Source organism: Phytohabitans sp. LZ39 (assembly GCF_059359075.1).
In genome coordinates this window covers 1-113,644 of sequence record NZ_JCADBM010000017.1, presented here as the reverse complement: position 1 = coordinate 113,644, position 113,644 = coordinate 1, and the positions used below count along the sequence as shown (strand labels likewise).

Annotated in this window: 102 protein-coding genes and 1 pseudogene (1 of these 103 cut by a window edge); 52 read left to right on the top strand and 51 right to left on the bottom strand. The window is 72.7% G+C overall.

The genetic code is table 11. The features are described 5' to 3' along the window. Window positions 1-592: the 3' portion of a DUF2567 domain-containing protein gene (locus AC5L36_RS29385; RefSeq protein ID WP_441215068.1), read on the top strand. Its footprint begins 197 nt before the window's first position; 592 of the gene's 789 nt are visible here — the last part of the coding sequence; its start codon lies off the left edge, out of view; it ends in the stop codon at window positions 590-592. A gap of 701 nt (window positions 593-1,293) precedes the next feature. Here the strand turns inward: AC5L36_RS29385 and AC5L36_RS29380 are convergent. Beyond that, window positions 1,294-2,019, bottom strand: coding sequence for an LON peptidase substrate-binding domain-containing protein (locus AC5L36_RS29380; protein WP_441215070.1), 726 nt, complete (start codon window positions 2,017-2,019; stop codon window positions 1,294-1,296). 87 nt (window positions 2,020-2,106) lie between these two features. On the opposite strand from AC5L36_RS29380, the gene hisD reads away from it, so the two are divergent. The 10 genes and pseudogenes from hisD to AC5L36_RS29330 all read left to right on the top strand — a co-directional run bounded on the left by hisD (window position 2,107) and on the right by AC5L36_RS29330 (window position 10,188). Continuing rightward, on the top strand, window positions 2,107-3,399 hold the full coding sequence (hisD, locus tag AC5L36_RS29375; protein WP_441215071.1) for a histidinol dehydrogenase: 1,293 nt from the start codon (window positions 2,107-2,109) through the stop codon (window positions 3,397-3,399). After that, window positions 3,396-4,457 (top strand): histidinol-phosphate transaminase, encoded by a 1,062-nt coding sequence (locus AC5L36_RS29370; protein ID WP_441215072.1) that lies wholly within the window; start codon window positions 3,396-3,398, stop codon window positions 4,455-4,457. Before hisD ends, AC5L36_RS29370 begins: the two co-directional genes overlap by 4 nt. Then, entirely contained in the window at window positions 4,454-5,065 is a 612-nt protein-coding gene (gene hisB, locus AC5L36_RS29365; RefSeq protein ID WP_441215073.1) for an imidazoleglycerol-phosphate dehydratase HisB, read from the top strand. The genes AC5L36_RS29370 and hisB overlap by 4 nt, the downstream gene beginning before the upstream one ends. Beyond that, a complete protein-coding gene (locus AC5L36_RS29360; protein WP_441215075.1) occupies window positions 5,062-5,232 on the top strand; it encodes a CG2302 family histidine operon protein in 171 nt (56 codons plus the stop codon). The genes hisB and AC5L36_RS29360 overlap by 4 nt, the downstream gene beginning before the upstream one ends. Before the next feature lies 1 nt (window position 5,233). After that, window positions 5,234-5,863: pseudogene (gene hisH, locus AC5L36_RS29355) on the top strand (imidazole glycerol phosphate synthase subunit HisH); the annotation flags it as partial. A 79-nt stretch (window positions 5,864-5,942) separates the two neighbouring features. After that, entirely contained in the window at window positions 5,943-6,260 is a 318-nt protein-coding gene (locus AC5L36_RS29350; RefSeq protein ID WP_441215076.1) for a hypothetical protein, read from the top strand. A gap of 17 nt (window positions 6,261-6,277) precedes the next feature. Then, window positions 6,278-6,997, top strand: a complete 720-nt coding sequence (gene priA / locus AC5L36_RS29345; protein WP_441215078.1) for a bifunctional 1-(5-phosphoribosyl)-5-((5-phosphoribosylamino)methylideneamino)imidazole-4-carboxamide isomerase/phosphoribosylanthranilate isomerase PriA — start codon at window positions 6,278-6,280, stop codon at window positions 6,995-6,997. Next, a complete protein-coding gene (gene hisF / locus AC5L36_RS29340; protein WP_441215079.1) occupies window positions 6,994-7,755 on the top strand; it encodes an imidazole glycerol phosphate synthase subunit HisF in 762 nt (253 codons plus the stop codon). The genes priA and hisF overlap by 4 nt, the downstream gene beginning before the upstream one ends. A 238-nt stretch (window positions 7,756-7,993) precedes the next feature. Beyond that, window positions 7,994-8,716 carry a DJ-1/PfpI family protein gene (locus AC5L36_RS29335; protein ID WP_441215080.1) on the top strand — a complete coding sequence of 241 codons (723 nt, stop codon included), beginning with the start codon at window positions 7,994-7,996 and terminating at the stop codon, window positions 8,714-8,716. After that, window positions 8,713-10,188, top strand: a complete 1,476-nt coding sequence (locus tag AC5L36_RS29330) for a multicopper oxidase family protein (RefSeq protein ID WP_441215081.1) — start codon at window positions 8,713-8,715, stop codon at window positions 10,186-10,188. The genes AC5L36_RS29335 and AC5L36_RS29330 overlap by 4 nt, the downstream gene beginning before the upstream one ends. Before the next feature lie 90 nt (window positions 10,189-10,278). On the opposite strand, the gene AC5L36_RS29325 is transcribed toward AC5L36_RS29330, so the two are convergent. Beyond that, window positions 10,279-10,695: a hypothetical protein gene (locus AC5L36_RS29325; RefSeq protein WP_441215082.1), complete on the bottom strand. Its 417-nt coding sequence runs from the start codon at window positions 10,693-10,695 to the stop codon at window positions 10,279-10,281. Between the two features lie 59 nt (window positions 10,696-10,754). Here AC5L36_RS29325 and AC5L36_RS29320 point away from each other — a divergent pair, with 59 nt between their 5' ends. Next, window positions 10,755-12,188: a beta-N-acetylhexosaminidase gene (locus tag AC5L36_RS29320; RefSeq protein ID WP_441215083.1), complete on the top strand. Its 1,434-nt coding sequence runs from the start codon at window positions 10,755-10,757 to the stop codon at window positions 12,186-12,188. Here AC5L36_RS29320 and yczE read toward each other — a convergent pair. Continuing rightward, a complete protein-coding gene (yczE, locus tag AC5L36_RS29315; protein WP_441215085.1) occupies window positions 12,132-12,776 on the bottom strand; it encodes a membrane protein YczE in 645 nt (214 codons plus the stop codon). The genes AC5L36_RS29320 and yczE overlap by 57 nt on opposite strands. Window positions 12,777-12,835: 59 nt before the next feature. Here yczE and yczR point away from each other — a divergent pair, with 59 nt between their 5' ends. Continuing rightward, on the top strand, window positions 12,836-14,290 hold the full coding sequence (gene yczR, locus AC5L36_RS29310) for a MocR-like transcription factor YczR (protein WP_441215086.1): 1,455 nt from the start codon (window positions 12,836-12,838) through the stop codon (window positions 14,288-14,290). 1,252 nt (window positions 14,291-15,542) lie between these two features. Here the strand turns inward: yczR and AC5L36_RS29305 are convergent. From AC5L36_RS29305 to AC5L36_RS29285, 5 genes are all read right to left on the bottom strand, one after another. Beyond that, on the bottom strand, window positions 15,543-17,369 hold the full coding sequence (locus AC5L36_RS29305; RefSeq protein WP_441215087.1) for an AMP-dependent synthetase/ligase: 1,827 nt from the start codon (window positions 17,367-17,369) through the stop codon (window positions 15,543-15,545). Between the two features lie 531 nt (window positions 17,370-17,900). Further along, window positions 17,901-18,158, bottom strand: a complete 258-nt coding sequence (locus AC5L36_RS29300; protein ID WP_441215088.1) for a hypothetical protein — start codon at window positions 18,156-18,158, stop codon at window positions 17,901-17,903. Between the two features lie 127 nt (window positions 18,159-18,285). Continuing rightward, window positions 18,286-18,825: a PepSY domain-containing protein gene (locus AC5L36_RS29295; RefSeq protein ID WP_441215089.1), complete on the bottom strand. Its 540-nt coding sequence runs from the start codon at window positions 18,823-18,825 to the stop codon at window positions 18,286-18,288. Window positions 18,826-18,919: 94 nt separating this feature from the next. Continuing rightward, the gene (locus AC5L36_RS29290) at window positions 18,920-20,152 is read right to left on the bottom strand and encodes a HAMP domain-containing protein (protein WP_441215090.1); all 1,233 of its coding nucleotides are present in this window, start codon (window positions 20,150-20,152) and stop codon (window positions 18,920-18,922) included. Then, on the bottom strand, window positions 20,149-20,835 hold the full coding sequence (locus tag AC5L36_RS29285) for a response regulator transcription factor (protein WP_441215092.1): 687 nt from the start codon (window positions 20,833-20,835) through the stop codon (window positions 20,149-20,151). Before AC5L36_RS29285 ends, AC5L36_RS29290 begins: the two co-directional genes overlap by 4 nt. 103 nt (window positions 20,836-20,938) lie before the next feature. Here AC5L36_RS29285 and AC5L36_RS29280 point away from each other — a divergent pair, with 103 nt between their 5' ends. Then, a complete protein-coding gene (locus AC5L36_RS29280) occupies window positions 20,939-21,391 on the top strand; it encodes a septum formation initiator (RefSeq protein ID WP_441215094.1) in 453 nt (150 codons plus the stop codon). A gap of 106 nt (window positions 21,392-21,497) precedes the next feature. Here the strand turns inward: AC5L36_RS29280 and AC5L36_RS29275 are convergent, their stop codons facing one another. After that, entirely contained in the window at window positions 21,498-22,127 is a 630-nt protein-coding gene (locus AC5L36_RS29275; protein ID WP_441215095.1) for a TIGR03085 family metal-binding protein, read from the bottom strand. Window positions 22,128-22,235: 108 nt separating this feature from the next. Here AC5L36_RS29275 and AC5L36_RS29270 point away from each other — a divergent pair, with 108 nt between their 5' ends. Together AC5L36_RS29270 and AC5L36_RS29265 are read left to right on the top strand one after the other, a co-directional pair. Then, the gene (locus AC5L36_RS29270) at window positions 22,236-24,041 is read left to right on the top strand and encodes an ABC transporter ATP-binding protein (protein ID WP_441215096.1); all 1,806 of its coding nucleotides are present in this window, start codon (window positions 22,236-22,238) and stop codon (window positions 24,039-24,041) included. Then, entirely contained in the window at window positions 24,038-25,789 is a 1,752-nt protein-coding gene (locus AC5L36_RS29265) for an ABC transporter ATP-binding protein (RefSeq protein WP_441215097.1), read from the top strand. Before AC5L36_RS29270 ends, AC5L36_RS29265 begins: the two co-directional genes overlap by 4 nt. A 391-nt stretch (window positions 25,790-26,180) precedes the next feature. On the opposite strand, the gene AC5L36_RS29260 is transcribed toward AC5L36_RS29265, so the two are convergent. After that, window positions 26,181-26,933 carry a DUF2470 domain-containing protein gene (locus AC5L36_RS29260; RefSeq protein ID WP_441215099.1) on the bottom strand — a complete coding sequence of 251 codons (753 nt, stop codon included), beginning with the start codon at window positions 26,931-26,933 and terminating at the stop codon, window positions 26,181-26,183. A gap of 74 nt (window positions 26,934-27,007) precedes the next feature. Here AC5L36_RS29260 and rpsD point away from each other — a divergent pair, with 74 nt between their 5' ends. Then, window positions 27,008-27,616: a 30S ribosomal protein S4 gene (gene rpsD / locus AC5L36_RS29255; RefSeq protein ID WP_441215101.1), complete on the top strand. Its 609-nt coding sequence runs from the start codon at window positions 27,008-27,010 to the stop codon at window positions 27,614-27,616. On the opposite strand, the gene AC5L36_RS29250 is transcribed toward rpsD, so the two are convergent. From AC5L36_RS29250 to AC5L36_RS29240, 3 genes are read right to left on the bottom strand one after another with little or no spacing between them, the layout of a single operon-like run. Next, window positions 27,604-28,221 (bottom strand): TetR/AcrR family transcriptional regulator, encoded by a 618-nt coding sequence (locus AC5L36_RS29250; RefSeq protein WP_441215103.1) that lies wholly within the window; start codon window positions 28,219-28,221, stop codon window positions 27,604-27,606. The genes rpsD and AC5L36_RS29250 overlap by 13 nt on opposite strands. 25 nt (window positions 28,222-28,246) lie before the next feature. Continuing rightward, complete coding sequence (locus AC5L36_RS29245; RefSeq protein ID WP_441215105.1) at window positions 28,247-28,984, bottom strand: ABC transporter permease; 738 nt, start codon at window positions 28,982-28,984, stop codon at window positions 28,247-28,249. A gap of 52 nt (window positions 28,985-29,036) precedes the next feature. Then, entirely contained in the window at window positions 29,037-29,753 is a 717-nt protein-coding gene (locus AC5L36_RS29240; RefSeq protein ID WP_441215106.1) for an ABC transporter ATP-binding protein, read from the bottom strand. Between the two features lie 119 nt (window positions 29,754-29,872). On the opposite strand from AC5L36_RS29240, the gene AC5L36_RS29235 reads away from it, so the two are divergent. Further along, window positions 29,873-30,241 carry a MerR family transcriptional regulator gene (locus AC5L36_RS29235; RefSeq protein ID WP_441215108.1) on the top strand — a complete coding sequence of 123 codons (369 nt, stop codon included), beginning with the start codon at window positions 29,873-29,875 and terminating at the stop codon, window positions 30,239-30,241. Between the two features lie 182 nt (window positions 30,242-30,423). On the opposite strand, the gene AC5L36_RS29230 is transcribed toward AC5L36_RS29235, so the two are convergent. After that, the gene (locus tag AC5L36_RS29230; RefSeq protein ID WP_441215110.1) at window positions 30,424-34,098 is read right to left on the bottom strand and encodes a midas domain-containing protein; all 3,675 of its coding nucleotides are present in this window, start codon (window positions 34,096-34,098) and stop codon (window positions 30,424-30,426) included. A 269-nt stretch (window positions 34,099-34,367) separates the two neighbouring features. Here AC5L36_RS29230 and hisI point away from each other — a divergent pair, with 269 nt between their 5' ends. The 3 genes from hisI to AC5L36_RS29215 are packed head-to-tail and all read left to right on the top strand — an operon-like array spanning window position 34,368 to window position 36,744. After that, window positions 34,368-34,751, top strand: a complete 384-nt coding sequence (gene hisI, locus AC5L36_RS29225; RefSeq protein ID WP_441215112.1) for a phosphoribosyl-AMP cyclohydrolase — start codon at window positions 34,368-34,370, stop codon at window positions 34,749-34,751. Then, window positions 34,748-36,250 (top strand): anthranilate synthase component I, encoded by a 1,503-nt coding sequence (locus AC5L36_RS29220; protein WP_441215114.1) that lies wholly within the window; start codon window positions 34,748-34,750, stop codon window positions 36,248-36,250. The genes hisI and AC5L36_RS29220 overlap by 4 nt, the downstream gene beginning before the upstream one ends. Continuing rightward, a complete protein-coding gene (locus AC5L36_RS29215; protein ID WP_441215115.1) occupies window positions 36,247-36,744 on the top strand; it encodes a Trp biosynthesis-associated membrane protein in 498 nt (165 codons plus the stop codon). The genes AC5L36_RS29220 and AC5L36_RS29215 overlap by 4 nt, the downstream gene beginning before the upstream one ends. On the opposite strand, the gene AC5L36_RS29210 is transcribed toward AC5L36_RS29215, so the two are convergent. After that, entirely contained in the window at window positions 36,657-36,941 is a 285-nt protein-coding gene (locus AC5L36_RS29210) for a hypothetical protein (RefSeq protein ID WP_441215411.1), read from the bottom strand. The genes AC5L36_RS29215 and AC5L36_RS29210 overlap by 88 nt on opposite strands. A 545-nt stretch (window positions 36,942-37,486) precedes the next feature. Here AC5L36_RS29210 and trpC point away from each other — a divergent pair. From trpC to trpA, 3 genes are read left to right on the top strand one after another with little or no spacing between them, the layout of a single operon-like run. Further along, the gene (gene trpC / locus AC5L36_RS29205; RefSeq protein ID WP_441215412.1) at window positions 37,487-38,290 is read left to right on the top strand and encodes an indole-3-glycerol phosphate synthase TrpC; all 804 of its coding nucleotides are present in this window, start codon (window positions 37,487-37,489) and stop codon (window positions 38,288-38,290) included. A gap of 49 nt (window positions 38,291-38,339) precedes the next feature. Further along, window positions 38,340-39,560, top strand: a complete 1,221-nt coding sequence (gene trpB, locus AC5L36_RS29200; RefSeq protein ID WP_441215116.1) for a tryptophan synthase subunit beta — start codon at window positions 38,340-38,342, stop codon at window positions 39,558-39,560. Next, window positions 39,557-40,363 carry a tryptophan synthase subunit alpha gene (gene trpA, locus AC5L36_RS29195; protein ID WP_441215118.1) on the top strand — a complete coding sequence of 269 codons (807 nt, stop codon included), beginning with the start codon at window positions 39,557-39,559 and terminating at the stop codon, window positions 40,361-40,363. The genes trpB and trpA overlap by 4 nt, the downstream gene beginning before the upstream one ends. Before the next feature lie 122 nt (window positions 40,364-40,485). Here the strand turns inward: trpA and AC5L36_RS29190 are convergent, their stop codons facing one another. Further along, window positions 40,486-40,974, bottom strand: a complete 489-nt coding sequence (locus AC5L36_RS29190) for an NUDIX hydrolase (RefSeq protein ID WP_441215119.1) — start codon at window positions 40,972-40,974, stop codon at window positions 40,486-40,488. 120 nt (window positions 40,975-41,094) lie between these two features. On the opposite strand from AC5L36_RS29190, the gene lgt reads away from it, so the two are divergent. From lgt to AC5L36_RS29175, 3 genes are all read left to right on the top strand, one after another. After that, a complete protein-coding gene (gene lgt, locus AC5L36_RS29185; protein WP_441215120.1) occupies window positions 41,095-42,330 on the top strand; it encodes a prolipoprotein diacylglyceryl transferase in 1,236 nt (411 codons plus the stop codon). 25 nt (window positions 42,331-42,355) lie between these two features. Continuing rightward, a complete protein-coding gene (locus AC5L36_RS29180; RefSeq protein WP_441215121.1) occupies window positions 42,356-43,552 on the top strand; it encodes an FAD-dependent oxidoreductase in 1,197 nt (398 codons plus the stop codon). A 131-nt stretch (window positions 43,553-43,683) separates the two neighbouring features. Next, window positions 43,684-46,656, top strand: coding sequence for an AfsR/SARP family transcriptional regulator (locus AC5L36_RS29175; protein WP_441215123.1), 2,973 nt, complete (start codon window positions 43,684-43,686; stop codon window positions 46,654-46,656). Window positions 46,657-47,031: 375 nt separating this feature from the next. Here the strand turns inward: AC5L36_RS29175 and AC5L36_RS29170 are convergent, their stop codons facing one another. Continuing rightward, a complete protein-coding gene (locus tag AC5L36_RS29170) occupies window positions 47,032-47,880 on the bottom strand; it encodes a GNAT family N-acetyltransferase (RefSeq protein ID WP_441215124.1) in 849 nt (282 codons plus the stop codon). Between the two features lie 118 nt (window positions 47,881-47,998). Between AC5L36_RS29170 and gltB the strand changes: the two genes are divergently transcribed. Both gltB and AC5L36_RS29160 read left to right on the top strand, forming a co-directional pair. Then, window positions 47,999-52,567, top strand: a complete 4,569-nt coding sequence (gltB, locus tag AC5L36_RS29165) for a glutamate synthase large subunit (protein ID WP_441215125.1) — start codon at window positions 47,999-48,001, stop codon at window positions 52,565-52,567. Further along, window positions 52,560-54,035, top strand: a complete 1,476-nt coding sequence (locus AC5L36_RS29160; protein ID WP_441215126.1) for a glutamate synthase subunit beta — start codon at window positions 52,560-52,562, stop codon at window positions 54,033-54,035. The genes gltB and AC5L36_RS29160 overlap by 8 nt, the downstream gene beginning before the upstream one ends. A gap of 1 nt (window position 54,036) precedes the next feature. Here the strand turns inward: AC5L36_RS29160 and AC5L36_RS29155 are convergent, their stop codons facing one another. The 3 genes from AC5L36_RS29155 to AC5L36_RS29145 all read right to left on the bottom strand — a co-directional run bounded on the left by AC5L36_RS29155 (window position 54,037) and on the right by AC5L36_RS29145 (window position 55,848). Next, window positions 54,037-54,432: a type II toxin-antitoxin system VapC family toxin gene (locus tag AC5L36_RS29155; protein ID WP_441215127.1), complete on the bottom strand. Its 396-nt coding sequence runs from the start codon at window positions 54,430-54,432 to the stop codon at window positions 54,037-54,039. After that, a complete protein-coding gene (locus tag AC5L36_RS29150) occupies window positions 54,429-54,701 on the bottom strand; it encodes a type II toxin-antitoxin system VapB family antitoxin (RefSeq protein WP_441215128.1) in 273 nt (90 codons plus the stop codon). Before AC5L36_RS29150 ends, AC5L36_RS29155 begins: the two co-directional genes overlap by 4 nt. A 79-nt stretch (window positions 54,702-54,780) precedes the next feature. Next, complete coding sequence (locus AC5L36_RS29145) at window positions 54,781-55,848, bottom strand: hypothetical protein (RefSeq protein WP_441215130.1); 1,068 nt, start codon at window positions 55,846-55,848, stop codon at window positions 54,781-54,783. Between the two features lie 163 nt (window positions 55,849-56,011). Between AC5L36_RS29145 and AC5L36_RS29140 the strand changes: the two genes are divergently transcribed. Further along, the gene (locus AC5L36_RS29140) at window positions 56,012-56,290 is read left to right on the top strand and encodes a hypothetical protein (protein ID WP_441215131.1); all 279 of its coding nucleotides are present in this window, start codon (window positions 56,012-56,014) and stop codon (window positions 56,288-56,290) included. Continuing rightward, window positions 56,287-57,882 (top strand): amidase, encoded by a 1,596-nt coding sequence (locus AC5L36_RS29135; protein WP_441215133.1) that lies wholly within the window; start codon window positions 56,287-56,289, stop codon window positions 57,880-57,882. Before AC5L36_RS29140 ends, AC5L36_RS29135 begins: the two co-directional genes overlap by 4 nt. Before the next feature lie 830 nt (window positions 57,883-58,712). Here AC5L36_RS29135 and AC5L36_RS29130 read toward each other — a convergent pair. The 4 genes from AC5L36_RS29130 to AC5L36_RS29115 all read right to left on the bottom strand — a co-directional run bounded on the left by AC5L36_RS29130 (window position 58,713) and on the right by AC5L36_RS29115 (window position 62,817). After that, a complete protein-coding gene (locus tag AC5L36_RS29130; RefSeq protein ID WP_441224773.1) occupies window positions 58,713-60,287 on the bottom strand; it encodes a putative PEP-binding protein in 1,575 nt (524 codons plus the stop codon). Continuing rightward, window positions 60,284-60,904 (bottom strand): dihydroxyacetone kinase subunit DhaL, encoded by a 621-nt coding sequence (gene dhaL / locus AC5L36_RS29125; protein ID WP_441224771.1) that lies wholly within the window; start codon window positions 60,902-60,904, stop codon window positions 60,284-60,286. The genes AC5L36_RS29130 and dhaL overlap by 4 nt, the downstream gene beginning before the upstream one ends. 28 nt (window positions 60,905-60,932) lie before the next feature. Further along, complete coding sequence (gene dhaK, locus AC5L36_RS29120; RefSeq protein WP_441224770.1) at window positions 60,933-61,931, bottom strand: dihydroxyacetone kinase subunit DhaK; 999 nt, start codon at window positions 61,929-61,931, stop codon at window positions 60,933-60,935. Window positions 61,932-62,028: 97 nt separating this feature from the next. Then, window positions 62,029-62,817 carry an IclR family transcriptional regulator gene (locus AC5L36_RS29115; protein ID WP_441224768.1) on the bottom strand — a complete coding sequence of 263 codons (789 nt, stop codon included), beginning with the start codon at window positions 62,815-62,817 and terminating at the stop codon, window positions 62,029-62,031. A gap of 65 nt (window positions 62,818-62,882) precedes the next feature. On the opposite strand from AC5L36_RS29115, the gene dhaM reads away from it, so the two are divergent. The 6 genes from dhaM to AC5L36_RS29085 all read left to right on the top strand — a co-directional run bounded on the left by dhaM (window position 62,883) and on the right by AC5L36_RS29085 (window position 67,606). Then, a complete protein-coding gene (dhaM, locus tag AC5L36_RS29110; protein ID WP_441224766.1) occupies window positions 62,883-63,275 on the top strand; it encodes a dihydroxyacetone kinase phosphoryl donor subunit DhaM in 393 nt (130 codons plus the stop codon). Then, entirely contained in the window at window positions 63,259-63,519 is a 261-nt protein-coding gene (locus tag AC5L36_RS29105) for an HPr family phosphocarrier protein (RefSeq protein WP_441224764.1), read from the top strand. The genes dhaM and AC5L36_RS29105 overlap by 17 nt, the downstream gene beginning before the upstream one ends. Window positions 63,520-63,675: 156 nt before the next feature. Continuing rightward, window positions 63,676-65,130: a pyruvate kinase gene (gene pyk / locus AC5L36_RS29100; RefSeq protein WP_441224762.1), complete on the top strand. Its 1,455-nt coding sequence runs from the start codon at window positions 63,676-63,678 to the stop codon at window positions 65,128-65,130. A 38-nt stretch (window positions 65,131-65,168) separates the two neighbouring features. Then, entirely contained in the window at window positions 65,169-66,047 is an 879-nt protein-coding gene (locus AC5L36_RS29095) for an acyl-CoA thioesterase (RefSeq protein WP_441224760.1), read from the top strand. 34 nt (window positions 66,048-66,081) lie between these two features. Beyond that, a complete protein-coding gene (locus AC5L36_RS29090; RefSeq protein ID WP_441224758.1) occupies window positions 66,082-66,531 on the top strand; it encodes an RrF2 family transcriptional regulator in 450 nt (149 codons plus the stop codon). 157 nt (window positions 66,532-66,688) lie between these two features. Continuing rightward, the gene (locus AC5L36_RS29085) at window positions 66,689-67,606 is read left to right on the top strand and encodes a sulfite exporter TauE/SafE family protein (protein ID WP_441224756.1); all 918 of its coding nucleotides are present in this window, start codon (window positions 66,689-66,691) and stop codon (window positions 67,604-67,606) included. Window positions 67,607-68,179: 573 nt separating this feature from the next. Here AC5L36_RS29085 and AC5L36_RS29080 read toward each other — a convergent pair. The 4 genes from AC5L36_RS29080 to AC5L36_RS29065 form a co-directional block, all read right to left on the bottom strand. Beyond that, window positions 68,180-68,755 carry an HdeD family acid-resistance protein gene (locus AC5L36_RS29080; protein ID WP_441224755.1) on the bottom strand — a complete coding sequence of 192 codons (576 nt, stop codon included), beginning with the start codon at window positions 68,753-68,755 and terminating at the stop codon, window positions 68,180-68,182. Further along, window positions 68,755-69,828 carry a LacI family DNA-binding transcriptional regulator gene (locus tag AC5L36_RS29075; RefSeq protein WP_441224753.1) on the bottom strand — a complete coding sequence of 358 codons (1,074 nt, stop codon included), beginning with the start codon at window positions 69,826-69,828 and terminating at the stop codon, window positions 68,755-68,757. Before AC5L36_RS29075 ends, AC5L36_RS29080 begins: the two co-directional genes overlap by 1 nt. Next, entirely contained in the window at window positions 69,821-72,664 is a 2,844-nt protein-coding gene (locus tag AC5L36_RS29070; protein WP_441224752.1) for a glycoside hydrolase family 3 C-terminal domain-containing protein, read from the bottom strand. Before AC5L36_RS29070 ends, AC5L36_RS29075 begins: the two co-directional genes overlap by 8 nt. Window positions 72,665-74,316: 1,652 nt before the next feature. After that, window positions 74,317-75,534 (bottom strand): ROK family transcriptional regulator, encoded by a 1,218-nt coding sequence (locus AC5L36_RS29065; protein ID WP_441224775.1) that lies wholly within the window; start codon window positions 75,532-75,534, stop codon window positions 74,317-74,319. Between the two features lie 193 nt (window positions 75,535-75,727). On the opposite strand from AC5L36_RS29065, the gene AC5L36_RS29060 reads away from it, so the two are divergent. From AC5L36_RS29060 to AC5L36_RS29050, 3 genes are read left to right on the top strand one after another with little or no spacing between them, the layout of a single operon-like run. Next, on the top strand, window positions 75,728-77,410 hold the full coding sequence (locus tag AC5L36_RS29060) for an extracellular solute-binding protein (protein WP_441224750.1): 1,683 nt from the start codon (window positions 75,728-75,730) through the stop codon (window positions 77,408-77,410). Then, the gene (locus tag AC5L36_RS29055) at window positions 77,407-78,429 is read left to right on the top strand and encodes an ABC transporter permease (protein WP_441224748.1); all 1,023 of its coding nucleotides are present in this window, start codon (window positions 77,407-77,409) and stop codon (window positions 78,427-78,429) included. Before AC5L36_RS29060 ends, AC5L36_RS29055 begins: the two co-directional genes overlap by 4 nt. Further along, a complete protein-coding gene (locus AC5L36_RS29050; protein ID WP_441224746.1) occupies window positions 78,426-79,316 on the top strand; it encodes a carbohydrate ABC transporter permease in 891 nt (296 codons plus the stop codon). The genes AC5L36_RS29055 and AC5L36_RS29050 overlap by 4 nt, the downstream gene beginning before the upstream one ends. 323 nt (window positions 79,317-79,639) lie before the next feature. Here AC5L36_RS29050 and AC5L36_RS29045 read toward each other — a convergent pair whose 3' ends face one another. Together AC5L36_RS29045 and AC5L36_RS29040 are read right to left on the bottom strand one after the other, a co-directional pair. Further along, window positions 79,640-80,317 carry a S1 family peptidase gene (locus AC5L36_RS29045; protein ID WP_441224744.1) on the bottom strand — a complete coding sequence of 226 codons (678 nt, stop codon included), beginning with the start codon at window positions 80,315-80,317 and terminating at the stop codon, window positions 79,640-79,642. 145 nt (window positions 80,318-80,462) lie between these two features. Next, entirely contained in the window at window positions 80,463-82,757 is a 2,295-nt protein-coding gene (locus tag AC5L36_RS29040; protein WP_441224743.1) for a TIM-barrel domain-containing protein, read from the bottom strand. Window positions 82,758-82,811: 54 nt separating this feature from the next. Between AC5L36_RS29040 and AC5L36_RS29035 the strand changes: the two genes are divergently transcribed. Further along, window positions 82,812-84,707, top strand: a complete 1,896-nt coding sequence (locus tag AC5L36_RS29035; protein WP_441224742.1) for a beta-galactosidase — start codon at window positions 82,812-82,814, stop codon at window positions 84,705-84,707. A 118-nt stretch (window positions 84,708-84,825) separates the two neighbouring features. After that, the gene (locus tag AC5L36_RS29030; protein WP_441224741.1) at window positions 84,826-87,069 is read left to right on the top strand and encodes a rhamnogalacturonan lyase family protein; all 2,244 of its coding nucleotides are present in this window, start codon (window positions 84,826-84,828) and stop codon (window positions 87,067-87,069) included. Window positions 87,070-87,247: 178 nt separating this feature from the next. Here the strand turns inward: AC5L36_RS29030 and AC5L36_RS29025 are convergent, their stop codons facing one another. Then, window positions 87,248-88,243: an LLM class flavin-dependent oxidoreductase gene (locus AC5L36_RS29025; protein ID WP_441224740.1), complete on the bottom strand. Its 996-nt coding sequence runs from the start codon at window positions 88,241-88,243 to the stop codon at window positions 87,248-87,250. Between the two features lie 35 nt (window positions 88,244-88,278). Continuing rightward, a complete protein-coding gene (locus tag AC5L36_RS29020; protein WP_441224738.1) occupies window positions 88,279-88,776 on the bottom strand; it encodes a hypothetical protein in 498 nt (165 codons plus the stop codon). A 53-nt stretch (window positions 88,777-88,829) separates the two neighbouring features. On the opposite strand from AC5L36_RS29020, the gene AC5L36_RS29015 reads away from it, so the two are divergent. After that, the gene (locus tag AC5L36_RS29015) at window positions 88,830-89,372 is read left to right on the top strand and encodes an NUDIX hydrolase (protein WP_441224737.1); all 543 of its coding nucleotides are present in this window, start codon (window positions 88,830-88,832) and stop codon (window positions 89,370-89,372) included. Window positions 89,373-89,663: 291 nt separating this feature from the next. Here AC5L36_RS29015 and AC5L36_RS29010 read toward each other — a convergent pair whose 3' ends face one another. From AC5L36_RS29010 to AC5L36_RS28995, 4 genes are read right to left on the bottom strand one after another with little or no spacing between them, the layout of a single operon-like run. Continuing rightward, window positions 89,664-90,578 carry an amidohydrolase family protein gene (locus tag AC5L36_RS29010; RefSeq protein ID WP_441224735.1) on the bottom strand — a complete coding sequence of 305 codons (915 nt, stop codon included), beginning with the start codon at window positions 90,576-90,578 and terminating at the stop codon, window positions 89,664-89,666. Further along, window positions 90,575-90,976 carry a RidA family protein gene (locus tag AC5L36_RS29005; RefSeq protein WP_441224733.1) on the bottom strand — a complete coding sequence of 134 codons (402 nt, stop codon included), beginning with the start codon at window positions 90,974-90,976 and terminating at the stop codon, window positions 90,575-90,577. Before AC5L36_RS29005 ends, AC5L36_RS29010 begins: the two co-directional genes overlap by 4 nt. A gap of 1 nt (window position 90,977) precedes the next feature. Further along, window positions 90,978-91,433, bottom strand: coding sequence for a cupin domain-containing protein (locus tag AC5L36_RS29000; RefSeq protein WP_441224731.1), 456 nt, complete (start codon window positions 91,431-91,433; stop codon window positions 90,978-90,980). Next, window positions 91,430-92,491: an Ldh family oxidoreductase gene (locus AC5L36_RS28995; RefSeq protein WP_441224729.1), complete on the bottom strand. Its 1,062-nt coding sequence runs from the start codon at window positions 92,489-92,491 to the stop codon at window positions 91,430-91,432. The genes AC5L36_RS29000 and AC5L36_RS28995 overlap by 4 nt, the downstream gene beginning before the upstream one ends. Window positions 92,492-92,610: 119 nt before the next feature. On the opposite strand from AC5L36_RS28995, the gene AC5L36_RS28990 reads away from it, so the two are divergent. After that, window positions 92,611-93,864, top strand: a complete 1,254-nt coding sequence (locus tag AC5L36_RS28990; protein WP_441224727.1) for an MFS transporter — start codon at window positions 92,611-92,613, stop codon at window positions 93,862-93,864. Here AC5L36_RS28990 and AC5L36_RS28985 read toward each other — a convergent pair. Further along, complete coding sequence (locus tag AC5L36_RS28985; RefSeq protein ID WP_441224725.1) at window positions 93,848-94,075, bottom strand: three-helix bundle dimerization domain-containing protein; 228 nt, start codon at window positions 94,073-94,075, stop codon at window positions 93,848-93,850. The two genes, AC5L36_RS28990 and AC5L36_RS28985, sit on opposite strands and share 17 nt — an antisense overlap. Before the next feature lie 71 nt (window positions 94,076-94,146). Between AC5L36_RS28985 and AC5L36_RS28980 the strand changes: the two genes are divergently transcribed. After that, window positions 94,147-95,067: a diacylglycerol/lipid kinase family protein gene (locus tag AC5L36_RS28980; protein WP_441224723.1), complete on the top strand. Its 921-nt coding sequence runs from the start codon at window positions 94,147-94,149 to the stop codon at window positions 95,065-95,067. Between the two features lie 576 nt (window positions 95,068-95,643). On the opposite strand, the gene AC5L36_RS28975 is transcribed toward AC5L36_RS28980, so the two are convergent. From AC5L36_RS28975 to AC5L36_RS28960, 4 genes are all read right to left on the bottom strand, one after another. Further along, on the bottom strand, window positions 95,644-95,916 hold the full coding sequence (locus AC5L36_RS28975; protein ID WP_441224721.1) for a hypothetical protein: 273 nt from the start codon (window positions 95,914-95,916) through the stop codon (window positions 95,644-95,646). A gap of 42 nt (window positions 95,917-95,958) precedes the next feature. After that, window positions 95,959-97,179 carry an RNA polymerase sigma factor gene (locus AC5L36_RS28970; RefSeq protein ID WP_441224719.1) on the bottom strand — a complete coding sequence of 407 codons (1,221 nt, stop codon included), beginning with the start codon at window positions 97,177-97,179 and terminating at the stop codon, window positions 95,959-95,961. A 7-nt stretch (window positions 97,180-97,186) separates the two neighbouring features. After that, window positions 97,187-97,537: a YciI family protein gene (locus tag AC5L36_RS28965; RefSeq protein ID WP_441224717.1), complete on the bottom strand. Its 351-nt coding sequence runs from the start codon at window positions 97,535-97,537 to the stop codon at window positions 97,187-97,189. A 90-nt stretch (window positions 97,538-97,627) separates the two neighbouring features. Next, on the bottom strand, window positions 97,628-98,506 hold the full coding sequence (locus AC5L36_RS28960) for a LysR family transcriptional regulator (protein ID WP_441224716.1): 879 nt from the start codon (window positions 98,504-98,506) through the stop codon (window positions 97,628-97,630). A 44-nt stretch (window positions 98,507-98,550) separates the two neighbouring features. Here AC5L36_RS28960 and AC5L36_RS28955 point away from each other — a divergent pair, with 44 nt between their 5' ends. Continuing rightward, window positions 98,551-99,468: a DMT family transporter gene (locus AC5L36_RS28955; RefSeq protein WP_441224714.1), complete on the top strand. Its 918-nt coding sequence runs from the start codon at window positions 98,551-98,553 to the stop codon at window positions 99,466-99,468. Here the strand turns inward: AC5L36_RS28955 and AC5L36_RS28950 are convergent. The 3 genes from AC5L36_RS28950 to AC5L36_RS28940 all read right to left on the bottom strand — a co-directional run bounded on the left by AC5L36_RS28950 (window position 99,398) and on the right by AC5L36_RS28940 (window position 100,849). Further along, complete coding sequence (locus AC5L36_RS28950) at window positions 99,398-99,706, bottom strand: MerR family transcriptional regulator (protein ID WP_441224712.1); 309 nt, start codon at window positions 99,704-99,706, stop codon at window positions 99,398-99,400. The two genes, AC5L36_RS28955 and AC5L36_RS28950, sit on opposite strands and share 71 nt — an antisense overlap. A 64-nt stretch (window positions 99,707-99,770) precedes the next feature. Then, a complete protein-coding gene (locus tag AC5L36_RS28945; RefSeq protein WP_441224710.1) occupies window positions 99,771-100,238 on the bottom strand; it encodes an Hsp20/alpha crystallin family protein in 468 nt (155 codons plus the stop codon). Between the two features lie 452 nt (window positions 100,239-100,690). Beyond that, the gene (locus tag AC5L36_RS28940; protein WP_441224708.1) at window positions 100,691-100,849 is read right to left on the bottom strand and encodes a hypothetical protein; all 159 of its coding nucleotides are present in this window, start codon (window positions 100,847-100,849) and stop codon (window positions 100,691-100,693) included. Between the two features lie 17 nt (window positions 100,850-100,866). On the opposite strand from AC5L36_RS28940, the gene AC5L36_RS28935 reads away from it, so the two are divergent. Then, the gene (locus AC5L36_RS28935; protein ID WP_441224707.1) at window positions 100,867-101,499 is read left to right on the top strand and encodes a P-loop NTPase family protein; all 633 of its coding nucleotides are present in this window, start codon (window positions 100,867-100,869) and stop codon (window positions 101,497-101,499) included. A gap of 538 nt (window positions 101,500-102,037) precedes the next feature. Here AC5L36_RS28935 and AC5L36_RS28930 read toward each other — a convergent pair. The 3 genes from AC5L36_RS28930 to AC5L36_RS28920 all read right to left on the bottom strand — a co-directional run bounded on the left by AC5L36_RS28930 (window position 102,038) and on the right by AC5L36_RS28920 (window position 105,281). Beyond that, window positions 102,038-102,859: a PHP domain-containing protein gene (locus AC5L36_RS28930; protein WP_441224705.1), complete on the bottom strand. Its 822-nt coding sequence runs from the start codon at window positions 102,857-102,859 to the stop codon at window positions 102,038-102,040. A gap of 253 nt (window positions 102,860-103,112) precedes the next feature. Further along, window positions 103,113-104,159 carry a hypothetical protein gene (locus tag AC5L36_RS28925; protein WP_441224704.1) on the bottom strand — a complete coding sequence of 349 codons (1,047 nt, stop codon included), beginning with the start codon at window positions 104,157-104,159 and terminating at the stop codon, window positions 103,113-103,115. Between the two features lie 42 nt (window positions 104,160-104,201). Further along, window positions 104,202-105,281, bottom strand: a complete 1,080-nt coding sequence (locus tag AC5L36_RS28920; protein WP_441224702.1) for a hypothetical protein — start codon at window positions 105,279-105,281, stop codon at window positions 104,202-104,204. 114 nt (window positions 105,282-105,395) lie between these two features. On the opposite strand from AC5L36_RS28920, the gene AC5L36_RS28915 reads away from it, so the two are divergent. Further along, a complete protein-coding gene (locus tag AC5L36_RS28915) occupies window positions 105,396-106,373 on the top strand; it encodes a phosphotransferase family protein (RefSeq protein ID WP_441224700.1) in 978 nt (325 codons plus the stop codon). A gap of 7 nt (window positions 106,374-106,380) precedes the next feature. On the opposite strand, the gene AC5L36_RS28910 is transcribed toward AC5L36_RS28915, so the two are convergent. Continuing rightward, window positions 106,381-107,421 (bottom strand): DNA polymerase IV, encoded by a 1,041-nt coding sequence (locus tag AC5L36_RS28910; RefSeq protein ID WP_441224698.1) that lies wholly within the window; start codon window positions 107,419-107,421, stop codon window positions 106,381-106,383. A gap of 88 nt (window positions 107,422-107,509) precedes the next feature. On the opposite strand from AC5L36_RS28910, the gene AC5L36_RS28905 reads away from it, so the two are divergent. Further along, window positions 107,510-107,920 carry a VOC family protein gene (locus AC5L36_RS28905; RefSeq protein ID WP_441224697.1) on the top strand — a complete coding sequence of 137 codons (411 nt, stop codon included), beginning with the start codon at window positions 107,510-107,512 and terminating at the stop codon, window positions 107,918-107,920. 6 nt (window positions 107,921-107,926) lie between these two features. Further along, window positions 107,927-108,862: an aldo/keto reductase gene (locus AC5L36_RS28900; RefSeq protein ID WP_441224695.1), complete on the top strand. Its 936-nt coding sequence runs from the start codon at window positions 107,927-107,929 to the stop codon at window positions 108,860-108,862. Between the two features lie 117 nt (window positions 108,863-108,979). Here the strand turns inward: AC5L36_RS28900 and AC5L36_RS28895 are convergent, their stop codons facing one another. From AC5L36_RS28895 to AC5L36_RS28885, 3 genes are all read right to left on the bottom strand, one after another. Further along, entirely contained in the window at window positions 108,980-109,969 is a 990-nt protein-coding gene (locus AC5L36_RS28895; protein WP_441224693.1) for a cellulose binding domain-containing protein, read from the bottom strand. Window positions 109,970-110,086: 117 nt separating this feature from the next. Continuing rightward, window positions 110,087-110,653, bottom strand: a complete 567-nt coding sequence (locus tag AC5L36_RS28890; RefSeq protein ID WP_441224692.1) for a hypothetical protein — start codon at window positions 110,651-110,653, stop codon at window positions 110,087-110,089. Continuing rightward, the gene (locus AC5L36_RS28885) at window positions 110,650-111,054 is read right to left on the bottom strand and encodes a hypothetical protein (RefSeq protein ID WP_441224690.1); all 405 of its coding nucleotides are present in this window, start codon (window positions 111,052-111,054) and stop codon (window positions 110,650-110,652) included. The genes AC5L36_RS28890 and AC5L36_RS28885 overlap by 4 nt, the downstream gene beginning before the upstream one ends. Before the next feature lie 145 nt (window positions 111,055-111,199). Between AC5L36_RS28885 and AC5L36_RS28880 the strand changes: the two genes are divergently transcribed. After that, window positions 111,200-112,345: a sensor histidine kinase gene (locus tag AC5L36_RS28880; RefSeq protein WP_441224688.1), complete on the top strand. Its 1,146-nt coding sequence runs from the start codon at window positions 111,200-111,202 to the stop codon at window positions 112,343-112,345. Next, a complete protein-coding gene (locus AC5L36_RS28875; RefSeq protein WP_441224686.1) occupies window positions 112,342-112,944 on the top strand; it encodes a response regulator transcription factor in 603 nt (200 codons plus the stop codon). Before AC5L36_RS28880 ends, AC5L36_RS28875 begins: the two co-directional genes overlap by 4 nt. The last annotated feature ends 700 nt before the right edge of the window (window positions 112,945-113,644 follow it).

Below are 113,644 nucleotides of genomic sequence, written 5' to 3'. Positions count from 1 at the left end.
CGTGGCCGCGGACGGGTGGTTCACGCTGCTCGGGCTGGGCTTCGGCATCCTCGCGGCCATCGTGGTCTGGGCGCTGCTGCGCCGCCACCGCGGCCCGGTCCTGCTGCTCGGCCTGACGGTGGGCACCGTCGGCGCGGCGCTCGTCGCCTGGTGGGTGGGCACGCTCGCGCACGGCGACTTCGAGCGGCTGGCCGCGAGCGCGCCGGTCGGCACCCCGCTCAGCCAGCCGGCCGAGCTGCGGGCCGGCGGGTTCGAGTGGTTGTGGGGGTTCGTCCCGACGCTCCAGGGCGACGTCCTGCTGCCGGCGTTCGGTGCCGTGGTCATGTACACGCTGCTGGCCGGCTGGTCCCGCTACCCCTCGCTGGTGCCCGAGCCCGAGCCGGCGGCGCCCCTCGCGCTGGAGGCCGCCCCGGAGCTGGTGGCCGACCACGCCTGGCAGCCTCCGCCGGACGTGCCGCGCCTGCCGGCGGGCCCCGACTGGCGCCCCCAGCCGCTCAACGGCATGGGCATCGACGGCCCGGCGAAGGACCCGATGCCCGGCGCCGGCCCCTGGGCCTCCCCACCGCACGGCCCCGCCGCGCCACCCAGCTGAGGTCCGCCGACCGCGAAGATCCAACCCAAGATCAAGATATGGGCTACCGCGACGTCCGCCGTGGTCCATGCCGTTGCTCCCGCGGCCTCACCCGTCCGCCGCTGGTCACGCTGACGGTGTGTGCGGCGCACGAGGCGAGATCTCGGTGAGTTAGGGCGCCTCGACTTTCGGAGTTCGCTCCTGTCGGGTTGTTGGTGGTTGCGGTTAGTGCGCCTCCGGCGGGGCCTCGGGCTCCGGACGGGGCCGCCTGGCCCTTGTTCGCGTTCTTGGTGGCCGTGGCCCGCCAGCCGCCGTCTGATCGTTGCGCCCGCCGCGGCCCCGCGTCTCCCAGGTGACGGGACGATCGGCTCAGGATTTGGACGGCGCGGTGATCGTTAGCCCGAAACCCGTGTGACACGCGGGCACGGACGCGGGTTTTGGGCTAACGATCACCGAAGCGTGGTGGGCACCGGGCTTGCGAAGCCTTGCCCCCAAGATCTCGAAGCCCGGCCCCCGGGCTGGTGACGCTGCGTCAGGATGCTGGCGGTGGTGGGGGCTTGTCCCGCGGAGCTGGCAGTGGACGGCCGGGGGTTTCGGCTCGCCCCGCGAGCCGCCGGCCGGGAGCGGTGCCCGCGGGAGCATGCGGTCCGCAGCTGACGCGGACCTGGGAAAATCTGCCTCGAAGCACCGCCACGACGGACAGCGCCGCCGACCCCGAAGCTCTAGTTGGCGCTGATCGGGACGGCCAGCTCGGCCAAGGGGACGGGCACGGCCCGCACGCGGCCGAGCAGGGCGGCCTCCCTGTTGAGGAGGCGCAGCTCGGAGCGGAGGCGGGCGGCCGTGTCGTCGGCCGCCAGCAGGCGCTGGCGGTCTTCGACGGTGAGCGCGGCCGTGGCGGCGACGAGGTGGGACAGGACGGTGGGGTCTTCGGGCAGCTGCTCGCTGACCTCGGCCAGGTCGACAGTGTCGTCGGTGTCGCCGTCGGCGCGCATCAGGCGCAGGTAGCGCCGGAACACCGACAGCACCCGCGGGGCCAGCAGGTCGGCGAGGTCTTCCTGCCCGCCCGGCTCGGGAAGCCACTCGACCTCGCCGGTCAGGTAGGGCTGGGAGTCGCTGTCGACGTCGGTGAGGCGGAAGCGGCGGCGGCCGACGGTGACGATGTCGAACCGCCCGTCGGGCAGCTCGGTCACCTGGCGCAGCTCCGCCGTGCACCCCACCTCGTGCAGGCTCACGTCGGCGGCCGGCGCGCTCGCGCCGGGGGCGGTGGAGAGCGGGGCCTCCCACCCGCGGCGGATCGCCACCACGCCGAACTCGCGGGGCGTGCCGTCGGGCAGCGCGACAAGGTGGCGCACCAGCTCGCGGTAGCGCTCCTCGAAGATGTGCAGGGGAAGGACGAGACCGGGGAAGAGCACAGTGCCCAACGGAAAGACCGGCAGCCGCGGACTCATCCAGAAAGCCTAACGGAGGAATCTCAAGGCCTGGACCGGCCGGACGGGCGCGCCGGGGTGCCACAAACCGCCGCATAGACTCGGTACGTGCTCAACCGGATCGACCTGCGCGGCGGTGCCACCGACCCGCGCGGCCTGCTGCCCCGTGCCCAGCTCGACGTCTCCGCCGCGGTGGAGACGATCCGCCCGGTCGTGGAGGCGGTGCGCGAGCATGGGTTCGCCGCGGTCCGGGAGGCGACCGAGCGCTTCGACGGGGTGCGGCTGGAGCGGCTTCGGGTGCCGGCCGAGGCGATCGAGGCCGCGGCAGCCCATCTCGACCCCGAGGTGCGGGCCGCGCTGACCGAGGCGATCACCCGGGCCCGCAAGGTGCACACCGACCAGCGGCGCGCCGACGTGACCACGCAGGTGGTGCCGGGCGGCACGGTCACCGAGCGGTGGGTGCCGGTGAGCCGCGTGGGGCTGTATGTGCCGGGTGGCCTCGCGATGTACCCGTCGACCGTGGTCATGAACGTCGTGCCCGCCCAGGTCGCCGGCGTCGAGGGCCTGGTGATCACCAGCCCGCCCCAGGTCGACAACGGCGGGCTGCCCGACGCGCGGGTGCTCGCCGCGTGCGCGCTGCTCGGCGTCGACGAGGTCTACTCGGTCGGCGGCGCCCAGGCCATCGCCATGCTGGCGTATGGCGTGGAGGGCCACTGCGAGCCGGTCGACATGATCACCGGGCCGGGCAATATCTGGGTCACCGCGGCCAAGCGGCTGCTCCGCGGGGTGGTGGGCATCGACGCCGAGGCCGGCCCGACCGAGATCGCGATCCTCGCCGACGACACCGCCGACCCGGTGCACGTGGCCGCCGACCTGATCAGCCAGGCCGAGCACGACCCGCTCGCCGCGAGCGTGCTCGTCACGCCCTCCGCGGCGCTGGTCGAGGCGGTCGAGGTCGAGCTGACTCGCCAGGTGGCCGCCACCAAGCACGCCGGCCGCATCACCGAGGCGCTGACCGGTCCGCAGTCGGGCGCCGTGCTCGTCGACGACCTGGAGCAGGGCCTGCGCGTGGTGGACGCCTACGCGGCCGAGCACCTGGAGGTCCAGACCGTCGACGCGCGGGCCTGGGCGCTCCGCGTCCGCAACGCCGGCGCGGTCTTCGTCGGCGCGTGGTCACCGGTGTCGCTCGGCGACTACCTCGCCGGGTCCAACCACGTGCTCCCCACCGGCGGCTGCGCACGCCACTCCTCGGGGCTGTCGGTGCAGTCGTTCCTACGCGGCATCCACGTGATCGAGTACGGCGAGGCGGCCCTGCGCGACGTGGCCGGCAAGGTGGTCACGCTCGCCAACGTCGAAGACCTGCCGGCGCACGGCCAAGCGGTGGAGGCGCGGTTCAGGTGAGTCTCCCCATCCGCGACGACCTGCGCGGGCTCACGCCTTATGGCGCGCCTCAGCTCGACGTGCCGGTCCGGCTCAACACCAACGAAAACTCGTACCCCGTGCCCGACGCGGTGGTCGAGGCGATCGGCAAGGCGCTCCAGGCCGAGCTGCGCGACCTCAACCGCTACCCCGACCGCGACGCGGTCGCGCTGCGGGCCGACCTCGCCGCCTACCTGGGGCACGGGCTCACCGGCGAGCGGGTCTGGGCCGCCAACGGGTCCAACGAGATCCAGCAGCAGCTGCTCCAGGTCTTCGCCGGCCCGGGGCGCACCGCGCTCGGCTTCACCCCGGCCTACTCGATGCATCCGCTCCTCGCCAAGGGCACCGGCACGGCCTGGGTCGACGGCTACCGGGCCGAAGACTTCGGGCTCAGCGCGGCCCACGCGGTCGAGCAGGTCGAGCGCCACCGCCCCGACATCGTGTTCCTCTGCTCGCCCAACAACCCTACCGGCACCGCCCTCGACCCGGCCGTGGTCACCGCTGTGCTCGACGCGGCGCGCGGGATGGTGGTGGTCGACGAGGCGTACGCGGAGTTCGCCCGGCCCGGCACCCCGAGCGCGCTGAGCGTGCTGCCCGGCCACCCGCGGCTCGTGGTGACCCGCACGATGAGCAAGGCGTTCGGGTTCGCCGGCGGGCGGCTGGGCTACCTCGCGGCCGACCCCGAGGTGGTCGACGCGGTGCAGCTCGTGCGCCTGCCGTACCATCTCTCCTCGCTCACCCAGGCCGCCGCCCGCGCGGCGCTCGCCCACCGCGGCGCGCTGCTGGCCACCGTCGAGGCGATCAAAGAGCAGCGCGACCGCATCGTCACCACGCTCCGGTCGCGCGGCTTCCGGGTCGCCGACAGCGACGCCAATTTCGTCTTGTACTCCACCGGTGGCGACCAGAAAAAGGCATGGCGTGAGCTGCTCGACCGTGGTGTGCTCGTGCGCGATGTCGGCCTGCCCGGCTGGCTGCGCGTGACCGCTGGGACGCCCGCGGAGACGGACGCCTTCCTTTCGTCAGTGGAGGTCCTTCCTTGAGTCGCACCGCCCGCATCGAGCGGATCACCAAAGAGACCAAGGTGCTCGTCGAGATCGACCTCGACGGCAGCGGCAAGGGCGAGATCAGCACCGGGGTCGGCTTCTACGACCACATGCTCAACCAGATCGCGCGGCACGGCGGCTTCGACCTGACCGTCAACACCGTCGGCGACCTGGAGATCGACGCGCATCACACGATGGAGGACACCGCGCTCGCGCTGGGCGCGGCGTTCGCGGAGGCGCTCGGCGACAAGGCGGGCATCCGGCGGTACGGCTCGGCCGTCGTCCCCATGGACGAGGTGCTCGTGCAGGCCGCGGTCGACCTGTCCGGCCGGCCGTACGTGGTGCACGACGAGCCCGCCCTCGCCCCGTACATCGGGCCGGTCTACCCGACGAGCATGACCCGCCACGTGTGGGAGTCGTTCGGCCAGGCGGCGAAGGTGACGCTGCACGTGACCGTGCTGCGGGCCGCCCGCCCCGGCGGCCACCCCGACGCGCACCACGTGGTCGAGGGCCAGTTCAAGGCGGTGGCGAGGGCCCTGCGCGAGGCGACCTCGATCGACCCGCGTGCGGCGGGTGCGGTGCCGAGCACCAAGGGGACGCTGTGAGCTCCGTCGCCCCGGTCGCCCTGTTCGCACTCGCCGGCGTGCTGGCCGGTGGCGCATGGTCTTTGCACAAGCAGGGTGCCGCGCGGGCCGCGGTCGGCGTCGTCGCGGTGCTCGCCGCGCTCGCGGCCGGCGGTGGCCTGTTGTGGCTGATGCCGGGGGAGGGCTGACATGGCGCCCAGCGTGGTGGTCCTCGACTACGGCTCGGGCAACCTGCGCTCCGCCGAGCGGGCCCTGGCGCGGGCTGGCGGCGACGTGACGGTCACGCCCGACCTCGACGCGGCCGCCGCCGCGGACGGCCTCGTCGTGCCGGGTGTCGGTGCGTTCGCGGCGTGCATGGCCGGCGTCGACAAGCTGGGCGCCGGGCCGGTCATCGCCGAGCGGGTCGCCGCCGGGCGTCCGGTGCTCGGCATCTGCGTCGGCGCCCAGATCCTCTTCGAGTACGGCGACGAGCACGGCACCGTCACCCAAGGCATCGGCCTGATCCCCGGCGGCGTGACCCGGCTGCCCGCCGAGCGCGTGCCGCACATGGGGTGGAACACTGTCGAGCCGGCCGCCGGCTCGGTGCTCTTCGCCGGGATGGCGCCGGGCACGCGGTTCTACTTCGTCCACTCGTACGCGGCTTTCGGCTCGGGTCCGGGCGTGACCACGTGCACGCACGACGTGCCGTTCGTGGCGGCGGTCGAGCGGGGCTCGCTGTCGGCGACCCAGTTCCACCCGGAAAAGTCCGGCGACGCCGGTGCGGCGCTGCTGCGCAACTGGGTCGGGACGCTCGCCGGTGTCGCGTCCGGGGTGTCGGGTGGTGTCGCGTCGGCGCCGGGGGCGCCCGGGGTGTCGGGTGGTGTCGCGTCGGCGCCCGGGGTGCCCGGGGTGTCTGGCGGTGTCTAAGGAGCGGGCCAGACGCCGGGCCGAGCGGGAGGCGCTCGCGGCCCGGGAAAAGGCGAAGGCCGCTCGCCGGCGCCAGCGCCGTGACGCGCTGCGCCGCCTCAAGCCCACCCTGCCGCGCCGCCGCCGCACCGGCACCCTGCTCGCCCGCCGCAGCCGGGCGCAGCGGGCCGGCATCGTGGCGGTCTCCGCGGTGCTGATCGCCGCCACCTGGTTCCTCGTCGATCCGCTCGGCCTGCGCCTGGTGCTGATCGTCCTGCTTATGCTCGTCCTCCCGGCCGTCGTGGTGATCGCGCTCGGCCGCCGTACCTGATCGTTTTTGGAGCCTCCGTGAGCCTTGTCCTCCTCCCCGCCGTCGACGTCGCGGGCGGCCAGGCCGTCCGTCTCGTGCAGGGCGCCGCCGGCAGCGAGACCGTCTACGGCGACCCGCTCGACGCCGCCCTCGCCTGGCAGCGCGACGGCGCCTCGTGGGTCCACCTCGTCGACCTGGACGCCGCGTTCGGCCGGGGCTCCAACGCGGAGCAGCTGGCGGAGGTCGTGGGCCGGCTCGACGTCGACGTGGAGCTGTCCGGTGGCATCCGCGACGACGAGTCGCTGCGCCGCGCGCTCGACACCGGCGCTGCCCGGGTCAACATCGGCACCGCCGCGCTGGAAAACCCTGAGTGGTGCGACCGGGTCGTGTCCGAGTACGGCGAGCGGGTCGCCATAGGGCTCGACGTCCGCGGCCACACCCTCTCGGCGCGCGGGTGGACCAAGGACGGCGGCGACCTCTTCGAGGTGCTGGAACGGCTGGAGAAGGCCGGCTGCCAGCGGTACGTGCTCACCGACGTGCACCGCGACGGCACGCTCACCGGCCCCAACCTCGACCTGCTCCGCGAGGTCTGCGCCCGCACCGACCGCCCGGTCATCGCCAGCGGTGGTGTGTCCACACTGGACGACCTGCGCGCGCTCGCCGGCCTGGAGTCCGAAGGCGTCGAGGGTGTCATCGTCGGCAAGGCGCTGTACGCGGGGGCGTTCACGGTGCCGGAGGCGCTGGCGGCACTGGCATGAGCGTGGCCGTGCGGGTGATTCCCTGCCTCGACGTGGACGCCGGCCGGGTGGTCAAGGGCGTCAACTTCGTCGACCTGCGCGACGCGGGCGACCCGGTCGAGCTGGCCGCCGCCTACGACGCGGCCGGCGCCGACGAGCTGACGTTCCTCGACGTGACCGCCTCGTCCGACGACCGCGGCACGATGCTCGACGTGGTGCGGCGCACCGCCGAGTCCGTCTTCATCCCGCTCACCGTCGGCGGGGGAGTCCGCTCGGTGGACAATGTGGACACTCTGCTCCGCGCCGGCGCCGACAAGGTGGGCGTCAACACCGCGGCGATCGCCCGCCCTTCACTCATAGCGGAGATCGCCGACCGGTTCGGCAACCAGGTGCTGGTGCTCTCGCTCGACGTGCGCGCCACACCCGACACGCCGAGCGGCTACGAGGTCACCACCCACGGCGGCCGGCGCGGCACCGGCATCGACGCGGTCGACTGGGCGCGGCGCGGCGCCGAGCTCGGCGCCGGCGAGATCCTGCTCAACTCGATGGACGCCGACGGCACCAAGGCCGGCTTCGACCTGCCGCTCATCCGCGCGGTCCGCGAGGTCGTCGAGATCCCGGTCATCGCCAGCGGCGGCGCCGGCGAGCGCGCCCACTTCCCGCCCGCGGTCGAGGCCGGCGCCGACGCGGTACTGGCGGCCAGCGTGTTCCACTTCGGCGAGCTGACGATCGGCGAGGTGAAGGAGACCCTGCGCGAGGCCGGCAACCCCGTGCGCTGACCCGCGGCTCAGCGCCATGACCCGGCCCGGCGTGGCCCGGCCCGGCGTGGCCCGGCCCGGCGTGGCCCGGCCCGGCGTGGCCCGGCCCGGCCGTTGACCCGTGGCCCAGCGGCCGGCCCGGCGCGGCCCGAGCCGGCCCGAGCCGGCGTGGCCCGAGCGGACCCGGGCCGGGCCCGGTCCGAGCCGGCCCGGCAGCGGTGAAGCCGGATTGAAGCACGGCCGTGGTACTGATCCGTTCATGCAGATCGCGATCGTGCTCTACCCGGGCCTGACGGCACTGGACGCCATCGGGCCCTACGAGGTGCTGCGGCTGCTGCCCGACGCCGAGGTACGGTTCGTCGCGGCGGAGCCCGGGCCGGTCGTCGCCGACAGCGGTGTGCTCTTCCTCGGCGCCACCCACGGCTACGCCGAGACGCCCCGACCGGACGTCGTGCTCGTCCCCGGGTCCGGCCCGCGAACCGCGACGACGATGGCCGACACCGCGCTGGGCGACTGGCTGCGGCAGGTACACGAGACCACACAGTGGACGACGTCGGTCTGCACCGGCGCGCTGATCCTCGCCGCCGCCGGCATCCTCGACGGGCAGCCAGCCACGACCCACTGGAACGTCGTCCGCGCCTTGGCGGCCATGGGCGCCGAGCCGCGTCCGGGGGAGCGGATCGTGCGGGCCGGCAAGGTGGTCACCGCCGCGGGCGTCTCCGCCGGCATCGACCTCGGCCTGTGGCTCGCCGGGGAGATCGCCGGCCGGGAGCACGCGGAGACGATCCAGCTGTACATCGAGTACGACCCGGATCCGCCCTTCGACGCCGGCCACCCGAGCAAGGCGAGCGCGGCCGTCCTAGGCAACGCCAAGGCGCTCGGCAGGAGGGTCGCGGTCAATCCGTCCGAGGCCCGCGCGGTGGCCACGGTCGCCTGGCGGCGGGTACTCACCAAGTTTCGCGAACGGCGGGGTGTGTCATGACGGGATTTCCCACCGACCCGGCGGGGCTGCCGGAGGCGACCGGGCCGGCGTTGCTGGAGCTGGCTCACGGCGACACCTTCGACCTGCGGATCGGTCCGGTGGCCAAGCGGCTCGGCGACGCCACCGTGCGCATGCTCGGCTACAACGGCTCGATCCCCGGCCCGACCCTCAAGGTGCCGCAGGGCGCCGAGATCCAGGTCGACGTCACCAACCGCGGCGACCTGGACACCACCGTCCACTGGCACGGCCTGCGCCTGGACAACAGGTACGACGGCGTGCCGCACGAGACACAGGCGCCCATCCCGGTGGGCGGCGGCTTCAGCTACCGGATCCAGTTTCCCGACCCCGGCCTGTACTGGTACCACCCGCACATCCGCGAGGACTACACCCAGGAGCTGGGCCTGTACGGCAACATCCTGGTGGTGCCCGCCGAGCCCGATTACTGGCCGCCGGTCGACCGGGAGTTCGTCCTCACGCTCGACGACCTGCTCGTCGAGGACGGCGCGATCGCCCCGTTCAGCACCACCGAGATCACGCACGTGGCCATGGGGCGCTACGGCACCGTGCTCCTGGTGGCGGGACAGACCGACCTCCAGCTGACCGCCGGCGCCGGCGACGTGGTGCGGCTGTGGCTCACGAACACGGCCAACACCCGGGTGTTCAACGTCCGCCTGCCGGGGGCCTGGATGAAGCTTGTCGGCGGCGACAGCGGCCGGATGGAACGCGCCGAGCTGGTCGACGAGGTGCTGCTGGCGCCGTCCGAGCGGGCGGTCGTCGACGTCCTCCTGGACCGGCCGGGCGAGCTGGCGTTGGAGCACCACACGCCGGGCCGGGTGCACCGCCTCGCCGCCGTGAAGGTGGGTGAGCGGCCGGCGGCGCCGTCGGTCGCCGCGCGTTTCGCGGTGCCGCGCGAAGCCCCGGAGCTGCGCGCCGAGCGGCAGCGGCTCGCCCGGTGGATCGCCGCCCCGCCGGACAAGACCCTGGCGCTCGTCGCCGAGATGGACGGCCAGGGCCATCACCATCATCACCATCACCACGGTCACGGCGACGGCGGCGGCATCGAGTGGGAAGACGAGATGGTGGACGTCAACCGGCAGACCACCACGGCCAACATGCGGTGGCGGATCGTCGACCGCGGCACCGGCGCTGCCAACGCCGAGATCGACTGGCGTTTCACCGTGGGTGAGCGAGTCAAGATCCGACTGGTGAACGAGATGGACTCCGACCATCCCATGCACCACCCGTTCCACATCCACGGCGCCGGCCGTTTCCTGGTGCTCACGCGCGACGGGGAGGTCGAGCCCAACCTCGTCTGGAAGGACACCGTGCTGATACGCACCGGGGAGGTCGTCGACATCCTCCTCGACGTGACCAACCCCGGGCTCTGGATGGCCCACTGCCACATCGCCGAACACATGCAGGGCGGCATGATGTTCAGCTTCGAGGTCACCCGCGACGCCGTAGCCGGCTGACCGCCGCCGCGGCTGACCGGTCCCAGCCGCGAAGCCGCGGCTGGCTGACCGGCGAGTGCCGCCAAAAGCCGCGGCTGACTGAGTGGTCGGTCAGGGGGCGAAGGCCGCGCGCACCGCCGCCGCGTAGTCGGGCTCGGTCAGGGTCCAGGTGGCGCTTGGGCCGGGTGGGCGGCTCCGGGTCAGGATGCCGTGCATGGTGTCGACGGTGCTGGAGAGGCCCGACCGCGGACGCGTGCGCCAGAGTGTCTCGCCGGTGGCCGTCAGGCGGAAGAAGCCATCCTGGACGGTGACCAGGTCGGCGCCGCACAAGCGCTGGATCGCGCTCTCCACCTCGTCGCGGGCGGGGATTGCATCCTGCAAATGCTCAGCGGTGGCGAGCAGCCCGGCCAGCGGGACGCCTTCGGGCCGGCGCGTGTTGGGTGACCTCAGGTGCCGGCCGGAGCCGCCGCCGATGACCACCGAGACGAAGATCCAAGCGTCGCTCCTATCCCAACCCGCCTCCGCCATGGCGACATCTTGCCTTGGTGGGCCCGCCTCCCGGAAGTCCATGTGATTTGCTGATCAGTATGCTGCTTCCTCGATCCGCGGACGCCACCCTCCACGATGGACAGTTCTTGCTGGCCGAGGGGGCCGGCCTCGGCGGGCCACCGGCGATCACCGCTCTGGTGCGTGAGCTGCTGCCCCTTCCGCTGAGCGACGGATCAGACCTGACTTTCCGGGTCGTAGCGGACGGGAGCCTGGGCGCCGAGGGATACCACCTGTCGGTCACCCCGGACGGGGTAACCGCGACCGCCGCGACCGAAGACGGGCTGCGCTGGGCGGTCCAGTCGCTCCTCCAGCTCGTGCCGGCCGGAGAGCCGCGCCGGCTGCCGTGCGTCGAGGTCACCGACCGCCCCGCGTACCCGTGGCGCGGCTCGCTGCTCGACGTCGCCCGCTGGTGCCACCCGATGCCGTTCCTGCGGCGGTACGTCGACCTGCTCGCCATGCACAAGCTCAACACCCTCCACCTGCACCTGACCGACGACCAGGGGTGGCGCTTCGAGGTGCGCAAGTACCCCCGGCTCACCGAGGTGGGCGGCTTCCGCCGCGAGTCACCGGCCGGGCACGCGCGGGAGGGGCGCTCCGACGGTGTACCCCACGGGGGTTTCTACACGCAGCGGGAGCTGAGCGACCTCGTCGCGTACGCCGCGCGGCGCGGGGTGCGGATCATGCCGGAGATCGACCTGCCCGGCCACACCCAGTCGGCGATCGCCGCCTACCCCGAGCTGGGCAACCTGCCCGGCCGCCAGCTCGAGACGCGTACCACATGGGGCATCTCGTCCCACATCCTCAACCTCTCCGACGCCACGCGCAGCTTCGTGCTCGACGTGCTCGACGAGGTGGTCGAGGTGTTCCCGTTCGAGTACGTGCACGTCGGCGGCGACGAGGTGCCCACCGAGGAGTGGCGGGCCAGCCCCGACGCGCTCGCCCGCGCGGCCGAGCTGGGCCTGGGCGACGTGGCCGACCTTCAGGGGTGGTTCACCGGGCTGCTCGCGGAGCACCTGGCCGCGCGCGGCCGCAAGGTGGGCGTGTGGGACGAGCTCGTCGACCGGCAGGCACCGCCCGGCGCCACGGTCTTCGCGTGGCAGGGCGAGCGCCGGGTGGGCGTGGCGCTGGCCGCCGGCCACCCGACCGTCGCGGCGCCGCAGAGCCATACGTACCTCGACTGGGCCGAGACGGTGGACGACCCGGACGAGCCGCTCGCGATCAACGGCCCGCTCCCGCTGGAGAAGGTGTACGGCTACCGGCCCGACGACGGCGTGATCGGCGTGCAGGGGCAGGTGTGGAGCGAGTACCTGCCGACGACCGACCTGGTGGAGTGGCGGGCGTTTCCGCGGCTGGCGGCGATCGCCGAGCTGGGGTGGAGCGGGCCGGGCGGCGACTTCGGCGAGTTTCGGCAGCGGCTAGCGGGCCACCTCGGCCGGCTCGACCGCATGGGGGTCCGCTACCGGCCGCTCTGACACCGTGAAGAGCGGGATGAACACGTGCGCGAGCGGCCCGATCGCCACCGCGTAGAGCACCGTCCCCACGCCCACGGTCCCGCCCAACAGCCAGCCCACCGCGAGCACCGTCACCTCGATCACCGTGCGCACCACGCGGATCGAGCGGCCCGGCTTCAGCGCCACGAAGCCGGTCATCAGCCCGTCCCGCGGCCCCGGGCCGAGGCGCGCGCCGATGTAGAGGCCGGTCGCGACGCCGTTGAGCACGATGCCGCCCACGAGAAACGCGATGCGTAGGGCGAGCGGCTCGGCGGTGGGCAGCACGGCCAGCAGCGCGTCCACGGCGAGGCCGATCACGACGACATTGGCCACCGTGCCGATGCCGGGGCGCTGGCGCAGCGGGATCCAGAGCAGCAGCACGGCCGCGCCGACCAGGATCACGATCCAGCCGAACCGCAGGCCGGTGACCTCGGAAAGCCCCTGGTGGAACACGTCCCACGGGTCGAGGCCGAGCCGCGACTCGATCATCAGGGCCATGCTGGCGCCGTAGAGCACCAGCCCGGCGAAGAGCTGTGTCAGCCGGCGAGTGGCCCGCTCGATCGTGAACATGGTGTCCACTCTCCGGCCAGATTGGTATCCTCACCAATGGCCAATCTTGGGAGGGTGGCATGACCAGCACCGTCAGAGGGAGCCAGCTCGCGCGCCTGCTCGGCCATTGGCACGCGCTGCCGGGCCGCCGGCGCAACCCCGACTACGCCGCGCTCGCGGGCGCAATCCGGGGCCTGCTCGCCGACGGGCGCCTGCCGCTGGGTGTGCGACTCGCGGCCGAGCGCGAGCTCGCCGACGCACTCAAGGTGAGCCGCACCACGGTGACCGCGGCCTACCGGGAGCTGCGCGAGTCGGGCCACCTCACCAGCCGGCGTGGGGCCGGCAGCTGGACCACGCTCCCCGGCGGGCACAAGGTGGCCAGCTCGGGCCTGTGGACCCCGCAGGACGACCTCGACATGATCGACCTCGGGTGCGCCGCGCTCGCCGCCCCGCCCGAGCTGATGCCGGCCGCCGCGGCCGCCGCGCAGGGCCTCCACCGCTACCTGTCCGGTGCCGGCTACCACCCCACCGGCATCATCGAGCTGCGCGAGGCGGTGGCCCGGGGGTACACCGAGCGGGGCCTCCCCACCAGCCCCGACCAGATCATGGTCACCAGCGGCACCCAGCACGCCCTCGACCTGGTGCTGCGGCTGATGGCGCCGCCCGGCGCGCCGGTGCTCCTGGAGTCGCCCACCTATCCCAACGCGCTTGCCGCACTGTCCGCGCGGCGCGCGCGGATCGCCACCCACGGCCTCGACACCGGCGAGGGGTGGGACGCCGACCTGCTGCTCGACGGCCTGCGGCAGACCCGGCCACGGCTGGCTTACCTGATCCCCGAGTTCCAGAACCCCACCGGCCACCTCATGCCAGCCGGGCTGCGCGAGCGCGTCGTGGCGGCCGCACACGCCGCCGGCACCGACCTGGTGATCGACGAGTCCTTTGTAGACCTCCCACTCGACGGCACCGAAATGCCGCCGCCGGTCGCCTGCTACGACCGCCATTCGCGGGTGGTCTCGATCGGCGGGATGAGCAAGCCCTACTGGGGCGGCCTCCGCATCGGCTGGGTGCGCGCCTCGGCCCCACTGGTGCAGCGGCTGGCCGCGCTGCGGGTCGGCGTCGACATGGCCAGCCCGGTGCTCGACCAGCTCGTGGCCGTGCAGCTGCTGGAGCTCGCCGACGTCATCGTGCCGCAGCGCCGTCGCCAGCTCGCCGAGCAGCGCGACGCGCTCGTCGCGGCCCTCCGGCGCGAGCTGCCCGAGTGGGGCATCCGCGTGCCGAGCGGCGGCGTGACACTCTGGGCCGAGCTCGACGGCCCGGTCTCGAGCGCCCTCTCCCGCGCGGCCGAGGAGGTCGGCGTGCGGCTGGCGCCCGGCCCGCGCTTCGGGGTCGACGGCACGCTGGAGCGGTTCGTCCGCCTCCCGTTCACGCTGCCCGCCTCCGACCTCGAAGACGCGGTCAAGCGCCTGGCCGCCGTCCGCTACGACCTCGACCGCACCCGCCGTCCACAGTGGCGCGAGCCGGCGATCCTCACCTGACAGATTTGAGGTCCAGGCCGCTGCTCTCGCGGCCTCACCGAGGCCTTGCCCGGTCAGCGTCGCCGCTCGTCGTGGCGCTGCTTGGAGGCAGATTCTTTCCCAGATCCGCGTCAGCTGCGGACCGTATGCGCGGGGTCCCCGGGGAAACGTGGAGCGCAGCGGAGCGTTTTCTTGGGGTGCTTTCCCGCGGGCACCGTTCCCGGCCGGCGGCTCGCCAGGGCGAGCCGAAATCCCCGGCCGTCCACTGCCAGGTCCGCGGGACAAGCCCCAACCTGCGACATCCCGACCCGCCGTCCAGGTCCAGATTGTTGGCCGGTATTTCGGTGCTGGCCAGAGCGGGTGTCGCCGGTTCGGCACGGTCGCGCGAGAGGTGGTCTGGGGTGCCTGTGGTGCGTTAGGTGTCCAGGGTGGTGCCGCAAGGCCTTGATCGGCGACGAGGATGGGGCAAGTCCCGGTGATCGTGGTCGTTCAGACCCCCTGGAGGGGGTCCAGATGACCACGATCTACAACACGGCCCGCCGATCAAGGGACCTGTGCGAGCGGAGGCCTGGGTGCGGCCTGACCAGCACCAAAACACCGGCCATCGATCAAGGGGCAAGGCTTCGCAAGCCCGGTGCCCACCACGCTTCGGTGATCGTTAGCCCAAAACCCGCGTCCGTGCCGGCGTGTCACACGGGTTCCGGGCTAACGATCATGACGCATCCCGGATGCTGAGCCACCTCCCCAAACAGTGGGAAAGTCGGCCGGTGACCCGCCGGTCCTTGTGTTTCGCGGCCCGGTCAACCCCTCAGCCGCAGCCAGCGGGCGAAGCCCGGCCATGCCGTATGCCGTCGTCCTCCCGCACGGAGAGCAGACCAGCGCCACGGCCTCCACACCACGACAAAACGCGCCGATCAGACGGCGGCTGGCGGCCCCGGCGCTGCGCCGCTCACACCGTCGCGGCGGTTACTCGCGGCGACGAAACGCCCGTTGCTTCCTGGAGCGCCCATCCAGCAGACATTGTGGACAAACGTCGACAGCCGCCTGGCGCGAGCCCAATCCAGCCGCCCTCGCGTCCTCCCCTCCGGTTGCGCGAGGTGAGCGTGACCAGCGGCGGACGGGTGAGGCCGCGGGAGCAACGGCATGGACCACGACGGGCGTCGCGGTAGCTCAAATCTCTGTCTATATAAGGGATTCAGGGATCGAAGCTGTCTTCGGATCGGTCGAGGGCGAGCCCAGGCGGATGCCCACCTGGGCTCGCCCTCCACGTCGGTCAGATCTCGGCGAGGCTGCCTTCGTACATCTTGTCGATCTCGCCGGTGAAGTTGGCCTCCACCACGCGGCGCTTGATCTTCATGGACGGGGTCATCTCCCCGTCTTCGATCGTGAGATCACGGTGCAGGATCGTGAACTTCTTGACTGTCTCCCACCGGTTGAGCTTGGCGTTCAGCTCCTCGACGTAGCCGGCCACCATCGCCCGGGCCTCGGGCGAGCCGGCGATCTCGGCGTAGGTCTTGCCGGCGTGCGGGCCGCCGGCCGCCCACCCCACGATCGCGTCGGGGTCGAGGGTGACCAGCATCGTGCAGAAGTTGCGGCCCTGGGTGATCACGACCACCTGCGACGTGTACGGGCACAGCGCCTTGAACATGCCCTCGATGTGCGACGGTGCGATGTACTTGCCGCCGGACGTCTTGACCAGGTCCTTCTTGCGGTCGGTGATGCGCAGGAAGCCGTCCGGGTCGAGCTCGCCGATGTCGCCGGTGCGGAAGAAGCCGTCGTCGGTGAACGCGGCGGCCGTCTCCTCGGGCAGGTTGTGGTAGCCGCGCATGACCGGCTTGCCGCGCAGCAGGATCTCACCGTCTTCGGCGATCTTGCATTCGAGGTCGCCCAGCGCGGGGCCGCACGTGCCGATCTTGACCCAGTCGCGCCGGTTGACGAAGTTGCCGGCGCTGGTCTCGGTGAGCCCGTACCCCTCGCCGATCGGTAGGCCCGCCGCCGCGAAGAACTCGGCGATCGGCACCGACAGCGGCGCCGCGCCGGAGACGAGCTTGTGGATGCGGCCGCCGAGGCGGGCCTGGAGCTTGCTGAAGACGAGGCGGTTGGCGAGGCCGTACCGCATCGCGAGGCCGCGCGGCACCGGCTTGCCGGCCTGCTCCAGCGCCACCTTCTGCTTGCCGGTGCGCACCGCCCACGCGAAGATCTTCGCCTTGGCGCCGCCCGCGTCCTGGGCCGACGACACCGCGCGGTTGTACACCTTCTCGAAGATGCGCGGCGCGCCGCACATCAGCGTGGGCTTGACCACCGCGAGGTTGTCGACGAGCTTGTCGAGGCGGCCGTCCACATAGGTCGGCATGCCGACGTGGATGATGCCGGTGATCAGCGTCTTGCCGAACGAGTGGGAGAGGGGCAGCCACAGGTACTGGAGGTCTTCCGGCTCCATCAGGCCCGGTCCGGCCTGCGCGACCGCCTCCCAGCACCACCCGCCGTGCAGCAGCTCGACGCCCTTGGGGCGCCCGGTGGTGCCCGACGTGTAGATCAGCGTGGCCAGGTGGTCGTGGGTGATGCCCTCCACGATCTTTTCGATCATGTCGGGCTCCGCCTTCAACCGCTCGGCGCCCACTTCCTCCAGGTCGGCGAGTGTGGTCTGCGGTGGCGCGGCGGCCGGATCGGCCGGGCCGTCGATGAGCACGACGTGCTTGACGGCCGGCACGCTGGCGCCGGCTAGCTTGCCCGCCTGGGTGGCGTTTTCGGCGATGACGACGGTCGAGCCCGAGTCGCCGATGATGTACGCGACGTCTTCCGGCTCGGTCGTCGGGTAGACCGTGGTGGTCGCGCCGCCCGCGCACATGACGCCGAGGTCGGCCAGCACCCACTCCAGCCGGGTGTTGGAGATGATGGCGACGCGGTCTTCCATGCCGACGCCGAGCCCGATCAGCCCGGCGGCGATCGCCTTGGACCGGCGGCCGATCTCCGACCACTTCAGCCAGACCGGCCCGGAGTCGTCCGGCGCGGGATGGGCCAGTGCCTCGCGGTCGGGAGTCGCCGCGACGCGTTTCAGGAACATGTCCGGTATGGACCGGTAGGGGATATCAAGAGACATAGCTGGGGGCCGCCTCACAAGTCAACAACGTGACCGCCGTCACGCTAGTGTGTTACTGAACGGTAGTGGTGGACCGGCCCTGTCGCCAAGACCCACCGACCTCCCATCCACATCGTGTCTCGGCCCACCACGCCGACTGGGGTTGCGGGGGCGGTGGGACTGGGGGACCATGGGTGGGCCGGTTGCTGTTGAGCTTTCGGAAGTGATCCCGGCCTTTCTCCGGACGGTGGGAGGTCGGGTTTCGCGCTTTCTGGGATCGTCATAGGCGCAGCTCGGTGATCTTCTTGATCAAGGGATCGATTCGCTTTCGCCAGTCCCCGCCCGCGCCGTAGGACCAGGCTATGCAGTCGGCGGCTGCCAATAATGGCTCCTCGTGTCACGTAACTGTGCATATGACAGCTCCTTGAGCGAAGGCATCGCTTTGCGAGCCTTGGCGATGGTTTCCCGGTCCCGGTGATCCTGGCCGTCCATCGATTCCAGGATCAAGGAGCGTGCCGATGCCCGAGTGATCGTCAGATCGCCGAGGAGCTGCTAGAGGCAGGCCTCTCGCGCCGCGACGGCGGGTCCGTCGCAAAGGTAGATCCTCCCGCGCGCCCGGCTTGTCGCGATGACGCCCAGAATCTCCCGGCGGCGGGAGTCTCGCTCTTTCACCATGTGCACGCGCCGCTGCCCGGGTTTGGCGAATCCGCGCAGGATCGTCCGAGCCTTTGGTAAATCGGCTGGTTCGTAGATCGCCGCACAAAGCAGATATGTGCCGTGGCGTTCGGACTCGTCGACGAAGACGTGCACCGCGCCATCTTGGCAGAGCTTCAGGAACCAAACTGTCCGCCGGGCATTTGTGATTTAGCCAAAATGAACGGTCGCACCCTATCGTTCTATAGACAGGGTGCGACCGATCGTCCGGTGCGTTTTGGGACTAGTCGTCGTCCCCGCCACGACCCTTGCCGCTGCGGTCGTCGTCTCCGCCGCGACCGCTGTCGTCGTCTCCGCCGCGACCGCTGTCGTCGTCTCCGCCGCGGCCGCTGTCGTCGTCTCCGCCGCGGCCGCTGTCGTCGTCTCCGCCGCGGCCGCTGTCGTCGCGGTCGTCGTCTCGGTCGGACTTGACGATGGCGCCGGTCTCGCGGTCGACGTAGACCTTGTGCTCCACGCCGCCCTTCACGATCTCGATCTTCCAGGTCGGCCGGCCGTGCTCGAACTCCCGTTCGGTGTCGACCACCGTGCCGCCGCCGGTGGTGGCGAGCGCGATGTCGATCGCCCGGTCGCGGCCGATCGCGTCGGCGGCGGGCGCCGTCGACGTCGGGTCGTCCGACGGGGATGACGCAGACGCCGAGACTGCCACGCCGAAGCCGTCGTCCGCGGCGCCTCCGGTGAGCGCCGCACCCGCCGCCGCCCCGGTCGCGACGATCCCGGCGGCGGCCACCGCGCTGACCAGTACCAGCAATGTCTTGCGTGCCATGACGTACCTCCTTGTCGACATGAGGTTCGCCCGACGCGGCCTAGGGGCGCGCTGTGGCAACGCTAAGGCCGCGCTAAGAGCGCGGCGGCTGAGGCTACGGCCGCGCCAAGAGCTCCAGCGTCACCACCGCGCCACCGGTCGGGGAGTTGGACAGGCGCAGGACCCGCCCGGCGCGGCGGGCGATGTCCAGGCCGAGGCCGGTGGAGCCGGCGCCGCTCTCGCCCCGCTCGCCAGCACCCGCGGGCAGCCCGGGGCCCTCGTCGGTGACGGTCAGCACGCCGTCGCCGCCGAGGCTCACCCCGAACGGTGTGCCGTCCGGCGTGTGCGCGAAGACGTTGCCGAGCAGGGCGTCCACGGCCGCGGCCAGGTCGTCGGCCGCGACCGGCACCGGGAGCGGGCCGTCCACCAGGTCGAGGCGGACGTCGCGGCCGGTGTCCTCGGCGAGCACCGCCCAGAACGCCACCCGGTCGCGGACCACCGCCGCGGCGTCGCACCCGCCGGCCGCCGGTGCCGAGTGGCGGGCGGCGCGGATGAGGCCGCTCACCGCGCGTTCGACGGCGTCGACGCCGGCGGTCACGCGGGCGGCCTCGGCCGGGTCGGCCAGGGCCTCGGCCTCCAGGCGGAGCGCGGTCAGCGGCGTACGCAGGCGGTGCGAGAGGTCGGCGACCTGCTCGCGTTCCTCGCGCAGCAGGTCCTGGATGCGGCCGGCGAGGTGGTTGAGGGCGCCGGCCACGTCGCGCAGCTCGGCCGGGCCGGACGGCGTGGCGCGCGCGGAGAGCTCGGCGCCGGCGAGGCGGTGGGACACAGTGGACAGTTCGGTGATGGAGGCGACGAGCGAGCGGGCCAGCCGGTCGGCGACGAAAAGACCGACCAGCACCAGCGCCACGCCGAGCGCGGCCAGCACCAGCCAGGCGCGGGTCACGCCGCGGGAGAGCTCCTCCGCCGTCACGAACGTGCGCAGCACCACCGTGCCGTCGTCGCGACCCTGGACGCTCACGACGATCTCGCGGCCGCCGTCGACCTTCACGGTCAGGCTCCGGCCGCGCGCCGCCAGCTCCACCGCCGGGGTACGCGGAGCCGGCGCGCCCACCGACGAGCCGTCCGGGAGGTACACGGTGACCGGGCGGCCGGCGCCCGACGCGAGCGAGGCGAGGCCGGCTCGGTCGGTGGTGGCGGCCAGCGGCACCAGGCCCTGCACGTCGGCGGTGGCCGTGACCACCGCGCGGTCCTGCGCCACCGCCCGCACCAGCACGGCGAGCGGCACCAGGAACGCGACAAGCACCAGGCACGCCGTCGCGGTGACGAGCAGCGCGAGCCGCCGCCTCACGAAGGCCCCGGCGCCGACAGGCGCACGCCAACACCCCGCACCGTGTGGAGGTAGCGCGGCTCCTGCGCGGTCTCGCCCAGCTTGCGGCGCAGCCACGAGAGGTGCACGTCGACGGTCTTGTCCGCCCCGCCGTACGGCACCTGCCACACCTCGGTCAGCAGCTCCCGCTTCGTCACCACCTGCCCGGCGCGGGCCGCGAGGTGGTGCAGCAGGTCGAACTCCCGTGGCGTCAGATCGAGCGCCGCCCCCGCCAGCGTCGCCTCCCGCGACCGCGGGTCGACCCGCAGCTCACCGACGAGCACGGCCGACTCGCCCGGGTCGCCGGCCCCGCGCCGCAGCACCGCGCGCACCCGGGCGTCGAGCTGCGCCGCCGTGAACGGCTTAACCACGTAGTCGTCCGCCCCCGCGTCGAGTCCACGCACGATCTCCGCCTCGTCGTCACGTGCGGTGGCGATGATGACCGGCACCGCGCTCACGCCGCGCAGCATGCGGAGCAGCTCGAGCCCGTCGAGGTCGGGCAGGCCCAGGTCGAGCACCACGAGGTCGGGGCGCTCCTGGAGCGCGGTCTGAAGCCCGCTCATGGCGGTGTGCGCGGCGGCCACCGCGTGCCCGCGCTCGCGCAGCGCCCGGATCAGCGGCGTGCGGATCGCGAGATCGTCTTCGATGAGCAGCAGGCGGGCCACACCAGGCAACCTATCCTGCACCCGCACGCCGCGGGACCTGCGTTAACCCTCCCTTAGCGTCGCCCGGCGCCCGCCTTAACGGCGGGCAGGGCATAGTCGGGGAATGCGTAGCCGCGCCGCGTTCGCGATGGTGGGTTGGCTCGTCGCGGCGGCGGTCGCGACGGTCGCCGGCCTCGGCGCGGTGCGGGTGATCGGCGACGGCATCACCGGCACGGCCGCGACCACCCTCACCGAGGAGGAGGTCGCCGAGGCCCTCGCGTCACCGGTGCCGCCGACCACCGCCGGCCCGCGGCCGACCCCGTCGACCACCGCCGGCGCGGGCACCCTCCTCACCCACGACGCCGGCCGCGTCGTGGCCACCTGCGGCGGTGGCCTCGTCACGCTCGTCTCGTGGTCGCCCGCCCAGGGATACCAGGTCACCGACTACGAGAAGGGCCCCGCCGAGGAGGCGGAGGTGACCTTCGACCGGGGCGGCGAGGGGCACGGCAGCGGCGAGGTCGAGCTGCACATCGCCTGCCGCGCCGGCACCCCGGCGATCACCCGCGTCGACGACTAGCCAAAGACAGGGATTTGAGCTGCCGCGATGCCCGTCGTGGTCCAGGCCGCCGCTCCCGCGCCTCACCCTGGTTTCTTGGGTCGCGGTTTTTCGAACCCGCGGGCACTCAGACGCCGAGCTTGGCGGAGCGGAGAAACGCGGCCATCTCGGGGGTGCCGTCGACCTGCACCCGGGCGGCCCGCTGGCGGCCGCTCAGGAAGATCGCCAGCTCGCCGGGCGCGCCCACCAGGCGTACCTGGGCGCCGCCGGAGCCGGCGGTCGTCTCGCCGTACCCGGGTGCCTGGACGCGCACGGCGGCGCGCACCCGGCGCAGGGCGAGCCTGGCCACCCCCTTGGCCCGCCGCCACAGGGCCTCCTGCTGCTCGCGGGGCAGCTCGCGCGGGCGCCAACCGGGGCGGCCGCGGCGGACGTCCTCGTGGTGGATGAAGAACTCCATCGTGTTCGCCGCCGCGTCGGCGAGCGGGTTGCTCACCAGGCTCCACCACGGTGCCGCGCGGACCATGTCGACAAGCTCCGGGTAGGGCCGGGTGGCCAGCGACGTGCGCACCCGCTCGGAGTGGCGGCGCAGCGGGCCGATGAGGATGCCGGCTGCCGCGTCGGGGCGGCGTTCCCGCATCACCAGGTGGGCGGCCAGGTCGCGTGCCGTCCAGCCCTCGCACAGCGTGGGCGCGTCGGGGCCGACCGCGATCAGCAGGTCGGCGAGGAGCTGCCGTTCACTCTGGGCATAGCGGGCCATGCGCCCCAAGTTAGCGCGTGTGACGGCTGACACAGCGGATAAGCGGTCGCCACCAGGCGTTTCCTCCGGTAAGGATAGAGAAGACCAAATAGTGCTTACGGGGGAGTGGTGGCGGAGAGTACCAGCCGGGATGTGTTGGTCCAGGGCCTGCGCATCCTGGGGCGCGCGATCCGCGAAGAGCGCCGCATCTTCGCCGTCTCGGTCGTCGGCAGTGGCGCGTTCGGCCTGCTCACGATCGCCGGTGCGTATGTGGTCGGCGCGATCGTCGGCGACATCGTGGTGCCCGCGGTGGAGGACGGTGAGGCGGACACCGGCCTGCTCTTCCTCGTGGCGGCGGCGCTCGTCGGGCTGAGCCTGCTCAAGGTCGGCTCGATCTTCGCGCGGCGGCTGGGTGCGGCGTTCATGCAGTACCGGCTCCAGGCGTCGTACCGCCGCCAGGTCACCCGCCGCTACCTGGAGCTGCCGGTCGCGTGGCACCAGCGCAACGCCACCGGCACGCTGCTCTCCAACGCCAACTCCGACGTCGAGGCGACCTGGTTTCCGATCGCGCCGCTGCCGTTCGCGGTGGGCACCCTCATCATGCTGGCCGGCGCGTTCGTGTCGCTCTTCGCCACCGACTGGGTGCTCGCGCTGGTCGGCGCGGCCATCTTCCCCGCGCTCTTCGCCCTCAACGTGGTTTACTCCCGCCGCATGGCGCCCCGCCAGACCCGCGCCCAGGCGCTGCGCGGCGAGGTGAGCGCGATCGCGCACGAGAGCTTCGACGGCGCGCTCGTGGTCAAGACGATGGGCCGCGAGGCCGAGGAGACCGCCCGCTTCGCCACCCGCGCGGCCGAGCTGCGCGACTCGCTCATCGCGGTGGGGCGGCTGCGCGGCGTCTTCGACCCGATGCTGGAGACGCTGCCCAGCCTCGGCACGCTCGCCGTGCTCCTGGTCGGCGCCTGGCGGCTGCGGCAGGGCGCGGTGACGGTCACCGAGCTGGTGAGCGTCGCGTTCCTGTTCACGGTGCTGGCGTTTCCGGTGCGGGCGATCGGCTGGGTGCTCGCCGAGCTGCCGCGCAGCGTCGCCGGGTGGGAGCGGGTGCAGCGGGTGCTGACCGCGGACGGCGAGATGCCCTACGGCGCCCGCGCCCGGGGCGGTCGCGGCACGCCCGCGACGCTGCGCTTCGACTCAGTCCACTTCGGATACGAGGACGCGCCCGTCCTTTCGGATGTCTCCTTTACGGTGCCGGCGGGGCGGACCGTGGCGCTGGTCGGACCGACCGGCTCGGGCAAGTCGACGATCGCGTCGCTCGCGGCGCGCCTCGTCGACCCCGCGCACGGCACCGTCTTCCTCGACGACACGCCGCTGACCGCGCTGACCGCCGAGTCGCTGGCCGAGACGATCGCGCTGGTGCCGCAGGTGCCGTTCGTCTTCGACGACAGCGTGCGGGCCAACGTCACGCTCGACCGCCCCGGCGTCTCCGACGAAGACGTGTGGGCGGCGCTGCGGATGGCACAGGCGGAGGGCTTCGTCGCCAGCCTGCCAGAGGGGCTCGACACCCACGTCGGCGAGCGCGGCGCCACGCTCTCCGGCGGGCAGCGGCAGCGGCTCACGCTCTCCCGGGCGCTCGCCGGCCGGCCCGGCCTGCTCGTGCTCGACGACGCCACGAGCGCGGTCGACCCGCGCGTGGAGGCGGCGATCCTCGGCTCGCTGCGGGCCGCCGACCCGCCCGCCACGATCCTCGTCGTCGCGTACCGCCGAGCCACCATCGCCCTCGCCGACGAGGTGGTCTACGTCGAGCACGGCCGGGTGGTGGCGACCGGCACGCACCCGGAGCTGCTGGCCACCGTGCCCGGGTACGCCGACCTCGTCACCGCGTACGAGAAGGCCGAAGCGGAGCGGGAGCGCGAGCGGGCCTACGAGGAAGTCGCATGAGCGCCTGGGCCACCATGCGCCGCGGCCTGGCGCTCTCACCCGAGCTGCGCACCGGCCTGGCCGGCACCCTCGCGCTCGCCGTCGTGTCGATGGTGGGGCGGGCGGCCGTGCCCGTCGCGATCCAGCAGGGCATCGACCGCGGCCTCCGCGCGCCCGGTGGCCCGGACATCGGCGTGGTGAGCACCGTCGTCGGGATCACCGCCGCCGTGCTCGTGGTCACCACGCTCTGCGGCTACCTGATGATGCGCCGCCTCTTCACGGTCAGCGAGACCGCGCTGGCCAACGTGCGGGTGCGCACCTTCCGCCACGTGCACGACCTGTCGATGCTCCACCAGCAGTCGGAGCGGCGCGGCTCGCTCGTCTCCCGGGTGACCAGCGACGTCGACCAGATCACCCAGTTCCTCCAGTGGGGCGGCGTGATCCTGCTGGTCAGCACCGGCCAGGTCGTGGTCACCGTGGTCGTGATGGCCGTGTACTCGTGGCAGCTCACGCTCGTGGTCTTCGCCGCGTTCCTGCCCGCGGTGGCGGTGATCCGGGGCTTCCAGAAGCGCCTCGCCGGCGCGTACGGGATCGTGCGCCAGCGCATGGGCGCGATGCTGGCGGCCATCTCGGAGAGCGTGGTGGGCGCGGCGGTCATCCGCGCGTACGGCGTCTCCGGCCGCACCGCCGGCAAGCTTGACGCGACCATCGACGCGCAGCGGCGGGCGCAGAGCCGGGCGATGACGCTGAGCGTGACGAGCTTCTCGACCGGCGAGCTGGCGTCCGGCCTGGCCCTCGGTTCGGTGGTGGTCGTGGGTGTGCTGCTCGGCGTCGACGGCACGCTGACGGTGGGGCAGCTGACCGCGTTCCTCTTCCTCGTCGCGCTCTTCGTGCAGCCGGTGCAGATCGCCACCGAGGTGCTCAACGAGGCGCAGAACGCGATCGCCGGCTGGCGCCGCGTCCTCGACGTGCTCGACCTCGAACCCGACGTGGCCGACCCGGCCAAGGAGGGCGTCGACCTGCCGCCCGGCCCGCTCGGCATCCGCTTCGCCGGCGTCTCGTACGCCTACCCCGGCGGCCCCACCGTACTGTCCGATGTGGACGTGGAAATCGCGCCGAAGTCGCGGGTGGCGGTCGTGGGCGAGACGGGGAGCGGCAAGACCACGTTCGCGAAGCTGCTCACCCGCCTCATGGACCCGTCGACGGGCGAGGTGCTGCTGTCGGACGCGCCGCTCGACCGGGTGCGCTTCAACTCGTTGCGCAGCCGCGTGGTGATGGTGCCGCAGGACGGGTTCCTCTTCGACGCGACGGTGGCCGACAACGTGCGCTTCGGCCGCCCGGGGCTGGGCTCCGACGGGCTGGCGCTGGCCTTCGCCGAGCTGGGCCTCGCCGACTGGGTCGAGGGCCTGCCGATGGGCCTGGCCACACCGGTCGGCGAGCGCGGCGAGGCGCTGAGCGTGGGCGAGCGGCAGCTGGTGGCGCTGGCCCGCGCGTACGTGGCCGACCCCGACCTGCTCGTGCTCGACGAGGCGACCAGCGCCGTCGACCCGGCGACCGAGGTGCGGCTCCAGCGCACGCTCGACGCGGTGACCCGCGGCCGCACCACGGTGGCGATCGCCCACCGCCTCTCCACGGCCCAGGCCGCCGACGAGGTCATCGTCGTCGACAAGGGCCGCATCGTGCAGCGCGGCCCGCACACCGAGCTGGTCAAGGAACGCGGCTCGGTCTACGCGAGGCTCTACGCCTCCTGGCTCGAACAAACCCGATAACCCAAGCAAATTTGCCCACGTCCGCGTCAGCTGAAGACCGTATGCTCCCGCGGGCCGCCGGCTCCGCCGTGCAAGCCCAAACCTCCGGGCTGCCCCAAGAGGGCAGCCCTCTTGGGCGTGAATTCCGCGGAGGGCTCCCGTGTCACCGGCCAGGCGTGTAGAGGGCTGCCCTCTTGGGTGCGGCGGGTCGGGTGCGGGTGGGCTTGACCCGCGGGCCCGGCAGCGGACGGCCGGGGGTTTCGGCTCGCTCTGCGAGCCGCCGGCCGGGAGCGGTGCCCGCGGGAGCATACGGTCTGCCGCTGACGCGGACGTGGGCAAATCGGTAAATACGCGACCGGGGCCTTACCCGCACGGCCCTCCCAAGCTTGCGTGGCCGGCCCCGGTCGCGGGCTCAGGGTGTGACGGCGCAGCGGCGGCAGAGCACGGGGTGGAGCAGGCGGGCCAGGTCGGCGCGGTCGGCGACCGGGCGGGGAAAGGCGAGCCGGGCCCGGTATTCGCGGCCGGGCGCGCCGAGGGCCACCACGAAGCCGTAGCGGTCGAGGCGCACCACCCGCGGCGGCGGGCCGTCCGGGCCGGTGTGGCCGCTGCCGGCGAGCTGCCGCTGGATGAACTCGGCCATCTCCGGCACGTGGTGGTCGGCGAGGTCGGTCAGCAGGTCCCACTCGACGGCCTGGAGCGGGTCGGGCTCGGCCGCGGCGTACTCGTCGGGATCGATGTCCCGGATGCGGCCGCCCACCTCCAGGCGGACCTCGGCCGGCTCCATGCGGAAGAGCACCTGGCCGCGGCCCACGTCGAGCAGGTCGCCGACGGGGTCGATGTCGACGAAGTCCTGCGCGGCCTGGCGGGCCTCGACGCCGGTGAGCGGGGCGGCCCAGCCGGAGACCCATACGCGGCCGAGCGTCGGCGAGCCGGCCACCGGGGGCACGTCCTGCACGTCGAGCACCACGGCCACGTCGTCGGTGCCCTCGGCCGGGCGCAGGGAGTCGGCGAGCTCGCCACCCGCCGGTACGAGCATCAGCACCCGCCCGGCCGCGTCGGTGGCGTGCCGCACCCGGTGCGGGCTGGGCCGGCAGGCGATGTGCGCGGTGCCGGGGAGCCGGCCGGCGGCCAGGGTGCGGGCGACCTCGGCGGGGGTGGGCTGCATGTCGGGGACCTCCGGCGGTCGGTTAGGTTAGGCTTAGTAAGGGCAGGCTAACCTACTCGAACGGAGTCGTCCACGTGAACCAGGCTCGACCCAAGGCGCGCATCTCGCGGGCGCTCGGCATCCCGCTGACGCGCAAGGACACCAAGTACTTCGAGCGCCGTCCATATCCGCCGGGTGTGCACGGGCGGTCGCGCCGCAAGACCTCCGACTACCAGGTGCGTCTGCTGGAGAAGCAGCGGCTGCGCTTCCAGTACAACATCAGCGAGAAGCAGATGCGCCGCACCTTCGCCGAGGCGCACCGCAGCACCGCCAAGACCGGTGACCTGCTCGTCTCGCTGCTCGAACGCCGCCTGGACGCGGTGGTCTTCCGCGCCGGGCTGGCCCGCACCATCTACCAGGCGCGCCAGGTCGTCGCGCACGGCCACATCACCGTGGACGGCGCCAAGGTGGACCGCCCCTCGTACCGGCTGCGGCCCGGCCAGGTCGTGCGGGTGCGCGAGTCGAGCCGGCAGAAGCCGCCGTTTCAGATCGCGGCCGCCGGCGCGCACGTGGACGGCCCGACCGCGCCGTACCTGTCGACCGACCTGCCCGAGCTGACCACCACGCTGCTGCGCGAGCCGGAGCGCCGCGAGGTGCCGGTGATCTGCGACGAGCAGCTGGTGGTGGAGTTCTACTCGCGCTGAGCGGCGTGGGGGGCGCCCAGGTCTCCGTTGACGTACCGCTGGACGTTGGGCGCCACCGCCGCGACCACGACCTCGACCGGGGCGGAGGCCAGCGGCTCGAGCTTGAGCACGTAGCGGATCATGGCCAACCCGGCCATCTGCGACGCGACAAGGCTGGCCCGCAGCGGCGCCTCCGCCGGGTCGGTGGTGAGCTTGGGCAGTACGTGGCGGATCATCTGCGTGGTCACGAACTCGCGCAGCAGGCGGGCGGTCCACTCGTTGGAGACCGCCGAGCGCATCAGCGCCACCCCGCCCACCCCGGCCGGCGAGTCCCAGATGCGGAGGAAGAACCGCACCAGCCGCTCGCCGATCTCGTCCGGCCCGCCGGAGAGCACCTGCGGGAGCACCTCGCCCGGGTCGATCGGGAAGTTCATGCACGCCTTGAAGAGCTGCTCCTTGGTCCCGAAATAGTGATGGACCAGCGCCGGATCCACACCGGCGCTGGTCGCTATCCCGCGGATGGAGGCCGCCTCGAAGCCCCGCTCGGCGAACGCGTCCCGAGCCGCCGTGAGGATGGACTCACGGGTGTCCGGGTTACCAGGGCGGCGTCCGGTCCGTCGTGCCATGTGCGTCCTTGTTCCTTGCTTCTCGTCAAGCGGTGCGGCGGCGCAGCGTGGCGGCGGCCAACACGAGGGCGACCACGACGCATCCCGCGACGATGCCGAGGTCACGCCAGAGGGTGGCCGTCGCGTCCGCGTTGGCGCCAACCTCCTGGAGGGCCTCCACCGCGTACGACAGCGGCAGCACGTCGCTGATCGCCTCCAGCCAACCCGCCATCTGCTCCCGGGACACGAACAGCCCACACAGCAGGATCTGTGGGACCGCCACGACTGGCATGAACTGTACGGCCTGGAACTCGGTACGTGCGAAGGCGCTACAGAACAGGCCGAGCGCCACGCCGAGCACCGCGTTGACGACCGCGATCAGGATGACCAGCCCGGTGCTGCCCGCCGTGTCGAGGTCGAAGAGCCAGTAGGCCAGCCCGGCCGCCACCGACGCCTGCACGGCCGCGGCGATGCCGAACGCGATCCCGTAGCCGAACAGCAGGTCGAGCCTGCCGAGCGGGGTGGTCAGCAGGCGCTCGAGCGTGCCGGTGGTGCGCTCGCGGAGCATCGCGATGCTCGTCACCAGGAACATGATCACGAACGGGAACACGCCGAGCATGATCAGCGCGATGCGGTCGAAGATCATGGGCTGGTCGTCGAACATGAAGTAGAGCAGGGCGAGCAGCAGCGCCGGCACGACGACGAGCATGGCGATCGTGCGCGGGTCGTGCAGCAGCTGGCGCAGGATGCGGGTGATCGTCGCGCCGAGGATGCGTGGGCTCATGCCGCCACCTGCCTTGCCTGGCGAAGCATGCGCGCTCCGCTTCGCTGCGCGCTCATGCCGCCACCTGTGCCTTGATGAGCCGGAGGAACGCCTCGTCGAGGTCGTCGGTGCCGGCCCTCTCGCGCACCGCCGAGGGGGTGTCGTCGGCGATCAGCGCGCCCTCGCGGATCAGCAGGAGGCGCTCGCACCGCCCCGCCTCGTCCATCACGTGGCTGGAGACCAGGATGGTCGCGCCCCGGCCGGCCAGGTCGTGAAACTGCTTCCACAGCTCGTCGCGGAGGACCGGATCCTGCCCGACGGTCGGCTCGTCGAGCACCAGCAGCTCCGGCTCACCCATGATCGCGCAGGCGAGCGAGGCCCGGCTGCGCTGGCCGCCGGAGAGGGTGCCGACCAGCTGGGTGGCCGCCTTCGCCAACCCGACGTCGGCGATCGCTTGGTCGGCGGTGGCCCGGTCGTAGCCGTAGAGCGCGGCGAAGTAGCGCGCGTTTTCCCGGACGGTGAGGTCGGCGTAGACGCTCGGGGCCTGGGTGAGGTAGCCGACCTTGCTGCGCAGCGGCGCCGACCCGGCCGGCTCGCCGAGCACCTCGATCGAGCCCGACTTGACGACCTGGACGCCCACGATCGCCCGCATGAGGGTGGTCTTGCCGCTGCCGCTGGGGCCGAGGAGCCCGGTCACGCTGCCCCGCGGGATCGAGCACGTGAGCCCGTGCAGCACCCGTCTCTTACCGCGCTCGACAACGAGGTCCCGGACCTCGATCGCGCTGGTCATGATGCCTCCCAAAAACTCATCACCTGATGAACTCAACGCTAGATGAAATCTTGGCCCAGCTCAAGTCGGGCTTTTCGCGGCCTTGACTTCGAGTGGGCTCGAACTGGAAGTCTGTGGACATGACGATGACGGTCAGCGAGGCCGCTGAGCAGGTCGGCCTCACCACGTACACGCTGCGGTGGTACGAGCAGGAGGGCCTGGTCGAGCCGGTCGGCCGCGACTCGGCGGGCCGGCGGCGGTACACCCAGCAGGACCTCGACTGGCTGATCCTGCTGACCCGGCTGCGGCGCACGGGGATGCCGGTGCGGGACATGCGCCAGTACGCGGAGCTGGCCCGGGAGGGCGACAGCACGTTAGGCGCCCGCCGCCGCCTCTTCGAGGCGCACCGCGACCGGGTGCTGGCCCGCATCGCCGAGCTCGAGGAGGACCTGAAGGTCCTCAACTACAAGATCGAGGTGTACGGGAAGATGGAGCAGGAGCTCTGCTGACCGCCGGATGCACATGGTGCGGGGCCAGCCCACTGGGCTGGCCCCGGCCGCTTTCTGGAGAGGTTTCTTCCTAGAGCGCTTTCTTCTGGTGCGGTGGCCAAAAACGTTGGCCGGCTTCGCCGGCCCGGGTGAGCGACGGCCGAAGGCCACCGCTCACCCGGTGAAGGCTTGTTACCACCGCACTAGAGTGCGAGCACCCGGTCGAGGAAGTCGCGGTAGCGGCGCATGGCCACCCGCAACGCCTCGGTGTCCGGAGTCTCCGACTGCCGGCGCGGGTCAAGGTCGACCTGCTCGTCCAGCAGCCGCTCACCGAGCGCGTGCACCGCGCTGGCGACGAGGGCCTGCGCCTGCGCGACCGCCGCCGACGGGTCGTCGACGAAGTTCGCCTTGATCAGGTGCCAGTCCTCCCGGAACCGCTCCGCGGCCTCCTCACTCCAGACCGCGATGTGCGTCTCGGCGAGATCGCCCGGCCTGAGCTGGGTGGCCACCGCGTGATCGTCACCGTGCGCCACCCCCTCGCCGAGCACCGCGAGCGCGGCGGGCGCCCCGGCTCCGACGAGCTCCTCCGCACGGTCGCCCTCGTCACCCTCCGCGTCGACCTCTTCGACAGCGGCGGCGGTGGCTTCTTCCGCCGCCTCGTCCTCGACGGTGATGTCGTCGGCGGCCTCAGCGTCGACCCCGGCCTCGCCATCGGTTGCGGCTTCCGCGTCCGCTGCGGTCTCGCCGTCGGCTTCGGCCTCGGTGTCGGCGGTCGCGGCGGTGACCTCGGCGTCGGCCCGGTCGTCGGTGTCGGCGGCGGCGATGGTCTCGACCTCGTCGTCGCTGTCGGCGGTGGCCTCGCTGTCGGCGGCGGTGGTGGCCTCGGCGTCGGTGGTGGCCTCGTCGTCGGTGTCGGCCTCGGCCTCGGTGTCTGCCGCGGCGAGGATGCCGACCGCGGGAACGTCGTCGGCGGGCGGGGTCCCCCAGTCGTGGTCGTCACCACCGGCCGGCGGGCTGGCCCAGTCGTGGTCGTCGCCGCTGGGCGGACCGCTGGCCGTCAGCGGCGCGACGACCGGCTCCGGGTTGGACCAATCCTTGCCCAACAGCCCGGCGGATGGGCTGACCTCCCGCTCGGCGGCGGCATCTGTGGGTTGAATGATGTCCTCCTCACTGAGTTTCTCTTCAACCGCCCCATCCACCGGCTCCGCCCACGCGTCGGCGAGGGCCGCCCCGTTGATGCCGGGCACGGCCTCAGCGGGAACATCAGCAGGCGAAAGCGGCGTGGAATGCGCGGCAAGCGCGCCAACCTCGACCGGCTGGTCGAGGTCGAGGTCGGGGTCACCACCGGCGCCGTCGCCCGCCCACTCGTCCGCGGTGGCGTCCCCTTCGTCAGCAGCGGATTCGAGAACGCCGCCGTCCCCCTCCGCCCCGGCGTCGGCCGCGCCGGCTTCCGAGCCTCCGTCGTCGGTGCGAGCCTTGGCTTCCGATCCTTCGTCGTCGGTGTCCGCCTCGGCTTCCGGCCCTTCGTCGTCGGCGGAGTCCGTCTCGGCGACGACGCCGTCACCATCAAGGGCGGCCGCCGCCTCGTCGCCGCTCGCCTCGCCCTCGGCCAGACCCGCGCCGGCGTCCACCTCGGACTCACTTTCCGCGGCGGCGTCGGAGTCGCTCTCCGCGGTTGCGTCCGCGTCGGGCTCACTTTCCGCGGCGGCGTCGGCGACGCCTTCTGCGGTGGCGTCGGCTTCGGAGTCGGTCGCGGCGGCTTCGGCGTCCGAGACGGCCGCCGCTTCGGTGTCGGTGTCCCCTGTGGACTCCGCGTCGGTGGTGAGGCCCGCGACCGGCTCGCCCGCGTCGGCCTCCGGCTCGGTGGCGGCCTCGGACTCCGGCTTCGCCTCTACCGCGGCGTCCACCTCCGGTGCGATGGCCGCTCCGGACTCAGGCTCGGTCTCGGCGGCACCCTCCACTTCGGCCCCGGCCTCGGTGAGTGCTTGGGCCTCGGTGTCGGCTTCCGCGAGTGCGTCGCCCTCAGCATCGGCAGAGGGCTCGGCGTCCACTCCATCGACGGCGTCTGCCTCGTCGGTGGTGACGTCCTGTTCGACCGCGTCTGCTCCGTCGCCGGCGTCTGGCTCGGCGAGGGCGTCCGCCTCCTCGGCAGCGTCCCCCTCCTCGGCAGCGTCCCCCTCCTCGGCAGCGTCCCCCTCCTCGGCAGCGTCCGCCTCGTCGGCGGTGCTCGCTTCAACGACGGTGTCTGCCTCGCCATCGGCATCCGCGTCCGCGGGGGTGCTGCTGGCCTCGCCGGCTTCCGGCGTGTCGGTGTCCAAGGCCTCGGCCACTGTGGCGTCAGCGTCCACACCGGACTCGGCTTCGGCATCCGCGGTGTCGGCTTCGGCCGTGGGCTCGGCTTCGTCTTCGGCCTCTGGATCGGTATCGGTCTCGGCCGTGGGCTCAGTTTCGTCTTCGGCGGCTGCCAGGTCGGCGGTCAGGGCCGCGTCGGCATCCGGCTCGGTGTCCTCCGTGCCAGCCGGCTCTTCGAGCGTGGTGGCCGATGCGTCGGGGTCGGCGGCGGTGTCCGCACCGGGCTCGTCCGCTGGCTCCGCCGCGGCGTCCAACTCGTCCACCGTCGCCGGGTCCGCCGTAGCCTCGACCGAGGAGTCCGTCTCGGCCGTCTCGTCGGCTCCGGCATCGAGCTCGGTGCCGCCGTCCGCGTCGGCCTCAACCGTGGCTTCGGCTTCAGCGTCCGGTGTCACCGCGTCCGTCGGCTCGGTGTCCTCGGCCACGTCCGGCTCGGCGGCCAGATCCGCCTCGGGCTGGTCCGCGCCGTCGGTCTCGGCGTCCACATCGGTGTCCACCGCGGCGTCGGCGTCCGCACTCGCCTCAGGGTCGAGCACGGCGTCGGCCTCCGCCTCCGTGTCGGCTTCCGCGTCGGTGTCCGATCCGGCGTCGGTGTCGAGCGCCGCATCGGCGCCCGCGCCCGCGTCTGGGGCGAGCGCGGCTTTGCTCTCAGCCTGGGGCGCCGCCGCCTCGGTCTCGGCCTCCGGCGCCGTGTCGGGCTCGGCCGCCGTCTCGGTGTCCGTCGTGGCCTCAGGTGCGGGCGTCGGATCGATGTCCGTCGTGGCGTCGGGAACGGGCGTCGGGTCGTCGTCTGTGGTCAGCGCCGCGTCCGCCGGCGCGGCGGCCAGGTCTGGCGAGGCGTCCGCCTCGCTCGCGGGCTCAGCCGCCGGGTCGGCCTCCAGTGTCGCCGCGCTGGCCGCCGGGTCAGCGGCGTCGGCCTCCGGGTCCAGCGTCGCGTCCGCCTCGCTCGCGGGCTCCGGCGCCGGGTTGGCCTCCAGCGTCGCTGGGCTGGCGTCCGGGTCGGCGGCGTCGGCCTCCGGGCTCATGGCGGCGCCGGCCTCCAGCGTCGCCGCGCTGGCCGCCGGGTCAGCGGCGTCGGCCTCCGGGTCCAGCGTCGCGTCCGCCTCGCTCGCGGGCTCAGCCGCCGGGTCGGCCTCCAGCGTCGCCGCGCTGGCGTCCGGGTCGGCGGCGTCGGCCTCCGCGTCGGGGGTGGCTTCAGTGGACGGGACGGTGTCCGGGTCTGTGCCGGCGGGCGGGAGGGTGTCGGGAGCGGATACGGCGTCAGGGGCCGTGGGGGCGTCGAGGACGGGCGGGGCGAGGGCGTCAGGGGCGGCCGGGCTCGGGGTGGAGGCTTCGATCAGCTGGCTGGCGATCGGTGGCAGCGGGGACTCCTCGGCCCGGTCGCGGGGGACGATGATCGGGATTTCGGTCGTCGGCTCGTTGATGGCCGACGTCTGGTCGGAGGGCGGGCGCTGGCCGGGCAACAACCCGGCTGGTACCACAGGGATTGCGGCTGTGGTCTCGGTGTCGGCGTGCTCGGAACCTGGCATGGGGGTGGGCTGCATGGCGTGGTGTCCTCCGTCCGCTCGGCTGGGCCCCGGCGAGCGGACGCCGGGGTGCCCGGTGCGCCCGTACGCGATCTTCGGCGGCGCAGCCCACGGGAAGGCGGACATGACGCCGAACCGTTGCGATAGTGGCCCAGCCTGACAACTGGGCACCCCGCCGGAGACCCTGGCGGCGCACCGACAACCTACCGTCCGGCGCTCCTTCGCACAGCCCCCGGAAGAGCACCGATTCCGGTGCGGAACAATTGGACACCGTGGCACTACCCGAACCGCCGAGAAGGCCGTCCGCACTCGACCCGATGATCGCCGCGCGGCTGCGCCGTAACGATGCCGGCCTCGTGGCCGCGATCGTGCGTGAGGAGAGCACCGGCGACGTGCTCATGATGGCGTGGATGGACGACGAGGCGCTGCATCGCACCCTCACGACGGGGCGGGCCACCTACTGGTCGCGCAGCCGCCAGGAGTACTGGGTGAAGGGCGAGACGTCGGGCCACCACCAGTACGTGAAGGCGGTGTCGCTCGACTGTGACGGCGACACCGTGCTGGTCACCGTCGAGCAGGTGGGCGCCGCCTGCCACACCGGCAACCACACGTGCTTCTTCGACGAGCTGCCGGTCAAGACGGGAGCGTCCGCATGACCACCGGAGCGGTCAGTCCAGACCTCGCCACGTTCCGCGGTCTCGCCGCTACCCGCCGCGTGGTGCCGGTGACCCGGCGGCTGCTGGCCGACGGAGAGACGCCCATCGGGGTCTACCGCAAGCTCGCCGGCGGCTCCGGCACGTTCCTGCTGGAGTCGGCCGAGCAGGGGGCGGGCACCGCGTGGTCGCGCTACTCGTTCATCGGCGTGCGCAGCGCCGCCACCCTTGTCGAGCGGGACGGGCGGGCCGTGTGGCTGGGCGCCCCACCCGCCGGCGTGCCGACCGAGGGTGAGGTGGTCGACGTGCTCAAGCAGACGGTCGCCGCCCTCACCAACAACGAGCCGCCGGAAGGCCTGCCGCCGCTCACCGGCGGGATGGTCGGCTACCTGGGCTACGACCTGGTGCGCCGCTTCGAGCGCCTACCCACCCTGGCCGAAGACGACCTGGGGCTGCCCGAGCTCGGCATGATGCTCGCCACCGACCTCGTGGTGCTCGACCACTACGAGGGCGCCGCCATCCTGGTGGCCAACGCGATCGTCCAGGGCGACGACGCCGACGCCGCGTACCACCACGCGGTCGGGCGCCTCGACGCGATGACCACCGCCCTCTCCCGCCCCATCCCGCCGATGATCTCCACAGTGGACAGCCCGCCGGCGGGCGAGGTCCGCAGCCGCACGGAGGCCGGGGCGTACCCGAAGGCGGTCGAGGTGGCCAAGGAGGCGATCCGGGCGGGCGAGTGCTTCCAGATCGTGGTGGCGCAGCGCTTCGAGCGGGAGACCACCGCCGACCCGCTGGACGTCTACCGGGTGCTGCGCACGACCAACCCCAGCCCGTACATGTACCTGCTCCGCTTCGACGACTTCGACATCGTCGGCTCCTCGCCCGAGGCGCACCTCAAGGTGACCGGGCGGACGGCACTGCTGCACCCCATCGCGGGCACCCGGCCGCGCGGCGCGACCCCGGAGGAAGACGGTGGCCTCGCCGCCGAGCTGATCTCCGACCCCAAGGAGCGGGCCGAGCACGTGATGCTCGTCGACCTCGGCCGCAACGACCTCGGGCGGGTCTGCCGGCCGGGCACGGTGGAGGTGCCGGAGTTCGCGACCATCGAGCGCTACAGCCACGTGATGCACATCGTGTCCACCGTGGTCGGTGAGCTGCGCGCGGACCAGACGGCGTTCGACGCGCTGGCCGCCACCTTCCCGGCCGGTACGCTCTCCGGCGCGCCCAAGGTGCGGGCCATGGAGATCATCGAGGAGCTGGAGCCGACCCGCCGCGGGCTGTACGGGGGCACGGTCGGCTACTTCGGCTTCGGCGGCGACATGGACATGGCGATCGCGATCCGCACCGCGCTGATCCGCGGCGGCCGCGCCTACGTGCAGGCGGGCGCGGGGATCGTCGCCGACTCCGACCCGGCGGCGGAGGAGCGGGAGACCCGGAGCAAGGCGGCCGCCGTGCTGGCCGCCATCGCCGCGGCGGAGACGTTGAAACCGGCCCGATGAACGAGCGACGCCAGCTGGCCTATACCGTCGTCCTCTGCCTCGCCGGCGCCGGGCTGGCGCTCTTCGCGGCCACCCGCACCTGGGCGGTCGACGTCGTCGCGCGGCCCGAGCCGCTGCCACCCACCCGCACGGCGCAGACCGGGGGTGACCTGCTGCCCTGGCTGCCGCCCCTGGCGGTCGTCGGGCTCGCCGGGGCCGGCGCGGTCGTGGCCACCCGTCGCGCGGTGCGGCGCTGGCTCGGCGTACTCCTGCTGCTTGTGGGTCTTGGGGTCACGGCCGGCGGCGCCTACGGTCTCGGCGAGACCACCGCGTGGGCCCTGGCCTGCGTGGCCGGTGGGCTGTCGCTCGCCGCGGGCGGCGCGGCCGCCGCCGTGCGCGGGCCTTCCTGGCCGGGCCTGGGTACCCGCTACGAGCGCGCGGCGCGGCGGCCGGCCGACGGCCCGACGGCGGCCTGGGACGCGCTCGACCGCGGCGAAGACCCGACGCTGAGCTGACTGACCAGGCGGCGCACCTCGTCGTGGTGCAGGGCGCGGGCCCGGTCGGCGCAGATGGCCTCCCAGGCGTTGCGCTGGGCGGTGCGCACCCGGGCGTCCCCGACGACGACGCGCTCGACCGTGTCGATCACGCCGACAGCCATCGAAAGGACGGAACGGGGTATCTCGACAAGGCCGCCGGTGTTTTGTGTGCTCATGGTCGCGCTCCGGGACTCGGGTGACGGGCACCGTCGAACAGTCTGCCTGAAGATGATCGTGCGGGAGGTGTGTTTCGGGTCGGTGACCCGACGGTCAAGTGTCCGGCAACAGCCCGGACAGATGGCCATCGCATGGCCGGAACGTGACGCGGCGAACAATGCGCCGGGCAGTGCTGATCGCGCTCGCTTCGCTCGCTGATGCCCGACTGGCCGGCGCGATCCGGCCTCGTCGCTGCGCTCCTCGGGACGGATCTTGCCGACCAGCTCGGGCAGTGCTGATCGCGCTCGCTTCGCTCGCTGATGCCCGACTGGCCGGCGCGATCCGGCCTCGTCGCTGCGCTCCTCGGGACGGATCTTGCCGACCAGCTCGGGCATTATGCCCGAGTCCAACCCGTGAGGCGTGCCATACCCCGGACTCGGACACGTCCGTGGCGCCCCCTAGCATCGGGCGAATGACACCCGGAAAGGGGAGTCCGTTGGTGACTGCTGAGCATGCGTACGCGGAAGACGAGGGCGGCAAGCCGGCCGCCGGGGGACCCGCGAGTGTGCTCGACGAGATCCTCGCCGGTGTGCGGGAGGACGTCGAGCTGCGACAACAGCGGGTGTCGCTGGAGCGGGTCAAGGAGCTCGCGGCCGCCGCTCCACCACCGCTCGACGCCTACGCGGCACTGCGCCGCCCCGGCGTGGGCGTGATCGCCGAGGTCAAGCGCTCGTCCCCGTCCAAGGGGCAGCTGGCCGAGATCCCGGACCCGGCCGACCTGGCCACGGAGTACGCGGCGGGCGGCGCCCGGTGCATCAGCGTGCTCACCGAGGGGCGGTGGTTCGGCGGCTCGCTGGACGACCTCGTCTCGGTGCGGGCCGCGGTCGGCGTGCCGGTGCTGCGGAAGGACTTCGTCGTCTCCAGCTACCAGGTGCACGAGGCCCGCGCGCACGGTGCCGACCTGGTGCTGCTGATCGTGGCGGCGCTGGAGCAGAAGGTGCTGACCGGCCTGCTGGAGCGGATCGAGTCGCTCGGCATGACCGCGCTCGTCGAGGTGCACACCGAGGAGGAGGCCGACCGCGCGCTGGAGGCCGGCGCCCAGGTCATCGGCGTCAACGCGCGCAACCTGCGCACCCTCGAGGTCGACCGCTCGGTCTTCGAGCGGATCGCGCCCGGCCTGCCCAACAGCGTCGTGAAGATCGCGGAGTCGGGCGTGCGCGGGCCGCACGACCTGATCCGGTACGCGTCGGCCGGCGCCGACGCCGTGCTCGTGGGTGAGGGCCTGGTCACCAAGAAGAGCCCCCGCGACGCGGTGGCCGAGCTGGTCAACGCGGGCAACCACCCCGCCACACCCAGGCCGGTGCGATGAACGCCTCAGCCGCGCTTCCGGCGCGGCACCGACCGGAAGGTGAAGGACGGTGAACGCCTCAGCCGCCGGCCTCCTGCCGGACGTCAGCGGGCACTTCGGGCGGTTCGGCGGGCGCTTCGTGCCCGAGGCGCTCATCGCGGCGCTCGACCAGCTCGACGTGGCCTACCGGCACGCGATGGCCGACGAGGCGTTCCAGGCCGAGTTCGGGCGGCTGCTGCGCGACTACGCGGGCGTGCCGTCGATGCTCTACCGCGCCGACCGGTTCTCCGCGGCGGCCGGCGCGCGGATCTACCTCAAGCGCGAAGACCTCAACCACACCGGCGCGCACAAGGTGCGCAACGTGCTCGGCCAGGCGCTGCTCACCAAGCGGATGGGCAAGACGCGGGTGATCGCCGAGACCGGCGCCGGCCAGCACGGGGTGGCCACCGCCACGGCGGCCGCGCTGATGGACCTGGAGTGCGTCGTCTACATGGGCGAGGTCGACACCGAGCGCCAGGCGCTCAACGTCGCCCGCATGAAGATGCTCGGCGCCACGGTCGTCCCGGTGAAGACTGGCTCCCGCACGCTCAAGGACGCGATCAACGAGGCGCTCCGCGACTGGGTGTCCACTGTAGACGACACGCACTACCTGCTGGGCACGGCGGCCGGGCCGCACCCGTTCCCGGGCATGGTGCGCGACTTCGTGCGCGGCATCGGCGTGGAGGCGCGCCAGCAGTTCCTCGACCAGACCGGCACGCTGCCCGACGCGGTCGCCGCCTGCGTGGGTGGCGGGTCCAACGCGATCGGCATCTTCCACGCGTTCGTGGGTGACGAGGGCGTCCGGCTGTTCGGGTTCGAGGGCGGCGGCGAGGGCGTCACCACCGACCGCCACTCGGCGCGCTTCAGCGGCGGCTCGCCCGGCGTGCTGCACGGCGCCCGGACGTACGTGCTCCAGGACGCGGACGGGCAGACCGTCGAGTCGTACTCGATCTCTGCGGGCCTCGACTATCCGAGCGTGGGGCCGGAGCACGCCTGGCTGCACGAGGCCGGGCGGGCGAAGTACCTGCCGGTGACCGACGCCGAGGCGATGCACGCGTTCCAGCTGCTCTGCCGCACCGAGGGCATCATCCCGGCGATCGAGAGCGCGCACGGGCTGGCCGGCGCGCTGGCCATCGCGCCGGCGCTCGCCGCGGAGCTCGGCCGCGAGCCGACCATCATCGTCAACCTGTCGGGTCGGGGGGACAAAGACGTGGAGACCGCGGGTTCCTACTTCGGGATCTTGGACGCATGAGCCTCACCGAGGTCTTCGAGAAGGCGCGGGCCGAGGGGCGCGCGGTGGCGATCGGGTGCATGCCGGCCGGCTTCCCGACCGTCGAGGGCAGCATCGCCGCGATGGTCGCGATGGCCGAGGCGGGCATCGACGTGATCGAGGTCGAGCTGCCGTACTCGGATCCGGTCATGGACGGTCCGGTTATCCAGAAGGCGAGCGACATCGCGCTCGCCGGCGGCGTCCGCACCCAGGACACGCTCCGGGCCATCGAGGCCGTGGCCGGCACCGGGGTGCCGGTGGTGCTGATGACCTACTGGAACCCGATCGAGCGGTACGGCGTGGACGCCTTCGCCCGCGACCTCGCCGCCGCCGGGGGCACCGGTCTCATCACGCCCGACCTCATCCCGGACGAGGCGGGGGAGTGGCTGGCCGCGTCCGACGCGTACCAGCTCGACCGCACGTTTCTGGTCTCGCCGTCGTCGACCGACGCCCGCCTCGCGATGACCGTGGGGCACTGCCGCGGCTTCGTCTACGCGACCGCCGTCATGGGCGTCACGGGCGCCCGCGACCAGACGTCGGCCGCGGCGCCCGCGCTCGTCGCCCGGGTCCGGGCGGTCACCGACCTGCCGGTCGGCGTGGGTCTGGGGGTACGCGACGGCGCGCAGGCCGCCGAGGTCGGCTCCTTCGCCGACGGGGTGATCGTGGGCAGCGCACTGGTCCGGTGCGTGCTGGAAGCGCCCGACGAGGCCGCCGGGCTGGCGTCCCTGCGCGCGCTCAGCGCCGACCTGGCCCGCGGCGTGCGGGCCGTCAAGCGGGAGGCCTGAGTTTGACGGATCGCTCGGTCGCGCAGCGCTTGAAGGCGACGTCTTCCCTCGGCGGCGGTCTGCGGTGGTCGAGGTCCGCGTCGCCTCAGTCCAGACGCCGCCGCGCTAGCCTCCCTCGCGATCTAGGCCGCGACCGCGGTGAGCGGCTCGGCGGCTTCGGGGATCTCCGGCTCGCTGTCGCGCAGCACGTGGCGCAGCACACCGGAGTGGCCGGCCACCGCGTCCGCGATCGCCGCGCGGGCGACCGGGGTCATCGGCTCGGGCAGCATCGAGGGGTCGTGCCAGGACAGCCGGCTGATCCGGCCGGGTGAGTTGACGCTCGCCTCGCCGCCGTCGATCTGGCCGCGGAAGACGTACTTGAGCACGTCGGGCATGTCTTCGCCACAGGTGTTGCCGGTCAGCTCGTAGACGCCGACCAGGTCGACCATGTGGGTCTCCAGACCGGTCTCCTCGCGGATGTCGCGGATCGCCGCGTGGACCGGGCTCTCGGCCTGGCGGATGCGACCGCCGGGCAGGCACCACAGCCGGTGCCCCTGACTTTGCTGGCAGAGCAGCACGCGGCCGGCGGCGTCGGTGATGACGGCGGCCACCGCGGAGGTCAAAGAGCTCATGGACAAAGAGCGTACGACTGCCCAACGGAGAAGTCAGCCGTCGTTCACCGACAAACCATGCCCGATTTGGGCGTGACCGGGCTAACGCGAGCGCGGCCCGCGACGGTAGCGTGTGCACCCGTGACAATCGCCGCAATCCCGAGCCCCAGCTCAGCGGTCTGGGAGCTCGGTCCGATCCCGATCCGGGCATACGCTCTCTGCATCGTCCTCGGCATCGCCGTCGCCTGCGCGGTGACCGAGTTCCGGCTGCGCCGCCGCGGCGGGCCGCCGTGGGCGGTCCTCGACATCGCGGTGTGGGCGGTGCCGTTCGGCATCGTCGGCGCCCGGCTCTACCACGTCATCACGTCGCCGCAGGACTACTTCGGCGAGGGCGGCAGCCCGGCTGACGCGTTCAAGATCTGGGAGGGTGGCCTCGGCGTCTGGGGCGCGGTCGCCGGTGGCGTGCTCGGCGGCTGGATCGCCTGCCGCCAGCTCGGCATCCCGCTGACCGTCGTCGCCGACGCGGTGGCACCGGGCCTGCCCCTCGCGCAGGCGGTCGGCCGGGTGGGCAACTGGTTCAACAACGAGCTGTACGGCGGCGTCACCACCCTGCCCTGGGGCCTCAAGATCCACCAGATGGACCCGGAAAACCCGGGCCACGCCCTCAAGGACCAAAACGGCGACCCCATCCTCGAGCCCGACCTCTACCACCCCACGTTCCTCTACGAGGCGCTGTGGAACATCGGGGTCGCGGTGCTGGTGCTGCTCGTCGACCGCCGGTTCAAGCTGGGCAAGGGGCGGGCCTTCGCGCTCTACGTGATGGGCTACACGGTCGGCCGGTTCTGGATCGAGCTGATGCGCACCGACGAGGCCAACGACATCGCGGGCGTGCGGGTCAACGTGTACGTCTCGGTGCTGCTCTTCCTCGGTGCCCTGCTCTACTTCGTGCGCACCCGCGGCTTCCAGGAGTTCCTCGTGCCCCGGGACGCGCCGGCGCTCGCCCCGGTCGGCGGCGGGAGCACCGACGTCTCGCAGCGGGACGTCTCCGGCGGCGCGGCCGAGCGGGCGGCGGCCAAGCCCAGCGGCTACCGCGTGGTGACCGAGGAGCAGTACCTGCGGTACAAGGAGACCGGCGACCTGCCACCCGACGACGAGCCGGCCGGCGACTCGGGCGACCTGCTCGATGACTTCGCGGACGACGAGACGATCGAGCGCACCGGCGACGTGGCGATCACCGAGGACCCCGGCGACGATGACGACGACGCCGAGAAGGCGGACGGCGCGTCCGACCCCGGCGCTTCCGCGGACGGCGACAATGGCCCCGCCGGCGACGCCGACCCGCCGGACCGCGCGGTCACCTCCAAAGACGACCGCTGAGGCACGAGACTAGGGGGCGCCACCGATGCGTACGGCTGTGGTCGTCGGGGCGGGCATCGGCGGCCTGGCCGTAGCGGGCGCACTGGCCCGGTCCGGCTGGCAGGTGACTGTGCTGGAGCGCGACGACCGGGTCCGGGCCGAGCGCACCGCGCTGATCCTCTGGCCGAACGCGATGCGCGCCCTCGACGCCCTCGGCCTCGCCGGCGGGCTCGACGCGATCGCCACGCCGCTGCCCGACAGCGGTGTACGCCGGCCGGACGGGCAGTGGCTCGTGCAGCCGCGCGGTGTGGTCGGGCGCGGCCCGGTGATCGTGCACCGCGAAGACCTGTACGACGCGCTCGTGGCCGGGCTCGGCGACCGGGTCGAGATCCGCACCGGCGTGACCGTGCGCGGCGTGCGGGCCGACGAGCGGGAGCGGCCCGCGGTGAGCGACGGCCGCACCACGTACGAGGGAGACGTCGTCGTGGCCGCCGACGGCATCGACAGCGCGGTGCGGCGGCGGCTGGCGCCGGAGTCCACTGTGGTCAGTTCGGGCTGCGCGGCGTGGCGGGCCGTCATCCCGTGGTATCGCGTGCCACCGCTCAACGAGGGGCGCCCGGTGGTGGGGGAGACGCTCGGCGCGGGATACCGCTTCGTCGCAGCCCAGCTCGGCCAGCGCGGCTCGTCCGGCGGCTCCACCCGCGGCGGCGTCTACTGGGTCGCCACGGCCGCCGGCGCGCCCCGGCCCGAGCCGCCGGCCACCCAGCTCGCGCTGCTGCGGCGGTGGTTCGCCAAGTGGCACCCGCCGATCGGCGACCTGCTCGCCGCCACCGAGCCCGACGACCTCGTGCAGCAGGAGGTGCGCGAGCTGCGCCCGCTGCCCCGCGAGTACGGCTTCCCGGCCGGGCCGGGCGGTTTCGCGCTCCTCGGCGACGCCGCCCACGCGATGCCGCACCACCTCGGCCAGGGCGCGTGCCTCGCGCTGGAAGACGCGGCGACGCTCGGCTCGGTGCTGCGCGACGCGGTGCCCGGCGGGCAGGTGCGGGAGGCGATCGCCGCGTACTCCCGGCAGCGCCGACCCCGCGCCGCCACGGTCGTGCGCCAGACCCGCCGGATGTCCGCGGTGCTCCAGGCCCGGGGCCGCCTCGCGCTGCGCGCCCGCGACGCCGCGCTGGGCACGATCAGCCCGCGCCTGATGGGCAGTGCGGCGACCGCCGCCGCGGCCTGGAAACCCCCCGCCTGACCTCATCGCGAATCTGCCCGAAGGGGGCAGTCACGTAGCCGGGCGGACATCCATGCCGGCACACGGCGGGCGCAGAAGTCGGACCGAACGGATGCTGACCGTCGCAGCGCGCGAGGGGCACACTACGCGCAATGACCGATGGCCTACGCGTACGCCCGGGACAGGTGCGCTTGCTGGGGCCGGTGGAGTTGACCGGTCCGGGTGGGCCGGTTCCGCTCGCCACCGGCGCGCGCCGGCTGCTCGCCGCCCTCGGCCTGCGCGGCGGTGAGGTCGTCGGCTGGGCCCAGCTGAGCGCGGCGGGCCTCGACCCGGTGGCCCTCGACCGCGACGCGGCGGCACTCGCCGGTGCGCTGGCCCGGGTCGGCCTGCGCGGCGCGCTACAGACCCGCCCGTCCGGCATGCGCCTCGGCGCTCGGCATATCGACGCGCTCCGCTGCCAAGACGAGCTGCGCCGGGCCCGCTCCCGGCGGGCTGCGGGAGACCTCCCGGCCGCGATCGCCCTCTACGACCGCGCGCTGGCCCGGTGGCGTTCCGACACCCCGCTCGACGGGATCGCACTGACCGGCTGGGCGGCCGCGGAGGCCAAGCGGCTGCGCGACACCCGCACCCGGGCCCACGAGGAGCGGTGGGACTGCGTGCTCCGCCACGCCGGCGACGCGGTCCGGGCCACCGGCGCGCCGGTCGCCGACCGGGCCGCGGTGCGTGCCGGCATCGAGGCCACCAAGGCGGCGGAGGTGGCGGCCACCGAGCTCGAGGCGGGCGTGGCCAAGCACCCGCTGCGCGAGCGCCGGTGGGAGCTGCTGCTGACCGCGTCGCTGCTCAGCGGCGGGCGGGCGGCCGCCCGATCGGTGTACGAGCGCGCGGTCCGCACCTTCGCCGACCAGCTCGGCGTCGAGCCGGGCGAGCGGCTGCGCGCGCTGGCCGCCGCGGCCGAGCGCGGTGACATCGCCGAGCTGCCCGCCCCGCCCCGGCCCGAGCCCCGCGTGCCCCGGCGGGTGGCGCCGCCGCCGGTGCCGCTGACCAGCCTGCTCGGCCGTGACACGCTCCTCGACGACATCGGCGCGCGGCTCGCCGCCCACCGGCTGGTCACGCTGGTAGGCCCCGGCGGCGCCGGCAAGACCCGGCTGGCGATCGCCGCGGCCGGCGTGCTGGGCGGGCCGGTGGCCTGGTTCGTCGACCTCAGCGTGGTCGACCGGCCGGTCCTGGTGCCCAGCGCGGTCGCCGAGACGCTGGGCCTGCGCGAGGATCCCGGGCTCGACCCGGTCGACGCGATCGCCGAGGAGATCGGTGAGCACGAGGTGCTGCTCGTGCTCGACAACTGCGAGCATCTGGTCGCCGGCTGCGGCGAGCTGGCGCGCGAGCTGCTCGCCCGCTGCCCGGCGCTGCGCATCCTCGCCACCAGCCGGGCGCCGCTGCGGGCCGACGACGAGTCGATCGTGCCCGTCCCGCCGCTGCCGCTGCCCACCGCGGCCGGCGGCCACACGCTGGCCGACCTGGCCACGCACGCCGCGACCCGGCTCTTCCTGGAGCGGGCCCAGGCGCGCTCGGGCCGCCCGGTGCCCGAGGGCAGCGCCGACGCGGTGGCCCAGCTCTGCGCGGAGCTCGACGGGCTGCCGCTCGCCATCGAGCTGGCCGCCGCGCGCACCCCGCTGTTGAGCGTCTCCGAGATCGTCGCCCGCATCCGCACCGACCAGCGGCTGCTGCACAGCCCCGACCCCACGACCCCGCCCCGCCACCGCACCGTGGCGGCCGCCGTCGAGTCCAGCCTCGAGCAGCTCGCGCCGGACGTGCAGGCGTTCTTCGAGCGCCTGGCGGTCTTCGCGGGCAGCTTCGACACCGCCGCGGCCGACGCCGTGCGCGCCGGCACCAGCTCCGACCCCACCGCGCTCGACCAGCTCGTCAACGCGTCGCTGGTCGAGGCCAACGCCGGCCGCTACCGCCTGCTCATGCCCATCCGCCGCCACGCGCTGGCCCGCCTGCACGCCGACGTGCCCGCCGCCCGCACCGCACACGCCGCGCACTACCTGCGGGTCGCCGAAGCGGCCGACACCGACCTGCGCGGCCACGCCCAGGAGGCCGGGCTGGCCCGGCTGCGCGCCGACGCGCCCAACATGCGCGCCGCGATGGCCTGGCTGGCCGAGGCCCGCCCGATCGCCGTGCCCTACGGTGACCTGCGCCTGGCCACCGCGCTCGCCATGTACTGCCGGATCGAGGGCCACTACCGCGAGGCCCGCGGCTGGCTCGCCGCCGCGCTGGCCCGCCACCCCCGCGCCCCCGCCCTCCTGCGCGGCGCCGCCGCGGCCGACGCCGCCATGCTGGCGATGCTGTTGTGCGACTACCCGGCCGCCGCCGAGTACGCCGGCACCGCCCGCGCCGCCTACCGCGCCCTGGGTGACCGCCGTGCGGAGGCCCGCGTGGAGATGATCCTCGGTTCGGTGGCCCGCGAACGCGCGCAGTACGAGGCCTCCGCCGCCCACCTCGACAAGGCCGCCGCCATCTACGTCGAGTGCGGCGACGAGCTGGGCGAGGCCCGCGCCGTGCAGCTGCGCGGCTTCACCGCCTGGCTGGCCGGCGACTTCGACCGCGCCGAGCTGCGCCTGCGCGCCTGCCGCCGCTGGTTCGAACGCCTGGGCGACGCCGAGGCGGCCGCCTCCGCCCTGATGAACCTCGGCGCCGTCGCCCTCTACCGCGGCGACACCGACCGCGCCACAAGCCTGCTCGACGCGGCACTGGAGCGCTACGCCGCGCTGGGCTTCCCCGAAGGCGTCGGCTGGGCGCACAACCTCCGCGGCCTGGTCGAGCTGCGCACCGGTCGGGCAGACCGGGCCGAGGAGCATCTCGCGCTGAGCCTCGCGACCCACCGCAAGGTCGGCGACCGCTGGCGCACGGCGAGCGTGCTGGAGGCCCTCGCCGAGGTACACCGCCGCGACGACCCGGCCCGCGCCGCCGAGCTCCTGGCCGACGCCGGCCGCATCCGCGACGAGATCGGCGCCCCCGTCCCCGCCTGCGAACGCCCCGACACCGAAGCGACGGCGGCCGCCTTGCGCGCCGCCCTCGGCGACGGCACGCCATTGCCGGCGCGCGCTCTGATCCCGCCCATTTAGAGAAATTTTGTGAGCTACCGCGACGTCCGTCGTGGTCCGTGCCGTTGCGCGGGGCCCCCGCGGCTGTAGGGCTAACGATCATGGCGCCGCCCAGATGTTGAGCGAGTCGCCTGCGCCGCGACAAGAGAATCGAAAACCGGTCGCCCGCACCGTGCGTCACGGGGGTGGGCTTGTGGCGCGGGGGTGGCAGCGGGGGCCGGGGGGTTCGGCTCGCTCTGCGAGCCGCCGGGCTCCGCGGTCTCCGGCGGGAGCGGCGGTCCGCCGCTGACGCGGACCCGGGCAATTCTGCCGTGAAGCCCGGGCAATTCCTGCTTCGAAGCAATGTCGCGGTGTGACCCCGCCGTCAGCTAGCGGCGGCGGGGTCACCGGAGCGGGCTAAGCCGTGGGGAAGACGGATGGGGTGGCGATGCAGGCGGTGCCTACGCGTTGGAAGCCGACCCGCGCGTAGACGCGGGCTATGTCGTCGCTGCCGGCCGACAGGAAGACCAGGTCGACGCCGTTGTCGAGGGCGTGCCTCGCCAGTGCCGCCGTGACGGCCGCGCCGAGGCCTCGGCGGCGGGCGGTGGGGAGCGTCGCCACGCCGGCGATCTCGGCCACGTCGTCGACCCGCTGGAGGATGCCACTCGCCACCACGCCTTCGAGGTCGGGGTCCGGTGGTGACGGTGACAAATATCCCAACACCGAGGCGCGGCGGCCGGCGTCCATCATGCGGCGCTCGTCGGCCAGTTCCTCGGGGGAGACGGGGAGCACCGCGGCGTCCCGCTCCTTGGGACCGGCCAAGCCCGTGGAGGTGCCGGGCGTACCGAATCCGACCGCTCCGACGGCCCGGCGCACCGCGACGTCGGCGGCGAACGTCGGTGCCGCCGCGTCGAGGAAGCGGACTTCCGCGCCCGCCGGGGTGACCAGGGCGGATGGATCCAGGACCATCAATGGCGCCTCGAGTACCGCGAGTCCGGCCGAGCGGGCTACGGCCAGTAGGTCCGGCGTCACCTCGTGTACCCACTCGAATGCCTCGGGCGCACCGATAGCGCGCTGACGAGCGCGAACCGAGGTAATGTCAGCGGCGGATGGCGGTGCTGCGGCGCCCAGGCGGGGGCGCGCGTAGAACGGCCAGCCCGGTCCGTCACGGACGAAGAGCACGAGTCCACCGAAGTCCTCGGTGTGGGCACCGTCCCGGGGCACGGCGTCGTAGAAGCGTTCCAACCGTTCGAACAGTTCAGCCACGTGTGATCAATCTCCGCTGGTGGAGTTCAGGAACCCCTAACGTAGACTCGAAGGACTCAGCAGGGCCGACGTCGTCCCGACCTATCCCACGTAGCGCGAGCGACGACAAGGAGGCCCGGTGGTTCATCCGCACCCTCAGCGCACCTCCGAAGGGCTCTACGACCCGGCGTACGAACACGACGCCTGCGGTGTGGCCTTCGTGGCGGATCTGTCGGGCCAGCGTTCCCACGACGTCGTAGCCAAAGGGCTGTCGGCGTTGTGCCGGCTCGACCACCGGGGCGCGCGCGGCGCGGAGCCCAATACGGGTGACGGTGCCGGCATCATGTTGCAGGTGCCCGATGAGTTCTTCCGGGCCGTGGTCGACTTTCCCCTCCCGCCCGCCGGGCAGTACGCGACCGGGCTTGTCTTCCTCCCGCACGACGAGGAGGCGGCGGCCCGCGCGATCCGGGTGCTGGAGAAGTACGCGCTGGTGGAGGGTGCCGACCTGCTGGGCTGGCGCGACGTGCCGGTCGACCCGAGCGACCTGGGCGAGTCGGCCGAGGCCGCCCGCCCGCGGATCCGGCAGGTTTTCCTCGCCGCCCACCGCCTCACCGACACGCCCGACGGTCCGGCCGGCAGCCCGCTGACCGGGCTCGACCTCGACCGGGTCGCCTTCTGCGTGCGCAAGCAGACCGAGCGGGAGAGCGCCGAGCGGGGTGTGGCGGCCTACTTCCCGTCGCTGTCCTCCCGCACGATCACCTACAAGGGCATGCTCACGCCGGCTCAGGTGCCGGCGTTCTTCCCCGACCTGGGCGACGAGCGGGTCGCCAGCGCGATCGCGCTGGTCCACTCCCGCTTTTCCACCAACACGTTTCCGTCGTGGCCGCTGGCCCATCCCTACCGGTTCATCGCGCACAACGGCGAGATCAACACCATCCGGGGCAACAAAAACTGGATGAACGCCCGCGAGGCGCTGCTGGCCTCCGGCGTGATCCCCGGAAACCTCAAGCGGCTCTTCCCGATCTGCACGCCCGACGCCTCCGACGCGGCCAACGTCGACGAGGTGCTCGAGCTGCTCCACCTGGCCGGGCGGAGCCTGCCCCACGCGATGCTCATGATGATCCCCGAGGCGTGGGAAAACGACCCGGAAATGGACCCGGCGCGGCGCGCGTTCTACCGCTTCCACGCCAGCCTGATGGAGCCGTGGGACGGGCCGGCCGCGGTGGCGTTCACCGACGGCACGGTCGTCGGCGCCGTGCTCGACCGCAACGGCCTGCGCCCCGGCCGCTGGTGGCAGACCAGCGACGGCCTCGTGGTGCTCGGCAGCGAGGCGGGCGTGCTCGACCTCGACCCGGCGACCGTGGTGGCCAAGGGGCGGCTCCAGCCGGGTCGCATGTTCCTGGTCGACACCGCCGCCGGCCGCATCGTGCAGGACGACGAGATCAAGGCGGAGCTTGCCGCGGCCCAGCCGTACGACGAGTGGCTGCACGCCGGCCTCATCGACCTCGGTGACCTGCCCGAGCGGGAGCACATCGTCTACACCCACGACTCGGTGCAGCGGCGGCAGCAGACCTTCGGCTACACCGAGGAAGAGCTGAAGATCCTGCTCGCCCCGATGGCCCGCACCGGCGCCGAGCCGCTCGGCTCGATGGGCACCGACACGCCGATCTCGCCGCTGTCGACCCGCCCGCGCCTGCTGTACGACTACTTCCACCAGCTCTTCGCCCAGGTGACCAACCCGCCGCTCGACGCGATCCGCGAGGAGCTGGTCACCAGCCTCCAGTCCACGATCGGCCCGGAGGGCAACCTGCTCGACCCGGGCCCCGCGAGCTGCCGGCAGATCGTGCTGCCCTACCCGGTTATCGACAACGACGAGCTGGCGAAGATCCTGTCGGTCGACGAAGACGGCGACCTGCCGGGCTTCAAGGCGGTGCGGGTCTCCGGGCTGTACCCGCTGCGCGACGGCGCGGCCGGCATCAAGGCGCGGCTCACCCAGATCTGCCGCCACGTCTCCGAGGCGATCGAAGACGGCGTGCGCATCCTGGTGCTCTCCGACCGCGACAGCAACGCGACCCTCGCGCCCATCCCGTCGCTGTTGCTCACCGCGGCGGTCCACCAGCATCTGGTACGCGAGCAGACGCGCACCCAGGTCGCGCTCATCGTGGAGACCGGTGACTGCCGCGAGGTGCACCACGCGGCCGTCCTCATTGGATACGGCGCGGCGGCCGTCAACCCGTACCTGGCGTTCGAGTCGGTCGAAGACCTCATCGCGACCGGCGCGCTGCCCGGGATCGAGCCGGCCACCGCGGTGCGCAACTACGTCAAGGCGCTCGGCAAGGGCGTGCTGAAGATCATGTCCAAGATGGGCATCTCGACGGTCTCGTCGTACTGCGGCGCGCAGGTCTTCGAGGCGGTCGGCCTCGACGCGCGGCTGGTCGAGCGCTACTTCGCCGGCACGCCCGGCAAGATCGGCGGGGTCACCCTCGCCGGGATCCACCAGGAGGTCAAGGCCCGCCACGCCCGTGCCTACCCGGCCAACCAGGCCGAGCGCACCCACCGCCGGCTGGAGGTGGGCGGCGAGTACCAGTGGCGCCGCGAGGGCGAGCTGCACCTGTTCAACCCCGAGACGGTGTTTCTGCTCCAGCACGCCACCCGCAGCCGCCAGTACGACGTGTTCCGCAAGTACACGTCCACTGTAGACGGCTTGGCGGCCGAGGCGGGTTCGCTGCGCGGCCTCTTCACGCTCCGCACCGGCGTGCGCCCGGCCGTGCCGCTCGACGAGGTCGAGCCGGCGAGCGAGATCGTCAAGCGCTTCGCCACCGGCGCGATGTCGTACGGCTCGATCTCCGCCGAGGCGCACGAGACGCTCGCCGTCGCGATGAACAACCTGGGCGGCAAGTCCAACACCGGCGAGGGCGGCGAAGACGTCGACCGGCTCTACGACCCGTCCCGGCGCTCCGCGGTCAAGCAGGTCGCGAGTGGACGGTTCGGCGTCACGAGCGAATACCTCGTCAACGCCGACGACCTCCAGATCAAGATGGCCCAGGGCGCCAAGCCCGGCGAGGGCGGCCAGCTGCCCGGCAACAAGGTCTGGCCGTGGATCGCCAAGACCCGCCACGCCACGCCCGGCGTCGGCCTCATCTCGCCGCCGCCGCACCACGACATCTACTCCATCGAAGACCTGGCCCAGCTGGTACACGACCTCAAGTGCGTCAACCCGGCGGCGCGGGTGCACGTGAAGCTCGTCTCGGAGGTCGGTGTCGGCACCGTCGCCGCGGGCGTCGCGAAGCTCAAGGCCGACGTGATCCTGATTTCCGGCCACGACGGCGGCACCGGCGCGTCCCCGCTCAACTCGCTCAAGCACGCCGGCACGCCGTGGGAGCTGGGCCTCGCCGAGGCGCAGCAGACGCTGCTGCTCAACCGCCTGCGCGACCGCGTCACGGTGCAGGTCGACGGCCAGCTCAAGACCGGTCGCGACGTGATCGTGGCGGCGCTGCTCGGCGCCGAGGAGTACGGCTTCGCCACCGCCCCGCTCATCGTCTCCGGCTGCATCATGATGCGCGTCTGCCACCTCGACACCTGCCCGGTCGGCATCGCGACGCAAAACCCGGTGCTGCGCGAGCGTTACACGGGCAAGCCGGAGTTCGTCGAGTCGTTCTTCCTCTTCCTCGCCGAGGAGGTGCGCGGATACCTTGCCGAGCTGGGCTTCCGTTCCCTCGACGAGGCGATCGGCCACGCCGAGATGCTCGACATCGCGCCGGCGGTCGACCACTGGAAGGCGCGCGGCCTCGACCTCCGCCCGGTGCTGCACGTGCCGGAGCTGCCCGAGGGCGCCGCGCGCCGGCGCGTCCGCGAGCAGGACCACGGCCTCGACCGCGCGCTCGACAACGAGCTGATCGCGCTCGCCGGGCCCGCGCTGGAGCGCCGCGAGCCGGTCCGCGCGGTGGTGGCGGTGCGCAACGAGCACCGCAGCGTCGGCGCCATGCTGGGCGGCGAGGTCGCCCGCAGGTACGGCGGCGCCGGGCTGCCCGACGACACGGTCGACGTGACGCTGCACGGCACGGCCGGCCAGTCGTTCGGCGCGTTCCTGCCGCGGGGCGTGACACTGCGCCTGTTCGGCGACGCCAACGACTACGTGGGCAAGGGCCTGTCCGGCGGGCGGCTCGTGGTGCGGCCGTTCAGCACCGCGCCGTTCGTGGCCGAGGAGCAGATCATCGCCGGCAACACCATCCTCTATGGAGCGACCGACGGCGAGGTCTTCCTGCGCGGCCGGGTGGGCGAACGCTTCGCCGTCCGCAACTCCGGCGCGGTGGCCATTGTGGAGGGTGTCGGCGACCACGGCTGCGAGTACATGACCGGCGGCACCGTGGTGGTGCTCGGCGCGACCGGTCGCAACTTCGCGGCCGGCATGTCCGGCGGCACCGCGTTCGTGTGGCGCCTCGACAAGAGCCGGGTCAACCCGGAGCTCGTCGAGCTCGAGCCGCTCACCGACGAAGAGCAGGTCACGCTCCGCACGCTCGTCGAGCGGCACTTCGCCGAGACCGACTCGGCCGTCGCCGAACACCTGCTCAAGCGCTGGACCGAGGCGGTCGAGGAGTTCACCGCCGTGGTTCCGCGCGACTACAAGCGCGTCATGGAAGCGATCCGCACCGCCGAAGCTGCCGGTCGGGACATCGACGAAGCGGTGATGGAGGTCGCTCGTGCCTGACCCTCAAGGTTTCCTTCGCTACGGCCGCCGGCTTCCCGCCCGGCGGCCGGTCCCGGTGCGCATCCAGGACTGGCGCGAGGTCTACCCGGTCGCCGAAGAGGGGCTGATCCGCGAGCAGGCCACCCGCTGCATGGACTGCGGCATCCCGTTCTGCCACGACGGCTGCCCGCTGGGCAACCGCATCCCCGACTGGAACGACCTGGTCCGCACCGGCAGCTGGGCGTCGGCGATCGAGTCGCTGCACGCCACCAACAACTTCCCGGAGTTCACCGGGCGGCTGTGCCCGGCGCCCTGCGAGGCGGCGTGCGTGCTCGGCATCGCCGGCGGCGAGCCGGTCACCATCAAGCAGGTCGAGGTCGAGATCATCAATCGGGCCTTCGAGCGGGGGTACGTCACCCCGCAGGCCGTGCCGCCGCCGTCCGGCAAGCGGGTCGCGGTCGTGGGTTCCGGGCCCGCCGGGCTCGCCGCCGCGCAGCAGCTCGCCCGCGCCGGTCACCAGGTGACCGTGTACGAGCGGGACGACGCGATCGGCGGCCTGATGCGCTACGGCATCCCCGACTTCAAGCTGGAGAAGGAGCACATCGACCGCCGCCTCGCGCAGATGGCGGCCGAGGGCGTCCTCTTCCGCACCGGGGTCAACGTGGGCGTGGATGTGACGGCTTCTTCGTTGCGCGAGTCTCACGACGCGGTGCTGCTGGCATGCGGCGCGCTCGCCAGCCGGGACACACCGGAGACGGCCGGCCGTGAGCTGCGCGGCGTACACCTGGCGATGGACCACCTCGTCCCGGCCAACCGTGTGGTTGCCGGCCTGGCCGACTCCGCCCCGATCGACGCCAACGGCAAGCACGTGGTCATCATCGGCGGCGGCGACACGGCGGCCGACTGCCTGGGCGTCGCCCACCGGCAGGGCGCGGCGGGCATCATCCAGCTCGACCTGTACCCGCAGCCGCCGGACGCCCGCGACGAAGAGCGCGACCCGTGGCCGGTCTGGCCGTGGATCCTGCGCAACTACCCGGCGCACGAAGAGGGCGGCGAGCGCGTGTTCGCGGTCGCGGTCCAGGAGTTCGTCGACGACGGCGCCGGCAACGTGCGCGCGGTGCGCATCGCCGAGGTGACCGTGGAGAAGGTCGACGGCCGGCGCATCCTGACCTTCGTGCCCGGCTCCGAGCGCGAGCTGCCGGCCGACCTCGTGCTGCTGGCGATCGGCTTCGACGGCACCGAGGAGCAGCCGCTGCTCGACCAGCTCGGCGTCGCCCGCAACAGGCGCGGCGCGATCGACGCCCGCCCCGACTGGCAGACCGCGGCCGACGGCGTCTTCGTGGCCGGCGACATGCACCGCGGCGCCTCGCTCATCGTGTGGGCGATCGCCGAAGGCCGCGCCGCGGCGGCGGCCATCCACTCGTACCTCGGCGGGGAAGGCTCGCTCCCGGCCCCGGTCACCCCGGCGGCCCAACCCCTGGCGGTGTAGGTCAGATTTCGACGAGCGGAAGGTCCGTCCGGGTGAAGTCGTTGCCCAGGCAGAGGAGCGGCTCGCTCGCGACGCGGCCGACCGCGTAGGTGAGGCAGTCGCCGAAGTTCAGCGCCGCCGGGTGGCGGCCCTTGCCGTACCGGAGGTAGGCGTCGACCGCGACCGGCCAGTGGTCGGCGGTGAACGAGATAACCCGCAGCTCGCTCTCCTGGACGAACCGCGCGAGCAAGGTCTTTCCGGGTATGCCGAGCCGGGCGGCCAGCACGATGCCGGTCTCGACGAGAGTGGGGGCGCCTACACCGGGGGCGTGCTCCGACTCGACCAGCTTTTCCAGCAGGGGCTCCCACTCCGCCTCCTGGAGGAGGATGGCGATGATCGCCGAGCTGTCGACGATCACACGCCCTCCGTGCCGTATCCGAGGATCTCCTCCCGCTGCGCCTTCGTCAGCGTGGTGCCTCGGACGTCGTCGGGGACCTGCGGCCAGGCCTCGTCAGCGAGGAAACGGCGCAGGCGGTCGTCGCGATCCCGCTTGGTGCGGGCCGCCATGAGCCGGGCGCGGCGCTCCTTCAGCGCGACGTTGATGGCCCGGGTCTTGCTCTCGCCGGCCAGGGCCGCGACCTCCGCCGCCAGCTCTTCGGTCTCCGGGTCCTTCACGTTCAATGCCATGGTGTAAGGGTATTCCTCAGGGTGTAAATCCACCAGAGGCGGTCGGGGGCCGCCGGCAAGCGGCCCCCGACCGGGCTTCTCAGAACTCCGAGTTGTAGCTGGTGAACGAACCGGCGTCGACGCGGCCGCCGCCGGCGTTGTAGCAGGCGACGTTGCGCACGATCACGGTGGAGCCGCTGTACGACCACGGTGCCTGGAGGTTGCAGAACTCACCGCTCTGGCCGTTGGCCGACACCTGCACCGTGTCCGGGCGCTGCGCGAGCGCGCGGAAGCCGACCAGCGTCAGCCCGGGGCCCGATGACACGAGCGCGTTCGCGCCGAGGCCGAGCTGCGAGTTGAAGTTGGTCGTCGGCGGGCCCGGGTTGGGCGCGGGCGGCGGCTGCATGTTCCAGACGTAGCCGAAGAACTTCGGCGGGAACGCCGAGCCGAAGAGCGACCGCTCCAGCTGGTAGCTCAGCGTGAACCCGGTTTTGAGCGGCACGCCCGTCCCGTCGAAGCAGAACACCAGCACGTCCTGCGACACGCTGTTGGAGTTCCACTTGGCGATCTGGCAGTGTGCTCCGACGCTGCTGTTGACCGCGGTCACCTGGAGGCTGCCGTCGTTCGGCCCGGGTGAGCCGAGCCCGCGGAAGCGCACCAGGTACTCGCCGGTCGCGGTCGACGACACCGAGTTGCCGGTGCCGAAGACCGAGTTGTACTCGCTCACGATCGCGGTGCTGGCGTCGGCGTGCACGTACCCGTAGTGGCCCGGTACCCCGTCGGGCGGTGAGCTGCTCGTGAAGACCGCGGTGAACGGCGTGTCGATGCCGAAGCCGCCCGGCCGGAAGCAGCCGACGTACGCGATCTGGTCGGTGCCCGAGTGGCCCCACTTCAGCGCCTGGCACCAGATCGGGCGCCCGCTGATCGCGGTGACGTGTACGACGCCGCCCTTCGCGGCCTGGCCGGGGAAGACGACCTCGTAGAAACCGCCGCCGAACGGGGTGACGGTGGTGGCCGGCGGCCAGGTGCCGGAGGGCACCGTGGTGGCGCCGTTCCACAGCACGAAGCCGTGCCCGTCCGGCACCGCGGCCTGCGCGGGCGCGGCCAGTCCGACGGCCGCCAGTGCCGCGGCGACGCCGACGGCGGCGAGCCTGTGAAGGATTCCCATAGCGCTCCTTCGTGGGTTGGGTATGGGACGTCAGAACAGAGCGCCCGATCGACCGGCCTGATATGCCGACTAGGCGACAGCCGAACGGCCGGATTTGATAAGACACGTCCACGTGATCTTGGGGATACCGGCACGACACAGGCCGCTCCGAGAGTGATCAACCATGGCTCCCACCCCACCCACGGACGCCGAGCTCGACGTGATGATCAGAGCTCGCCTCGCCTCCCTCGGAATCGACCTCGACCAGCTGCCGCCCGGCACCGCGCCCGACCCGGCGACCGGTGCGCCCGGCCGCGACTCGGTGCTCGCCTCCCTGCGCTCGTTCGTGCGCGGCAGCGTGACGGCGATCGCCGCGTACCGGCTGCCCGGCGCCGATCCCGCGCTTTCCCAGCAGCCGGCCCCGATGCTCTACCCCTCGATCAGCACGGAGTGGCGCAAATGACCACAGTGGATAGACGAGCGTTTCTCGCCCGCACCGCCGCGGTGGCGGCCGCGGCCGCTGCCGGCGCTTCGGCCATCCCCGGAGTGGCGTGGGCCGGCGGGCCGGCGAGGTTCGGCGCCGGCGCCTACGCGCGTCCCCGCCCGGAGGCCTTCGCCGATCCGACCGAGCTGACGCTCGCCGAGGCCGCCTGGATGATCAAGAACGGCAGGCTCACGCCGGCCGATCTCGTCGAGGCGTACCTGGCGCGCGTCGGCGCGTACGAGCCGGTGTACCAGGCCTTCAACACCGTGCTCGCCGACCAGGCGCGAGCGGCGGCGAAGGCGGCCGGCAAGCGGCGTCACACCGGGCCGCTGCACGGCATCCCGCTCGCCGTCAAGGACAACTACTGGACCGCCGGCGTGCGCACGACCGCCAACTCGTACCTCTTCCAGGACTTCGTGCCGCCGTACGACGCGACCGCCGTCGCCCGCCTCAAGGCGAACGGCGCGATCGTGCTCGGCAAGACCCAGATGGGTCCACTCGCGACGACCCGAGCGACCACACCGGACGGTCGCGTCACGACGGTCAACGCGTGGACACCCACCATCCCGGGTACGGACCCGGGCGGCTCGTCGACCGGCACGGCCACGTCGGTGGCCGGGCGGATGGCGACCTCGGGCACCGGCACGCAGACCGGCGGCTCGATCACCGCGCCGTCCAACGCGCAGAACCTGACCGGTCTCAAGCCCACCATGGGCCGCGTGTCGCTGGCCGGCATCATCCCGCTCAGCTACACGCGCGACCACCCCGGCCCGCTCGCCCGCGACGCCAAGGACGCGGCCATCATGCTCACCGCCATGGCGGGGGAGGACCCGGCCGACCCGCGCACGCAAGGGCTGCCCCACGTGCCCGACCTTGTCGAGGCGGCGACCCCGGTCTACTCGGGCCGCAAGGTCCGCGCGCGGTGGAGCACGCGGATCGGCGTTCTTCCGGGCTACGCCGACGGCACGTCCGCCACCGCCCTGGCCCGCCAGGCGTTTCTCTCCACAGTGGACAAGATTGACGGCGTGCGGCTGGTCGACGTGCCGCTGCCCGACGAGTGGGAGCTGCTGACCGGCGGCGCCTTCAACAACGTCCGCCTACCCGAACGCAGCGAGCCCTTCATGCCCTACCTCCGCACCGACCTGCGCGGCTTCGGCGTGTCGGTCACCGGCTGGCTCCAGGGCGCGCTGCTCGGCGCGAACGAGTTCCTCACCGGCCAGCGGGCCAAGCTGCTGCTGCTGGAACGCGTGCTGGACCAGATCTTCGACCGCTGCGACGTGGTGGTGCAGACCGGCCCGGTGCCGTTCGACATCCTGGGCCTGCCCGAGATCGGCTTCCCGATCGGCTTCACGGCCGCCGGTGTGCCGATCGGCACGATCCTGGGCGGCGAGCCCTACGCCGAGGACCGCCTGCTGTCGGTCGTGGCCGCCTACCAGGCCGTGACCGACTGGCACTGGCGCCGCCCACCCAACCCACCGGCCTCCGCCGCCGTCTCCGCGCTCCGCTCGTCTCCGGCGGTCGCCGATCGCGGCCGCCTGACGGCCGAGGACGTGGTAGCCCAGATGCAGTAACGTTTTTGGGCAGATTTGCCCGCGCCCGCGTCAGCTGCGGACCGTTTGCTCCCGCGGGCACCGCTGCGGCCGGCGGCTCGCGGCGCTCGCCGAAACCCCCGGCCTCCGCTGCCGGCTCCGCGGGACAAGCCCACGCCGCGCGTCGCTCCGGCAGCCTCCGCTTGTGCGTGCGGGTCGGCAGCCGTCCCCGGGCCGGCGGCCCGGGATGGGTGAGGTGTTCGTGGAGCCCTTTGCTCTGCTCCCCTATGGGAGGCGGCCGGGCGGTTCACCCGCTCCTGGACGTGGGTGGCCGCTGTGGGGGAGCCCCGCCTCTAGAGACCTTTCGGAGTCAGGGTTCGCGAGGGCGGCCACAACGCACGGTCAAATTCGAGACAGGATTCTTCCCAGGTCCGCGTCAGCGGTAGACCGTATGCTCCCGCGGGCACCGCTCCCGGCCGGCGGCTCGCGGGGCGAGCCGAAACCCCCGGCCGTCCACTGCCAGCTCCGCGGGACAAGCCCCCACCACCGCCAGCATCCTGACACAGCGTCACCAGCTGCGGTGTCGGGCTTTGGATCTAGAACGCTTAGGGTTGAAATAGCGCCCTAACTCTCCAAGATCTCGCACCGGACACCGTTCACGCCACCGCGGCGGTTACTCGCGGTGACGGCGCATCTGTCCGGTCTGTTGCCCGTCGCTTCGGCACGGGGCATTGTGGACAAACGAACTACGCGGGGTGAGCGTGACCAGCGGCGGACGGGTGAGGCCGCGGGAGCAACGGCATGGACCACAGCGGACATCGCGGTAGCCCACATCTCTATGACTCGGGCCCCTCCAGCAGAGGGCTGGCGGTTCAGGACAGGAGGGCCGCCGCGGCGGCGGTGCACTCGGCCGTGTCGAGGGTGCGGATCTGGGCGCGGACAGCGTCCAAAGCGGACGGTGCCACCGACAGGATGCGGCAGCCGACGCCGACCAGCAGCGGGATCGCATGCGGGTCGGCGGCCGCGTCGCCGCAGACCGAGACCGGGCGCCCGTGGCGCTCGCCAGCGGCTACCGTCGCCGCGATCGCGCGCAGCACCACGGGGTCGGCCGCGCGGGCCGGGGTCAGGGCGGGATCGAGGCGGCCCAGACCGAGCAGCGACGCGGAGAGGTCGTTGGTGCCGATGGAGAGGAAGTCGGCCGCCGCCGCTATCTCGTCGATCGCCTCCACCGCGGCGCCGGTCTCCACCATCGCCCCGAACGGCACGTCGGCGGGCAGCAGTGCGCGGATCTCGTGGACCTGCGTGGCCGACTGGACCATCGGCAGCATCACGCGCAGCCGGGTCCGCGAGCCGGTGGCGACGATCGCCCGCAGCTGGTCGGCCAGCGCGTCGCGGGGCGGCTGGCCCGCGTAGGACCGTCCGTCGAGGAACGGTGGCAGCTTGTCCGGCGCGAAGTCGAGCGTGCGCACCGTGGCGGTCAGGCCGGCCAGCGGGCCCAGCACCGGGCGGAGCGCGGCCAGGTGGGCGGCCTCGTCCGGCCAGCCAGGCGCGGTGAGGAACGGCAGCTCGGTCCGCACCAGGCCGGCGCCCTCCGCACCCGCCGCGACCGCGGCCCGTGACTCCTCGGCCGTGGCCAGGTTGGCGAGCAGCGTGATGGTCTGGCCGTCGCGGGTGACCGCCGGCAGCGTGCGGCCGGCGGCGAGGTCGGCGCGGTGCCGCGCGGCCGCGCGCATGGCCTCGCGGGCGGCCCGCTCCTGCGCGGCGGTGGGGTCCAGGGTCAGCGTCGCCCCGTCGAGTACGGCGGGCACGCCGTCGGCCGCGTCGGGGGTGATGCCGAAGGCCAGCGGCACGCCCAGCGCGCGGGCGACGATGGCGACGTGCGCGTTCGGGCCGCCGAGTTGGGACACCGCGCCGGCCAGGTCGTCGGCCACCTCCAGCAGGTCGTCGGCGCCCAGCTCGTGACCGGCGAGGATGACCGGACCGTCCACAGTGGCGCCGGGGTCGCCGTGGAGCGCGGCGACGACGCGGCGGCCCACCTGGCGTACGTCCGCCGCGCGGCCGGCCAGCGTCGGGTCGGGGAGGGCGGCCAGCAGGTCGGCGTAGGTCGACGCCGCCGCGGTCACCGCCTCGGCGGGGGTGCGACCGGCGGCCAGCTCGGCCGTCGCCGCGCCGCGCAGGTCGGGGTCGTCGGCGATCAGCGCCATCGTGGCCACGATGTCCGCCGGCTCGCCGTGGCCGTCGGCCCGGAGGGCGTCCGCCCGCTTGCGCAGCCGCGCCGCCACGACGTCGAACGCGGCGAGGAGGCCGGTGCCGTCTCCCACCCCGGAAGACAAGCCGGCACCGGCGCCCTCATTCCCCCCGTCTACATCGGACGGCGGGTGGTCGCCCACCCAGCGGATCCGTCCGACGCCGACCCCGGGCGCGCCGAGCACGCCGGTGTAGTTCATGCTGTGACGTCCGCCAGGGCCTTGAAGACGAGCCAGGTCGAGGTGGCGCCCGGGTCCTGGTGGCCGACGCTGCGCGGGCCCAGGTACGACGCGCGTCCCTTGCGGGCGTGCAGCTCGATGGTCGCCCGCATGCCGTCGGCCGCCGCCTCCGCCGCCGCGCGTGCCGCGGCCGGCAGCCCGTCGTCGGCCGCCTTCTCGAACGCGGCGACCGCCGGGCCGTACGCGTCGACGATGGTCTTGTCGCCGGGCACCGCCGCGCCGAGCTTCTGCACCGCGGCCAGCCCGGCCCGCAGCGCCGCGCCCAGCTCGGCGGCGTCCACTGTGGCACTCTCGGCGGGCAGTGCCTTGCCGATCGCGCGAAACGCGGTGCCGTAGAGCGGTCCGGCCGCACCGCCCACCTTGGACACAAGCGTGGTGCCGGTCTTGACGAGGACGTCGCCCACCGACGTCGGGTCGGCCGCCTCCAGCGCGGCCACCACGGCGGTGAACCCGCGGTTGAGGTTGACCCCGTGGTCGGCGTCGCCGATCGCCGAGTCGAGCTGGGTCAGGTAGTCGGCCTGCTCGGTGACCGCCGCCGCGATGGCGGCTATCCACGAGCGGGCGAGCGCGACGTCCACGTTGACCTCCCTGGGGAGCGGGCCAGTGCTACACGCCCCAGCGCAGCGCCGGGGTGCGGACCGGCGCGTCCCACAGGCGCAGGATCTCCGCGTCCGCTCGACACACCGTAACCGACATGCCGGCCATGTCCAGGCTGGTCACGTAGTTGCCGACGAGGTTGCGCGCCACCCGCACGCCGGCCTTGTCGAGCACCGCGGCCACCTCGCCGTACAGCAGGTAGAGCTCGACGAGCGGGGTGCCGCCCAGGCCGTTGACCATCACGATCGCCTCGGAGCCGGCGGCGAGCGGCTTGGCGCCGAGGATGGCGTCCATGGTCATCGCGACGATCTCGCGGGCCGGCCGCAGCTTTTCACGGCGCCGTCCCGGCTCGCCGTGGATGCCGACGCCGACCTCCATCTCGTCGTCGGGCAGGTCGAAGCCGGGCTTGCCGGCCGCCGGCGTCGTGCACGCGGTGAGCGCGACCGCGAACGACGCGGACTGCTCGTTGACCCGGGTGCCCGCGGCCGCGACCGCGGCGGCCGAGGCGCCGGTCTCGGCGAGCGCGCCGGTCACCTTCTCCACGATCAGGGTCGCGCCGGTGCCGCGGCGGCCGGCGGTCCAGGTGGAGTCCTCGACCGCGACGTCGTCGTCGACGAGCACCGTCTGCACCTCGATGCCCTCGTCGCCGGCGAGCTCGGCGGCCATCTGGAAGTTCATGACGTCGCCGGTGTAGTTCTTCACGATGTGGACCACGCCCGCGCCGCCGTCGACGGCCTGGGTGGCGGCGAGGATCTGGTCGGGGACCGGCGACGTGAACACCTCGCCGGGTACGGCGGCGTCCAGCATGCCGAGGCCGACGAAGCCGCCGTGGAGGGGCTCGTGACCCGAACCGCCGCCGGAGACGACGCCCACCTTGCCCTGCCGCGGCGCGTCACCGCGGACCACGATCTGCTGCGCGATGTCGACGCGGAGGTCGGGGTGTGCGGCCGCGACGCCGGCCAGCGCTTCGCGGACGACCGCCGCGGGGTCATTGACGAACTTCTTCACGGCCGCGCTCCTCTTCCGGAGGCTGAGACGTCGTTCAGCAATGCTGAAGTGTGTTCGGAACGTAGTCCGCGTTACGAGCGTGTGTCAAGCGTCGGACTCAGGACGCCGCGGCGACCCAACGGCGGGTCGCCGGGCGGCCGGCGCCGAGGTCGCGGGAGAGGTGGCGGGCGGTCTCCCGGACCGCCACGGCGAGCCCGTCGCGGACCTCGTCGTCGAGCAGTCGCTCCACCGGACCGACCGCCCCGATCGCGCCGACCACATCGCCGGTGTGGTCGAAAACCGGTGCCGCGATGCCCGCGTCGCCGATGGCCGCCTCGCCGTCCTCGACCGCGTAGCCCGTCGCCCGTACCCCATCCAGCTCCTGGGTCAGCGCGGACGGCTCCGTGTGCGTGGCGCCGGTGAGCGCGGCCAGCGGCTCGCGGAGCAACGCCGCGCGGTCCGCCTCGGGCAGGTGGGCGACGATGGCCTTGCCCATCGCGCAGGTATGCCACGGGATGACCGCGCCCACCTCCAGGATCTGCACCGCGCCCTCCGGGCGGAACGCGTGGTGCACGACGAGCACGTGGTCGGCCGAGAGCACGCCCACCCACACCGCCTCGTTGGCCCGGTTGGCCAGGCCGTCGGCCCAGGCCACCGAGCGGACCCGCAGCTCGTGGGTCTCCAGGTACGCGTTGCCGAGCTCGAGGAGGGCGGGGCCCAGCCGGTACTTGCCGGTCTCGTGGTCCTGCGCGACGAGCTGGCCGGCCTCGAGCGTGCGCAGCAGCGCGTGCGCGGTGGGCTTGGCGACGCCGATGCGCTCGGCCACCTCCGTGACGCCCGCGCCCCGGGCGGCGGTGCCGAGCACGCGCAGGATCTCGATCGCCCGCGCTACCGACTGCACCGCCATGTGGCCGCCTCTCCGCTCGAGTTCAGTATTGCCGAACGGTGTTTCTGAACATACCATTTTCGGTCATGACGAGATTCGTGGGCATCGTACTCGTCTCGCACAGCGCCGAGCTCGCCGCTGGCCTGCGGGAGCTGCTGTTGCAGGTGGGTGGGCGGTCGCTCACGATCGAGACGGCGGGTGGCACCGACGAGGGTGGCATCGGCACGAGCTACGACCTGGTGCGAGCGGCGATCGAGAAGGCGGACGGCGGGGCCGGCGTGCTCGTGCTCCCCGACCTGGGCAGCTCGGTGCTGACCGCGCGGGCGGTGCTCGACGACCTTGACGCGCCCGGCGCGGTGATCGTCGACGCGCCGTTCGTGGAGGGCGCGATGGCCGCCGCGGTCATCGCGGCCACCGGCGCCGACCTGGCGGCCGCCGTCGCGGCCGCGGAGGAGGCGCGCGATGTCCGTAAGCTCTGAGACCGCCGTGGTGCTCCCGGCCCACCTGCACGCGCGCCCGGCCGGCCAGGTGGTCCAGGCGGCGGCGCGGTTCCAGGCCGACGTCGAGATCGAGTACGGCGGGAAGGTCGCCAACGCGCGCGGCGTGCTCGCCGTGATGGCACTCGGCGCCACCGCCGGCACCACCGTGACCCTGCGGGCCACCGGCCCGGACGCGGCCGAGGCGCTCGACGCCGTGGCGGCCGTGCTCACCGGGGCGGAGTAGACACCCCTTTAGGAGGACTCGTGCGGCCCTCTGGTGGGGGACGTCATCGTGGGAGCGGCGGTACTAAGCTGCGCGGTGACGGTCGCCGACGCCCGCCGCCACCAAACGTCCGACAGGGGTCGGCCGGACAGCCGATCCGGCGGAGGGACTAGCCTGATGACCGTGACACGCCGTGCGAAAATTGTCTGCACCCTTGGCCCCGCCACTTCTTCTCCGGAGCGCATCCGGGGCCTCGTAGACGCCGGGATGGACGTAGCCCGCCTCAACTTCAGCCACGGCTCCCACGAGGACCACGAGTCGGTTTACCACCGGGTGCGCGAGGCGGCCGAGGCCGCCGGCCGCGCCGTCGCCGTGCTCGCCGACCTCCAGGGGCCCAAGATCCGCCTCGGCAAGTTCGCCGAGGCGCCGGTCGAGTGGCGCACCGGTGACACCGTGGTGATCACCGGTGACGACGTGCTGGGCACGGCCGACCGGGTCTCCTGCACCTACCGAAAGCTGCCGCACGAGGTCAAGGTCGGCGACCGCCTCCTGATCGACGACGGCAAGGTGGCCGTCGAGGTGACCGCCGTCCACGGCGAAGACATCCGCTGCCTGGTGGTCGAGGGCGGCCCGGTCTCCAACCACAAGGGCGTCTCGCTCCCCAACGTGGCGGTGAGCGTGCCGGCACTGTCCGAAAAGGACGCCGCCGACCTCCGCTTCGCGCTGGGCCTGGGCGCCGACATGATCGCGCTGTCGTTCGTGCGCTCGCCCGACGACATCAAGCTTGTTCACGCGATCATGGACGAGGAGGGCGTGCGCCGCCCGGTGCTCGCCAAGGTGGAAAAGCCGGAGGCGGTGACCCACCTGGAGGCGATCGTCGACGCGTTCGACGGCGTGATGGTGGCCCGCGGCGACCTCGGCGTGGAGCTGCCGCTCGACCAGGTGCCGCTGGTGCAAAAGCGCGCGGTGCAGCTCTGCCGGGAAAACGCGAAGCCGGTCATCGTCGCCACCCAGATGCTCGACTCCATGATCGAAAATTCGCGCCCGACCCGCGCCGAGGCCTCCGACGTGGCCAACGCGGTGCTCGACGGCGCCGACGCGGTCATGCTCTCCGGCGAGACGAGCGTGGGTAAGTACCCGGTGCTCACGGTCAGCACGATGGCCAAGATCGTGACGACCACCGAGTCCGGCTCGATCGGCGTGCCCCGCCTCCAGCACGACCCGCGCACCCACGGCGGCGCGCTCACCGTGGCCGCCTCGCAGATCGCGCGCAACATCGGCGCCAAGGCGCTCGTCGCCTTCTCGCAGACCGGCGACACGGTCCGCCGCCTCTCCCGGCTTCACTGCGAGCTGCCGCTGCTGGCGTTCACGCCGGTGCCGGAGGTGCGCAGCCAGCTCGCCCTCTCCTGGGGTGTCGAGACGTTCCTGGTGCCGTTCGTGCAGCACACCGACGACATGTTCCGGCAGGTCGACCTGGCGCTGCTGGGCATCGGCCTGGCCAACCCGGGCGACTACGTGGTGGTCGTCGCCGGCAGCCCGCCCAACGCGCCCGGCTCCACCAACACGCTGCGCGTGCACCAGCTCGGTTCTTTGGTCGACGCGGCGACGGCGGCCCGAAACAGCGGGCGTTAAGTGAGCGAGCGCGGCGAGCGGGCACGCCCGGAGACATCGTGAGCGACGCGGTCGTCGGCCAGGCGGCCGTCGACCAGCTCCTGGAGGTGCTCGACCTCAAGGAGCTGGGCCCGTTCAGGTTCCGGGGGATCAGCCCGCGGGTCGGTCCGCAGCGGGTCTTCGGCGGCCAGGTCGCCGGCCAGGCGCTGGTCGCGGCCGGCCGCACGGTCGACCCGGCGCGGCTGGTCCACTCGCTGCACGGCTACTTCGTGCGGCCGGGCGACCCGACCGAGCCGATCGAGTACCAGGTGGAAAACATCCGCGACGGCCGCTCGTTCTCGGTGCGCCGCTCGGTGGCGATGCAGGGCGGCCGCACGATCTTCTTCATGTCCGCCTCGTTCCACCGCCAGGAGGAGGGGCTCGACCACCACGCGCCGGCCCCGCCCGACGTGCCGCGCCCGGACGACGTGCCGACGATGGCCGACCGCCTCGCGCGCTACGCCGATCGGGCCGGCATCTGGGCGGCCATCCCGCGCCCGATCGACGTGCGCTACGTCGGCGAGCCCGGCTGGGTGGCGCCCGGCGACCGCCCGGCCGACCCCTATCAGCGGGTGTGGATGCGCATCGACGGCAAGCTGCCCGACGACCCGCTGCTGCACGCCTGCGCGCTCACCTACGCCTCCGACCTCACGCTCCTCGACTCGGTGCTCTCGGTGCACGGCGAGGTGTGGGGTCCGGGCGGGGTGGTGGGGGCGAGCCTCGACCACGCGCTGTGGTTCCACCGGCCGTTCCGCGCCGACGAGTGGTTCCTCTACGACTGCTGGAGCCCGTCCGCCTCGGGCGCGCGCGGGCTGGCCACCGGTCGCATGTTCACCGAGGACGGCCGGCACGTCGCGACCGCCGTGCAGGAGGGTCTGCTCCGCCGAGTAGGTGGATGACCGGTCGGCATTCTCGACCGGGATAATGGGATTCATGCGACTGTCTGCCCGGGTCGACTACGCGCTGCGCGCCGTCGTCGAGCTCGCCACCGCCGTCGAGGGCCCGCTGACCGCCGAGCGCATCGCGAAGGCTCAGGAGATCCCGCCCAAGTTCCTCGAAAGCATCCTGCTCCAGCTGCGCCGCGGCGGCGTGGTGCACGCCCAGCGTGGCCCGGAGGGCGGCTACTGGCTGGCCCGCCCGGCCGACAAGATCACGCTCGCCGACGTCATCCGCATCATCGACGGCCCGCTCGCGCACGTGCGCGGCCAGCGCCCGGAGGACCTCGGCTACCACGGCGCGGCCGCCGCGCTCCAGGAGGTGTGGATCGCGCTGCGGGCCAGCGAGCGGCAGATCCTCGAGCTGGTCACGATCGCGGACGTCGCGACCGGCACGCTCCCCGAGCGGGTGCGCGAGCTTGTCGCCGACCCGCGCGCCTGGGCCTGAGCCCCTGTGATCAAAGCTCCTCTCAAGCAGTTCTAACCGCTTGAGAGGAGCTTTGACCGCGGGGCGCGGCTCTCACTTTCCGGTACCGGCTTGACGGCGGCCGTCATATCCCTGATTCTCGACTAAGTTGACCGGAATTACCGAGGAGGTGGACAAAGTGCGGAAGCTGATCGTTCTCGCCCTGGTCGGGCTCGCCGCGCAGCTCGTCGACGGCGCCCTCGGCATGGCCTACGGGGTCACCTCCTCCTCACTGCTTCTCGTCGCCGGTCTCGCTCCCGCGTCCGCCTCCGCCTCGGTCCACCTGGCCGAGCTGGGCACCACGCTCGCCTCGGGCGCCGCACACTGGCGCTTCGGCAACGTCGACTGGCGCGTCGTCCGCCGCATCGCCCTCCCCGGCGGCATCGGCGCGTTCGCCGGCGCCACGTTCCTGAGCTCGATCTCCACCGAGGCCGCCGCGCCGTGGATGGCCGGCATCCTGCTGGCCCTCGGCGTCTACCTGCTGATCCGCTTCACCCGCCCGCTCGCCCAGCGCCGCACCCGCCGCCCGCTGGGCAGCCGCTTCCTCGCGCCGCTGGGCCTGGCGGCCGGCTTCGTCGACGCCACCGGCGGCGGTGGCTGGGGCCCGGTGGCCACCCCGTCGCTGCTGGTCTCCGGCCGGATGGAGCCCCGCAAGGTGATCGGCTCGGTCGACACCTCGGAGTTCGTGGTAGCGGGCGCGGCGAGCGTCGGCTTCCTGATCGGCCTCGGTTCCGAAGGCTTCGTGCTGCCGACCGTGGCCGCGCTGCTGGTAGGCGGCCTGATCGCCGCCCCGCTCGCCGCCTGGCTGGTGCGCATCGTGCCGGCCCAGCTGCTCGGCGCCGCGGTGGGCGGCCTGATCGTGCTGACCAACTCCCGCACCATCATGCGCGCCGTCGACGCACCCTCCGCCCTCCGTCCCGCGGTCTACCTGGCGATCGTGGCCGCCTGGGCCGCCGCGATCTACCTGGCCGTGCGCGTCCTGCGCCGCACCCGCGCGACCACGCCGGCCGCCGCCGCTTCCGCCGAGGAACGAGTGCCGGTCCTGGACGCGGCGTAAAGCGTCAAACCACCGCTTTTAGGATATTTGCCCCCGTCCGCGCCAGTTGCAGACCGTATGCTCCCGCGGGCACCGCTCCGGCCGGCGGCTCGCCAGGGCTCGCCGAAACCCCGGCCTCCACTGCCGGCTCCGCGCGCCAAGCCCCCACCCTTGCCCCAAGAGGGCAGCCCTCTTGGGCGTGAATTCCCGGCAGGGGTTCCGTATACCCGCCCAGACGGTGACAGGGCTGCCCTCTTGAGGGCAGGGCGGGAGGCGCGGTGCCCTCTTGAGGGCAGGGCGGGGGCGGCGTGCGCTCTTGAGGGCAGGGGCGGGAGGGGTCAGCGGGACCGGCGGCGGACGGGTGAGGCCGCGGGAGCAGCGGTCTGGACCACGACGGGCGTCGCGGTAGCTCAGATTTGCTTTTGAATCTCGGTTTCGAGGCCGCGCCCCACCTGGACTCCAGGCCATCGGGAGGCGCGGTCGCGCGGGGCGAAGCGTTTGACGAGACGCGCGGGCCGCGGCGGTCCGGAGATCGAATCGCGGACCGCCGCGGCGGTGGGCAGGTGCGTGACCGGTCGCGCCCGGCGGCTGTTTCTAGGGTGCGGCGGGGCCGGGGGCGGCGGCGCCCCGGCCGGTGAAGCCGGAGATGCTGCCGCGTAGCCGGAACGCCAGCACGATGTCCGCGATGCCGTGCGCCAGTGCCACCCCGGCCACGAGGGCGACCAACAGGAACGCCGAGCGTACCCAGCTGCCCGCCGCCCAGAAGCCGAGCAGTACCTCGACCACGCCGACGAGGACGGAGAGCCACCAGGCGTCGTTGACGGGTTTGGTGACGAAGCCCAGCACGACGTCGAAGAAGCCCTTGACGAGCAGGTACCAGCCGACGAACGCGGCCAGCCACGCGAAGCCGGTGCCGGGACGGAAGAGGATGATGATGCCGGTGATGGCGAAGAGTGCGCCGAGCAGGGCGTGCAGCCACCGCCAGGCGGGCGCGAAGAAGGCCATCATCAGCTCGGACGCCGCCGCGAAGAGGACGACCAGGCCGGCCAGGACCGAGACCGCCGCCACCGACGCGTTGTCGAAGCGGAGCACGATCCAGGCGTAGACGATCCACAGGATGCCGGTGACCAGGAAGAGCCACCAGGGTGCCAGCGAGCGGGTGTTCGCCATTACCCCATTACAGCAGTATTTGCCCGGATTGCGGCTGGATCGGCCGAAGCAGTTGACGCGCGCACCGTCAGGCGGGGGTCGAGGAGCGTGGCGGCCGGCACCTGCTGGCCTTCGAGCTTGCGCATGAGCAGGGTGACCGCCTGGTGCCCGACGTCTTCGGCGGGGATGAGCACCGACGTGAGCGCGGGGCTGGCCCGCTCGGCCACCTCGTCGGGGCAGATCGCCATCACCGAGATGTCGTGCGGCACCTGGCGGCCGAGCAGGGGGAGCGCGGCGAGCAGGTGGGCCACGGCCGCCTCGTTGTGCACCACCAGCGCGGTCAAGCCGGGCTGGCGGTCGAGCAGGCCGGCGAGCTCCTGCCGCACCGCGTCGAAGCTCTCCTCGCACGGCTGGGCGGTCGCCGCGATGCCGTAGCGCTCGGCGGTCTCGGTGAACCCGGCGCGGGTGCGGTGGGCGAAGCCGGTGTCCCGCTCGTACACCACCGCGGGCGCGCCGAGCAGCGCGATCTCGCGGTGGCCGAGCGCGGCGAGGTGGTCGACGCAGGCCGCGCCGGCCCGGTAGAAGTCGAGGTCGACGCAGGTGAGGTTTTCCGCCTCCGCGGGGAAGCCGATCAGCACGCTCGGCCGCTCCAGGTCGCGCAGCAGCGGCACGCGCGCGTCGTGCATCTCCACGTCCATCAGCACGATGCCGTCGACCATCGCGCTGGCCGCGATCCGCCGCAGCCCGTCGGCGCCTTCGTCGGCGGTCACCAGCAGCACGTCGTGGTCGAACTGGCGGGCGGTCGTCACCACCGCCGTCGCGAACTGCATCAGCACCGGCAGGTGCATCCCCGAGCGCAGCGGGAGCACGAGCGCGATCACGTTGGCCCGCTTGCTCGCGAGGGCCCGGGCGCCCGCGTTCGGGTGGTAGCCGAGCGCGCGGATGCTCGCCAGCACGCGCTGCCGGGTGGTCGCGGAGATCGCCCGCTTGCCGCTCAGCACGTATGACACGGTGCTCACCGCCACGCCGGCGTGCCGCGCCACGTCCGTGATGGTGACCATGTCGGCGCGCTTGGCGCCGCCGTGTTCAGTCACTCGACGCCTCCATCCCGCCACTGGTGAACGTCAGACAGCTCACCGTAGCGCCTGGCGCCTCGAACGACAGGTAGAGGTCCCGGACACCGGCCGCGCCGCTTACCGGGGCGCGCACCTCGACCCAGTCGTGGCGGTCGTTGGCGGTGGGCACGACGATGCTGCCGGCCACCGGTCCGGAGAGCGGGTCGTCGAGGCGCAGTGTGACGCGGGCGCCGGCCGCCTCCCTGGTGCGGCTGGTGACCCGCGCCGCCACCGCCGCCGCACCCGCGCCGAAGTCGACCCGCTGGAACCCGATCCAGCCGGCCGGCTCGGCCGCACCCACCGCGTCCGCGCGGCGCGGCTCGTCGTCGAGCAGCACGGTGCCGGCGTAGTCGTCGTGGTCGACCGCCCACAAAGGACGGTCGAGCGGCCGGCGCGGGCCGACCTCCTCGCCGCGCACCGACAGCGTCGCGGTCAGCGCGATGTCCGCACTGGACCGTCCGACCTGGACGGTGTGCCGCGCGGTCTCGACGACGCGCGCGCCGCGGGTGACATCCCAGAACCAGAGGTCCGCCGCCCGCAACGTGAACGTGACGGTCACCGTCTCGCCGGGGTCCAGCCTGATTTTCTGGTACGCCCGGAGGCGGCGCAGCGGCTGCTTGACCGTGGAACGGCGCTGGCGGGTGTACAGCTGCACGACCTCCTCGCCGGCCCGCTCGCTGGTGTTGGTGACGTCGACCGACACCTCGACGGTGCCGTCCACGCCCACCTCCACGGTGGAGAGTCGCAGGTCTTCGTACGCGAACGAGGCGTAGCTCAGCCCGTGCCCGAAGGGGTAGAGCGGCGTGCCGCGGTAGTACAGGTAGGTGGCGTCGCTGGCGATCACGTCGTAGTCGAGCAGGTCGGGCAGCTCGGCCGCGTCGCGGTACCAGGTCTGGGTCAGCCGCCCACCCGGGTCGGCCGTGCCGAGGAGCACGTCGGCGAGCGCGTTGCCGTACTCCTGCCCGCCGTGCGACGACCACAGCACAGCCGGCACGTGGTCGTCGGCCCAGCCGATCCCGTACGGGTAGCTGCTCGTCACCACGAGCACGGTGCGCGGGTTGGCGGCACGGACCGCGCGGATCAGCGCTTCCTGGGCGGGCGGCAGCGCGAGGCTGGCGCGGTCTTCGGTCTCCCGACCGTTGATCATCGGGTGGTTGCCGACCACCACGACGGCCACGTCCGCGTCGGCGGCGGCGGCCGCGGCGTCGCGCGCCCCGTCCGCGACGAGCTCGACCGTGAACGGCGTGCCGCCCTCGACCTCCTCCGCCTCGGCGCGCAGCACCCCGTCGGTGCCGGCTGTCACGTACCGCCCGGTGGCGAGGTGGTGCAGCACGACCTGACCGGCGGCCCGCTCCACGAGGCGGAACGTCTCCCGCACCACCCAGCCGCCGGGCTGGGCGCGGTCGTTGACGAGCACGCCGTTGTCGTCCGCGCCGACGTGCATGCCGTTGGCGACGGCCCGCAGCGCGACGACACCCTCGCCCCAGTCGAAGAGGTCGAAGTAGGTCGGGCGGCTGGGCGCGTCGGCGTCCGCCCGCACTACGAGGGTCTCGTCCGCCCACGCGTACCCGTCCGGGCCGCGCAGCGCGACGCGGTCGACGCCCTCGTGGAAGGTGGCATGCACGCGAGCGGCCAGCCCGCCGTACGCGGTGACCGCGTAGGGGAGCGTGCCGCTGTACCAGTCTTCGTGCAGCGTGTCGGCCAGCGGCCCGATGACCGCGACCGTGCCGCCGTGGAGGGGGAGCAGCTCGTCCTCGTTCTTGAGCAGGACGATCGACTGGCGGGCCGCCTCCCGCGCCAGTTCCTGATGCGCGGCACAGTTGACGACGTCGGCGGTCACCGCCGCGTACGGGTTGCGCTCCGCCGGGTCGAACTCACCCAGCCGGAACCGCGTCGTGAGCACCCGCCGCACCGCGCGGTCCACATCGGACTCGTCGACGAGACCGCGCTCCAGCGCCTCGGTCAGCCGCGCGACGGTAGGCCCCGAGTCGCCGTCGTCCTCGGTGAAGCTGTCGATGCCGGCCCGCAGCGCGGCCGCGTATCCGGCGGCGTGCTCGGCGTAGTAGCCCTGGCCGCCGGCGATGTTGGACGCGGCGGCGGCGTCGCTGACCACCAGCACCTCGCCGTCGGTCCACCGGCGCAGCTCGCCGTCGATCAGCGGGCTGAGGTGGGCCGGCCGCCCGTTCACCAGGTTGTACGACGCCATCACCGCCACCGCCGCACCCGCCTCGATGGGCGCCCGGAAGGCCGGCAGCTCGTACTCGTGCAGCACCCGCGGCGGCAGGTTGCTGGACGTGAGGTGGCGGTCGGTCTCGTTGTTGTACCCCAGGAAGTGCTTGAGCGTGGGCGCGGTGCGCAGGTAGGTCGGGTGGTCGCCGCGCAGTCCGGACGCGTAGGCGGTGCCCATCTCGCCGGTGAGCCAGGGGTCTTCGGCGTACCCCTCCTCGTTGCGGCCCCAGCGCGGGTCGCGCAGCGGGTTGACCACGGGCGCCCATACGTTGAGGCCGACCCGGGACGGGTCCTTGTGGTGGAAGCCGCGGACCTCGTCGCCCACGGCCGCGCCCACCGCGCGGACCAGCTCGGTGTCCCACGTGCTGGCCAGGCCCACGGCCTGCGGGAAGACCGTGGCGGGCCCGACCCAGGCCAGGCCGTGCAGCGCCTCGGTGCCGGTGCGGAACGGGCCGACCCCCAGTCGGGGGACCGGCGCCTGATGCTGGTGCAGCAGTGCGACCTTCTCGCCCAGGCTGAGGCGCCCCAGCAGGTCGGCCACCCGGGCGTCGAGTGGCTGGTCGGGGTCGCGATACGGCTCTGTCATCGCTATCAACCATCCTCTATGGACTTCGAAGCGCTTCGAGGAGCCAACGTCGCGGGGGAGAACCGCGGAGGTCTGTCTGCTCGAAGCGCTTCGACAAGCCGTCGAAGAAAACTCCGCCGCGTTAACGGGGTTTCGGCTGTGTTAACGCCCGGAGCCCTCTGAGACTCGCACCACATAGCGGCTCAGGTCAATAGGAGCGCTCCCAAGTTTTGCCAGGAAAGCGCTACCCCACAGGTCAGGCGGCTGCTGCCGGGGCGTCGGGGGCGCGCTGGCGGCGAGGCGTTCCGGGCGGATTTGCCCGCGTCCGCGCCAGCTGCGGACCGTATGCGCGGGGTCCCCGGGGGAAACGTGGAGCGCAGCGGAGCGTTTTCGTGGGGTGCTTCCCGCGGGCACCGCTCCCGGCCGGCGGCTCGCAGAGCGAGCCGCCCCCCGACCGTCCACTGCCAGGTCTCGCTGTGCAAGCCCCAGATGCCGGAGGCCCAGCGCGGCCTTCGGTCGTCGCTCGCCCGGGCCCGCGAAGCCGGCCAACGTTTGCGGTCACCGCACCAGGGACGCCGGATGGCACAGGCGGCGTGCGCCGTGGCGGAAAGTGTGGCCCGCCCCGAATTTAGGCTGTCGCGCGTATCGGAATCTTAGAATGTCGAAATTTGCGGTTCACCTACGAAACGGGACCTGATCGATCACCGTTTGGGGCAGCATTTTTCCGGCGGCTGCGAGATAATTATTGCGTGCGGCAGCTTCAGTTGTTCACTACGGCCGAATTGGCTGGGATGCGTGACCGCACCAAGTCGCGTAACTATTCTCCCGCGGGTGAGGAGTTTCGTCGCGAGCAACAGCGGGACCGCGCCTGGGGTCTGATTCAGCGCCGCGGGCAGCGTCTACGCCACCTGCGCAACACTTCTCGCGCGACTCCAGCGGCGGGCCTGCGGGAAGAACCGACCCGGTCGATGCCCACCCCGCTCGAGCAGCGACACCCGGAATGCCCGGCCAGGCAAGGTCCGCCTGCTGGGCAGGGCAACAGTCGCGAACACACCGAGTCGTCACAAGGGCCAATATCCGCGCCGAGTGAACGCCCGCCGGTAAGATCACGGCCTCATCCATCACCGCCGTTATCCGGCCGAACTGCCTCTGGCCTCGGGTGTCGGTCGCATTCCATGCCGCGTCCGCCGCAAGCAAATCACCGGCCGATCACCTCTGCGATTGATGTCGCGGCGAAAATAGCGATCCATTGTCCAAACAACTCGCCAATACGGCGTCCGACCGCACATGCGACGGTGGCTCGGAAACGCGGTCCGCCGTTGTTACCGGTGGCGCCCCGCCCACCGTCGTCAAGCGAAGCGCGACCCTGCCGTCATCGAGGTCGTCGGTGGCGTCGACATCCACCAGATACGTTCCCCTGCTGGTCTGGACGCGCCGGCACGGACGCCTGCGCCCGGTGGTGGTGGAGGAGGGGACCGGCGCCCGCGAGCAGAACGTCGAGGTAATCGAGGTCCACCGGCCCAACCGCGAAGACCCGCCGGTTCCACGGCAAGTCCGGCCGATCGACGCTATCCAGCCGGCAAGGCCATCCTGGCCCCTCCGAGCAGTGCGGCAGCCGCGTCGAGGCCCGTGCGGCGTGCGAGCAGGAGGGGTCGCGGGCGGTGTGAACGGGTTCAGGCGGGCAGTGGAGGGAGGTGGCCGGCGTCGACGGCGGCCAGGGCGCGGGCCGCGCCGCCGGTCGCCGCGGCGCTTGGGCCTAGGGCGGAGGCGACGAGCTTGCACCCGCCGGCGTCCGGGGCCACCGCGCGGGTTGCCAGCTCGGACTCCGCCGCGGGGAGGAGCCACGGCGCGAGCGGGACGAAGTTGCCGCCCAGCACGACCACGTCGGGGTTGACCAGGTTGGCCAGGATGCTCACGCCGTGGCCGAGGTGCCGGCCGACCGCGGTGAGTGCCGCGAGCGTGGCGGCGTCGGCGCGGCGGGCGCGGCGGACTACCTCCTCGATCTCCGGCGCGAAGTCGGTGACCGGGCCGTCGGCCTCGGCGTCGGGCAGCACGCGGCGGATGATCGCGCGTACGCCGGCGAGTGCCTCCAGGCAGCCGACGCGGCCGCAGGGGCACGGTGGGCCAGTCGGGTCTAGCTGGAGGTGGCCGACCTCGCCGCTGAAGCCTCGCCCGCCCCGCAGCAGCCGCCCGTCGACCACCACGCCGGCGCCGATGCCCAGCTCGCCGGTGAGGTAGACGAGGTTGGCCGTGCCGGCGTACGCGCCGTAGCGGTGCTCGGCCAGCGCGGAGAGGTTGGCGTCGTTGTCGACGGCCACGTCGTACTTGGGGTCGCGGAGCGCGCGCACGAGGTCGGCGCGGAGCTCGACGTCGCGCCACCCGAGGCCGGCGGCGAGCCGCACGGCGCCGTCGGCGTCGACGAGGCCGGGCACGCCGACGGTCACGCCGAGCACCTGGCGACCCTGTGCGGCGACGCGCGAGGCGGCCCGGGCGGCGAGCGCGGCGATCGTGCTGACCGCCTTGCCGGCCGCCGTTTCCGTGCCCGTGAACGCCCGTCGCCAGGAGAGCAGCTGCTCGCCGGCGAGGTCGACCGCGACGGCGGTCAGGTGGTCCGCGGCGACCTCCATGCCGATCGCCGCGTAGGGCTGGCCGTCGAGCACCAGCATCGTCGCCGGGCGGCCGATCCGGTGCTCGGCGAGCCCGGTCTCGCGCAGCAGCCGCCGCTCGATGAGGTCGGCGACGAGGCTCGAGACCGTGGCCTTGTTGAGCCCGGTGGCGGCCGCGATGTCGGCCCGCGAGCATGGCGCGTGCGTGCGCACATGGCGGAGGACGACGGCGAGGTTGGTGGCTCGCACGTCGGCGAAGTCGGCCGGCTGCGGCCCGCTCTGCATCGTGATCAAGTCAGCCCCGTTTCCGGCGTCGGTCAGGTGGTGCCCCGGGCTGGCCTGCCCATCATGCCGTACCGGGTCCGCCCTTGTGGCGGCGGTCGCCGTTGGTCTAGTTTGTGATTCGCGAGACTTTGTTTAGTCGGTAGACGAACTAACTACAGTCATACCACTTTTTGCCAATAGAAGGGAGTGCGCCGTGACTCCACCCCTCGCGGGCGCGGCGACCAACCGCAGAAGATTCCTCGGCCTCACGGGCCTCGGCGCCGTCTCGATCGCCGGTGGCGGCCTGCTCAGCGCGTGTGGGGAAGGGAGCGGCAACAAGGGCACCGCGACCGACACCGGCAAGGTCACCGGCGTGTTGCCGGCGCAGGGCAAGCTGCCGAGCGGCATCCCGCAGCCGGACATCACGAGCACCCGGCCGATCCCCGACGGCTACAACAAGTACCCGTCGAACCTCGTCGACCTGATCGCCGAAAAGCCCGGCAGCAGCGGCAAGGAGATCAGCGCCATGACGCCGGCGTGGGGGCCGGCGCCGCCCGGCCTGGGGCAGAACGCCTACCTCACCGCCGTCAACACGGAGCTCGGCACCCCGATCAACTTCTCCATCCAGGACGGCCTGACCTACGCGGACAAGCTCAACGCGATGCTCGGCGCCCGTGACGTGCCCGAGCTGCTGTGCGTGCCGCAGTGGGAGGTGGAGAAGCTGCCCCGCTTCACCGACGCGGTCAAGGCGCTCTTCGAGGACCTCACCGACTACCTGTCCGGCGACAAGGTCAACGCCTACCCGATGCTCGCCACCTTCCCGACCGGCGCGTGGCAGAACGCGGTGTGGAACGAGCGCCTCATGGCGGTCCCCAACCCGACCGACGGCCCCTTCCCGTGGGCGCTCTTCTACCGCAAGGACCTGCTCGACGCGAAGGGCCTCACGTACCCGAAGACGATCGACGAGCTGCTCAGCATCGGCAAGCAGGTGACCGACACCAAGAAGGGCGTCTGGGCGTTCAGCGACATCTTCGCGATGGTGCAGATGTTCCACAAGTCGCCGGGCTCGGAGACCGGGTGGCGGCTCAAGTCCGACGGAACGCCGGAGCACAAGTACGAGACGCCGGAGTTCAAGGCGGCCCTCGAGGTCATGGCCCGGATCTACAAGGACGGGCTCGTCCACCCGGACCTGGTGTCCAGCAAGGGCGGCGACGCCAAGAAGCTCCTGGAGAGCGGCCGGATCATCTTCCACCAGGACGGCCCGGGTGCGTGGCAGGGCATGCAGGCCCAGCAGCAGAAGGTCACGCCCGGCTTCAACCTCCAACCGGTGCCGATCTTCTCGGCGACCGGCGGCGACCCGCTGGTGTGGGGCGACGACAAGCCGATCTCGTACACGTTCGTCAAGAAGGGCCTCGGCAAGGAGCGCGTCGAGGAGCTGCTCAAGATCGTCAACTGGTGCTCGGCGCCGTTCGGCAGCAAGGAGTGGCACCTGCGCGAGTACGGCATCGAGGGCAAGCACCACACGATGACGCCGGACGGCCCGGTCAAGACCGACCTGGGCTTCAAGGAGATCGGTAACCAGTACTTCTTCGTGAGCGGCCGCAGCCCGGTCGTCCAGCCGTGGCCCGAGACGCCGAAGTACGTGCCGGACCTGCTGACCTACTCCAACGCGATGGTCAAGTTTATGGAGACCAACCCGTGGGACGGGATCAAGCTGGAGTTCCCGGCCACGTACAAGTCGCAGACCATCCCGTTCGAAGACAAGATCACTGACATCGTGCGCGGGCGCCGCGCGCTGACCGAGTTCGACGGGCTCCTCAACGAATGGAAGAGCGCGGGCGGCGGCAACGAGGCCCGCGACTTCCTGGCCAAGGCGCGGAGCGACGCCGGCAAATGAGTACCGAAGCACCCGTGGCGGCCGGGGCCAGCGACGAGCTGGCCCGGCCGCCCGCCCCGCCGTCGCCGCCCAGGAAGAGGCGGCGCGCGCGGGTGCCGCTGAGGGCGCGCCTCCGGCGAGACTGGCCGTTGCTGCTGATGGCCGCGCCGGCCGCGCTCCTGCTGCTGGTCTTCCACTACCTGCCCACACTCGGCAACGTGGTCGCGTTCCAGGACTACAACCCGTACGCGGGCGACGGGCCGCTGTCCGCGTTCCTGGCCAGCGAGTGGATCGGCTTCGGCAACTTCAACGACCTCTTCAGCGACCCCGCCTTCTGGGACGCGCTGTGGAACACGCTCACCATCACCGCGTTCCAGCTGGTCTTCTTCTTCCCGATCCCGATCGCCCTGGCGATCCTGCTCAACAGCGTGATGTCGGGCAAGCTGCGCGCGTTCATCCAGACGATCGTGTACCTTCCGCACTTCTTCAGCTGGGTGCTGGTGGTGACGTTCTTCGTGCAGATGCTCGGCGGCGCCGGGCTGCTGTCCCAGGAGCTGCGCCAGGCCGGCATCGAGCCGCCCGGCATCATGACCAACCCGGACACGTTCATCGTGCTGGTCACCGCCGAGTCGGTCTGGAAGGACGCCGGCTGGGGCATGATCGTCTTCCTGGCCGCGCTGGCGATGATCGACCCCAGCCTCTACGAGCAGTCCGCGGTCGACGGCGCCGGCCGCTGGCGACGCCTCTGGCACGTCACGCTGCCCGGCCTGCGACCGGTCATCGTGCTGCTGCTCATCCTGCGCCTCGGCGACGCGCTGTCGGTCGGCTTCGAACAGTTCCTCCTCCAGCGCGACGCGGTCGGCCGCGACGCCGCCGAGGTGCTCGACACGTTCGTGTACTACCAGTCCATCACCACGGGCAACTTCGGCTTCGGCGCCGCTGCCGGCCTCTTCAAGGCAGCGGTGGGCCTGGTACTGATCCTGGCCGCCAACAAGGTCGCCCACATGATCGGTGAGCGGGGGTTGATCTCCAAGCAATGACTACCGCCAAACGCGCTCCCTGGGAGGAGAAGCCGACGGCCGCCGGCCTGGCCGGCAAGGGCGCGGTCCTGACCGTGATGGCCCTGGTCGTGCTGATTCCACTGTGGTCGGTGCTGGTGACCAGCTTCTCCTCGCGCAAGACCATCAACGACGCCGGCGGCATGGTGATGGTGCCGAAGGGCATAGACGCGTCCGCCTACGTGACGATCTTCTCCGGCGGCATCGTCACCCGCGCACTCTGGGTCTCGACGATGGTCACCGTCGCCGGCACGATCGTGAGCCTCACGCTGACGGTGCTCGCCGCGTACGGCCTGTCCCGCCCCGGCTCGGTCGGCCACCGCCCGCTGCTGTTCTTCTTCCTGCTGACGTTCCTCATCTACCCCGGCCTGGTGCCCAGCTACCTCGTGGTCACCGGCGTCGGCCTCAAGGACAGCCTGTGGGCGCTGATCCTGCCGAGCGCCATCAGCGTCTTCAACCTCGTCGTCGTCCGCGGCTTCTTCCAGGGCCTACCTCAAGAGCTCATGGACAGCGCACGCATCGACGGCGCCGGCGAGTTTCGCATCCTGTGGCGCATCGTGATGCCGCTCAGCCGCCCGGTCATCGCCGTGGTGGGCCTCTTCTACGCGGTCGGCTACTGGAATGTCTGGTTCAACGCGCTGCTGTACATCAACAGCAACGACAAGTTCCCCATCCAGAACATCCTGCGCAGCATGGTCATCCAGGGCCAGTCGCCCAACTTCTCCGGCCAGGCGGTCGGCTCCCTGCCACCGACACAGGCCATCAAGATGGCGGTCGTGGTGGTGACGGTGGCCCCGATCGTGCTGGTCTACCCCTTCATCCAGCGCCACTTCGTCAAGGGCGTGATCGTAGGAGCCATCAAGGGCTGACATATTTGCCCACGTCCGCGTCTGGTCGCGCGCCGCATGCTCCCGCGGGCTCACCCGTCCGCGGTTGGTCGCGCTCACCCCTGTGCGCAACCGGCCGACAGGAAAGGGTGCGGGGTGACGGAGCTCGCGCCAGGCGGTGGTCGACGTTTGTCCACACGGTCCGCGGCTGACGCGGACGTGGGCAAATATGCCTCGAAGCAACGCCACGACGAGCGGCGACCCTGACCCCGAAAGGTCTCCAGTGCGGCGCCTCCGGCGGGTGCGGCATCCGCTGGGGGATCCAGGGAAGCTGGATCTGCGCCAGCTCCCCTGGATCTCGAGGGTCAGACGCCGGCTACCGAGCGGATCCAGGAGCGGTTGGCCGCCACGCTGCCGTAGTTTTGGTAGGTGGAGCCGTTGCCGGTCGAGCAGACACCGACCTGCTGTCCATTGTAGAACTGCGGGCCGCCGGAGTCGCCGCGCCAGGCTACGCCGTTGCCGCGGGTGCTGCGGATCGCGGGGCCGCCGTAGGCGTCGGTGGCGTTGAGGCTGGAGACCGTCACGGTGGCGGTCTTGAGCTGGGGCGAGGCGGGGCAGTTGGTGCAGGTGCGGCCCCAGCCGTAGATGTTGTTGGTCGAGCCGACGGGCGGGTTGCTGTTGGCCAGCGTCACGTACGTGGTCGAGACGCCGGAGCTGAGGCGGAGCAGCGCCAGGTCGTTCTGGCCGGCGGTCGAGGTGACCGTGCGGGTCTGGCCGCCGGACGCGTACATCACGCTGCCGACGCGGACGGACATGCTGCCGCCCAGGCAGTGGCGGGCGGTGAGCACCCACTGGGACGCGATGATCGAGCCGGAGCAGGTGAACGAGCCGCCGCTGAAGACGGCCGCGGCCCAGGGGGCGGAGGAGACGGTGCCGCCGCCGATGATGAATGGCTGCGGCGGGGCGGCGGAGGCGATGCTCGGCGCGACGAGCGCGCCGGCGAGGGCGGTGGCCGTGGTGGCCAGGAGCAGGCGGATGCGCACGACGGACTCCTTTTGGGGACCGACAATGGACGCATCACGTTATTGCATCTAAATGGCTCGATGCTAATACCAAACTGGTACTACCAGGAGCGTATGGGGCGCAGGCGTGGCACCCCCACCATGGCACCACGCCTGCGCAGAGCGATCAAGGCGTCAAAACCACGTGCGGTACGCCCTGACCACGTCCAAACGCGAGGGTCGCGTCCCGTACCCGCAAAGGACCCTCACGGGTCACGCGGAGGGTGTCGCCCTCGCGGACGGCGACGAGCTCGGTGTCGCCGTCGACGTCCCGCACCACGGTGCGGGCGTCGGTGCCGCCCCAGCTGACCACAGTGACACCGTCGAACGGGCCTTCGCCCACGGTGTCCTGATCGGACAGTACCGGGATCAGCGCGCCGTGCCGCACGAAGAGCGGGATGCGCTCGAGCGGGGCCGACACCCGCAGGTACCGCCCACCCTCGTGGGTCTCGCCGGTCCAGTGGTCCACCCACCGACCGGCGGGCAGGTAGACGTCGCGCTCGCCGGACGGGTCGTGCATCGGCGCGACGAGCAGGTCGGGGCCGAGCAGGTACTCAAGCTCGGCGCCCCACGCGGCCGGGTCGTCGGGGTGGTCGACGAGCAGCGCGCGCATCAGCGGGACGCCGGTGCGGGACGACTCGACGGCGCACGAGTAGATGTACGGCATCAGCCGGTAGCGCAGCCGCAGCGCCTCGACGGCGAGCCGTTCGGCGTCGGCGGGGAAGTCCCACGGCAGCCGGCTCGTCGTGCCGTGGAAGCGCACGAGCGGGGAGAGTGCGGCGAACTGGGCCCACCGCACGTACAGGTCGGGCGTCGGCGTGCCGTGGAAGCCGCCCGCGTCGTGGCTCCAGAACGGCACGCCGGAGAGCCCGTGCGAGAGGCCGCCGCGCAGCGTGCTGCCCATCGCGGGGTAGGTGGAGGCGACGTCGCCGCCCCACTGGGCCGAGTGCCGCTGGCCGCCCAGGTACGACGAGCGCGCCCACACCAGCCCGTGGCCGGCGACCTCGCGGGTGACCGCCGAGACGGTGTCGTTGAAGAGCAGCGCGTACACGTTGTGCAGCTCGGTGCCGGTCATCCCGTTGTGCGCCACCGCGTCGGCCGGCACGCCCTCGGCGAAGTCCGTCTTGAACGCGGCCACGCCCTGCTCCAGCAGCGGCCGCAGCAGCCGCACGAACCAGGCGACCGCGGCCGGGTTGGTGAAGTCGACGATCCCGGACGCCGGGTGGGAGCCGTGCCACACGTCGGCCACGTACGTCGAGCCGTCCGCCCGCCGCAGGAAGTAACCGGCCTCGGACGCCTCGGCGAAGGCGGGGGAGCCGTGGCTGATGTACGGGTTGGTCCACAGGCACACCTTGAAGCCCTGCTCGGCCAACGCGCGCAGCATGCCGGCCGGGTCGGGGAAGTTGTCCGCGTCCCACCGCAGGTCGGACCAGTGCCCGGCCACCTGCCAGTAGCAGTCGAGGTGCAGCACGTCCGACGGGATGCCGCGCTCGCGCAGCCGCCGCGCCCGGTCCAGCACCTTCTCCTGGGTGTCCACATAGAACCCCGAGGACATCCACGCGCCGAACGCCCACTTCGGCGGCAGCAGCGGCCGGCAGGTGATCCGGTTGTACCGGTCGAGCACGTCCGCCGGCGCCGGCCCGGCGATCACGTAGTAGTCGAGCACGTCGTCCGGCACCAGGATCTGCACGCAGCTGTGCGTCGACTGGCACATGTCGAACTCGACCGGCATGCCGCTGTCGACCAGCACCCCGTACCCCCGGCTGGAGAGGTAGAGCGGCACGGTCTTGTGCGAGCGGTCGGACTCGGTGCCGAACGCGTCGAAGTTCCACATCAGGGCGCGCTGGCCGCGCTTGTCCAGCGGGGTGAACTTCTCGCCGAAGCCCACGAACCGCTCGTCGGCGGGCGCGGTGAAGCTCTCGTGGTACGCCGCGACGGTGCCGTCGACGAGCGAGCGGCCGAAGGGGAGCGTGCGCATGCGGCCGCTGATGTCCCGCTCGCCGGGGCTCTCCTCCAGCAGCACGCGGCCGGCCGGGTCGACGAAGCGCAGGTGCCACGGGTCGAGGGTGAGCTCGGCGGTCACCGCGCCGGCGCTGACCCGCACGACGGGCCCGGCCACGGTCACGGTCGCCGGGTGCGTCTCGGGCCGTACCAGTGCGAGCGCGCGGGCCGAGCGGCCGCGCGCGTCGGGTGCCTCGCTCAGCCGTACCCGCAGGATGCCCTCGCCGGCGGCGCCGATCTGGATCGCGAGCGTCCCGCCGTCGGACGTCGTGGCCTTCACCGACACGCCGGAGGCGTCGGTGGTGACCAGCTCGGCCCTGGTCACGGCCGAGAGCCCCTGCTCGCCGGGCGCCCGGACGGGCAGGTCCGGCGGGTCGGCGACGAACGTCTCGAAGGGCACCAGCGGCGGTCGGTACGGCATGTGGGTTAGTTTTTCGTCTAACCCAACAAACTGTCAACGCCTCAAGGAGCGCCGATGGAGTGGCCGCGCGGGGTCGAGGGACTGTGCTACGGCGGGGACTACAACCCCGAACAGTGGCCCGAAGACGTCTGGCGGGAGGACGTCGCGCTGATGCGGCGGGCCGGCGTCAACCTGGTCAGCGTCGGCGTGTTCGCCTGGTCGCGGCTGGAGCCGGAGCAGGGGCGGTACACCTTCGACTGGCTGGACCGGGTGCTCGACCTCCTCGACGCCGGCGGCGTCAAGGTCGCGCTGGCCACGCCCACCGCCTCGCCGCCGCCGTGGTTCAGCCTGGCCCACCCCGACGCCCTGCCGGTGCGTGCGGACGGCACCCGCCTGCTGCACGGCAGCCGGGACACCTACTGCGCGAGCGCCCCGGCCTACCGGGAGGCGTGCCGGCGGATCGCCCGCGAGCTGGCCCGCCGGTACGCGGACCACCCGGGCGTGGCGCTGTGGCACGTGCACAACGAGTACGGGACGACGTGCCACTGCGACCACGCGGCGGGCGCTTTCCGGGCCTGGCTGCAAGGCCGCTACCGCACGCTCGACGCGCTCAACGACGCGTGGACCACGGCGTTCTGGAGCCAGCACTACGCCGACTGGTCCTACGTCTTCCCGCCGCGCGCCACCCAGTACCTGCACAACCCGGGGCAGGTGCTCGACTTCAAGCGGTTCTGGTCGGACGAGCTGCTGGCCGCGTACACCGAACAGCGCGACATCCTCCGCGCGGCCACGCCGGACGTGCCGATCACCACCAACTTCGTCTTCGGCGGGTGGGTGCCGGTCGACCACGCGCGCTGGTCCCGGGAGGTGGACGTGGTGGCGATCGACCACTACCCGTCCGACGCGGGGCCCGGGGCCGAGGAGGAGACCGCGTTCGGCGCCGACCTGGCCCGGTCGTGGGCCGGCGGGCGGCCCTGGCTGCTCATGGAGAGCGCGCCCAACCTGATCTACGCGGGCGGCCGCATGCACGCCAAGGAGCCCGGCCGGATGGCCCGGCACAGCCTCTCGCACGTGGCCCGCGGCTCGCGCGGCGCGATGTTCTTCCAGTGGCGGGCGCCGCGCGGCGGGGCCGAGCGCTTCCACTCCGCGCTCGTCCCGCACGCCGGGCCGGACAGCCGCGTGTACCGGGAGGCCGTGGAGCTCGGCGCCGCGCTGGGCGGGCTGCGCGAAGTGGACGCCGGCGCGGTCGAGGCGTCGGTGGCGGTCGCCTGGCACGCGCCGTCGTGGTGGGCGCTTTCGGGGCCGGGCCTGCCCTGGGACGGCATCGACTACCTCGCCGAGGTGCGCGCGGCCCACCGGGCGCTGTGGCGGGCGGGCATCACGGCCGACTTCGTGTCGCTGGCACAGGGCGGACCCCTGCCGTACCAGCTGCTCGTGCTCCCCGCCCACTACCTGATGTCCGACGCGGAGGCCGCGGCGGTGCGGACCTACGTGGACGGTGGCGGCCGCCTCGTCGCGACGTACCTGTCCGGGGTGGCCGACGAGTACGGGCGGGTGCGGCTGGGCGGCTATCCCGGCGCGCTCCGCGACGTGCTGGGGGTACGTGTCGAGGAGTTCCGCCCCACCGAGGCGGGGTGGTCGGAGGACGTCCACCTGGCCGGGGCGGCTTTCGTGAGACCGGGCGTCACGCGGCACCGTTTCGGGGCCGGCACGGCGTGGTACGTCTCGACCCGCCTGGACGACGCGGCGTACGGCGAGCTGCTGGCGGAGGCGGCCGGCATCCCGGTGCGCGAGGGCGCCGCGGAGCTGGAGCTGGTCCGCCGCACCGGCCGGCACGCGAGCTGGCTGTTCGCGTTCAACCACGGCTCGACGGCCCGCGCGGTGGAGACGGAGGGCACCGACCTGATGACCGGCAAGCCGGCCGCCGAGGTCCCCGCCGGCGGATGGGTGGTCGTTCGGGAGACTTACTGAAGCCCTTCGATATTGTCCTGAGGAAAGCCCTTGCCTTAGGATCGCCGGAGACGTTGGGAGCCGACTCCTCGTCTGTGGTGGCGCCGGGCACGCCGCCCGCTTCCTCTGGAGTCCTCACATGCTTACTTCCAGGCGGCGCGTCGCGCTGCTCTCCTCCACGCTCGCCGGTGCCGTGGCCGGTGCCGGCGTCCTCGCCGCCGTGGTCGCGACCTCCGCGTCCGCGGCCGCCGGCTGCCGGGTCGACTACGCCGTCACCAACCAGTGGCAGGGCGGTTTCGGCGCGAGCGTGACCATCACCAACCTCGGCGACCCGGTCAACGGCTGGTCGCTGGTGTGGTCGTACGCCGCCGGCCAGACCGTCACCCAGGCCTGGAACGCCACGGTCACCCAGAGCGGCGCGCAGGTCACCGCCGGCGACGCGGGCTACAACGCCGCGATCGCCACGAACGGGACCGCGTCGTTCGGGTTCAACGGCTCGTGGAACAACAGCGCCAACCCGGTGCCCGCGTCATTCGCCCTCAACGGGACAACGTGCACCGGGGCGCCCGTCTCTCCCACGACCGGCGCCCCGCCCACCTCGTCCAACCCGACCACCGCGCCGCCGCCGACCACCCCGCCGCCCACGACGGGGCCGCCGCCGGCCGGCGCCAAGCAGGCGGAGGACCTCAACCGCGGCCTGATCAGCGTGCGGTCCGGCTCGGGCAACCTCGTCTCGTGGCGGCTGCTCGGCACCGAGGCGGCGAGCACCGGCTTCAACGTCTACCGGGGCGGCACCAAGGTCAACTCCACCCCGATCACCAACTCGACGAACTACCTCGACAGCGGGGCGGCGGCGAACTCGTCGTACACCGTGCGGGCGGTCGTCAACGGTGCCGAGCAGGGCGCGTCGGAGGCGTCGCTGTCGTTCGCGAACGGGTACCTCGACGTGCCGATCCAGTCACCCGGCAGCGGGTACGTCGCCAACGACGCGTCGGTCGGCGACCTGGACGGCGACGGGCAGTACGAGATCGTGCTCAAGTGGGACCCGGACAACGCCAAGGACAACTCGCAGGCGGGCGTCACCGGCAACGTCTTCGTCGACGCGTACCGGCTCAACGGCACCCGCCTGTGGCGCGTCGACCTGGGCGCCAACATCCGGGCCGGCGCCCACTACACCCAGTTCCAGGTGTACGACTACGACGGTGACGGCGACTCCGAGGTCGCCATGAAGACCGCCGACGGCACCCGCTCCGGCACCGGCCAGGTGATCGGCAACGCGTCCGCGGTGCACCGCAACGGCGACGGCTACATCCTCACCGGGCCGGAGTTCCTGACGATGTTCGACGGGCGCACCGGCGCCGCGCTGTCCACCGTGAACTACGAGCCGCCGCGCGGCACCGTCTCCTCGTGGGGCGACTCGTACGGCAACCGGGTGGACCGCTTCCTCGCCGGCACCGCGTACCTGGACGGCACCCGGCCCTCGCTCATCATGGCCCGCGGCTACTACACCCGCGCGGTGGTCGTGGCCTGGGACTTCCGCAACGGGAGCCTGGTGCGGCGGTGGACGTACGACTCGGGCAACAGCAACGTCGGCGCCTACGGCCAGGGCAACCACAACCTCTCCATCGCGGACGTCGACAACGACGGGCGCCAGGAGGTCGTCTACGGCTCGGCGACGATCGACGACAACGGCGCGTTCATGTACCGCACCGGTTTCGGCCACGGCGACGCGCTGCACGTCGGCGACCTCGTCCCGTCGCGGGCCGGCATCGAGATCTTCACCGTGCACGAGTCGACCAGCCAGCCCGCGATGGACATCCACGCCGGCACCGGGCAGAACATCTGGACCGCGCCGGTCTGCGGCTGCGACAACGGCCGTGGCGTGGCGGGCGACGTGTACGCCGGGAACGCCGGCGCGGAGATGTGGTCCTCCGGCGTCGACGGGCTGCGCAGCACCAGCGGCGCCAACGTCGGGCGCAAGCCGTCCTCGGCCAACTTCCTGATCTGGTGGGACGGCGACCCGGTGCGCGAGCTGCTCGACCAGACCCGGATCGACAAGTACGGCACGTCCTCGGACGCCCGGCTGCTCGACGGCTCGGGCGTGGCGTCGAACAACGGCACCAAGGCCACGCCCGCGCTCTCCGGTGACATCCTCGGCGACTGGCGCGAGGAGGTCATCTGGCGTACGTCCAGCAACTCCGCGCTCCGGATCTACTCCACGCCGGTCGTCACCGACCGGAAGATCCACACGCTGATGCACGACGCGCAGTACCGGGTCGCGATCGCGTGGCAGAACACCGCCTACAACCAGCCGCCGCACCCGAGCTTCTTCATCGGAAACGGGATGGCGACTCCGGCTCAGCCGAACGTCTACCTGCGCTAGACGCGAATGTGGCGGCGGGGATGGGCACCTATCCCCGCCGCCACCGCGGTGCGTTTACGCACCGTGTTCGCGTTTCGCCGGCCCCACGATTCCGGCTGCCCCGCGCCCACTCCTAGAAGAGTAGAGGCGTCCCTGGTGCGGGCCGGTGACGTATCGATGACGTTGTTGTTTCGGGGTGTTAGCTCTCGGTGACTGCCTTCTTCGCCAGCTCGAACGAGCGGATGCGGTCCTCGACGTCGTAGACGAGCGCGGTGAGCATCAGCTCGTCGGCCCGCGTCTTCGCCTGGAGCTCCTCCAGCGCCCGGCGGGCGGTCTCCGGCGACCCGACGGCCTGCCCCTCCCAGCGCTCGGCCATGAACTCCCGCTCGACGTCCGTGTACGGATACGCGGCCGCCTCCTCCGGCGTGGCCAGCGCCTGCGGGCGCCCTTGCCGCAGCCGCAGGAACGAGAGCGCGCTCGGCCGCGCCAGCCACCGCGCCCGCTCGTCCGTGTCGGCGACGACCGTGGCGACGGCCACCATCGCGTACGGCTCGTCCAGCCACCGCGAGGGCCGGAAGCTCTCCCGGTACAGGGCGAGGGCGGGGAGCGTGTTGGCCGCGCTGAAGTGGTGCGCGAACGAGAACGGCAGCCCGAGGAGCCCGGCCAGCCGCGCGCTGAACCCGCTCGACCCGAGCAGCCACACCGCCGGGCTCTCGCCGAGGCCAGGCGTGGCCACGATCCGGCGCGGCTGTTCGCCGGTGAACATGTTGATCAGCTCGCCCAGCTCCTGCGGGAACTGCTCCGCCGACAAACCCTCGACCGTGCGGCGCAGCGCCAGCGCGGTGGCCTGGTCGGTGCCGGGCGCCCGCCCGATGCCCAGGTCGATCCGGCCCGGGTGGAGCGCGGCGAGCGTGCCGAACTGCTCGGCCACCACAAGCGGAGCGTGGTTGGGCAGCATCACACCGCCCGAGCCGATCCGCATCGTCGAAGTGGCGGCGGCGAGGTGGGCGATCAGCACCGCGGGCGCCGAGCTCGCGATCGCCGGCATGTTGTGGTGCTCGGCCACCCAGAACCGGTGGTAGCCCATCCGCTCGACCGCGCGGGCCAGGTCGGTGGTGGCGCGCAGGGCGTCACCGGAGGAGGCGCCGGCGGCGACGGGCGCGACGTCGAGGACGGACAGGGGTACGTCGATCACAAGATCGTGCAACCTCCCGGGCCGCCGCTTTCTTCCTACTTCTTCTGGTACGTCAGCCGCATCGTGTCGGTGTGGCCGGACCACTTCAGGTCGAGGTGCCAGCAGCCCGGCCGCGGCAGGTCGATGATCGACGGCCCGGGACCGCCGCCGACCTCCCGCGTGGTGACCTCGCCCACACCGTCCAGCCGCCCCTCGATCACCAGCGGGCTCCCGGTCTCCAGCGGCGCCCGTGACACCCACAGGATCTTGTTGCTGCGGTCCGGCAGCGGCGGCTGGTGCAGCGGGTACCCGAAGATGATCGCCACGATGTCGCCGCGCTCGCCGAGCACGTACGGCATCCGCGGTTCCTTCTCGCTGAACCCGGTCCGCGCCCACTCCGGCAACACCCGGCTCGGCACGTCGGCCGCGCAGTTGGGGAGGGATTCGACAGCTGCCGCCGGCGCGGGCGCGGACGTCTGTGGGGCCGCCGCGGGCTGAGTCGAGTCGCACGCCGCCAGGACCAGGACGGCGGCGACCGCCGCGATGCGTCTCATGCCCGCTCCGAGTCGCGCGCATGGTCGCGGGTTCCCGCGTTTAGGGTGGGCGGGTGCTGGAGTCACTCGCCGAGGTCCTCGACCGCTACAAGCCGCGCACCGACACCGAGGCCACCGACGTGGCCCGCGTCCGCGACCTGCTGGCCGGAGACCCATGGTCCCGCGCCACGCCGCTGCACGTCACCGCGTCCGCCGTCATCGTCCACCCGCCGACGCGCCGCGCGCTGCTCCGCTGGCACGCCCGCCAGCAGGCCTGGCTCCAGGTGGGCGGCCACGGCGACCCGGGCGAGACCGCCCCACTCGCGGTCGCCCTCCGCGAGGGCCGCGAGGAAACCGGCCTGGACGACCTGGTGCCCTGGCCCGACGCCCAGCTCGTGCACGTCGCGGTGGTCTCGGTCACCCCGTCCGCCACCGAGCCCGCACACGAACACGCCGACCTGCGCTTCGTCCTCGCCACCGACTCGCCCGAGGCGGCCCGCCCCGAGAAGCCCGGCGCCGACCTGCGCTGGCTCTCCATCCCGGAGGCCCAGAAGCTCGCCGGCCCCGACAACCTCCGCGAAACCCTCACCCGCGTCGACGAACTCTTCGTGACCTAGATCTCGAGTCTCGCGCCGCTCACACCGCCGCGGCGGTTACTCGCGGCGACGAAACCCCGTTGCTTTCCTGGATCGCCGATCCGGCATTGTGGACAAACGTCGACCACCGCCGGGCGCGACCAACGGCGGACGGGTGAGGCCGCGGGAAATGCACCCCAAGAAAACGCTCCGCTGCGCTCCACGTTTCCCCGGGGGCCCCGCGCAGCGGTCTGGACCACGACGGACATCGCGGTAGCTCACATCTTTGTCCTAAAGGAATCAGCGCCCGCCCACCTCGACTCCGAAAGGGCTCTAAATCCCGGCGCCGGGCCAGCCGAAGGCGTCCGTGGCGTTGGTGGTGGCGGCCTTCGCGGCTACGCCGTCCAGGGCTGGGCAGGAGTTGAGCGCGGCCGTCGGGTCCGGGGTGCCCATCGGGAAGGGCCAGTCGCTGCCGAGCAGGACCTTGTCGGCGCCGAAGACCTCGACCATCGCGCGGGCCATCGTGGCGTCGTGGGTGAGGCTGTCGACCCAGAAGCGGCGCAGCGCGTCGCGGACGGGCAGCTCCTGCTCGGGCACGCCGGGGCGGGTGGTCTCGACGCCGCGGGCCCAGCGGCCGGCCAGTGCGGGCACCACGCCGCCGCCGTGTACCAGGATCACGCGGAGCGCGGGGTGGCGGGCCAGCACGTTGCCGAAGACCAGCTGGGCGGCGGCGACGGCGGTCTCGACCGGGTTGCCGAGCAGGTTGTGCAGGTAGAAGTCGGCCAGGCGGTAGTCGGGGGACTGGGCCGGGTGGAGCATCAGCGCGCGGCCGTCCGCGTCGAGTGCCTGCCACAGCGGCTCGTAGGCGGGGTCGGCGAGCGACGGGCAGCGGCCGCCGGCGCCGGCCACGACGCCTACCCAGTCTCCGTCGGCGGTCGCCTGGTAGGCGCGGAGCGCGGCCGCCGGGTCGTGGAGCGGGAGGAAGGCCAGCCCGCGCAGGCGGGAGTGGCCCGCGAGTCGGGTGGCCAGGCCGGTGTTGACGGCGGCGGCCCACTCCACGCCGTCGTCGTTGGTGAGGTCCTGGCGGTAGTACGGCGGCGGGACCGACACGATCGCGCCCGCCAGGCTCGCCGCGTCGAGGTGTGACTCCAGGCGGTCCGGGTCGGCCAGGTCGGGCGGCCCGTCCACCGTGTACACCCGGTCGAGCACCGGCGCCAGGTGGGTGTGGACATCCACGCCGGCGCTCATGCCCCACCCCTTAGCACGGCGATCGCGTTGATCTCGATCAGGTAGTCGTCGTGCACGAACCGTGACACCTCGACCATTGTGGACGCTGGCGGCTCGCCGGTGAAATGCTGCCGCCGCACCTCGTGGATGGCCGCGAAGTCGCGGATGTCGCGCACGTACACGTCGACGCGCGCGATGTCGTCGAGTGTGCCGCCCGCGGCCTCGACGGCGGCGGCGAGGTTACGGCAGACCTGGTGGGTCTGCTCGGTGATGTCGCCGACGCCGGCGATCGTGCCGTCCGCCCGCCGCGCGGTCATCCCGGAGATGAACACGAACCGGCCCGGCCCGGCCACCGTGGCCTGCGAGAAGTGGCCGTTGGGCGGGGCCAGGCCGGGCGCGACGAGCGGCTCCTTGGGCATGTCAGCGGGCGTCTTCCTCGCTGGTGTACCAGTCGGGCTGGGTCGGGTAGTGCGGCCCGTCGTAGACCTCCAGCAGCACCGACTCCTCCTCGGCGCGGGTCGGCCCGTGCACGCTGCCTTTCGGGTTCCAGTAGAAGGAGCCGGGGGTGAGCGTGATGCCGGTGGGCTCGTACGTGTACCGGCCGCTGAGGCAGAACATGAACTGGTTGGAGGCGTGCGCGTGCGCCGACGGGATGCCCGCGCCCTTCTCGAAGCGGACGAGCGCGATCGAGGCGCCGCTCTCGTCGTCGCGCCACAGCATCTTGTGGGACAGGCCGGCGAGCGTCTTGTCCACCCAGGACAGATCGTCGGTCTGCACCATGATCTCGCGGAACCGGCGCAGCGCCTCACCCTGGTCGCCGGCCGCGGCCCGGTCGGGCAGCTCGCCGGAGTAGGCGGCGGGTTCGGAGAGGTTCACCTCGGGAGTCCTTCCGGTAAGGGAACGTCCAGGTCCGCGGCGAGGTCGCGCAGCCGCGCCAGCACACCCTGGTCGACCGGCACGCCCCGCCGCACGGCGTCGCGTAGCCGCTCGGCCGAGCGCTGGCCGGGCAGGAGCACCCGGTCGACGCCTGGCGCGAACGGCGGCGCGGTCACCGAGGCTTCCAGATTGGCCAGCCGGGTGGCAAACCCGTCGATGTCACCGAACGCCGCCACGTCCAGCGCGAGGAAGAAATGCCCGCACTCGTTGGGTACGGCGGTGTCCGCGTACAGGCCGTTGACCCGCTCGCCGTAGCCGCCGCCGGCCAGCACACCGGCGAGCACGTCGACCATGAGCGCCAGCCCGAACCCCTTGTGCGCGGCGGCCGGCAGCAGCATGCCGGCGAGCGCGGCGGCCGGGTCGGTGGTGGGCCGGCCCTCGGCGTCGGTGGCCCACCCGTCCGGGATGCCGTTGCCGTTGCCGGCGGCCAGGCGGATGCGGCCGATGTTCGCGGCGGAGAGCGCGATGTCGAGCACCAGCGGCTCGTCCGGGTCCGGGCCCGGAACGCCGATCGCTACCGGGTTGTTGCCGACCACCGGGTGGCCGCCGCCGGGCGCGGGCATCATCGGGCGGGTGTTGGCGGTGGCGATGCCGATGAAGCCGGCGCGGGCGGCGGCGCGCGCGTAGCGGCCGGCGGCGCCGAAGTGGAACGCGTGCCGCACCGCGACCGCCCCGACACCGAACTCGGCCGCCTTGGCGGTGGCGAACGCCATCGCGTGGTCGGCGGTGAGCACGCCGAGCGCGTGGCCGGCGTCGAGGACCGCGATGCCGCCGGCGTCGACGAGCACCTTCGGCTCGGTGCGGGTGCTGACCGAACCCTGGCGGAGGCGCTCGACGTAGACCGGTACCAGGTGGGAGCCGTGCGAGGCGAGGCCGCGCAGGTCGGCGTCGACCAGGGCCTCGGCGACGGTGGTGGCGCCGTCCGCGGGCACGCCAACGGCGGCGAAAAGCCGCGCGACCAGCGCGGACAACGCCTCAGCCGGTACGAGGTCGGTCACGTGCCTCCCTCCGTCGAGCGCCGGACGCGCCGGTAAGTTATATCAAATATCTGGTCCGCTGGCTCAGTCGGGCTCGCGCGTGAAGCGATTTTGACGGAGGTCCGTGGTGAGGTAGGGACGTGATCACCACGTCCGCCGGTGTCCGCCGCACCTACTACGCCCTCCAGCTGGGCAACACGCTGGCCGCCTCGCTCATCTGGGGCATCAACACGATCTTCCTGCTCGACGCGGGCCTGTCCAATCTGGAGGCATTCGCCGCCAATGCCTTCTTCACCGCCGGCATGGTGCTTTTCGAGGTGCCGACCGGGGTGGTCGCCGACCTGTGGGGGCGGCGCGCCTCTTTCCTGCTCGGCACGGTGACGCTGGCCGTCACCACCGGGCTGTACGTGCTGCTGTGGCAGGTCGAGGCGCCCTTCTGGCAGTGGGCGGTGGTCTCGCTGCTGCTCGGGCTCGGCTTCACGTTCTTCTCCGGCGCGGTCGAGGCCTGGCTCGTCGACGCGCTCACCGCGACCGGATACACCGGCCAGCTGGAGACCGTCTTCGCCCGCGGGCAGGCGATCAGCGGCGGCGGCATGCTGGTCGGCTCGGTCGCCGGCGGCTACATCGCCCAGCTGGTCAACCTCGGCGCGCCGTTCGTGCTGCGGGCGGCCATCCTCGCGCTGATGTTCGTGGCGGCGTCGCTGTTCATGCGGGACATCGGCTTCACCCCGCGGCGCGACGCCCGGCCGGTGGCCGAGATCCGCGAGATCGTGTCCAGCTCCGTCGAGTACGGCTGGCGCATCCCCGCGGTCAAGTACCTGATGCTCGCCGGCCCGTTCACCGGTGGGGTGGGCATCTACGTCTTCTACGCGCTCCAGCCGCACCTGCTCGACCTGTACGGCGACCCTTCGGCGTACGGCGTGGCCGGGCTCGCCGCCGCGCTCGTGGCCGGCGCCCAGATCGTCGGCGGCCTCGTCACGCCGGCCATCCGCCGCCTCTTCCACCGCCGCACCTCGGCACTGATCGCGGTCGAGGTGCTCTCCACCGGCGTGATCGCGCTGCTCGGCCTGCTCGCCAACTTCTGGGTGGCGCTCGTGCTCGTCGCCGCGTGGGGGCTGCTCTTCGCGGCCGCGATGCCGATCCGGCAGGCGTACCTCAACGGGCTGATCCCCTCGCAGCAGCGCGCCACGATCCTGTCCTTCGACTCGCTGATGTCGAACACGGGCGGGATCGTGACGCAGCCGTTGCTGGGCCGGGCGGCCGACGTGTGGGGCTACCCGGCCTCGTTCCTCGTCTCGTCGGTCGTGCAGGTGGCGGCGCTGCCCTTCGTGGCGCGTTCCCGAGCGCAGCGCGCGCCCGCCGACACCGACGTCGCCGCTACTCCGACTCCTTGAGGCGGTCGCGGGCGTCGCGCTCGACCAGGTTGGGCACGAAGTCCCGGACCGGTGCGTCCGCGTACTGCTCGCGAACCTCCTCGACGACCTGCTCGACCTCGGTGGCCGGGTGGTCGTCGAAGTCGCTCGCCAGTGCGTGCTTCACATGCTCGACGGCGACCTGCTCGCGCAACTCCTCGTCGATTCCGGGGCGGTGTTCCTCGGTACTCATGTCCGCGCAGTACCCAGTTTCGCCGACCCTGTACCGTTCCACGAGACCCAACCCCCGACCGGCGGAAGCGCATGCGCAGCAAGACCGAGCTCCAGGAGGCGATCCGCCGCGAGCGGCGCACCGTTCTCGTCGTCAACACCCGCTCCCGCCGGGGCCGCCGGCTCTTCGAGGTGGTACGCGAGCGGCTTGACGGCTTTCACCTCCTCGGCACATTTCCGGTCGACCACCCCGGCCAGCTGCGCGGCGTGCTGGCCGACGCGATCGCGCTCGGCCCCGACCTGCTCGTGGCCGGCGGCGGCGACGGCACGGTCAGCGAGGCCGCGCGCCACCTCGCACACCGCGACATCGCGCTCGGCGTGCTCCCGCTCGGCACCACCAACAACTTCGCCCGCGCGCTCGCCATCCCACCCCGCCCGGCCGGCGCGCTGGGCGTGCTCGCCGCGGGCCACGTCGTCGACGTCGACCTGGGGCAGGCCGGCGACACCATCTTCGCCAACCACGCCAACGTCGGCCTCTCCGCACAGGTCGGCGTGCGCGTGCCGGCACGGCTCAAGCGGCACATCGGCAAGTCCGCCTATCCACTGACGGCGGTCGCGCGGCTGGCCTGGCACCGGCCGTTTCGGGCCCGCATCACGGCGGCCGGCGCCGAGTACGAGGTGGTCACCCACCAGCTGAACATCGTCAACGGCCGCTTCCAGGCCGGCCAGCCGATCACCAGCGACGCCACAGTGGACGATCGCCTCCTGCACGTGTATCCACTCGGCGGCCACCTGCGGCGCCAGCTGCTCTCCGCGAGCCTGCGCCAGGCGTTCGCGGGCCGGCGCCGCCCGACCGCACCCCCGTTTCTGGCCACCGACGACCTGCTGGTCGAGACCGACCCGCCGCTGCCACTCGACGTCGACGGCGAGGTGCACGGCCGCACCCCGGTCCGCATCCGCCTGCTGCCCAACGCCCTCCGCGCCCTGGCCGGACCGTCCTTCGTAGACACCTGAGGCACCACGCGGCGGCCTTCGCGACCTTCGTGGCCGTTGAAAAGATCAAGTTCCAAAGATTCTTGAGCTACCGCGATGTCCGCCGTGGTCCCGACCGTCGCTCCCGCGGCCTCACCCAGATCGTCTGGTCGCGCTCACCCATTTACCCCGGTGGGGAGCGCCCTCAGCGGCCCGACCGGCGCGAGAGCGAGGGTCGCCGCGGTCCTTGCCGCTGCTCTCGCGGCCTCACCCGTCCGCAGCCGGTAACGGTTGGTTGTTTTGTCCACAATGCCCTGTGCCGAGGCGGTGAGCGACGGGCCGGACAGAGGCGCCGTCACCGTGAGAGGGCTATCCGTTCGCTCAGCGCGCGATCAACACGGGTGCCGTGGATGCGGTCGATACGCGACATCTGTCGACGGACGCCGCACCCACGGTCAGCGAAGCGGCACGCGGACAGACCGCGAACCCGACTCCGAAAGGTCTCTCGGTCCGAAGCTGGCCGCGCCTGACCAACGGCGGCCGGAGTTCTAGGCGGCGGGGTGGCCTTGGCCGTTGCGGGTCGGGCCGGCGGGGCCGCCCGGGCGGCCCCGGTGGGGGTCAGCCCAGCTCGGCGATGTGCAGCTGGATCAGCTCCTCGTCGGCGCCGGCCTCGATGAGCAGGTCGACCGCGACGATGGCGTACCAGTTGTCGGCCATCGCGTGCGCGGCCGCGGCCTCCGCGAGCAGGTCGGGGTCGGACGAGGTGGCGGAGAGCTCGGCCAGGGCATCGGCCCGGGTCAGGCCCGGCCGGTAGCCGCCGGCGTGATCGTCGGCGATGCGGTGCAGCCGGTCGACGGTGGCCTGCCGGTTTTGCGTACGGGTCTCGGGCACCCACCCACCCCATCGCACATGTGTTCGAATCGGGGCCGCGGCTCACCGGGGCAGCTCGGTCAGGCGGCGGCGCAGGTGGGCGAGTTGGGGCTCGCTCAGGCCGAGCGCGATCGCCTGCTCGTAGGCCACTTTCGCCGCGTCCGGCCGGCCGTCGCGGCGGAGCAGCTCGGCGCGCGTGGCGTGCCACCACGGGTAGCCGTCGAGGCCGGTGATGCCGTCGACGAGCGTGAGCCCGGCGGCCGCGCCGTCGCGTTCGGCCACCGCCACCGCGCGGTTGAGGCGCACGACCGGGCTGTCGCGCAGGGCGAGAAGCACGTCGTACCAGGAGATGACGGCGTCCCAGTTGGTCTCGGCGTAGCTGGGCGCGAGCGCGTGACAGGCGGCGATGGCGGCCTGCACCACGTACCCGTCGGGCCGGTCGGGTGTGCGGCGCAGCGCCCGGCCGACCAGCTCGACCCCTTCCTTGATGGCCTCCTGGTCCCACCGCGCGCGGTCCTGGTCGGCGAGCAGCACCTGCGCGCCCGCGCCGTCGAGGCGGGCGCCGCGCCGCGCGTCGTGCAGCAACAGCAGCGCGAGCAGGCCCAGCGCGGTCGGCTCGTCGGGCATCAGCTCGGCGAGCAGGCGGGCCAGCCGCACCGCCTCGCCGGTCAGGGCGACCCGCACGAGGTCGGCGCCGGCGCCGGCCGCGTACCCCTCGTTGAAGATCAGGTAGATGGTGGTGGCTACCCCGGTCAGGCGGGCGGGCAGCTGCTCGGCCGGCGGCACCCGGTAGGGGATGCCCGCCTGCGCGATCTTCTGCTTGGCGCGGGTGAGGCGCTTGGCCATCGTCGCCTCGGGCACCAGCAGGCCGCGCGCGACCTCGGCCGTGGAGAGCCCGCCGAGGGTGCGCAGCGCGAGTGCCACCTGCGCCTCCAGCGACAGCGCCGGATGGCAGCAGGTGAACACCAGCCGCAGCAGGTCGTCGCGGACCACCTCGGGCGGGTCGGCCTCGGGCTCGAAGAACATCGTCGCCTCGGCCTCCTTCCCGGCCCGCCGCGCCTCCCGGCGGATGATGTCGACGGCCCGCCGCTTGGCCGTGACCAGCAGCCAGGCGCGGGGGTTGTCGGGTACGCCGTCGCGCGGCCACGTCTCCAGTGCCCGCACGACGGCGTCCTGCGCCGCGTCTTCGGCGAGGTCGATGCTGCCGGTGACGCGCGCGAGCGTGGCGAGGACGCGGGTGCCCTCCTCGCGGACCAGCCGCGCGACCGCGTCACCGGTCGGCATCCGCGCCCTACTCGCCGAACTCGAGCACCGGCCGCACCTCGACGGCGCCGTCCCAGGCCGCCGGGATCTTCGCGGCGGTCGCCACCGCCTCGTCGAGGTCGGCGCACTCCAGGATGTAGAAGCCGGTCAGGGCCTCCTTCGTCTCCGCGTACGGCCCGTCGGTGGTGACCGCGTCGCCACCCTTGCCGGCGGGCACGCGGACGGTGGTGGCGCTGGTCGTCGGGTACAGCACCTCGCCGCCCCGCAGCACCGCGGCGGCCGCCTCGCCGAACTCGTTGTACTCCTTCGTCACCTCGGCGAACTCCGGCTGGGTCCAGTCGACGTCGTGCGAGTAGATGAGTGCGACGTATTTGGGCATTGCTCGCTCCTCAAGGTCGGTGCCGGCGCCGCTCGCCGGCTTCCACTCTAGGGACGAACGGCCTCCGCCGGTTCTGGACAATCCCGCGGATCATTTTTTCGCGAGCGCCGCCACCAGGGCGCGGAGGGCCGGCTGGTCCAGCGCGGACTCGCGTACCGCGGCGTAGATGGACCGCGACGGCTCGGGGTGGCGGAGGCGGCGGGCGACCACCGACGGGTGGCGGTTGCCCAGCCCGGTCTCCGGCATGAGCGCGACGCCGAGGCCGGCGGCCACGAAGCCCTGCGCGGTCGCGTAGTCGTCGCTCTCCACCGCGACGCCCGGCGTGAACCCGGCGGCCGCGCACGCGTCGCGCACGATCTCGCGGCACGGGCCGGCTGGCCCCTCGCAGTCGACCCACGGCTCGGCGGCGAGGTCGGCCAGGTCGAGCACCCGCTTGGCGGCGAGCGGGTGGCCCTTGGGGAGCACCGCGCGGTACGGGTCGTCGAGCAGGTGGGTGAGGTGGATGCCGGTCCGGGTCCCCGGTCGCACCACGATCGCCAGGTCGGCCTCGCCGCGCTCCACCGCCGGCAGCGGGTCGTCCGGGTCGGACAGGCGCAGGTCGACGGCCACGGCCGGGTGCTCGCGCCGGAAGCGGGCCAGCGCCGCCGGCACGAGCGCGGCGCCGGCGGTGGCGAAGTAGCGCACGACGAGCCGCCCGGTGCGCCCGGCCCGCAGGTCGGCCAGCGCGGTCTCGGCCTCGGCGACCCGCTCGCTGATCGTGCCGGCGGCCTCGGTCAGCAGCCGCCCGGCCGCCGTCGGGCGCACGCCCCGGCCGACCCGCTCCAGCAGCGCCGTGCCGGCCTGCCGCTCCAGCGCGGCGACCTGCTGGCTGACCGCGGACGGGGTGTAGCCGAGGTTGGTGGCGGCGGCGGTGACCGAGCCGCTGGTGACCACGGCGCGGAGGACCTGCATCCGGCGAACGTCGAGCATGTAGCTCAGCTTAACGATAGGTGCCCGAACTTTCACTTGTCCTGATGGATGGTGGGCGGCACGGTGGGGGAGTGGTACGGATCGGCGTGCTCGCCCTGCTCTGGGGCTCGGGCTTCCTGTGGATCAAGGTGGCGCTCAACCACGGGCTGACGCCCGTGCAGATCACCATCACCCGGTGCGTGCTGGGCGCGGCCGTGCTCGTCGGCCTGGCCCTGGTGGCACGGCAGCGCCTTCCGCGCTCGGCCACCGTCTGGCGCCGGCTGGCGGTGGCGGCCCTGTTCTGCAACGCGCTGCCGTTCGCCCTCTTCGCGGTGGGCGAGCGGACGGTCGACTCCGGACTGGCCGGCGTGCTGAACGCGACCACTCCCTTGTGGACACTGCTGATCGGGCTGGCGGCCGGCGTCGAACGCTTCTCGGCGGCCCGCGCGGGTGGGCTGCTGCTCGGCTTCGGCGGCGTGCTGCTCATCTTCGCGCCGTGGCACGTACGGGTCTCCTGGGGCGCCCTGGCGCTGCTGGTCGCCGCCGCGAGCTACGGGGTGGGCTTCGTCTACATGGGACGGTGGCTGACCGGCCGTGACACGGCGCCGATCGCGCTGTCCGCGGCCCAGCTCATCGCCGCGACCGGCTGGAGCGCGGTCGCCCTACCCGTGGCCGGCGCCCCGCACGCCGACGCCACGGGTCTGGCGGCCGTGGCAGTGCTCGGTGTCTTCGGCACCGGTGTCACCTTCTACCTGAGCTACCGCCTCGTCGCCGACGAGGGGGCCACGAGCGCGGCGACGGTCGGCTACCTGCTGCCGGTGGTGTCGGTCGCGCTGGGCGCCGCGGTGCTCGACGAACGGCTGGGCCCGCGCGTCCTGGCGGGCATGGCCGTGGTGCTGCTCGCGGTCTCGCTCACCCGCCTGAGTCACGGCGCAGGATCTCGATCATCGCCTGAGCGGCCGCGAGCTGGTACTCCAAGCTGACGATGCGCACGGCGTCGTTGAGGCGCGCGCCGTCGTCGACGAGCTGCCGCGCCCGGTCGGCCCGCTGGAGGTCGTCTCGGCTGTAGCGCCGGTGGCCGCCGCTCGACCGGTGCGCCGCGAAGAGCCCCGCCGCCTCGGCCGCGCGCAGAAACGCTGGCGTCACGCCGAGCGCCTCCGCCGCCGCCCCCATCGCGAACCCGGGGAAGTCGGCATCACCCAGCCTCGTCGGTCCGGCCATCGCCACCTCCTCCGATGGGCGGTGGCCCGGTCCAAACTGGCCGGGCCACCGGATGACATGAGCGTCAGGACGCCGCCCGCGTGCTCTCGCCGGCGATCATCTTGTGCCCGTCGTGCGATCCGATCGACGAACCGCCGGAGCGGCTGATCTCGATCTTGCGCGGCTTGGCCTGCTCGGCGAGCGGGATGGTCAGCGTCAGCACGCCGTCGCTGTAGTCGGCCTCGATGCTGTCCACCGCGAGGCCGTCGCCCAGGACGAGCTGCCGGCTATACACCCCCGAGGGGCGCTCGGACACCAGGTAGGCCGCGTCCTCGGGATCGCTGCGGCGTCGCTCGGCCCGCACGGTCAGCGTGTTGTTTTCCGCTGAGACGTCGAGCGAGTCGGCGTCGATGCCGGGAAGGTCGAAGCGGACGACGAACCGGTCACCCACCCGCAGGCAGTCCATCGGCATGGGCGCCGGCGTGCGCGCGGCGCCGAGCATCTCGCCGGCGAGCCGGTCGAAGTCACGGAACGGATCGAAACGCAGAAGCATGACCAACACACCTCCAAGAGACTTCGGTGAACCAGGCTTTGATCTGGCCAACGCAAGAATTCTATACCCGTGGTTGCAGATTTCAACCCCACGGGCAGGAGTCGGGGGGACTAGAGACCTGAGGAGTCGGGGTCCGCTCGAGACAGGTTTCCCGGGTTCGCGTCAGCCGCGGACCGCCGCTCCCGCCGGAGACCGCCGCGGCGGGCGGCTCGCAGCGCTCGCCGAAACCCCCCGCCTGCGCTGCCCGGCCCGCGTCGCAAGTCCTGCCCGCGCGACCAGCAGCCCGTTGAGCGCGCCGATCGCCAACCCGGTCAGCAGGCAGAGCGGGATCGCGAGCGCCACCGGCAGGTCGGTGCCGAGGCCGTTGCTGGCGGCCGGGATGACGAGGCCGACCGCGAGCGCGGGCGCGAGGCCGATCGTCGACTCCAGCGACAGGTCGAACTTGCCCGCGATCAGGGCTCCTCAGTGGACCGCGCGACCCGGTCACGCAGCCGCCCGCGGATCTCCTCCGGCGTGTACGCACGGCGGCGCCGCTCGGCCCGCGCGACCGCCACCCCGGTCGCGGCGACTCCGACGAACGCGGCGAGCCCGACTACCTTCCACCAACGCATGCGCCTAGGGTAATGCCGTGCCAAGCCTCGGTCTGGACCAAGCCGTCGACCTGACGCGCACCGGCGACCTGTGGCTGTTTCGCGGCCGCTCGGGGGCCGACCGCGCGATCCAGGTGACCACCAACAGCCCGGTCAACCACGTCGGCATGGCCGTGGTCATCGAAGACATGCCGCCGATGATGTGGCACGCCGAGCTCGGCAAGGCGCTGCCCGACCTGTGGTCCGGCGGCCACCACCGCGGCGTCCAGCTCCACGACCTGCGCGCCGCGGTCCTGGTGTGGGCTCGCCGCTACGGCCAGCGCGCCTGGCTGCGCCAGCTCGAGCCGCCACCCAGCCGCGCGCAGGAAGACGCCGTGCTGCGCACCGTCGCCCGGCTCGACGGCACACCCTTTCCGTCCAGCGCCCATCTGGCCTGGCGCTGGGCCCGCGGCCGGGTGCCGCTCCGCTCCCGCCGCCTCCGGCAGGAGGGCCTGGAGAGCGCTTACTGCGCCGAGGTCGTCGCCGTCACCTACGAGGCCATGGGCCTGCTCCCGGCCGGCCGCGACCCCAACTGGTACGACCCGGGCCGCTTCTGGAGCGGCGACGACCTGGCCCTTTCCGGCGGCTTCGCCCTCGGCACCGAGATCTCCGTCGACATCCCCACCGACTAGCCCGCGGCCATATCGGGGGCATCACCGCCCGTCATGACGTGATAGAGCGGACTTGCCCCCGTCCGCGCCGCCTGCGGACCGTACGCTCCCGCGGCCTCACCCGTCCGCTGCTGGTCGCGGTCACCTCTGTGCCTCCGTGGACGCGCGGCCCGCGCGCGGTGCGGCGTTGTTTGTCCACAATGCCTGTTGCCGAACAGGCGGCGAGATCGCAACAAGGAATTCGTCGCCATGAGTAACCGCCGCCGCCGTGCGCGCGGCCCAAGATTCGAGATCTTGGAGAGTTAGGGCGCCATATCAACCCTAACCGTCCTAGATCTCGAAGTTCTCACCCGGGCCCGCTGACGTTACGTCACTGACGCTGTCATGACGCCGCCCATATGCCGAGCCACATCCCCAAACAGTGGGAAGGTGGGCCGGCGATCCGCCGATCATGACCACCACGGCCAGCCACCCCCAAGCCGCGGCCATCGTGCGAAGCCCGCACACGAGACACTCCGACTCCGAGATGGAGACGGTTGCCGGGAGCTTGGCGTCGTGGCTAGCGGCGCCAGAAGTCGTGGGCGTCGCGGCCGTGGGTGAAGCCGGCCGCCGCGGCCACGTCTACCGCCACGTCGAACTTGTCACCCACGATCCAAGGCAGGTGGGCGTCGCTGCCGAAGGAGATGGCGCGGCCGCCCTCCTCGCGCCACCAGCGGAGCAGGTCGGCGGAGGCCATCGGGCTGCGGGTGTTGACTTCCAGGACGCGGTCGGAGCCGGCCAGGGCGCGGAGCACCGCGCGGTACTCCTCCTCGTAGTCGGCCTCGCGGTAGGGCGGGGCGTCCGCGGGCCAGTAGCGGCGGGGGTAGTCCAGGTGGGCGAGCACCTCGAAGGCGTCGCTGTCTTTGATCATGCGGACCATCTCGGCGAAGTAATGCCGCATCACACCGCCCGTGCCGAGCGTGCCGAAGAGCTTGTCCGGCGCGACCAGCCGGCCTTCGTACGGGATGGCGTGCAGTGAGCCGAGCACGCGCTCGAACGGGCCGCTCGCCAGCACGCGGGCCACGCTCGCCCCGAACAGATGCGCTTCGCCGGCCTCCACGCCGGTGCGGATGCGCAGGTCGGGGTAGCGGCCGCGGCATTCTTCGACGCTCGCCAGGTAGCCGGTGACGTCGATCGGCCGGATCAGTGACCACCAGCCCAGCTGGAGCGCGTCGGCGGCGATGGCGTCGCCGTCGAGCCAGTCGGTGAACTCCAGGTGCTCGGTGAACGCGACCGCGGGCACGCCGAGCGCGACGGCTCGGGCGCACGCCTTATCCATCGAAGACTGTGGACCCGTGTCGAACGACCACTCCGAATGCACGTGGTTGTCGGCGGGCAGCACGCCTCCGAGTCTGCCAGCCAGGGCGGGGATCGCCCAAGATCATGTGACTGAGCTGGCACTCGGGTGCAGGAGTGGGCGGTAGCCGGCGCCGAGGACGGCCACGATCGCCGGCGGAGTGAGCAGCTCGACGCGCGTGTCCGGAGGTGGGCGCAGCCGCGGTTGCCCATCATGAGCCCGCGTGCGGGGTTCGCGATGATCTCGCCCTCGGGCGTCACCCTGTTTCGCAGCGGCATGACCTCTTGATGATCGCAGGTCAGCGCTGTGGCGGCACCCAGCCCGGCGCCGGCGGCGGTGGCGGGGCGAGCCCGGGCACGGCCGTGTACGGGCCGGAGATCGCCTCGATCAGCCGGCTCACCACGACGCCGACCAGGATGGCGAGCGCGGCGGGCAGGTAGAACGTGACCCAGCGCGGGGCATCGTTCTGGATCAGGCCGCTGTTGGCGAAGACCAGCAGCGCCGTGGCGAGGACGGTGCCGGCGATGCCGCCGCGCCCGCCGAAGGCGCTCACGCCGCCGAGCAGGGCCGCGCCGACCGCGATGAGAAGGTTGTCGCCGCCGACCGGTGAGGCGGCGCCGAGGTAGGTCACGAGCACCACACCGCTCAGGCCGGCGAGCAGGCTGGACCCACCGAGGCCGGCCAGCGCGCCCATCAGCTTGGCGCTCCGGAAGCGGACCGGGTCGTCCTGCACCCGGTTGGCGCCGAGTGCCGCGCGGACGGCGGGGATCTGCCACAGCACGCCACCGCCCACCGAGACGGCGACGAAGACCAGCGTCCAGAGGATCGATCTGCCGGTGCCGCCAGGGGTGCCGGCGACGCGCAACGTCTGCCCGTCGAGGAGCGCGAACACGACGGCCTGCGCCACCGCCATGCCGCCGAGCGTCACCGCCCAGGCGGGCGCCGAGGTGAGGCCGGAGACCAGGCCGAGCACGAGGCCGACGACGAGCGCGACGAGCACCGCGACGACGGCCGCCAGCACGGCCGCGACGTCCTCCTGGGTCAGCTTGGCGTAGGTGGCGCCGGTCAGGACGGCGATCGCGCCGACCGCGAGGTTGGGGGTGGCGGTGCGCAGCGACAGGGCGAACGCGGTGGCGAGCAGGCCGGTGGCGCCGAGGGTGTTCCACGGCGAGCCGCCGCGGAAGAGCGTGCCGGTGGCGGCCACCACGGCGGCCGTGACCAGGACCAGGAGCAACAGGATCGCCTCCCAGCCCACGTGCGCGAGGAGCCCTCGGGACCGGGCCGGCGGCCGTGCCGGGGGAGGCGGCGCGAACGGTGCGGCGACGGCGACGGGCGGCTGGGACATCGCTACTCCTTCGGGGGTGGGCCGGACATCCGGCCCCCGAACCTAGCGAGTCGCCACCACCACCGGTGGCCGGGCGGTCAGCGCCAGGGCCACCACCAGCGCGAGGAGCGACTGGACGACCGGCAGGCCGGCGTACAGCTCGACCAGCCCGGCCGTCTCCGCCGCCGTGCCGTCCGGGCCGATAAAGCGGGGCCGGCCGCTGGCCACGTACGCGGTCACGAGGTACACGCTCCAGATGACCAGCGGGGCGAGCGCGGCGAACACGCGGACCCGCACCGGGCGCTCCGGGCCGGGGCGCAGCCAGGCGGCGAGCAGGTCGACGGCGGCGCCGGCGCCGACGAGGCCGAGCACCAGCGCGGTGTTCGCGAAGCCGGTCACCGCGGCGGAGAGGCCGCCGGCGCAGGCGAACAGGATCGTGGCGGCGCCCGGCGGCACCACCCAGCGCCGGGCGAGCGCGAGCAGCGGCACGACCAGCACGAGGTTTGTCACCAGGATCGCGGAGACCAGCTCGGCGGTCCAGGATTCGTCGAGATTGGACAGTCCGAACACGACATCCGAGGCGAGGTACGAGAACGCGTTGGCGTACTGGAGGAAGAGCAGCACCAGCGTGCCGGCGAAGGCGACCGAGAGCACGGCGGGCAGCAGCCGGCGCAGGCCCGGCGCGGGCGGCGCGTCCGTGGCGGCCCAGGCGGCGCGCAGCGGCGTGGTGACGATGACGAGCATGGCGGCGGCCAGGCCGAGGTGGCTGGGGCTGAAGAGGATGTCGATGTCCTGCTCGATGCCGAACGCGGAGTGCCAGGTGAAGTCGGCGATCCCGGCCACCGCGAAGCCGGCCACGGCGAACACCGCCGGCGGGTATCCGGCCGGCAGCGCGGCCAGGTCGGGGCGGCCGGAGCGGAGCGCGCGGCGGCAGGTCCACGCGATCCACGCGGCGGTGGCGACGAAGCCCCAGTAGAAGACCGCGTGCCACGGCGTGAAGAAGGTCTCCAGCTCGGGCACGTTGTTGTGGGCCCAGGCGTCGAGCAGCAGCCCGACCGTGAACCACCCGCTGAGCAGCGCGGTCACCAGGTCGGTGCGGTACGTCGTGTGAGGACGGCTGGGCGCGCCGGCGGCCACGGTCATGCTGAACGTTCTCACATCGGGAAGAGGCCGCCCGACCGCCGGCGGTTCCCGCGGAACTCGGATGCGCGACCGGCGGCCGGCGTTGTACCGTCGCGGCCCGATGGGAGAGCCGGAGTGAACACGCCGCCGCGGGAGCTGCCCGAGGAGCGGCTCGCGTACGCGCTCGCGGCGGGCTGGGGGCTGGCGGCCGGCTCGCTCGTATACCGGCCGGTCGGCTTCGGCAGCCACCACTGGGAGCTCGTCGACGGCGGCGGCACCCGGTGGTTCGTGACGGTGGACGACCTGCACACCAAGCGGGCCGCGCCGGGCGAGCCACTGGACCGGGCGTACGCGCGGCTCCGCGCCTCACTCGCCACCGCGGTCGCGTTGCGCGCGCACGGGCTGGACTTCGTGGTCGCGCCGGTGGCCACAGTGGAGGGTGCACCGCTGTCGCGGGTGGACAGCCGGTTTTCCGTGGCGCTCTACGAGTTCGTCGACGGGCAGAGTTTCGGGTGGGGGGAGTTCGGGGCGGTCGGGCACCGCCAGTCGGTACTCGAAATGGTGGTGGCTCTTCACGGCGCGCCGCCGGCGGCGGGTGAGGTGGCGGCGGTGGACGACCTGCGCGTGCCCGGCCGTGCCGACCTGGAGGCGGCGCTGGCGGGTGACGTGCCCGACGGCGGCCCGTACGCGCGGCCGATGCGCGACCTGCTGGCCGCGCGCCCGCACCGGGTGCGCGACATGCTCGCGCGCTACGACGCGCTGGCCGCCGAGGCCGACCCGGCGCGGGCGGTGCTCACCCACGGCGAGCCGCACCCGGGCAACACGATCCGCACGCCGCGCGGGTGGCGGCTGATCGACTGGGACACGGTGCTGCGCGCGGCGCCCGAACGCGACCTGTGGCACCTCGACCCGGGCGACGGGTCGATCCTGGCCGCGTACGCGGAGGCGACCGGCGTGGTGCCGCGGCCGCGCATGGTCGAGCTCTTCCGGCTGCGGTGGGAGGTGGCCGACCTGGCCGCGGCGGCGAGCCGCTTTCGGGCGCCGCACGCGGGCGACGCGGACGACGACGCCACGTGGGAGATCCTGGCCGCGCAGGCGGGTGCCGCGCCGTAGCCCGAACCTACGGGTCCATTTCGAGGTCGGCGCGCACGCCGAGCAGGCGCACCGGTCGGTCCAGGCGAAACTTCTCCAGCACCGTGAGCGCGGCCCGTTCGATGACGTCGAGGTCGGTCGTAGCGCCGTCGCGCAGCTTCATCTCCCGGGTCGGGGTGTAGAACGACGCGAACCGCACCTTCACCGCCACGTGCGTGACCCGCCGCCCGTCGGCCACCACGTCGGCGCCGAGCTCGCGGGCGAGCGCCGCCACGTTGCCGGCGATCTGGTCGGGGTCGGTGAGGTCGCGCGGAAACGTGGTCTCCCGGCTGCGCGAGCGGGCCACCCACGGCTCGGTCACGACCTCGGTGTCGCCGCCGCCCCGCGCGATCACGCGCAACCAGGTGGCGATCCGCGGCCCGAACCGCGCGAGCAGCGGCTCCGGGTCGGCGGCGGCCAGGTCGGCGACGGTGTGCAGGCCCAGCTCGGTGAGTTTCTTCGCGGTCTTCGGGCCGACGCCCCACAGCTCGGCGGCCGGGCGCTCGCCCATCACCGCCATCCAGTTGGCGGACGTCAGCTGGAAGACGCCGCCCGGCTTGCCGAAGCGCGCCGCGATCTTGGCGGTGTTCTTGTTGTCGCCCACGCCGATGGCGCAGGTCAGGCCGGTGGCGTCGAAGACGGCTTTCTGGAGCTCGGCGGCGAGCGCCAGCGGGTCGTCCACCTCGGCGCCGACGAACGCCTCGTCCCAGCCGTACACCTCGACCCGCACCGGGAAGCCGCGCAGCGCCGCCATCACCCGCGCGGACGCCGCCTCGTACGCGGGCGGGTCGGAGGGGAGGAAGACCGCGTCGGGGCAGCGGCGGGCCGCCGCGCGCAACGGCATGCCGGAGTGGACGCCGTGTGCCCGCGCCTCGTAGGACGCGGTCGCGACGACCTGCCGCGGCTGGGTGGGGTCGCCGCCGCCACCGACGACCACCGGGCGACCGCGCAGCTCCGGGCGGCGCAACAGCTCGACCGCCGCCACGAACTGGTCGAGGTCGACGTGCAACAGCCACCAACGTGCCGACACATGGTCACGATACGGCGGTTCATTCCCGTCGTCGGACGATCGGGGCTAGCCTGCACAGGTCCAGTCCTCCTTCGCATTGGAGCGAACGATGGCTTCTCGGCTCAACCCGTACATCAACTTCGACGGCACCGCGCGGCAGGCGCTGGAGTTCTACAAGGACGTCTTCGGCGGCGAGCTGCGGATCAACACGTTCGGCGAGTTCGGCGGCGACGCGGCCGTCGCCGACAAGATCATGCACGGCCAGCTGGAGACCCCGCGCGGGTTCACGCTGATGGCCGCCGACACCACGCCCGAGTGGCAGGTCGACGCCGGCAACAACATCACGATCAGCGTCAGCGGCGACGACGGTGACGACCTGCACGGGTACTGGAACAAGCTCTCCGACGGCGGCACGATCACCATGCCGATGGAAAAGCAGGTGTGGGGCGACGAGTTCGGCCAGTGCATCGACAAGTTCGGCATCTCCTGGCTCGTCAACATCACCGCGTCACAGGGCTGAGGTTAGGTGTTCTCACCGCTCGGCTTCGGCGGCGGGCCGCTCGGCGGGCTGTTCGCGCCGTTGGACGACGAGACGGCCGCCGGTGCGCTCGCCGCCGCGTGGGAGGGCGGTGTCCGCTACTTCGACACCGCCCCGCACTACGGCATCGGCCACTCCGAGCGGCGGATCGGCGCGTTCCTGCGCGGCTGCCCGCCCGGGGAGTTCACCGTCTCCACCAAGGTCGGGCGGCTGCTGGTGCCGCAGGATCCGGCGGGGCGCCAGGACGACGACTTCGCGGTGCCGGCCACCCACCGCCGGGTCTGGGACTTCAGCCGCGACGGCGTGCGGCGCAGCCTCGAAGAGTCGCTCGGCCGGATGGGCCTCGACCGCGTCGATGTGCTGTACCTGCACGACGCCGAGTCCCACTTCGACGAGGCGCTCCGTGACGGCTATCCGGCGCTGGCCGAGCTGCGTGCCGAGGGTGTGGTGCGCGCGATCGGCGCCGGCATGCACGACACCGCGAAGCTGACCACGCTGGTCCGCGAGACCGACGTCGACGTGGTCATGCTGGCCGGGCGGTACACGCTGCTCGACCAGTCCGCCCTCGACACCCTGCTGCCGGCCTGCGCCGAGCGCGGGGTGTCGCTGCTCGCCGCCGCCATCTTCAACTCCGGTGTACTCGCCACGCCGCGGCCGGCCGAGGGCGCGCGCTTCGACTACTCGCCGGCGTCAGCCGACCTGCTGCGGCGGGCCAACCTCATCGCCGACGTCTGCGAGGCGCACGGGGTGACGCTGCCCCAGGCGGCGATGGCGTTTCCGCTGACCCATCCGTCGGTGGCCGGGGTCGTGGTGGGCATGCGCTCGGCCGACGAGGTGCGGCACAACCTCGCGTCGTTCGCCGCGCCGGTGCCGCCGGCCGTCTGGTCCGACCTGCGCGCCGCGGGCCTGATCGACGCCCGCTGAGGGGCAGAGCCAGGGGAGGGCATGTGGAGCGTCGGCTCGTCGTCGTGCACGGGGAGGAAGGCTACTCGGACGTGGCGTCCACCGCCGGAGGGTGAACGCCACGTCCGTCAAGCCGCGTCAGCGGGCCGGTGGCGACACCGGCGGGGTCGTGGGTGGGGGCGGGTCGATCGCGATGCCCGACTGTGCGAACGGGCCGAAGTTGTCCGAGCTGTCCCACGCGCGCACTCGCACGATGTACGTCCCGAAGCCGCGGTACGGCACGTATGCGGTGGTGCCGCTGGTCTTGGTGATCAGCGCGCCGTTGAGGTAGACCTCGTACCCGGTCAGGAAGGTCTCGTCCGTCGCGGGGTCCCACCGCACGACGAGGTTGTTCTGGTGCAGGGTGCCGGTGATGCGCAGGTTGGCGGGAGCGGTCGGCGGTGTCGTGTCCGGCAGCCGTCCGAAGTGGTACGGCAGGAACGGCGAGAGGTTGCCGGCCGCGTCCACCGCGCGGATCCCGTAGGTCGTGACCATCGGCGGCGGGACCGGCGTCGTCCAGCTCGGTGTGGTCGTGGTGGCCACCTGGGTGGTGCGGTGGAAGATCTGGTAGCCGACCACGCCGGTGTCGTCAGTGGACGGGTCCCAGGTGAGCGTGAGCAGGCTGCTGCCGGTGACGCGGATGTTCGTGGGGGCGGAGGGTGGGGTCACGTCGGCGGCGGGCGGCTGGCCGGAGCAGGGTGCGCCGTTGACCGTGCAGCCCTGCGGCTCGCCGCTGCCCCGCGCCATCCAGCCGAAGCTCGTCGAGGCGCCGGCGGCGAGCGTGCCGTTCCACGCCTCGTTGGTGAAGACGTACCGGTCGCCGGAGCGGGTCAGGCGGGCGCTCCAGTGCGACCAGACCGTGGTGCCGGCCGGCAGGTCGAACTCGACCCGCCAGGAGGTGATCGCGCTGCCGGTGTTGTTGAGGACGGTCATCTTGCCGATGTAGCCGGTGGACCACTGGCTTTCCTTGGCGAACGTCGCGGTCGCCGCGTGTGCCGGTGCGGGCAGGACGGTGATCGCTCCCAGACCCACGACGACCGCCGCGGCGAGGCCGGCGATCCGGGAGAGGGGAGCGGTGGAGAGTCTCATGTCGATGAATCGTAGAGATGCTTATCGATCGACGGCATCGTCCGTGCGGGGCGCTCGAGCGGAAGTAGAGCCGATGCCCGAATCCTCGACGGCCTGGAGCGGTTGCTGGCGCACGAGCTAGACCAGCAGTAGCAGGTAGGCGGCGGTCAGCACGTCGAGCACGCCGCACCACTCGGCGTACGAGCGGGCCACCGCCCGGTCGAGCTTGAGGTGGACGAAGTCCCACACGCCGTGGAGTAACCAGCCCGCCGCCACGAGGTAGAGCCCGAGGTCGGTGTCGACGGCCAGCGCGACAAGCGCGAGAGCGCCGAAGCCGATCATGCCCAGCGCCTGGACGCGTACGGTGGCGGGGCGTGGCACGTGCCCGATGACGCTCCACGCGAGGGCCGCCGCCGCGAGCGGCACCGCCACCGCGACCACCGGCACGTCGAGGACGCGCAGCACGACGCTCAGCGGGAACACCGCGATCAGCACGGGCCAGGAGAGGCCGCGCCGGCCGGAGCGGGCCACGACCAGGTAGATCCAGGGCAGGAACAGCAGCGTCTCGCCGAGGCCGGTCACCTGGTCGGCCACGTCGCCGCCCAGGGTCACCACGGCCGTCAGGACGCCCAGCGCCGTCGGCCACCGCCGGCCCAGGGCGCGGATCATCCGGTGTCGCGGAACCGGGATCGTCGCGGCGGTCATCGGGCCAGCTCCGCGTGCTCGCGGCCGTGCGTGTACTCGGCGCGGCGGCGGAGCATGACGGCGAGCATGAGCGGCAGCATCGCGATGTGCATGACCATCATCAGCGCGTGGCCGGACATCAGGCCGGCGAGCGTGAATGGCGCGAGGAGCACCACCGGCGCGAACATGACGGCGACCATCTCCAGCGTGCCGGGCCAGCCGTGGCCCCGGTAGCGCATCCAGACGACCATGCCGACCGACATGTCGAAGGCCATCAGCAGGGCGGCGAGCTCGGGCTGCGTCGCGCTGGAGAGCTCGACGTCAAGCAGCCCCAGGAGGCCGGCGCGGGCCAGGCCCAGCACGAGCATGCCGGCGGCCATCGCGATGATCATTTCGACGTAGTGCCAGAGGAAGCGTTTCATCGGAGCGACTCCTTCAGATACTGGTACCCCGTGGGGGTATATCTCCTGCCGTCCATACTGGAGCACATCGGCCGCCCGGTCCAGTGGCTTCTCCGCACGTGATCTCATGACACTTGTCATGTCGCCCAGCTGCGACAATGGCCGCGTGGTGGACGGGACGGGGTTGGTGAGCCTCCGCCGGTACACGTGGTGGACGCTGGCCGCCGCGGTCGTGACCGCGCTCGTCCTCTTCGCCGGGGCGTGGCTCGTGGCGGCGGGCACGCCGGCCTGGGCGCGACTCGCCGGCGGTGCCGCGCTGGGCGTGGCGGTCGCCGCGAGCGTGGTGCTGCTCCACCGCCGCCTGGCCGCGACACCCGCCCCGGTGCCGCGCGGCTGGCTGGCCGCCGGGGGAGCGGGCGCGGCGCTGCTGGGCGCGGTCGAGCTCGGCTTCGGCGAGTACGGCCGCTGGGTCGTCGCCCCCGCGGTCATGATGGCGATCGGCGCGATGTTCCTGCCCCCGCGCGGCCAGTGGTGGCTGATGGCCGGGGCGGCCGCCGCCGCGGCGGTACCCGGATGGGTGGTGTCCTGGGCGACCGGCGACGGCGGCACGCTCTACGCGGCGCTCTTCCCCGCGGGCCTGGTGCTCTTCAGCGGGTGGACGGTGCTCGGGCCGCTGTGGGCGTGGGACGTGGCCGGCCGGCTGCACGCGGCGCGGCGGCTCGAAGCCGAGCTGGCGGTCAAGGACGAGCGGCTCCGCTTCGCCGCCGACCTGCACGACGTCCAGGGCCACCACCTCCAGGTCATCGCGCTGAAGAGCGAGCTCGCCGCCCGCCTCGCCGAGGCCGACCCGGCCCGCGCCGCCGGCGAGATGCGCGACGTGCGGCGGATCGCGGCCGACGCGCTGCGCGAGACGCGGGCGCTGGTGCAGGGCTATCGCCGTACGACGCTGGAGGAGGAGATCTCCAATGCCACCCGGGTGCTCGCCGCCGCCGACATCGACGCGCGGATGGACCTCGCGCCCGCGCCCGGCCTCTCCGCCGCCGGCCGCCACCTGCTGGGGCTGGTGATGCGCGAGGCCACGACCAACGTGCTGCGGCACAGCCGGGCGGCACGCGCCGACGTGGAGTACCGCGTGGACGGCGACCGCGCGCGGCTCAGCGTGCGCAACGACGGCGCGGTGGCGCCCGCCGGGAAGGCGTCCGGCCTCGCGGCCCTCGCCGACCGGCTGGCCGCGGCCGGCGGCGACCTGACCTGGCGGCACGAGGGCGACCGCTTCGAGGTGGCGGCGACACTGCCGGTGGGTGCGCCGTGATCCGCCTGCTGCTCGCCGACGACGAAGACCTGCTGCGCGGCGCGCTGGCCGCACTGCTCGGCCTGGAAGACGACATCGAGGTGGTCGCGGAGGCGTCCACCTCCACCGACGCGGTGCGGCTGGCCGCCGAGCACCGGCCGGACATCGCGGTACTCGACCTGGAGATGCCGCCCACCGACGGCCTGCGCGCCGCCGAGGAGATCCGGGCCGCGCTGCCCACCCGGATCGTGCTGGTCACCCGCCACGCCCGGCCGGCCGTGCTGCGGCGGGCACTCGCCGCGGGGGTGAGCGGCTTCGTGCCGAAGACCACCGAGGCCACCCGCCTCGCCGAGATCATCCGCGACGTCGCGGCCGGCCGGCGCTACGTCGACCCGGAGATCGCCGCCTCCGCCCTCACCGAAGACGCCTGCCCGCTCAGCGAACGCGAGCTTGAGGTCCTCCGCGCCTCCCGTACGGGCGCGTCGGTGCGGGAGATCGCCGCCCAGGTGCACCTCGCCCCCGGCACCGTCCGCAACTACCTCTCGTCGGCCATGACCAAGCTCGGCGCCAGCTCCCGCCACGCCGCCGCCCACCACGCCTGGCAACAAGGCTGGATCTAGACCCTTTCACAGCGATTTGCCCCTTCCGCGTCAGCACTAGACACCTTGCGGAGTCAGGGGTTCTCCTCGAACCAGGTCTCCCGGGTCCGGGTCAGCGGCGGACCGTTGCTCCCGCCGGAGACCGCTGCGGCCGGCGGCTCGCGGGGCTCGCCGAAACCCCCGGCCTCCGCTGCCAGGTCCGCGCCGCCAGCCCACGTCCCCGGGTTCGCGGCCGATGGCCTGTCGACTTCGGCGCTGTGGACGGAGCTGCTGTGCTCCCGCGGCCTCACCCGTCCGCCGTTGGTCGCGCTCACCCCTGCGCGCAACCGGCCGGCAGGAAAAGGGGGGCGGGGTGACGGGGCTCGCGCCAGGCGGTGGTCCACGTTTGTCCACAATGCCCGTTCTCGGATCGGCGATCCGGGAATGCAATGGGGTTGTCGTCGCTGCGTGTAACCGCCACGAGGGTGTGAGCGGCGCGAGGTTCGAGATCTAGGAGAGTTTGGGCGCTATTTCAACCCTAAGTCTGCTAGATCTCGAAGTCTGGCCCGTTTGGCTGGTTACGTTGCGTCAGGATGGGCGTCAGGTGGGGCCGTATAGACCCGTTCGGGCTTGTCCCGCGGAGCCGGCAGTGGACGGCCGGGGGGTTCGGCGAGCGCTGCGAGCCGCCGGCCGGGAGCGGTGCCCGCGGGAGCATACGGTCCGCAGCTGACGCGGACGTGGG

Bases quoted from the DNA above. Each gene is read 5' to 3' on its own strand.
- AC5L36_RS29040 (WP_441224743.1), bottom strand. From the start codon at position 82,757: ATGCCGTACCGACCGCCGCTGGTGCCCTTCGAGACGTTCGTCGCCGAC.
- AC5L36_RS28905 (WP_441224697.1), top strand. From the start codon at position 107,510: ATGGCTTCTCGGCTCAACCCGTACATCAACTTCGACGGCACCGCGCGG.
- AC5L36_RS28945 (WP_441224710.1), bottom strand. From the start codon at position 100,238: ATGCTTCTGCGTTTCGATCCGTTCCGTGACTTCGACCGGCTCGCCGGC.
- AC5L36_RS29295 (WP_441215089.1), bottom strand. From the start codon at position 18,825: ATGGCACGCAAGACATTGCTGGTACTGGTCAGCGCGGTGGCCGCCGCC.
- AC5L36_RS29220 (WP_441215114.1), top strand. From the start codon at position 34,748: ATGACCACCGGAGCGGTCAGTCCAGACCTCGCCACGTTCCGCGGTCTC.
- dhaM (WP_441224766.1), top strand. From the start codon at position 62,883: ATGACGAGATTCGTGGGCATCGTACTCGTCTCGCACAGCGCCGAGCTC.
- AC5L36_RS29135 (WP_441215133.1), top strand. From the start codon at position 56,287: ATGACCACAGTGGATAGACGAGCGTTTCTCGCCCGCACCGCCGCGGTG.
- AC5L36_RS29090 (WP_441224758.1), top strand. From the start codon at position 66,082: ATGCGACTGTCTGCCCGGGTCGACTACGCGCTGCGCGCCGTCGTCGAG.
- AC5L36_RS29245 (WP_441215105.1), bottom strand. From the start codon at position 28,984: ATGAGCCCACGCATCCTCGGCGCGACGATCACCCGCATCCTGCGCCAG.
- AC5L36_RS29320 (WP_441215083.1), top strand. From the start codon at position 10,755: ATGCTGCTTCCTCGATCCGCGGACGCCACCCTCCACGATGGACAGTTC.
- trpA (WP_441215118.1), top strand. From the start codon at position 39,557: ATGAGCCTCACCGAGGTCTTCGAGAAGGCGCGGGCCGAGGGGCGCGCG.
- AC5L36_RS29105 (WP_441224764.1), top strand. From the start codon at position 63,259: ATGTCCGTAAGCTCTGAGACCGCCGTGGTGCTCCCGGCCCACCTGCAC.
- hisF (WP_441215079.1), top strand. From the start codon at position 6,994: ATGAGCGTGGCCGTGCGGGTGATTCCCTGCCTCGACGTGGACGCCGGC.
- AC5L36_RS29250 (WP_441215103.1), bottom strand. From the start codon at position 28,221: ATGGCACGACGGACCGGACGCCGCCCTGGTAACCCGGACACCCGTGAG.
- AC5L36_RS29190 (WP_441215119.1), bottom strand. From the start codon at position 40,974: ATGAGCTCTTTGACCTCCGCGGTGGCCGCCGTCATCACCGACGCCGCC.
- AC5L36_RS29280 (WP_441215094.1), top strand. From the start codon at position 20,939: ATGCGTAGCCGCGCCGCGTTCGCGATGGTGGGTTGGCTCGTCGCGGCG.
- AC5L36_RS29080 (WP_441224755.1), bottom strand. From the start codon at position 68,755: ATGGCGAACACCCGCTCGCTGGCACCCTGGTGGCTCTTCCTGGTCACC.
- AC5L36_RS29305 (WP_441215087.1), bottom strand. From the start codon at position 17,369: ATGTCTCTTGATATCCCCTACCGGTCCATACCGGACATGTTCCTGAAA.
- AC5L36_RS28925 (WP_441224704.1), bottom strand. From the start codon at position 104,159: ATGTCCCAGCCGCCCGTCGCCGTCGCCGCACCGTTCGCGCCGCCTCCC.
- AC5L36_RS29070 (WP_441224752.1), bottom strand. From the start codon at position 72,664: ATGACAGAGCCGTATCGCGACCCCGACCAGCCACTCGACGCCCGGGTG.
- AC5L36_RS28965 (WP_441224717.1), bottom strand. From the start codon at position 97,537: ATGCCCAAATACGTCGCACTCATCTACTCGCACGACGTCGACTGGACC.
- AC5L36_RS28940 (WP_441224708.1), bottom strand. From the start codon at position 100,849: ATGCGTTGGTGGAAGGTAGTCGGGCTCGCCGCGTTCGTCGGAGTCGCC.
- AC5L36_RS29260 (WP_441215099.1), bottom strand. From the start codon at position 26,933: ATGCAGCCCACCCCCGCCGAGGTCGCCCGCACCCTGGCCGCCGGCCGG.
- AC5L36_RS28920 (WP_441224702.1), bottom strand. From the start codon at position 105,281: ATGACCGTGGCCGCCGGCGCGCCCAGCCGTCCTCACACGACGTACCGC.
- AC5L36_RS28980 (WP_441224723.1), top strand. From the start codon at position 94,147: ATGCGCAGCAAGACCGAGCTCCAGGAGGCGATCCGCCGCGAGCGGCGC.
- AC5L36_RS29055 (WP_441224748.1), top strand. From the start codon at position 77,407: ATGAGTACCGAAGCACCCGTGGCGGCCGGGGCCAGCGACGAGCTGGCC.
- AC5L36_RS29150 (WP_441215128.1), bottom strand. From the start codon at position 54,701: ATGGCATTGAACGTGAAGGACCCGGAGACCGAAGAGCTGGCGGCGGAG.
- AC5L36_RS28885 (WP_441224690.1), bottom strand. From the start codon at position 111,054: ATGAAACGCTTCCTCTGGCACTACGTCGAAATGATCATCGCGATGGCC.
- pyk (WP_441224762.1), top strand. From the start codon at position 63,676: ATGACCGTGACACGCCGTGCGAAAATTGTCTGCACCCTTGGCCCCGCC.
- AC5L36_RS29065 (WP_441224775.1), bottom strand. From the start codon at position 75,534: ATGCAGAGCGGGCCGCAGCCGGCCGACTTCGCCGACGTGCGAGCCACC.
- AC5L36_RS29325 (WP_441215082.1), bottom strand. From the start codon at position 10,695: ATGGCGGAGGCGGGTTGGGATAGGAGCGACGCTTGGATCTTCGTCTCG.
- AC5L36_RS29230 (WP_441215110.1), bottom strand. From the start codon at position 34,098: ATGCCAGGTTCCGAGCACGCCGACACCGAGACCACAGCCGCAATCCCT.
- AC5L36_RS29175 (WP_441215123.1), top strand. From the start codon at position 43,684: ATGACCGATGGCCTACGCGTACGCCCGGGACAGGTGCGCTTGCTGGGG.
- AC5L36_RS29180 (WP_441215121.1), top strand. From the start codon at position 42,356: ATGCGTACGGCTGTGGTCGTCGGGGCGGGCATCGGCGGCCTGGCCGTA.
- AC5L36_RS29130 (WP_441224773.1), bottom strand. From the start codon at position 60,287: ATGAACTACACCGGCGTGCTCGGCGCGCCCGGGGTCGGCGTCGGACGG.
- AC5L36_RS29035 (WP_441224742.1), top strand. From the start codon at position 82,812: ATGGAGTGGCCGCGCGGGGTCGAGGGACTGTGCTACGGCGGGGACTAC.
- AC5L36_RS29215 (WP_441215115.1), top strand. From the start codon at position 36,247: ATGAACGAGCGACGCCAGCTGGCCTATACCGTCGTCCTCTGCCTCGCC.
- AC5L36_RS28950 (WP_441224712.1), bottom strand. From the start codon at position 99,706: ATGGCCGGACCGACGAGGCTGGGTGATGCCGACTTCCCCGGGTTCGCG.
- AC5L36_RS29115 (WP_441224768.1), bottom strand. From the start codon at position 62,817: ATGGCGGTGCAGTCGGTAGCGCGGGCGATCGAGATCCTGCGCGTGCTC.
- AC5L36_RS29330 (WP_441215081.1), top strand. From the start codon at position 8,713: ATGACGGGATTTCCCACCGACCCGGCGGGGCTGCCGGAGGCGACCGGG.
- AC5L36_RS29210 (WP_441215411.1), bottom strand. From the start codon at position 36,941: ATGAGCACACAAAACACCGGCGGCCTTGTCGAGATACCCCGTTCCGTC.
- yczE (WP_441215085.1), bottom strand. From the start codon at position 12,776: ATGTTCACGATCGAGCGGGCCACTCGCCGGCTGACACAGCTCTTCGCC.
- AC5L36_RS29030 (WP_441224741.1), top strand. From the start codon at position 84,826: ATGCTTACTTCCAGGCGGCGCGTCGCGCTGCTCTCCTCCACGCTCGCC.
- AC5L36_RS28895 (WP_441224693.1), bottom strand. From the start codon at position 109,969: ATGAGACTCTCCACCGCTCCCCTCTCCCGGATCGCCGGCCTCGCCGCG.
- AC5L36_RS29145 (WP_441215130.1), bottom strand. From the start codon at position 55,848: ATGGGAATCCTTCACAGGCTCGCCGCCGTCGGCGTCGCCGCGGCACTG.
- AC5L36_RS29380 (WP_441215070.1), bottom strand. From the start codon at position 2,019: ATGAGTCCGCGGCTGCCGGTCTTTCCGTTGGGCACTGTGCTCTTCCCC.
- AC5L36_RS29265 (WP_441215097.1), top strand. From the start codon at position 24,038: ATGAGCGCCTGGGCCACCATGCGCCGCGGCCTGGCGCTCTCACCCGAG.
- AC5L36_RS29005 (WP_441224733.1), bottom strand. From the start codon at position 90,976: ATGCCCAAGGAGCCGCTCGTCGCGCCCGGCCTGGCCCCGCCCAACGGC.
- AC5L36_RS29010 (WP_441224735.1), bottom strand. From the start codon at position 90,578: ATGAGCGCCGGCGTGGATGTCCACACCCACCTGGCGCCGGTGCTCGAC.
- AC5L36_RS29335 (WP_441215080.1), top strand. From the start codon at position 7,994: ATGCAGATCGCGATCGTGCTCTACCCGGGCCTGACGGCACTGGACGCC.
- yczR (WP_441215086.1), top strand. From the start codon at position 12,836: ATGACCAGCACCGTCAGAGGGAGCCAGCTCGCGCGCCTGCTCGGCCAT.
- AC5L36_RS28955 (WP_441224714.1), top strand. From the start codon at position 98,551: ATGGATGGTGGGCGGCACGGTGGGGGAGTGGTACGGATCGGCGTGCTC.
- AC5L36_RS28970 (WP_441224719.1), bottom strand. From the start codon at position 97,179: ATGCCGACCGGTGACGCGGTCGCGCGGCTGGTCCGCGAGGAGGGCACC.
- AC5L36_RS28985 (WP_441224725.1), bottom strand. From the start codon at position 94,075: ATGAGTACCGAGGAACACCGCCCCGGAATCGACGAGGAGTTGCGCGAG.
- AC5L36_RS28960 (WP_441224716.1), bottom strand. From the start codon at position 98,506: ATGCTCGACGTTCGCCGGATGCAGGTCCTCCGCGCCGTGGTCACCAGC.
- AC5L36_RS29235 (WP_441215108.1), top strand. From the start codon at position 29,873: ATGACGATGACGGTCAGCGAGGCCGCTGAGCAGGTCGGCCTCACCACG.
- AC5L36_RS29140 (WP_441215131.1), top strand. From the start codon at position 56,012: ATGGCTCCCACCCCACCCACGGACGCCGAGCTCGACGTGATGATCAGA.
- AC5L36_RS29020 (WP_441224738.1), bottom strand. From the start codon at position 88,776: ATGAGACGCATCGCGGCGGTCGCCGCCGTCCTGGTCCTGGCGGCGTGC.
- AC5L36_RS29240 (WP_441215106.1), bottom strand. From the start codon at position 29,753: ATGACCAGCGCGATCGAGGTCCGGGACCTCGTTGTCGAGCGCGGTAAG.
- AC5L36_RS28890 (WP_441224692.1), bottom strand. From the start codon at position 110,653: ATGACCGCCGCGACGATCCCGGTTCCGCGACACCGGATGATCCGCGCC.
- AC5L36_RS29050 (WP_441224746.1), top strand. From the start codon at position 78,426: ATGACTACCGCCAAACGCGCTCCCTGGGAGGAGAAGCCGACGGCCGCC.
- AC5L36_RS29275 (WP_441215095.1), bottom strand. From the start codon at position 22,127: ATGGCCCGCTATGCCCAGAGTGAACGGCAGCTCCTCGCCGACCTGCTG.